The sequence below is a fragment of the Candidatus Woesearchaeota archaeon genome (assembly GCA_018675335.1).
Lineage (GTDB): Archaea > Nanobdellota > Nanobdellia > Woesearchaeales > UBA11576 > JABJCP01.
Genome location: JABGYH010000004.1, coordinates 1 through 115,343, shown reverse-complemented (window position 1 = coordinate 115,343; position 115,343 = coordinate 1). Strand labels below are relative to the sequence as shown.

At 30.9% G+C, this 115,343-nt stretch carries 124 protein-coding genes (1 of these 124 running past the window's edge); 68 read left to right on the top strand and 56 right to left on the bottom strand.

What is annotated here, in order from left to right:
• Positions 1–592 carry the 5' portion of an AAA family ATPase gene (locus HN587_03000; protein ID MBT7902804.1) on the bottom strand. Its footprint begins 1,349 nt before the window's first position, so 592 of the gene's 1,941 nt are visible here — the first part of the coding sequence; the start codon lies at positions 590–592; its stop codon lies beyond the left edge, outside the window.
• Between the two features lie 603 nt (positions 593–1,195).
• Between HN587_03000 and HN587_02995 the strand changes: the two genes are divergently transcribed.
• Both HN587_02995 and HN587_02990 read left to right on the top strand, forming a co-directional pair.
• Positions 1,196–1,759, top strand: coding sequence for a hypothetical protein (locus HN587_02995; protein MBT7902803.1), 564 nt, complete (start codon positions 1,196–1,198; stop codon positions 1,757–1,759).
• A 107-nt stretch (positions 1,760–1,866) separates the two neighbouring features.
• The gene (locus tag HN587_02990) at positions 1,867–2,505 is read left to right on the top strand and encodes a methyltransferase (GenBank protein MBT7902802.1); all 639 of its coding nucleotides are present in this window, start codon (positions 1,867–1,869) and stop codon (positions 2,503–2,505) included.
• A gap of 90 nt (positions 2,506–2,595) precedes the next feature.
• Here the strand turns inward: HN587_02990 and HN587_02985 are convergent, their stop codons facing one another.
• The gene (locus HN587_02985; GenBank protein ID MBT7902801.1) at positions 2,596–2,943 is read right to left on the bottom strand and encodes a MarR family transcriptional regulator; all 348 of its coding nucleotides are present in this window, start codon (positions 2,941–2,943) and stop codon (positions 2,596–2,598) included.
• A gap of 19 nt (positions 2,944–2,962) precedes the next feature.
• Positions 2,963–3,280: a thioredoxin gene (gene trxA, locus HN587_02980; protein ID MBT7902800.1), complete on the bottom strand. Its 318-nt coding sequence runs from the start codon at positions 3,278–3,280 to the stop codon at positions 2,963–2,965.
• Positions 3,281–3,500: 220 nt separating this feature from the next.
• On the opposite strand from trxA, the gene HN587_02975 reads away from it, so the two are divergent.
• The gene (locus HN587_02975) at positions 3,501–4,265 is read left to right on the top strand and encodes a hypothetical protein (GenBank protein MBT7902799.1); all 765 of its coding nucleotides are present in this window, start codon (positions 3,501–3,503) and stop codon (positions 4,263–4,265) included.
• Positions 4,266–4,355: 90 nt separating this feature from the next.
• Here the strand turns inward: HN587_02975 and HN587_02970 are convergent, their stop codons facing one another.
• From HN587_02970 to HN587_02960, 3 genes are all read right to left on the bottom strand, one after another.
• The gene (locus HN587_02970; protein ID MBT7902798.1) at positions 4,356–4,856 is read right to left on the bottom strand and encodes a hypothetical protein; all 501 of its coding nucleotides are present in this window, start codon (positions 4,854–4,856) and stop codon (positions 4,356–4,358) included.
• A gap of 80 nt (positions 4,857–4,936) precedes the next feature.
• The gene (locus HN587_02965; GenBank protein MBT7902797.1) at positions 4,937–5,341 is read right to left on the bottom strand and encodes a hypothetical protein; all 405 of its coding nucleotides are present in this window, start codon (positions 5,339–5,341) and stop codon (positions 4,937–4,939) included.
• Between the two features lie 86 nt (positions 5,342–5,427).
• A complete protein-coding gene (locus HN587_02960) occupies positions 5,428–5,898 on the bottom strand; it encodes a ferritin family protein (GenBank protein MBT7902796.1) in 471 nt (156 codons plus the stop codon).
• A 199-nt stretch (positions 5,899–6,097) separates the two neighbouring features.
• Between HN587_02960 and HN587_02955 the strand changes: the two genes are divergently transcribed.
• The 9 genes from HN587_02955 to HN587_02915 all read left to right on the top strand — a co-directional run bounded on the left by HN587_02955 (position 6,098) and on the right by HN587_02915 (position 18,059).
• The gene (locus HN587_02955; protein MBT7902795.1) at positions 6,098–7,750 is read left to right on the top strand and encodes an aspartate aminotransferase family protein; all 1,653 of its coding nucleotides are present in this window, start codon (positions 6,098–6,100) and stop codon (positions 7,748–7,750) included.
• Positions 7,750–9,033: a histidinol-phosphate aminotransferase family protein gene (locus HN587_02950; GenBank protein MBT7902794.1), complete on the top strand. Its 1,284-nt coding sequence runs from the start codon at positions 7,750–7,752 to the stop codon at positions 9,031–9,033. The genes HN587_02955 and HN587_02950 overlap by 1 nt, the downstream gene beginning before the upstream one ends.
• Before the next feature lie 16 nt (positions 9,034–9,049).
• Positions 9,050–10,186, top strand: a complete 1,137-nt coding sequence (locus HN587_02945; GenBank protein ID MBT7902793.1) for a hypothetical protein — start codon at positions 9,050–9,052, stop codon at positions 10,184–10,186.
• Between the two features lie 149 nt (positions 10,187–10,335).
• The gene (gene menC / locus HN587_02940) at positions 10,336–11,472 is read left to right on the top strand and encodes an o-succinylbenzoate synthase (protein ID MBT7902792.1); all 1,137 of its coding nucleotides are present in this window, start codon (positions 10,336–10,338) and stop codon (positions 11,470–11,472) included.
• A 138-nt stretch (positions 11,473–11,610) separates the two neighbouring features.
• Complete coding sequence (locus tag HN587_02935; GenBank protein ID MBT7902791.1) at positions 11,611–12,855, top strand: M20/M25/M40 family metallo-hydrolase; 1,245 nt, start codon at positions 11,611–11,613, stop codon at positions 12,853–12,855.
• 24 nt (positions 12,856–12,879) lie between these two features.
• Positions 12,880–14,442: a phenylalanine--tRNA ligase subunit alpha gene (locus tag HN587_02930; protein MBT7902790.1), complete on the top strand. Its 1,563-nt coding sequence runs from the start codon at positions 12,880–12,882 to the stop codon at positions 14,440–14,442.
• Entirely contained in the window at positions 14,433–16,157 is a 1,725-nt protein-coding gene (pheT, locus tag HN587_02925) for a phenylalanine--tRNA ligase subunit beta (GenBank protein ID MBT7902789.1), read from the top strand. The genes HN587_02930 and pheT overlap by 10 nt, the downstream gene beginning before the upstream one ends.
• The gene (locus tag HN587_02920; protein MBT7902788.1) at positions 16,129–16,803 is read left to right on the top strand and encodes a methyltransferase; all 675 of its coding nucleotides are present in this window, start codon (positions 16,129–16,131) and stop codon (positions 16,801–16,803) included. The genes pheT and HN587_02920 overlap by 29 nt, the downstream gene beginning before the upstream one ends.
• A 131-nt stretch (positions 16,804–16,934) precedes the next feature.
• A complete protein-coding gene (locus HN587_02915) occupies positions 16,935–18,059 on the top strand; it encodes a LamG domain-containing protein (protein ID MBT7902787.1) in 1,125 nt (374 codons plus the stop codon).
• Between the two features lie 252 nt (positions 18,060–18,311).
• Here HN587_02915 and ahpC read toward each other — a convergent pair whose 3' ends face one another.
• A complete protein-coding gene (gene ahpC, locus HN587_02910) occupies positions 18,312–18,875 on the bottom strand; it encodes a peroxiredoxin (GenBank protein MBT7902786.1) in 564 nt (187 codons plus the stop codon).
• Between the two features lie 128 nt (positions 18,876–19,003).
• Positions 19,004–19,174 carry a hypothetical protein gene (locus HN587_02905; protein MBT7902785.1) on the bottom strand — a complete coding sequence of 57 codons (171 nt, stop codon included), beginning with the start codon at positions 19,172–19,174 and terminating at the stop codon, positions 19,004–19,006.
• Positions 19,175–19,449: 275 nt separating this feature from the next.
• On the opposite strand from HN587_02905, the gene HN587_02900 reads away from it, so the two are divergent.
• The 4 genes from HN587_02900 to HN587_02885 all read left to right on the top strand — a co-directional run bounded on the left by HN587_02900 (position 19,450) and on the right by HN587_02885 (position 22,253).
• The gene (locus HN587_02900; protein ID MBT7902784.1) at positions 19,450–20,031 is read left to right on the top strand and encodes an Lrp/AsnC family transcriptional regulator; all 582 of its coding nucleotides are present in this window, start codon (positions 19,450–19,452) and stop codon (positions 20,029–20,031) included.
• Positions 20,021–20,776, top strand: a complete 756-nt coding sequence (locus HN587_02895) for a class I SAM-dependent methyltransferase (GenBank protein ID MBT7902783.1) — start codon at positions 20,021–20,023, stop codon at positions 20,774–20,776. Before HN587_02900 ends, HN587_02895 begins: the two co-directional genes overlap by 11 nt.
• A 61-nt stretch (positions 20,777–20,837) precedes the next feature.
• Entirely contained in the window at positions 20,838–21,455 is a 618-nt protein-coding gene (locus HN587_02890) for a DUF4395 domain-containing protein (protein MBT7902782.1), read from the top strand.
• Between the two features lie 69 nt (positions 21,456–21,524).
• Entirely contained in the window at positions 21,525–22,253 is a 729-nt protein-coding gene (locus tag HN587_02885; GenBank protein ID MBT7902781.1) for a class I SAM-dependent methyltransferase, read from the top strand.
• 98 nt (positions 22,254–22,351) lie between these two features.
• On the opposite strand, the gene HN587_02880 is transcribed toward HN587_02885, so the two are convergent.
• Positions 22,352–22,819 (bottom strand): hypothetical protein, encoded by a 468-nt coding sequence (locus HN587_02880; protein ID MBT7902780.1) that lies wholly within the window; start codon positions 22,817–22,819, stop codon positions 22,352–22,354.
• A gap of 124 nt (positions 22,820–22,943) precedes the next feature.
• On the opposite strand from HN587_02880, the gene HN587_02875 reads away from it, so the two are divergent.
• Entirely contained in the window at positions 22,944–23,369 is a 426-nt protein-coding gene (locus tag HN587_02875) for a hypothetical protein (GenBank protein MBT7902779.1), read from the top strand.
• Positions 23,370–23,372: 3 nt separating this feature from the next.
• Here HN587_02875 and HN587_02870 read toward each other — a convergent pair whose 3' ends face one another.
• Complete coding sequence (locus tag HN587_02870; protein ID MBT7902778.1) at positions 23,373–23,870, bottom strand: flavin reductase; 498 nt, start codon at positions 23,868–23,870, stop codon at positions 23,373–23,375.
• Positions 23,871–23,931: 61 nt separating this feature from the next.
• On the bottom strand, positions 23,932–25,149 hold the full coding sequence (locus HN587_02865; protein ID MBT7902777.1) for a hypothetical protein: 1,218 nt from the start codon (positions 25,147–25,149) through the stop codon (positions 23,932–23,934).
• 218 nt (positions 25,150–25,367) lie between these two features.
• Between HN587_02865 and HN587_02860 the strand changes: the two genes are divergently transcribed.
• Positions 25,368–27,530 (top strand): hypothetical protein, encoded by a 2,163-nt coding sequence (locus HN587_02860; GenBank protein MBT7902776.1) that lies wholly within the window; start codon positions 25,368–25,370, stop codon positions 27,528–27,530.
• 90 nt (positions 27,531–27,620) lie between these two features.
• Positions 27,621–28,391, top strand: coding sequence for a sugar phosphate isomerase/epimerase (locus HN587_02855; GenBank protein MBT7902775.1), 771 nt, complete (start codon positions 27,621–27,623; stop codon positions 28,389–28,391).
• Here the strand turns inward: HN587_02855 and HN587_02850 are convergent.
• The 3 genes from HN587_02850 to HN587_02840 form a co-directional block, all read right to left on the bottom strand.
• The gene (locus tag HN587_02850) at positions 28,388–28,666 is read right to left on the bottom strand and encodes a hypothetical protein (GenBank protein MBT7902774.1); all 279 of its coding nucleotides are present in this window, start codon (positions 28,664–28,666) and stop codon (positions 28,388–28,390) included. The two genes, HN587_02855 and HN587_02850, sit on opposite strands and share 4 nt — an antisense overlap.
• A 51-nt stretch (positions 28,667–28,717) precedes the next feature.
• Entirely contained in the window at positions 28,718–29,098 is a 381-nt protein-coding gene (locus HN587_02845; protein MBT7902773.1) for a hypothetical protein, read from the bottom strand.
• A 136-nt stretch (positions 29,099–29,234) separates the two neighbouring features.
• On the bottom strand, positions 29,235–31,859 hold the full coding sequence (locus HN587_02840) for a pyruvate, phosphate dikinase (protein ID MBT7902772.1): 2,625 nt from the start codon (positions 31,857–31,859) through the stop codon (positions 29,235–29,237).
• 322 nt (positions 31,860–32,181) lie between these two features.
• On the opposite strand from HN587_02840, the gene HN587_02835 reads away from it, so the two are divergent.
• A complete protein-coding gene (locus HN587_02835) occupies positions 32,182–32,415 on the top strand; it encodes a DUF2683 family protein (GenBank protein ID MBT7902771.1) in 234 nt (77 codons plus the stop codon).
• Positions 32,416–33,059: 644 nt separating this feature from the next.
• On the opposite strand, the gene HN587_02830 is transcribed toward HN587_02835, so the two are convergent.
• Entirely contained in the window at positions 33,060–34,082 is a 1,023-nt protein-coding gene (locus HN587_02830) for a PLP-dependent lyase/thiolase (protein ID MBT7902770.1), read from the bottom strand.
• 103 nt (positions 34,083–34,185) lie between these two features.
• Entirely contained in the window at positions 34,186–34,665 is a 480-nt protein-coding gene (locus tag HN587_02825; protein ID MBT7902769.1) for a hypothetical protein, read from the bottom strand.
• A gap of 526 nt (positions 34,666–35,191) precedes the next feature.
• Here HN587_02825 and HN587_02820 point away from each other — a divergent pair.
• Positions 35,192–35,599 (top strand): hypothetical protein, encoded by a 408-nt coding sequence (locus HN587_02820; protein MBT7902768.1) that lies wholly within the window; start codon positions 35,192–35,194, stop codon positions 35,597–35,599.
• On the opposite strand, the gene HN587_02815 is transcribed toward HN587_02820, so the two are convergent.
• The 3 genes from HN587_02815 to HN587_02805 form a co-directional block, all read right to left on the bottom strand.
• Positions 35,594–36,184, bottom strand: coding sequence for a hypothetical protein (locus tag HN587_02815; GenBank protein ID MBT7902767.1), 591 nt, complete (start codon positions 36,182–36,184; stop codon positions 35,594–35,596). The two genes, HN587_02820 and HN587_02815, sit on opposite strands and share 6 nt — an antisense overlap.
• 87 nt (positions 36,185–36,271) lie before the next feature.
• Positions 36,272–36,838 carry a hypothetical protein gene (locus HN587_02810; protein MBT7902766.1) on the bottom strand — a complete coding sequence of 189 codons (567 nt, stop codon included), beginning with the start codon at positions 36,836–36,838 and terminating at the stop codon, positions 36,272–36,274.
• Between the two features lie 8 nt (positions 36,839–36,846).
• On the bottom strand, positions 36,847–37,410 hold the full coding sequence (locus HN587_02805; GenBank protein MBT7902765.1) for a hypothetical protein: 564 nt from the start codon (positions 37,408–37,410) through the stop codon (positions 36,847–36,849).
• Positions 37,411–37,864: 454 nt separating this feature from the next.
• Between HN587_02805 and HN587_02800 the strand changes: the two genes are divergently transcribed.
• The 3 genes from HN587_02800 to HN587_02790 all read left to right on the top strand — a co-directional run bounded on the left by HN587_02800 (position 37,865) and on the right by HN587_02790 (position 39,897).
• On the top strand, positions 37,865–38,164 hold the full coding sequence (locus HN587_02800; GenBank protein MBT7902764.1) for a hypothetical protein: 300 nt from the start codon (positions 37,865–37,867) through the stop codon (positions 38,162–38,164).
• 216 nt (positions 38,165–38,380) lie between these two features.
• Positions 38,381–38,860 (top strand): hypothetical protein, encoded by a 480-nt coding sequence (locus HN587_02795; protein ID MBT7902763.1) that lies wholly within the window; start codon positions 38,381–38,383, stop codon positions 38,858–38,860.
• A 596-nt stretch (positions 38,861–39,456) separates the two neighbouring features.
• A complete protein-coding gene (locus tag HN587_02790; protein MBT7902762.1) occupies positions 39,457–39,897 on the top strand; it encodes a hypothetical protein in 441 nt (146 codons plus the stop codon).
• Here the strand turns inward: HN587_02790 and HN587_02785 are convergent.
• The 4 genes from HN587_02785 to HN587_02770 form a co-directional block, all read right to left on the bottom strand.
• Entirely contained in the window at positions 39,867–40,262 is a 396-nt protein-coding gene (locus tag HN587_02785) for a DUF488 domain-containing protein (GenBank protein ID MBT7902761.1), read from the bottom strand. The two genes, HN587_02790 and HN587_02785, sit on opposite strands and share 31 nt — an antisense overlap.
• Positions 40,263–40,288: 26 nt before the next feature.
• The gene (locus tag HN587_02780; GenBank protein MBT7902760.1) at positions 40,289–40,675 is read right to left on the bottom strand and encodes a hypothetical protein; all 387 of its coding nucleotides are present in this window, start codon (positions 40,673–40,675) and stop codon (positions 40,289–40,291) included.
• A gap of 189 nt (positions 40,676–40,864) precedes the next feature.
• Positions 40,865–41,401: a glycerophosphodiester phosphodiesterase gene (locus HN587_02775; protein MBT7902759.1), complete on the bottom strand. Its 537-nt coding sequence runs from the start codon at positions 41,399–41,401 to the stop codon at positions 40,865–40,867.
• Positions 41,402–41,411: 10 nt separating this feature from the next.
• The gene (locus tag HN587_02770) at positions 41,412–41,885 is read right to left on the bottom strand and encodes a tryptophan-rich sensory protein (GenBank protein ID MBT7902758.1); all 474 of its coding nucleotides are present in this window, start codon (positions 41,883–41,885) and stop codon (positions 41,412–41,414) included.
• Positions 41,886–41,970: 85 nt separating this feature from the next.
• On the opposite strand from HN587_02770, the gene HN587_02765 reads away from it, so the two are divergent.
• The 3 genes from HN587_02765 (at position 41,971) to HN587_02755 (ending at position 44,036) form a co-directional block, all read left to right on the top strand.
• Positions 41,971–42,231 carry a hypothetical protein gene (locus tag HN587_02765; protein ID MBT7902757.1) on the top strand — a complete coding sequence of 87 codons (261 nt, stop codon included), beginning with the start codon at positions 41,971–41,973 and terminating at the stop codon, positions 42,229–42,231.
• A 92-nt stretch (positions 42,232–42,323) separates the two neighbouring features.
• The gene (locus HN587_02760) at positions 42,324–43,079 is read left to right on the top strand and encodes a hypothetical protein (GenBank protein MBT7902756.1); all 756 of its coding nucleotides are present in this window, start codon (positions 42,324–42,326) and stop codon (positions 43,077–43,079) included.
• A gap of 57 nt (positions 43,080–43,136) precedes the next feature.
• Positions 43,137–44,036, top strand: a complete 900-nt coding sequence (locus HN587_02755) for an EamA family transporter (protein MBT7902755.1) — start codon at positions 43,137–43,139, stop codon at positions 44,034–44,036.
• Position 44,037: 1 nt separating this feature from the next.
• Here HN587_02755 and HN587_02750 read toward each other — a convergent pair whose 3' ends face one another.
• Both HN587_02750 and HN587_02745 read right to left on the bottom strand, forming a co-directional pair.
• Positions 44,038–44,286, bottom strand: coding sequence for a type II toxin-antitoxin system RelE/ParE family toxin (locus tag HN587_02750; protein ID MBT7902754.1), 249 nt, complete (start codon positions 44,284–44,286; stop codon positions 44,038–44,040).
• Entirely contained in the window at positions 44,280–44,546 is a 267-nt protein-coding gene (locus tag HN587_02745) for an AbrB/MazE/SpoVT family DNA-binding domain-containing protein (protein MBT7902753.1), read from the bottom strand. Before HN587_02745 ends, HN587_02750 begins: the two co-directional genes overlap by 7 nt.
• A gap of 154 nt (positions 44,547–44,700) precedes the next feature.
• On the opposite strand from HN587_02745, the gene HN587_02740 reads away from it, so the two are divergent.
• The gene (locus HN587_02740; protein ID MBT7902752.1) at positions 44,701–45,864 is read left to right on the top strand and encodes an MFS transporter; all 1,164 of its coding nucleotides are present in this window, start codon (positions 44,701–44,703) and stop codon (positions 45,862–45,864) included.
• Positions 45,865–45,936: 72 nt separating this feature from the next.
• The gene (locus HN587_02735; protein ID MBT7902751.1) at positions 45,937–46,467 is read left to right on the top strand and encodes a CYTH domain-containing protein; all 531 of its coding nucleotides are present in this window, start codon (positions 45,937–45,939) and stop codon (positions 46,465–46,467) included.
• A 12-nt stretch (positions 46,468–46,479) separates the two neighbouring features.
• On the opposite strand, the gene HN587_02730 is transcribed toward HN587_02735, so the two are convergent.
• Positions 46,480–46,719: a hypothetical protein gene (locus HN587_02730; protein MBT7902750.1), complete on the bottom strand. Its 240-nt coding sequence runs from the start codon at positions 46,717–46,719 to the stop codon at positions 46,480–46,482.
• A gap of 255 nt (positions 46,720–46,974) precedes the next feature.
• On the opposite strand from HN587_02730, the gene HN587_02725 reads away from it, so the two are divergent.
• Positions 46,975–54,831: a hypothetical protein gene (locus tag HN587_02725; protein ID MBT7902749.1), complete on the top strand. Its 7,857-nt coding sequence runs from the start codon at positions 46,975–46,977 to the stop codon at positions 54,829–54,831.
• 102 nt (positions 54,832–54,933) lie between these two features.
• Here HN587_02725 and HN587_02720 read toward each other — a convergent pair whose 3' ends face one another.
• The gene (locus HN587_02720; protein ID MBT7902748.1) at positions 54,934–55,677 is read right to left on the bottom strand and encodes a membrane biogenesis protein; all 744 of its coding nucleotides are present in this window, start codon (positions 55,675–55,677) and stop codon (positions 54,934–54,936) included.
• 197 nt (positions 55,678–55,874) lie between these two features.
• Between HN587_02720 and HN587_02715 the strand changes: the two genes are divergently transcribed.
• Positions 55,875–56,510: a hypothetical protein gene (locus tag HN587_02715; protein ID MBT7902747.1), complete on the top strand. Its 636-nt coding sequence runs from the start codon at positions 55,875–55,877 to the stop codon at positions 56,508–56,510.
• Between the two features lie 7 nt (positions 56,511–56,517).
• Here HN587_02715 and HN587_02710 read toward each other — a convergent pair whose 3' ends face one another.
• The 6 genes from HN587_02710 to HN587_02685 all read right to left on the bottom strand — a co-directional run bounded on the left by HN587_02710 (position 56,518) and on the right by HN587_02685 (position 61,194).
• On the bottom strand, positions 56,518–57,531 hold the full coding sequence (locus HN587_02710) for a hypothetical protein (GenBank protein ID MBT7902746.1): 1,014 nt from the start codon (positions 57,529–57,531) through the stop codon (positions 56,518–56,520).
• 70 nt (positions 57,532–57,601) lie between these two features.
• Complete coding sequence (locus tag HN587_02705; GenBank protein ID MBT7902745.1) at positions 57,602–58,597, bottom strand: hypothetical protein; 996 nt, start codon at positions 58,595–58,597, stop codon at positions 57,602–57,604.
• Positions 58,598–58,690: 93 nt separating this feature from the next.
• The gene (locus HN587_02700) at positions 58,691–59,413 is read right to left on the bottom strand and encodes a protein kinase (protein ID MBT7902744.1); all 723 of its coding nucleotides are present in this window, start codon (positions 59,411–59,413) and stop codon (positions 58,691–58,693) included.
• Between the two features lie 73 nt (positions 59,414–59,486).
• Positions 59,487–60,245, bottom strand: coding sequence for a zinc transporter ZupT (gene zupT / locus HN587_02695; protein MBT7902743.1), 759 nt, complete (start codon positions 60,243–60,245; stop codon positions 59,487–59,489).
• 126 nt (positions 60,246–60,371) lie between these two features.
• Positions 60,372–60,545 (bottom strand): hypothetical protein, encoded by a 174-nt coding sequence (locus tag HN587_02690; GenBank protein MBT7902742.1) that lies wholly within the window; start codon positions 60,543–60,545, stop codon positions 60,372–60,374.
• A gap of 109 nt (positions 60,546–60,654) precedes the next feature.
• A complete protein-coding gene (locus HN587_02685) occupies positions 60,655–61,194 on the bottom strand; it encodes a M23 family metallopeptidase (GenBank protein ID MBT7902741.1) in 540 nt (179 codons plus the stop codon).
• A 102-nt stretch (positions 61,195–61,296) separates the two neighbouring features.
• Between HN587_02685 and HN587_02680 the strand changes: the two genes are divergently transcribed.
• The gene (locus tag HN587_02680; protein ID MBT7902740.1) at positions 61,297–62,682 is read left to right on the top strand and encodes a hypothetical protein; all 1,386 of its coding nucleotides are present in this window, start codon (positions 61,297–61,299) and stop codon (positions 62,680–62,682) included.
• Here the strand turns inward: HN587_02680 and HN587_02675 are convergent.
• Positions 62,638–63,519, bottom strand: coding sequence for a hypothetical protein (locus tag HN587_02675; protein MBT7902739.1), 882 nt, complete (start codon positions 63,517–63,519; stop codon positions 62,638–62,640). The two genes, HN587_02680 and HN587_02675, sit on opposite strands and share 45 nt — an antisense overlap.
• Positions 63,520–63,647: 128 nt before the next feature.
• On the opposite strand from HN587_02675, the gene HN587_02670 reads away from it, so the two are divergent.
• The 4 genes from HN587_02670 (at position 63,648) to HN587_02655 (ending at position 65,741) form a co-directional block, all read left to right on the top strand.
• The gene (locus HN587_02670; protein MBT7902738.1) at positions 63,648–64,067 is read left to right on the top strand and encodes a hypothetical protein; all 420 of its coding nucleotides are present in this window, start codon (positions 63,648–63,650) and stop codon (positions 64,065–64,067) included.
• 5 nt (positions 64,068–64,072) lie between these two features.
• Entirely contained in the window at positions 64,073–64,603 is a 531-nt protein-coding gene (locus HN587_02665; GenBank protein ID MBT7902737.1) for a hypothetical protein, read from the top strand.
• A 166-nt stretch (positions 64,604–64,769) separates the two neighbouring features.
• Entirely contained in the window at positions 64,770–65,267 is a 498-nt protein-coding gene (locus tag HN587_02660) for a hypothetical protein (GenBank protein ID MBT7902736.1), read from the top strand.
• The gene (locus tag HN587_02655) at positions 65,268–65,741 is read left to right on the top strand and encodes a hypothetical protein (protein MBT7902735.1); all 474 of its coding nucleotides are present in this window, start codon (positions 65,268–65,270) and stop codon (positions 65,739–65,741) included.
• 61 nt (positions 65,742–65,802) lie between these two features.
• Here HN587_02655 and HN587_02650 read toward each other — a convergent pair whose 3' ends face one another.
• Together HN587_02650 and HN587_02645 are read right to left on the bottom strand one after the other, a co-directional pair.
• Entirely contained in the window at positions 65,803–67,431 is a 1,629-nt protein-coding gene (locus tag HN587_02650; GenBank protein MBT7902734.1) for a DEAD/DEAH box helicase, read from the bottom strand.
• 364 nt (positions 67,432–67,795) lie between these two features.
• The gene (locus HN587_02645) at positions 67,796–68,695 is read right to left on the bottom strand and encodes a hypothetical protein (protein MBT7902733.1); all 900 of its coding nucleotides are present in this window, start codon (positions 68,693–68,695) and stop codon (positions 67,796–67,798) included.
• Positions 68,696–68,970: 275 nt separating this feature from the next.
• On the opposite strand from HN587_02645, the gene uvrB reads away from it, so the two are divergent.
• A complete protein-coding gene (gene uvrB / locus HN587_02640) occupies positions 68,971–70,902 on the top strand; it encodes an excinuclease ABC subunit UvrB (GenBank protein ID MBT7902732.1) in 1,932 nt (643 codons plus the stop codon).
• A gap of 57 nt (positions 70,903–70,959) precedes the next feature.
• Here the strand turns inward: uvrB and HN587_02635 are convergent, their stop codons facing one another.
• The 3 genes from HN587_02635 to HN587_02625 form a co-directional block, all read right to left on the bottom strand.
• The gene (locus HN587_02635) at positions 70,960–72,528 is read right to left on the bottom strand and encodes an excinuclease ABC subunit C (GenBank protein MBT7902731.1); all 1,569 of its coding nucleotides are present in this window, start codon (positions 72,526–72,528) and stop codon (positions 70,960–70,962) included.
• 39 nt (positions 72,529–72,567) lie between these two features.
• Positions 72,568–75,369, bottom strand: coding sequence for an excinuclease ABC subunit UvrA (gene uvrA, locus HN587_02630; protein ID MBT7902730.1), 2,802 nt, complete (start codon positions 75,367–75,369; stop codon positions 72,568–72,570).
• Between the two features lie 172 nt (positions 75,370–75,541).
• Positions 75,542–76,369, bottom strand: a complete 828-nt coding sequence (locus HN587_02625) for a methyltransferase (GenBank protein ID MBT7902729.1) — start codon at positions 76,367–76,369, stop codon at positions 75,542–75,544.
• A gap of 146 nt (positions 76,370–76,515) precedes the next feature.
• On the opposite strand from HN587_02625, the gene HN587_02620 reads away from it, so the two are divergent.
• Both HN587_02620 and HN587_02615 read left to right on the top strand, forming a co-directional pair.
• Positions 76,516–77,451 carry a hypothetical protein gene (locus HN587_02620; protein ID MBT7902728.1) on the top strand — a complete coding sequence of 312 codons (936 nt, stop codon included), beginning with the start codon at positions 76,516–76,518 and terminating at the stop codon, positions 77,449–77,451.
• 114 nt (positions 77,452–77,565) lie between these two features.
• A complete protein-coding gene (locus HN587_02615; protein ID MBT7902727.1) occupies positions 77,566–77,802 on the top strand; it encodes a DUF2061 domain-containing protein in 237 nt (78 codons plus the stop codon).
• A gap of 8 nt (positions 77,803–77,810) precedes the next feature.
• On the opposite strand, the gene HN587_02610 is transcribed toward HN587_02615, so the two are convergent.
• A complete protein-coding gene (locus tag HN587_02610; protein MBT7902726.1) occupies positions 77,811–78,773 on the bottom strand; it encodes an Lrp/AsnC family transcriptional regulator in 963 nt (320 codons plus the stop codon).
• A gap of 140 nt (positions 78,774–78,913) precedes the next feature.
• On the opposite strand from HN587_02610, the gene HN587_02605 reads away from it, so the two are divergent.
• Positions 78,914–79,765, top strand: coding sequence for a hypothetical protein (locus HN587_02605; GenBank protein ID MBT7902725.1), 852 nt, complete (start codon positions 78,914–78,916; stop codon positions 79,763–79,765).
• Positions 79,766–79,814: 49 nt separating this feature from the next.
• Here the strand turns inward: HN587_02605 and HN587_02600 are convergent, their stop codons facing one another.
• The 5 genes from HN587_02600 to HN587_02580 all read right to left on the bottom strand — a co-directional run bounded on the left by HN587_02600 (position 79,815) and on the right by HN587_02580 (position 83,515).
• On the bottom strand, positions 79,815–80,039 hold the full coding sequence (locus tag HN587_02600; protein ID MBT7902724.1) for a hypothetical protein: 225 nt from the start codon (positions 80,037–80,039) through the stop codon (positions 79,815–79,817).
• Positions 80,040–80,203: 164 nt separating this feature from the next.
• Positions 80,204–80,971, bottom strand: a complete 768-nt coding sequence (locus HN587_02595) for an exonuclease (protein MBT7902723.1) — start codon at positions 80,969–80,971, stop codon at positions 80,204–80,206.
• 124 nt (positions 80,972–81,095) lie between these two features.
• Entirely contained in the window at positions 81,096–81,461 is a 366-nt protein-coding gene (locus tag HN587_02590) for a hypothetical protein (GenBank protein MBT7902722.1), read from the bottom strand.
• Between the two features lie 84 nt (positions 81,462–81,545).
• Positions 81,546–82,193 (bottom strand): hypothetical protein, encoded by a 648-nt coding sequence (locus HN587_02585; protein MBT7902721.1) that lies wholly within the window; start codon positions 82,191–82,193, stop codon positions 81,546–81,548.
• A 101-nt stretch (positions 82,194–82,294) separates the two neighbouring features.
• Positions 82,295–83,515, bottom strand: a complete 1,221-nt coding sequence (locus HN587_02580) for a hypothetical protein (GenBank protein ID MBT7902720.1) — start codon at positions 83,513–83,515, stop codon at positions 82,295–82,297.
• 282 nt (positions 83,516–83,797) lie between these two features.
• Between HN587_02580 and HN587_02575 the strand changes: the two genes are divergently transcribed.
• The 6 genes from HN587_02575 (at position 83,798) to HN587_02550 (ending at position 87,399) form a co-directional block, all read left to right on the top strand.
• Positions 83,798–84,283 carry a DUF2188 domain-containing protein gene (locus HN587_02575; GenBank protein MBT7902719.1) on the top strand — a complete coding sequence of 162 codons (486 nt, stop codon included), beginning with the start codon at positions 83,798–83,800 and terminating at the stop codon, positions 84,281–84,283.
• 78 nt (positions 84,284–84,361) lie between these two features.
• Positions 84,362–85,030 carry a ribonuclease H gene (locus HN587_02570; protein MBT7902718.1) on the top strand — a complete coding sequence of 223 codons (669 nt, stop codon included), beginning with the start codon at positions 84,362–84,364 and terminating at the stop codon, positions 85,028–85,030.
• Positions 85,027–85,473 (top strand): hypothetical protein, encoded by a 447-nt coding sequence (locus HN587_02565; protein ID MBT7902717.1) that lies wholly within the window; start codon positions 85,027–85,029, stop codon positions 85,471–85,473. The genes HN587_02570 and HN587_02565 overlap by 4 nt, the downstream gene beginning before the upstream one ends.
• Before the next feature lie 5 nt (positions 85,474–85,478).
• On the top strand, positions 85,479–86,312 hold the full coding sequence (locus HN587_02560; protein ID MBT7902716.1) for a hypothetical protein: 834 nt from the start codon (positions 85,479–85,481) through the stop codon (positions 86,310–86,312).
• Positions 86,313–86,891, top strand: coding sequence for a hypothetical protein (locus HN587_02555; GenBank protein ID MBT7902715.1), 579 nt, complete (start codon positions 86,313–86,315; stop codon positions 86,889–86,891).
• Positions 86,892–86,895: 4 nt separating this feature from the next.
• Positions 86,896–87,399, top strand: coding sequence for a hypothetical protein (locus HN587_02550; protein ID MBT7902714.1), 504 nt, complete (start codon positions 86,896–86,898; stop codon positions 87,397–87,399).
• 50 nt (positions 87,400–87,449) lie between these two features.
• Here the strand turns inward: HN587_02550 and HN587_02545 are convergent, their stop codons facing one another.
• On the bottom strand, positions 87,450–87,812 hold the full coding sequence (locus HN587_02545) for a VOC family protein (GenBank protein MBT7902713.1): 363 nt from the start codon (positions 87,810–87,812) through the stop codon (positions 87,450–87,452).
• 282 nt (positions 87,813–88,094) lie between these two features.
• On the opposite strand from HN587_02545, the gene HN587_02540 reads away from it, so the two are divergent.
• Together HN587_02540 and HN587_02535 are read left to right on the top strand one after the other, a co-directional pair.
• Positions 88,095–90,839 (top strand): UPF0182 family protein, encoded by a 2,745-nt coding sequence (locus HN587_02540; GenBank protein MBT7902712.1) that lies wholly within the window; start codon positions 88,095–88,097, stop codon positions 90,837–90,839.
• Positions 90,840–90,966: 127 nt separating this feature from the next.
• The gene (locus HN587_02535; GenBank protein MBT7902711.1) at positions 90,967–91,194 is read left to right on the top strand and encodes a DUF1653 domain-containing protein; all 228 of its coding nucleotides are present in this window, start codon (positions 90,967–90,969) and stop codon (positions 91,192–91,194) included.
• Positions 91,195–91,233: 39 nt separating this feature from the next.
• Here HN587_02535 and HN587_02530 read toward each other — a convergent pair whose 3' ends face one another.
• Together HN587_02530 and HN587_02525 are read right to left on the bottom strand one after the other, a co-directional pair.
• On the bottom strand, positions 91,234–91,530 hold the full coding sequence (locus tag HN587_02530; GenBank protein ID MBT7902710.1) for a hypothetical protein: 297 nt from the start codon (positions 91,528–91,530) through the stop codon (positions 91,234–91,236).
• A 283-nt stretch (positions 91,531–91,813) separates the two neighbouring features.
• Entirely contained in the window at positions 91,814–92,467 is a 654-nt protein-coding gene (locus HN587_02525; GenBank protein ID MBT7902709.1) for an NTP transferase domain-containing protein, read from the bottom strand.
• A 150-nt stretch (positions 92,468–92,617) separates the two neighbouring features.
• Between HN587_02525 and HN587_02520 the strand changes: the two genes are divergently transcribed.
• The 4 genes from HN587_02520 (at position 92,618) to HN587_02505 (ending at position 97,678) form a co-directional block, all read left to right on the top strand.
• Positions 92,618–95,503: a DEAD/DEAH box helicase gene (locus tag HN587_02520; protein ID MBT7902708.1), complete on the top strand. Its 2,886-nt coding sequence runs from the start codon at positions 92,618–92,620 to the stop codon at positions 95,501–95,503.
• Between the two features lie 254 nt (positions 95,504–95,757).
• Positions 95,758–95,985, top strand: a complete 228-nt coding sequence (locus HN587_02515) for a hypothetical protein (GenBank protein ID MBT7902707.1) — start codon at positions 95,758–95,760, stop codon at positions 95,983–95,985.
• Between the two features lie 165 nt (positions 95,986–96,150).
• Complete coding sequence (locus HN587_02510; protein MBT7902706.1) at positions 96,151–96,924, top strand: hypothetical protein; 774 nt, start codon at positions 96,151–96,153, stop codon at positions 96,922–96,924.
• A gap of 97 nt (positions 96,925–97,021) precedes the next feature.
• The gene (locus tag HN587_02505) at positions 97,022–97,678 is read left to right on the top strand and encodes a hypothetical protein (GenBank protein ID MBT7902705.1); all 657 of its coding nucleotides are present in this window, start codon (positions 97,022–97,024) and stop codon (positions 97,676–97,678) included.
• A 424-nt stretch (positions 97,679–98,102) separates the two neighbouring features.
• On the opposite strand, the gene HN587_02500 is transcribed toward HN587_02505, so the two are convergent.
• Positions 98,103–98,474: a hypothetical protein gene (locus tag HN587_02500; protein ID MBT7902704.1), complete on the bottom strand. Its 372-nt coding sequence runs from the start codon at positions 98,472–98,474 to the stop codon at positions 98,103–98,105.
• A gap of 435 nt (positions 98,475–98,909) precedes the next feature.
• Here HN587_02500 and HN587_02495 point away from each other — a divergent pair, with 435 nt between their 5' ends.
• Both HN587_02495 and HN587_02490 read left to right on the top strand, forming a co-directional pair.
• On the top strand, positions 98,910–99,257 hold the full coding sequence (locus tag HN587_02495) for a hypothetical protein (GenBank protein ID MBT7902703.1): 348 nt from the start codon (positions 98,910–98,912) through the stop codon (positions 99,255–99,257).
• A 60-nt stretch (positions 99,258–99,317) separates the two neighbouring features.
• Positions 99,318–99,704, top strand: a complete 387-nt coding sequence (locus HN587_02490) for a hypothetical protein (protein ID MBT7902702.1) — start codon at positions 99,318–99,320, stop codon at positions 99,702–99,704.
• A 31-nt stretch (positions 99,705–99,735) separates the two neighbouring features.
• Here the strand turns inward: HN587_02490 and HN587_02485 are convergent, their stop codons facing one another.
• Entirely contained in the window at positions 99,736–99,990 is a 255-nt protein-coding gene (locus HN587_02485) for a hypothetical protein (GenBank protein MBT7902701.1), read from the bottom strand.
• A gap of 159 nt (positions 99,991–100,149) precedes the next feature.
• On the opposite strand from HN587_02485, the gene HN587_02480 reads away from it, so the two are divergent.
• The 6 genes from HN587_02480 (at position 100,150) to HN587_02455 (ending at position 102,955) form a co-directional block, all read left to right on the top strand.
• Positions 100,150–100,413, top strand: a complete 264-nt coding sequence (locus HN587_02480; protein MBT7902700.1) for a hypothetical protein — start codon at positions 100,150–100,152, stop codon at positions 100,411–100,413.
• Positions 100,414–100,437: 24 nt separating this feature from the next.
• Positions 100,438–100,998 (top strand): hypothetical protein, encoded by a 561-nt coding sequence (locus HN587_02475; protein ID MBT7902699.1) that lies wholly within the window; start codon positions 100,438–100,440, stop codon positions 100,996–100,998.
• 15 nt (positions 100,999–101,013) lie between these two features.
• Positions 101,014–101,343, top strand: a complete 330-nt coding sequence (locus HN587_02470) for a hypothetical protein (protein MBT7902698.1) — start codon at positions 101,014–101,016, stop codon at positions 101,341–101,343.
• Positions 101,344–101,431: 88 nt separating this feature from the next.
• Complete coding sequence (locus HN587_02465) at positions 101,432–101,869, top strand: 30S ribosomal protein S12 (protein ID MBT7902697.1); 438 nt, start codon at positions 101,432–101,434, stop codon at positions 101,867–101,869.
• 14 nt (positions 101,870–101,883) lie between these two features.
• Positions 101,884–102,474 carry a 30S ribosomal protein S7 gene (gene rpsG / locus HN587_02460; protein MBT7902696.1) on the top strand — a complete coding sequence of 197 codons (591 nt, stop codon included), beginning with the start codon at positions 101,884–101,886 and terminating at the stop codon, positions 102,472–102,474.
• Positions 102,475–102,625: 151 nt separating this feature from the next.
• The gene (locus tag HN587_02455; GenBank protein ID MBT7902695.1) at positions 102,626–102,955 is read left to right on the top strand and encodes a hypothetical protein; all 330 of its coding nucleotides are present in this window, start codon (positions 102,626–102,628) and stop codon (positions 102,953–102,955) included.
• Between the two features lie 35 nt (positions 102,956–102,990).
• Here the strand turns inward: HN587_02455 and HN587_02450 are convergent, their stop codons facing one another.
• Positions 102,991–103,749, bottom strand: coding sequence for a TrmB family transcriptional regulator (locus HN587_02450; GenBank protein ID MBT7902694.1), 759 nt, complete (start codon positions 103,747–103,749; stop codon positions 102,991–102,993).
• A 141-nt stretch (positions 103,750–103,890) separates the two neighbouring features.
• Here HN587_02450 and HN587_02445 point away from each other — a divergent pair, with 141 nt between their 5' ends.
• Positions 103,891–104,319: a hypothetical protein gene (locus tag HN587_02445; protein ID MBT7902693.1), complete on the top strand. Its 429-nt coding sequence runs from the start codon at positions 103,891–103,893 to the stop codon at positions 104,317–104,319.
• Positions 104,320–104,360: 41 nt separating this feature from the next.
• Here the strand turns inward: HN587_02445 and HN587_02440 are convergent, their stop codons facing one another.
• The gene (locus HN587_02440; protein ID MBT7902692.1) at positions 104,361–104,735 is read right to left on the bottom strand and encodes a hypothetical protein; all 375 of its coding nucleotides are present in this window, start codon (positions 104,733–104,735) and stop codon (positions 104,361–104,363) included.
• Positions 104,736–104,889: 154 nt separating this feature from the next.
• On the opposite strand from HN587_02440, the gene HN587_02435 reads away from it, so the two are divergent.
• The 3 genes from HN587_02435 to HN587_02425 all read left to right on the top strand — a co-directional run bounded on the left by HN587_02435 (position 104,890) and on the right by HN587_02425 (position 106,464).
• The gene (locus HN587_02435) at positions 104,890–105,621 is read left to right on the top strand and encodes a thioredoxin domain-containing protein (GenBank protein ID MBT7902691.1); all 732 of its coding nucleotides are present in this window, start codon (positions 104,890–104,892) and stop codon (positions 105,619–105,621) included.
• Positions 105,622–105,767: 146 nt separating this feature from the next.
• Positions 105,768–106,238 (top strand): GNAT family N-acetyltransferase, encoded by a 471-nt coding sequence (locus HN587_02430; GenBank protein MBT7902690.1) that lies wholly within the window; start codon positions 105,768–105,770, stop codon positions 106,236–106,238.
• Positions 106,239–106,293: 55 nt separating this feature from the next.
• A complete protein-coding gene (locus tag HN587_02425; GenBank protein MBT7902689.1) occupies positions 106,294–106,464 on the top strand; it encodes a hypothetical protein in 171 nt (56 codons plus the stop codon).
• A gap of 136 nt (positions 106,465–106,600) precedes the next feature.
• Here HN587_02425 and HN587_02420 read toward each other — a convergent pair whose 3' ends face one another.
• Both HN587_02420 and HN587_02415 read right to left on the bottom strand, forming a co-directional pair.
• Complete coding sequence (locus HN587_02420) at positions 106,601–108,013, bottom strand: adenosylhomocysteinase (GenBank protein ID MBT7902688.1); 1,413 nt, start codon at positions 108,011–108,013, stop codon at positions 106,601–106,603.
• A gap of 173 nt (positions 108,014–108,186) precedes the next feature.
• Positions 108,187–108,765, bottom strand: coding sequence for a hypothetical protein (locus HN587_02415; GenBank protein MBT7902687.1), 579 nt, complete (start codon positions 108,763–108,765; stop codon positions 108,187–108,189).
• A gap of 96 nt (positions 108,766–108,861) precedes the next feature.
• Here HN587_02415 and HN587_02410 point away from each other — a divergent pair, with 96 nt between their 5' ends.
• Complete coding sequence (locus tag HN587_02410) at positions 108,862–110,787, top strand: hypothetical protein (protein MBT7902686.1); 1,926 nt, start codon at positions 108,862–108,864, stop codon at positions 110,785–110,787.
• A 41-nt stretch (positions 110,788–110,828) separates the two neighbouring features.
• Here HN587_02410 and HN587_02405 read toward each other — a convergent pair whose 3' ends face one another.
• Positions 110,829–111,482, bottom strand: a complete 654-nt coding sequence (locus HN587_02405; GenBank protein ID MBT7902685.1) for a hypothetical protein — start codon at positions 111,480–111,482, stop codon at positions 110,829–110,831.
• A 107-nt stretch (positions 111,483–111,589) separates the two neighbouring features.
• Positions 111,590–113,212, bottom strand: coding sequence for a hypothetical protein (locus HN587_02400; protein MBT7902684.1), 1,623 nt, complete (start codon positions 113,210–113,212; stop codon positions 111,590–111,592).
• 272 nt (positions 113,213–113,484) lie between these two features.
• Between HN587_02400 and HN587_02395 the strand changes: the two genes are divergently transcribed.
• The 3 genes from HN587_02395 to HN587_02385 all read left to right on the top strand — a co-directional run.
• Positions 113,485–113,964 (top strand): Lrp/AsnC family transcriptional regulator, encoded by a 480-nt coding sequence (locus tag HN587_02395; protein ID MBT7902683.1) that lies wholly within the window; start codon positions 113,485–113,487, stop codon positions 113,962–113,964.
• A 224-nt stretch (positions 113,965–114,188) separates the two neighbouring features.
• A complete protein-coding gene (locus HN587_02390) occupies positions 114,189–114,674 on the top strand; it encodes a hypothetical protein (protein ID MBT7902682.1) in 486 nt (161 codons plus the stop codon).
• Between the two features lie 42 nt (positions 114,675–114,716).
• Positions 114,717–115,343 (top strand): hypothetical protein (locus tag HN587_02385; protein ID MBT7902681.1); only part of this gene is annotated, 627 nt, incomplete at its 3' end.

Genomic DNA, 115,343 nt, shown 5'->3' with positions numbered 1-115,343 from the left:
CTTGGTATAATGAAGTTTTTCCAAATCCTCCATGAAACGCTCCTGCTGCAACTATTAAAAATCTTGATGTATCTACTCCATGAACAATTTCTCCAGTAAAATATGATAATAATTCTTCTTGTAATTTTTTAGGAAAACTATCTCCCCAGTGTGAGTTTTGTGCAACTGCTACTTTGTCGAATTCATCAAAGAATAAAATACCTTTTCGGGCATCTTTTAGTGCTTCAACAATTCCACTTAAGTTTTCTCCTTTGTAACCTTCAGAACTTAGTCTTGCTAAACTTTTTTTTGCAAATGGTATTCCTGCGGCGTCACATAGAACTGAGATCATATAGGTTTTACCTGATCCTGATGGGCCAATAAGAAGTGAGTGTGATTGTTTGCCTAGTGACATATAATCAGAAAACGCAACTGAAAGTGCTCGTTTTGCAGCTTCTTGTCCGTACACAAATTTATCTAAATACGTTTTGATTGATACTGGATCGTCCCATTCAATTTCTGCATCGTTTTTTGGTTTTTTCGGTTCTCTTACGTGAACGCTTGCCGCGCCTTCATTGGCTATTTGTTCTAAATTTTGGTTATTGTCAGTCATGGTTCCCCACCTATATTTTTGCCCGTTTCAATCTAGCTTTCGCTAGTGTGATTCAATAATTAGTACAGAGCTTTTGCTAGTATTCTCTTTTTTTTCTCAACACAGCATGTTTGTTTAAAATAATCAATAAAGATCAGATTATTTATTCCCCTTTTCCTGTTTATTAGTATGGTGAGTGCGATATAATAATGTTATTTGGTGATTTTACGTGATTCTCTGTTATTTTAGTAATTTTTTTTGTTTTATGCTTTTTTTTTTGAAATTATTCTACTTAAAGCAGGTTTTTGATATTTTTATGTTTGTCAAGTTCAGTTTAATTTTTGGCTATTTTTGTGTGTTTTAGCTTGCTAATTAGTTGTAATTACTTTCTGATGATGAGTATTGCGTTCTTAATACTTCTTGCAGGATTTTTTGACACATTGAGAAAAAGAGCATTTATTTTTTCTTTAGTGGGTGGTTAATTTTAACCATTAATTTTTTTTTGTTTTTAACTATGTCTGTTTGCGTTTGATTTAATGTTTCTATTTTTAATTTATTTTTTTACTTTTTCACAGGTTTATTTGTATGAATAGTTTTATATACTTTTATTGAGTATAAGTTTTTATGAAGGGCGAGGATAGTAAACAACTAGATGTTGTACTAATGGATTCTGTTTGTTTATTGGTTGGTAGATTTGATACCCTTGTTAAATATTCTGTGATGGGTAAAATTAAGGATAAGTTAAATGAAGCATTGGCAGCTCAAAAAACTAGTGTTGATGGTTATAGGGGGATGGTCTTGATGTGTAATGGTAGTCAAGAACGATTTAATTTTGGGATTGTTCAGTCAAGACCTGAATTTAGGTTTAGAAAAACTTATGGCACTAGCGATGTATTATTTAATTTAGAGTTTAGGATTCCTGATTATTTTGAAAATCCTCTTGATGATAAATCAGAAAAAAAAGAATCATATGTTCATCTATTACCTATTGCGCATAGAGCTTTATTTGAAACTGCTGCGCGGGCAAAGGGATATGGTGCTAGATTTTTTGATGGGGCTCAAATTGATGATGTTATTTTGGGTTATATTAGAAATTCAACTCCTGCATTTCAAAGAGGAATGAGGGTGATTATTCCTCCAACTGATTCTAGATCTATCTGTGATTATTGTAGGAGTAGTTGCGATTAAATATTGTGCGGTGTTAATCAGTACAGTAATTAAATTTTTAAGTGCTAAGTAGCATAATCAATTTTTATCTAGAAAAACTTATTAATCTTTGCTGATTCTAAATTATTATGGCTTTAGTTAATTCAAAATCAAGTCTTGCAATTATTTTATCCAAGCTTAAATTATTTTCAAATCCTAATGTTAAATTAGAACAATATCCTACTGATTCAGAAATTGCAGCAGAAGTTTTATGGAACTCATTTATGAACCAGGATATCGAAAATAAAACAATTGCAGATTTTGGTTGTGGTACGGGAATTCTTGGTATTGGTGCATTATTGTTAGGTGCTAAAAAAGTTTTTTTTATTGAACTTGATTTAGCTGCATTAAATATTGCTAAAGAAAATCTTGCGAATTTATTTGAAGAGTTTGAAATAGAATCAAAAATGGGCGAATTTGTTTTTCTTAATCAAGATATTTTAAATTTTCAAGAAAACGTGGATGTAGTTATTCAAAATCCTCCATTTGGTACTCGAAATACTCATGCAGATAAATCTTTTTTAGAAAAGGCATTTAAGATTACAAATGTGATTTATAGTTTTCATAAAGAATCAACAGCGTCATTTGTGTCTGCAGTTTCAAAAGATAATAATTTTAGAAGTTCAAATCATTGGATATTTGATTTTCCTCTTAAAGCAACTCAATCTTTTCATAAAAAAAGAATTGAAAGAATTAAAGTTGGCTGTTGGAGACTCGTAAAAAAATAATTAATAATATCTTATTTTAAAAATTAAATATTTTATTGTGTGAGTTCAACAATTTAAAATAAAAAAAATTTAAAAGAATTTTTTTGGCGATTACCACTTCTTTAGTTCATCATCGACACGTTTAACCCATGCAGTAACTATATTCATCATTAATTCTCTTATTTGGTCTTTATCTTTAATTTGATAAACATACATATATCCGCCACCATCTAAGTTATTTTGTGATCTTTTAATTACTTGCTTTTCACTTAACTTTTTCACGCTTCGTTGTATTGTTGAAAGATTAAGTTTCATTCTTTTTGCTAGATCGTCAGTTGTGAACCACTCATCGTATTGCTGTAACAAAAATTCTAATAATTTGTAGTCTGCTTTACTTAAGCCAAGTCCACATTTAATAACTTCTTCCAGTTTGAATTGTTTGCATGCAAAGTCTATCATTTTATTTTAACCAGTTTTTTTAATTAATGATTGCATTAATTTTTTCTTTTAACGCATCTTTCGGTGTATAGCCTACAATTCGGTCTACTTCTTTTCCGTCTTTGAATACTATTAAACAAGGAATTCCTCTAACTGAGTTTTTTTCTGCAAGTTCTGGTTCTAGTTCAGTACTAACTTTTGCAAATTCTAAATTGTCATACTCTTCGCTTAGTTCATCAAATACTGGGCCCATCATTTTGCAAGGTCCGCACCAACTTGCCCAAAAATCGACAATTACTGGTTTGTCTCCTTTAACTGATTCATCAAAATTTGTTTTGCTTAATTCTTTTACGCTCATTTTGGTTACCTCCATAAATAGGATATTGTGTGTTGTTTGTAACAATCCTTTAAGTTAAAATTTGGGTTGATACAACTTTTTGTTCACAGTACTGCTATAAACTGGAAGTCATATATAAATGCTTTTGAGAACCTTAAAAAATGTATAAAAAATGGAAGTACTATTAAGTATGATGTATAACAATTATTGTTATAAATGAGTTCTTTTTTAATTTGTTATTATGAGTCTTAATGATTTGATAAATGCAATAATTCCATTTTCTAAAATTGAACAAAGAAGGTTAGAAACAAGACTTAATAGAAGTCTAGAGAGAAATAAAGCGTTAATGGGAGATTATTTTGGTGTTGATTTAAGTAATGTTCAAATCAAGTTTTTTGATGATTTAGCAAATTTTATGGAATCTAGTTATTGGAATAATTTTGAACATAAGTTGGTAGAACAAAAAGTCGAGCCTACAGGATTTAATTTCAATCTTATGTTTTATATTTCAAAATTTTTAGCAGTTCCAATTATTCGTGCGAATGCATTATCTAAAGATCACTTATGTGCTAAAGCAGTTTATGCTAGGGGAAATATTTTTTTTCCAACTGGGCTAAAAATGAGACATTTACTTTATTCTAATTTTGTTGATCCTATAATGACTGCGCCTTTTGATCCTATTATAGTTCATGAATTAGCTCATGCCGTGTGGGATTTAATTCATCCAGAATCTTACAAAAGATCTGATAGGCACAATCTTTGGTATGAAGGATTTGCTGTTTTTTGTTCTACTGATTTATTTAATGGGGATCATAGTCGAGGTAATAAGTATTTTGGTGAAGAAGGTTTAGTTTATAGTGATGGTTTAGAATTATTAAGGGTGGTAACAAAATCTAAAGGTGTGGATGTTATGACTAAAGTTCCAATTGATTGGAGATTGCTAGATCAAGAAATTATAACTGCCAAACATCCAATTATGAGAATACTTTCACAGTACGCTAATTAACATATTGTTTAATGTGATAAATTAAAATTAATTTATATTAAAGAAATAAAAATAAAATATTATTACTAAACTAGTTTTGATTACTTGGTCTCAGACGTCTTTAAGTTTGAGTTTTGTTTTTAGACTTAAAACTCCCATATCTGAACTCTTTTTTTCATTTGATTCTTCAGGTATACATTTTGCACTGCATTCGCTTTCGCAATTAGAGATTTTTTTTAATTTGTTAAATTCAAAGTCGATTCCTTCTTTAATCAAATATGCTTTCAATTGATCAGCAGTACTAAATAGTAATTTGTATGGTGAGTCTGAATTATTATTTTCACATTCATCTGATTCGTGATCGCGACATACCATTGGTCGATGATCTCTAATTGAGCATTTATTCTCAGAATCTAGCTGCTTGCATTTTGTTTTAAATTCAACAAACCAATCAGATTCATCATCTACATATAGATATACATTTTCGTGATGTAAATACCAAAAGAATCCGTCCCAATCACTTTTTGACGTTGGTTCATGTAATTGTACTGTTATATATTTACAACAGCCTCCACACATTTGACAATTTTTTTTATTTGTTGGCCCTTCCATATTTCTGCGAGATGGAGTTTAATTTATAAAGCTTTCCACTAAGATTAGTTATGAAAAATTGTCATGCGTGTGCAATATTCTTACCAGATGTTTAGGCCAATTCCAATTAATTCGACAACTAAGTATAGCCATAAAATGTATGTGATAATTCCAGTAATTAAGGCAATAATAACAACATTAATTATTCGTCTTTTTTTACGTTTTAATGAATCTAAACTGCACACATTTTCTTTTTTGTAAAAATACCACGCAAGACCTGAGAGGAGTAATGCTAGTGCGACACTTCGAAATACCCATTTGTAAGTTCCATAAAGTGTATCTGAAAGTGACGCTGCAAATGCAACGCTGCTTAAACCAAACAATACTAATACGACTGGAGTAAAACAACAAAGTCCTGCGATGAATGCTGTTGTAGGAATTAATTTTTTTAGAAACTGTTTGTCTTCTTGTGATATATCTATTAATTTTTTATTTTTGTCAGTCATAAATAATAAGTAACATTAAATTAATTTATATCTAACCAACTTAACTTATGCATAAATAGAATTAAAAACCTATATTTTATGGTAACTTAAGAAATATCAAACGAATTTTTCCAATTATTTTCAAGTTTTTGTTTTGTTTTTTGTAAAATATGTTTGTGTGCAAGTTCTTGTTTTGCAATTTCTTGTAATGATTCTCTGCCTGGACCAAAATCGAGATATTTTATTAGTGTGCTATAATCTTGATATGCTTGCTCTTCTTCTTTGATTGCAAGATCAATTGCATTTTTTATGTCTTGCATATCGGTTATGTCTAATTTGTCTTCATATTCATTAAGCAAGTTGAGTGTTGTTAAATTGGTTTTAGATACTATTTTTAAAACTGTTAAGTCCATTTTACTAAATAGTTCTTTATGGGTGAGTTCTTCTGCTGCAAGAGTTTCAAAAATTTTTTTAAGTATATTGCTTTTTGCAAATTTTGCTAATTGGAGATATTTATGGTGTGCAGCAGTTTCTCTAACAATTGCATTTTCAAATATGACTCGCATAAATTCATCCATGATGATGCTGAACGTTATCTCTTATTTAATTTCTTTGGTATTTTCGTAAATTTTACAAGTTAGTTTATATACTGGCCACATTCAATTTCGAAAACTTTTCAGGTATATTTAACTGCCTTTTAAATGACAATTTTCTCGTCGAAATCTTTTCGATTTTCGTTGGAAAATTCACTTTAAAACGATTTCTTTATTAATTGGCATGACATCCAACAATTTATTTTTCAACGGACAAATTGGTGAGCCTGAAGAGTTCATCGAAATTTTTAAAACTCTTTTTAGTTCGAGAAGTATTAGGGATTCTGCTCCTTCAAGAGTTGCCTCTGAAACTGATATTGCGCAGTTAGTTAATGAATTTGAAACAAAGCCACAACACCGGGCCAGTAATGATGATTTTAGTTTTCAAAATTTTATGACTGAGTTTGCTCAAATTTATGAGAAAGCAGGTTTAAGTTTCAATCCTCATTCTTATTTTGCACACATGTTATCAGATCCAACAAAAATTGGAGTGGTAGCAAATTTAATTGGTGCTTTAATGACTGGAAATCAAGTTTGTCGTGAAGTATCCCCAATTGAAAATCATTTAGAACAACGTGTTGGGCAGTATGTTAAAAACATGTTAGGTTATGATCAAAAAGAAGCAATTTCTTTTATTACTGCAGGAGGTACTGATGCAAATATTCTTGCTCTTCTAACTGGTAGAAATGTTTCATATCTTGAAAAAGAAGGTGTTAATCTTAAAAAAATTGGTTTTCCTGAAATGTTTTCGCCTCATTCGGATGTTTATGAAAAAGCTAATTTAAGAATTCCAAAATTAATTGTTCCTGCGTCATTTCATTATTCTTGGGACAAAACTGCTAATGCTATTGGCATTGGTGAAAATCACTTGGTTAAGATTAGATCCACTTCTGAATTTAGGATGGATTTGGATGAGTTGCAAGTTCAACTAGATTCTTTAGATCGTACAAAAGAAAAACCAATGGGAGTTGTTTTTGTTTTAGGATCAACTGAAATTGGGGCTGTTGATGATATTGCAAAAGGAATGGAGTTAGTTAGAAAATACGAAAAAGAAACTGGTGAAAGAATATGGCTTCATCTTGACGCTGCATATGGTGGTCCTTCAGTATTAACAAAAAAATATGCGCATCTAAAAAAGGTTGTAAAAGAGTTTGATTCAGTAACTTTTGATCCTCATAAATTATTTTGGGTTCCCTACAATGCTGGATCGATTACTTTCAAAAATCGTGATGATTTACAGACAGTTTCAACTGATGCTAGTTACATCAATAATGATTTATCAAATATTGAGGAGTTTAAGAAAAATTTAGAAACTCACCTTGGTGGTGTTAAACTTATTGGATCACAATCTACTGCAGGAGTTATATCTACATATTTGACTTGTGTTGCTTTTGGTTTGGCAGGAATTGGAGAAACGATTGAAACAACATTTGAGAATGCAAATTATTTTGCATCGCAACTTCAATCTGTAAGATTAAGTGAGGGTCGAATTGAAGTAATGAATCCTGAGCCAGATTTAAATTTAGTTAATTTTAGATTTGTTCCAGAAAAATTTAAACACGTTTCCAAAAAAGATTATTTTGGTGGTGATGTAAGTAGTGATAATTCAGATGAAATTAAATCATTAAATGTGCAAATTGAAAAATATTTTTCAGAATCTGATTCCGGTTTTATTGTATCAAGTGCTGGGCTTGCAACTAATGGGGAAAAAGATACTCAGATTTATGCTATTCGTACTTGTCTGATGCATCCAGATACTACCAGGCAAGATATTGATAGGTTTGTTGGTGAACTTTGCACATACATTGAATCTGATCTTATTCGAGGTGATTGTTAATGTCTCGAATAATTAATGAATCGGACCTCGACACAACTTTGGCTGCAGTTTTAAGAATTAAGCCTAATGTAGCAACGACTTATGATGTAATAAAATTAGATTATACCTCAAAAGGGGAGGCCGATCCAGTTGATGTTGCGTGGCAATTGTTAGGTAGTTTATATGCACAAAAAGGAATTGCAAAAGAAGATATTAAAAAATTTAATTTAGGTGAATCTTCTTGGGGTGCAACGTCAAAGATTCAAGAAGTATTAAGAAAAAGTGCAGATCCTCTATTTCGAGCAGAACTATTAGATTACCCTGATACTAATGCATCTGCACTTGTTAAAACAATTGCTGATTTATTTCAACTTGAACCTTATAATTTTGTTAAATTAGGTGGGGGAGAATTTGATAAATATCCTGTAACTATTGGTACTGGTAGTAATCAACTTCTTGAACTCGTAACGAAAGCGTTTGTAACTCCTGGAAATTTTGTGATGGTTCACAATCCTACTTTTTTTAGGTTTGAAGAAGCAGCAGCGCACATTAATGCAAGAATTATTAGTTCTGATCTCGACGAAAATAATGGTTTTTTATGGTCTGAATCCAACAGGGATGATTATTTGGAAAAATTAAGTGATCCAAATATTGATTTGTATTGGTTGTGTACTCCGAATAATCCTACTGGAACAACAATTCCTTTGGAGCACATTGAAGAGATAGTAAGTGTTGCGTCAAAGCATAAAAAATTAGTTGTGGTCGACGAAGCTTATGGGGAATATTCTGATGCTAATGGTGACAAAAGAGCTAATAGTGCAGTTTCATTACTTGGCAAATATTCTAATTTATTTGTAACTCGAACTACTTCAAAGGGACTTGGTCTTGCAGGAATTCAAGTCGGGTATGGTATTGGCAGTCCTGAAATAATTGAAATCATGGAAAAGATGCGTCTTCAATTTCCAATTTCAACAATAAGTGGTTTGGTTGCAAATGTGGCACTTCAAGATGTTGAATATATGGATTTAGTAAGAAGTGAAACAAAAAGTGCAAAAACAAAATTAGAACAAGCGTTGAGTGATAAATATGAGTTTTATCCGTCGGAAACAAATGTTGTTGTTTTGAAAGGAAAAGGCAATGTTGCAGGGGATTTTCTTAGGGAGGGAATTATTGTTCAGAGTTTAGATTTTATTCCATCTCTTGCAGGCAAAGGTTATGTTCGTTTAACAGTTAGAAAACCTGAGGCTAATTCTTGTTTGATCGAACGTATGAGTGATGTTTCTAGTGGTGAGTATCGTGGTTAAGGGGAGTGTTGATAAAATGAAAGTAGATAAATCGAAAAGGGATAAATTAAAAAGTGATAAGTCGGAAATAGATGAATCAAAATTGGTCGTAAGTGATATTGTTATAAGGCCAGTTGATCTTGACAGTCAAATTGAATTAGAGCAAATTGTGGATTTGCAAGTGGAAGGTTGGAATTTAGGTGAGGAAGATATACTAACTCCTGAGCTGTTAAAAATTTGTGGAAATAATGGTTTGGTTGTAGGTGCATTTGCAAATGATGATGCAATTTCAAATTCAGATAATCCTTTTTTGGTCGGGTATGCACTAGGTTTTTTTAGTAATAATTCAGGACTTGTTAACTCAGTTAATGATTTTATTGAGTTTGGAGGAAATGTTCCTGCACACATTGATAAAGAATTTGCAGTGTATGCGCAACGTTGTGATCGGGATGTTTTTTATTCTCACATGGTTGCGACGAGAAAATCTTTGAGAGGTAAAGGTATTGGTGCGTTACTTAAGTCTTTTCAACGTGATGAGTGTGCAAGTTTAGGCATGGGTGTAATTGAGTGGACATATGATCCTTTAATTTCTAGGAATGGTAAGCTTAATTTAAACAAGTTAGGTGCTAAAGTGCCTGCTCCAAAAAATTATGTGCGTGATTATTATGGTGAAATTAGTGGAGATTACAAAGGACTTCCTACTGATAGATTTATTGTTACTTGGGATACATCAAAAAAGAATCAACCTCCAAGTTCTTCAAAAACTTCTTTTGATAAATATGTGTCAGATGGTGCAAAAGTAATTTCTTCAACAAGTGCAAGATTGCTTACATTATCGCCAGAATTTTTAGGCCAACCTGAACAAAAAAATAAATCACCTCAGTCAGGACTTGTTTATTGTAGGGAATTAAAAGAATTTGATTTAGATCAAACTGCTGATACTATTTTGTTTGAAGTTCCTCTAAATTTTAATGAGTCTGATTTTATTGCAGCAGATGCAAGTTTGGATAGTCCAGTTAGACTTGATTGGCGTACTAAGAGCCGGGCAGTTTTTGAAACTTATCTTGAGAGGGGATATCAAGTAGTGGATTTAGTTTTAAAAAAGCATGAAACTCAATTAGATCCTTTCAATGGGAATGGTCTGAGGCCTTTTTATGTGATGCAGAAGTCTTGAAATTTATAATTATTTTTTTTGTTTTTTTCATAATTTTATGATTTCAAAATTTTTTTCATTTTCACCGGAAACTTTCCGAAAATAAAACATAACTCATTTATTAATTAAAGTTAATATAATTATTAAATAAAATCAAAAGAGAAATAAAAATGGATTTTACTCAAAACTCGCCTGATAAACTAAAAATTGACAAGATTGAATTATATCAAGTTCGTTTAAAACTCATAACTCCATTTCGTACTAGTTTTGGTGAATTAACTGAACGTAATGTTTTATTAATTTGCATTAGATCTGGAAAATTAGTTGGCTGGGGGGAGTCGCCACATCTAGATTTACCTTTATACACTTCAGAATTTCTAGAATCTGGCAAAAAACTTTTACAAAATATTTTACTTCCAAGAATTATTGGCAAAGAACTTTCTTGTCCTGATGACATCCATCAATTTTTTGCAGATATTAAAGGAAATAATATTTCAAAAGCAGGAATTGAAATGGCAGTTTGGGATTTGTTTTCAAAAAAAGCTAATCTTCCTCTTTACAAGTTTATTGGTTCACAAAGAAATTGGAGTGAGATTGGAATAAGTATTGGGATAAAAGATTCGCCTGAAGAACTTATTGCAGATATTAAAAGATATACTGAAGAAGGATATAGGAGAATTAAAGTAAAAATTAAACCTGGTTGGGATGTTGATATTGTTAAATTTATTCGTAGTCACTTTCCAAGTATTCGTTTAATGGTTGATGCAAACTCGGCATATTCTGGGGGGGATATAGCACATCTTTCTCAATTTGATGATTATAATTTATTGATGATTGAACAACCCTTTTCTGAGAGTTGTTTGTTTGATCATTCAGAGCTTCAAGCAAAGATTAGAACTCCTGTGTGTTTAGATGAAAGCATACATTGTTTAGAAGATGTAAAAACTGCAGTTCATTTTAATTCTTGCAAAATCATTAATATTAAGCCTGCACGTGTCGGGGGAGTTTCGGAAACAATTAAAATTCATGATTTTTGTAAAGAGAAAAATATTCCAGTTTGGATTGGGGGGATGGTCGAGTCATTTATTGGAAAGTCATTTTTGGATCATCTCTCCACATTGCCTAATTTTTTATTGCCGGGAGATAATTCTGATTCTGCAAGGTATTTTGAGGAAGATTTAGTAAAAGGTGGGAGGGAACACCAAAATGGGATTATTTATTTATCTGATGAACCTGGAATAGGGGTTGTTCCTGATGAAGAATTATTGAGTAAACATACAATCGAACAGTTTTCATTAGAAGTTTAACTAGAAGTTTAACTAGAAGTTTAACTAGAAGTTTAACTAGAAGTTTAAACATTAAGCAGCAAGCATTATTTTGTATTTAGTATGCGATTAAGAATTATTTTTTGCATTGCATGCTGTAATTGGGTGGTTTTTAGTATTATGGAAAGTCAAGACAAAATTAGCGAGAGCTATAAAACTAGAGAAAAATCAGAATTATTAAAATCTGAATTGATTAGTTTAACGTCAGATCTTATTAGATTTAGGTCTGATGCAAATCATCCCTCAGAGCGTGTTGCAATTCTTAAATATGTAAAAAATTTTCTAAGTTCAAATTCAACTAACGAGTCATTTGATCAAAAATATTATTGTTCTATTAGTCCTAATTCTGGACAAAATATTGAGTCTTATCATTTTTTTAATCCTGATCCCAAAATTGCTCGCATGCCTTCATTATTATTATTACTTCATGCAGATGTAGTTCCAGGATCAAGTTCTCAGTTCGAACCATATGTTAAAAATAATTTTTTACATGGGCGTGGGGCGGGAGATATGAAAGCAGGATTAGCAATAGCATTAAAATTATTTTTGAAGTATCATGAAACGACAAATATTCAGATTTTAGTGACAACTGATGAAGAAATTGGTGGTTTTGGTGGTGCAGGTTATGTGGCACCTCATATCAATCCTGATTTCGTAATTGCAATTGAACCTTCAAATTTAAAAATTATTAATGGTGAAAAAGGTGCGATGTGGGTAGTAATTGATGCTGAAGGTCCAGGAGGTCATGCTGCTCGTCCTTGGAAAGCAAAAAGTGCTGTTGATTTATTGTTTGCAGTATATTCAAAATTAAGAGAAAAGTTTCCTGCTCCAGCAACTGAGAGTTGGATTGAATCAGTTAATCTTGGTGGAATTTATGGGGGTGATGTTAAAGTTTCAGAAGATAAAATTGTTCTTAATAGTGCAAATTCTATTCCTAAATATGCAACTGCAAAACTAGATTTAAGACTTTCTTCTGATTGGTCTCACAATGCAGTTTTTGAAATTATTTTGTCTTGTGCAGCTGAAGTTCAAGAAGGAGTTCGTAATTGTTTTGATGGTTGTAAAGATTATAAAATCACAGTTCATAAGCCAAATCCCCTTGTATCAATTCTTCACACGCCAAAAGATAATATTCATGTTGCAAATTTTGCAAATCATATTTCAAAAGTATTAGGTTGCCCGCCTATTTTTAAAAAAGGTCATGGTGCAAGTGATGCTAGATTTTTTAGTGAAAGAAAAATTCCAAGCATTATTTTTGGTGGGTTGTCTATAGGACATCATGGTGATCAAGAAAGAGTGTGTATTGATTCATTACTTTCTGTGTATGAATCTCTTGATCTTTTTTTAGCTAATTGGGTATTATAATTAAATTGTAGGGGTAGTAAAAAAATGGCTGATTCAAAAACAAATGAAAAAACTAATTCAAATTCAAATCCGAACACAAATCCAAAATTTACAAATGCTCAGCGAAATTTATTGCAAGTTTTATCTGACGCCGCAGGTCCAATTTCTAATTTAGATCTTGTAGAAAAATATGGATTAAATAATAGTGATATTGTTAGAGAAGGATCTTTTTTTCGTGATCAAGGATGGATTGAGTTTTCGCAACAAAAATATTTTGAAGTGAGACCTCTTGAAGGATTTGAATCATTACGAGAATCTGATCTGCCCGAGTATTCTCTTCTTAAAATTATGCAGGATGAATTATTTGTAACAGGTGATGATCTTGAATCAAGACTGGGTAAAAAAACATTTGGTATGGCATTAAATGAATTAAGAAAATTAGGGTTGGTATCAATTGAAAGATTGGATAAAGAATTACCTTTAGAAATAACTTATGTTCCTGGGGATAATACTTCCGAACTTATTTTGCGAAATGAATTTTTTCAATTATTAAAATCACAATCCCGATTTGTCTTAAGTGAATTGGAAGATTCTGATTATGTGCAGTCTCGATTAAAAGAGTTTGAAAAACGTAAATTAATTAGATCAAAGGAAAGGTCAAATTATGTTCTTCAAATAGTGCCTGAAGGACAAGCGAGGTTAGACGCGGTCGGTGAAAAAGAAGTTGCAGTGTTAACTCCTGATATGATTCGTTCAGGTTCTTGGAAAACAACTAAGTTTAAATCTTATGATCCGTCGTTAGACTCAAAAACTTTGCAAATAGGAAAACATCATCCATTAAGACAATTAGCAAAATACGTAGAGAAAATTTTTAGAGATATGGGTTATGAATATATGGCTGGTTCTTTAGTGTCCTCTTCTTTTTATAATTTTGATGCATTAATTACTGCACAAGATCATCCTGTTCGTGAAATGCAAGATACTTTTTTTTTAGAACATCCTGCAAAATGTGGTCAGCTGTCTCCCGAGTTAGTAGAAGAAGTTAGAAAATCTCATACTGCTTTGTATGCGTATGATTTTGATCCTGAAGTTGCACGTAAAAATGTTTTAAGAACTCATACGACTGCAGTTACTGCACAATATTTGGAAGAAAGATCTGACACTCCAATGAAATTGTTTTCTATTGGGAGAGTTTTTAGAAATGAAACTATGGATGCAATGCACTTGCCTGAATTTCATCAGATAGAAGGTGTTGTTGTGGGTGATGTTAATTTGCGTGATTTGATGGGGCATATTTCTGTTTTTTATCAGCGAATTGGGTTGACTGATATTAAGTTTAAGAAAACATTTAATCCTTATACAGAACCGTCTATGGAAATTTTTGCGTATCATCCTGCACTTGATAAACACGTCGAGGTTGGAAATTCTGGAATGTTTCGTCCTGAAATGATGAGTCAGTTTGGTTTTGAAAATCAAAAAGCAATTGCGTGGGGACTTGCGTTAGAACGTTTAGCAAGTATTGTTTTTGATGTTCCAAAAATTAAAGATTTGTATGGGTGTGAAGTTGATGTTGATTGGTTAAGGGGGGAGGGTAAACTATGGCTGTAAGTACTTTTTCATTTGATGATTTTAAGAATTTGTTTGGTAAAGATATTTCGTTTGAAGATCTGAAAGAATTGTCTTTTGATTATGGGATTGAAGTTGAAGGAGATTTATCTGAAGAAGGTGAGTTTAGTGTAGATGTAACTCCAGAACGTCCTGATTTGTATTGTGTTGAAGGATTCGCAAGGTCTCTTAGAGGTTTTAATAGTTTAGAAACTGGACTTAAATCTTATGTTGCACCAGTGTCGGGAGTTGAACTTATTGTAGATCCTAAAACTGCGGACATTCGTCCATTTATTGGTGCCGCAGTTGTTCGTAATGTTACGGTTGATGATCATTTATTGCGTTCAATTATTCGTTTTCAAGAAAAACTTCATCTTACATTGGGGAGAAAAAGACATAAGGTTGCAATTGGAGTTTATGATTTTGATAAAGTAACTCCTCCGATTCATTATCGTGCGGTTGTGCCTAGTGAAGAAAGTTTTGTTCCACTAGAGTTTGATACTAAATTAACTTTAGATAGAATTCTTACTGAGCATCCCATGGGTTCTGAATATGCACATTTGTTAGAAGGATTTGATTTGTTTCCGTTATTGGTTGATTCGTTAGGGGAAGTTCTTTCTTTTCCGCCGATTATTAACTCAAATTATAGTGGTAAAGTAACTCCCGATACAAAAAATCTTTTTATTGAAGTTACTGGAACTCATCGTCCAACTTTAATTAAAACAGTTAATATGTTAACAACTGCACTTGCTGATCGTGATACCATTATTGAAAGTGTTGATATAAAACACACAGGAGATTTAGAAAGTATGTCTTATGAATCGCCAGTTTTTACTCCTTCAAAAATTAGTTTGAATTTAAGTTTAATTAATGATTATTTGGGAGTTTCATTAGATCCTGGTCAAGTAACTTCTTTTCTTGAGCGTATGCGTTATGGTGTGACTAGTACAAAAGAAAAACAAGATATTAGATTTGATCTTCAGATTCCTTGTTACCGAGTTGATGTACTGGATCCTTGCGATGTTGTTGAGGACATAGCAATTGCATTTGGGTATGGTAATTTTGAATTTCAAGCTCCCCGAACTTTTAGTATGGGTAAAGGTCATCCCAGGGAAGAATTTTCATCATATGTTAGGGATGCTTGTGTTGAGATGGGTTTAGTTGAAGTAATGACTTTTGTTTTATCTAATACTCAAGATCAGTATCATCGTATGAAGGAACAAATGGGACTTGATTATGTTTCTTTGCTTAATTCAAAATCTGCAGGTCATGAAATTACGAGGGTAAAATTAGTTCCTGAGCTTCTTAAATTTTTAAGATACAATAAGGTGAAAGCAACCCCTATTAGTATTTTTGAAGTTGATGATTGTATTTTGGTTGATAAAGACAGTGCAAATCAAACCAGGGATATTCGTAAATTTGCTTTTGCAGAAATGGGTGCAAATACTGAGTTTTCTCGTGCACGAAGTTTAGTTTCTGGTTTTTTTGATTCGCTTAATTTGGATTATTGCGTAAGACCTGGCACTGCACCACATTATTTTGAAGGAAGATCTGGGGAAGTTTACATTGGAGAGAATAAAGATGTTTTTGTGGGGTCGTTTGGAGAGGTTCATCCGAGTGTTTTAACAAATTTTGATTTGGAATTGCCTGCAGTCGTTGGTGAATTTAATCTTGATGTGGTTGAGCAATATGTTAAGTCTCCGTTTGAATCCAAATAACTCTGAAGCGCGAATGACTAGTGAGTGTGAGCTTGAATTAGTTTTAAAAAATATTCTTGATGGGTGCAATATTGAACAAAAACATTTGCGCAAAGTTAGTGAGTTTGTAAGTGTAGTTCAATCAGGAGAATTAATTAATTTTGGTGATCAAAATTATCAAGTTGTTTATGATCTTTGTTGTGGTAATGGTTTGCTTGGAATGTATCTTGCGTTAAAATATGGGGAAGTTACAAGTTTTCAATTTGATAAAGTTCAAACCACTAAATATTGTTCGTTAAGAAAATCTATTTCAAGAATATATCCTACTGTTTCAAATCAAATTTATTTTGAAGAAGCAGACATATTTGATTTAGATTTATCAACAACGAATTTACCTGTGCAACAAAAAAAATCAGGTATTGTTTGTGCAATTCATGCATGTGGAGACTTAACTGGGCGTGTTGTAGATATTGCAATTAAGAATTCTTTAAGTTTTGCAATAATGCCTTGTTGTCATAAAGGTAGTGCTTATCAATTTGTCCAAAATGATAGATTATTTTTAAATTACATTAGAGATCAAGGTTATTCTGTTCATGTGAGTTTTATTGATTCTAAAATCACTCCTAAAAATAAAGTCTTTGTGGGGGTTCCAAATAAATTTACATAATAATTAAACTATAATAATGAATATTGAGCATAATTAAATACTAATAAATAATAATAATATTTATATATTAACCATAATTGAATTAATAAATAATAAGTGATTTAAATAAAAAACGGGGTTGTTTGTTAAGGATGGTTAAACTTTCATTTAAAATGCTGTTTGCATTAATTTTTAGTTGTGCATTGTTGTCTGTAGGTGTTTTTGCAGCACCTTCTATAAGTTATGTAACTCCAACTCCTCAAAATAATGCGTATACTGGAAATGAATCTTTTGTAGAAATGAATGTGCGAGTTAATGAGTCTCAATTAAATGAGTTTAATTATAATTGGAATGGGACTAATTTCACTTATTATGATGATTCTTTAGTTTTAATGATGAATTTTGATGATGTTTCAGATCTTGGTGAAACTAATACTTTATTTGCAGATGTTTCTATGTATGGTAATGATGGGTCTGCAAATCCAGGTATAACTTATACAACTTCTGGAAAATATGATGATGCTTGTTTATTTGATGGATCGAGCGATTACATTACAGTTAGTAATTCTTCTAGTTTAAACGATTTAACAACTCTAAGTATTTCTGCTTGGATTTATGCTGATTCGTTTGATGCAGTAAATCCTTATATTGATGCGATTGTTAGTAAGTTCACCGGAGGAAGTACTGGATTTGTATTTAGAGTTGGTGATGCAGGAATTAATTCAAATCAGTTACAAATGGCATTCGATTCAAATAAAATTCAAAGTGATATTGGACTTCAAACTGATACTTGGTATCATGTTGCTACAACTTATGATGGAACTACAGCAAAACTTTTCATTAATGGTGTTGAAGATGCAAGTGCTGAAATTATTGGATGGCAAGATACTTCAGATAACAATTTAGAAATCGGTCGTGATTTTAGTACTAATTCGAGAATTTGGGATGGTACTATTGACGAAGTTAGAATTTGGAATAGAAGTTTATCATCAAATGAAATTTATCAGCAATATGTATCTAACTTAAACCAATTTAATTCTACTCAGTGGAGATTTTATGTTAATCAAAGTCAGAATGCAACAACTGGTTTAGATAATTCTTCTTATACTTATTTTGTTTCAGCAAAGAATGCATCTGATTCAGAAACTGTTATGAGTTCAAGAACAATAAACATTGGTTCAGCTCCCGCAGCAGTTCCAGAATTCTCAGATTATGCAATTATGTTATTGTTAGCATTAACTGTTGGCGGTTTTGTTGTAATTAGAAAAAAAGATTAATTGTGAGCTTTGTTTAACTATTATCTACAAATTCACAAATCATTTTTCCGTTTTTTCTTTCACATAATCTTGATACTTTATTTCCGTTAAAGTAAAATATATCTTTATATGTTTCTTCTTTTTTATTTGTTGGTTTCATTTTATTGCTACCTCAGTATATATTATTTTATTATCGAAATTTATTTTATGAAAAAATAGAATTTTAAAAAATTTAAAAATTAATTAATTGAAAGATTAAATTAGTTCTAATAATTAGATCTTTCCAATTAAGTCAACGCCAGGAGTTAATGTTTCGTCTCCAGGATTCCAATTCATAGGGCAAACTTGTCCATTGTGTTCAGAAACAAATTTCGCTGCTTGAATTTTTCGAATTATTTCTTTTGTATTTCGTCCAATGCTATTATCATGGAATTCAAACACTTTTATTTCTCCTTCTGGATTAATTAATACTGTGGATCTTAAAGATAATCCTTCGTCTTCAATTAAGGTTCCATAAGCAGTGCATACTCGTCTGGAAGGATCTGCAAGCATTGGAAATTTTATTTTTTTAATTGTTTCTGAAGTATCATGCCATGCTTTATGAACAAATGCAGTATCAGTACTTACACTAATTATTTCTGCACCTAAATTTTTAATAGTTTCATAATTATCAGCAAGATCTCCAAGTTCTGTTGGACATACGAATGTAAAGTCTGCGGGATAGAAAAATAATACGACCCATTTTCCTTTGTAATCTTCTAAACTTATTTTTTTTATTTCACCACCAACATATGCATTTTCTGTAAACTCTGGTGCTTTTTCATTTATTTTTATCATTTTTTTGTTACCTCCCTCTATGTGGGTTAATTTTTTTATTTTTATGATAAGAATTAAAATCGGACCCTAAGAAAAGAGGCAAACTCAGGATCCGATTCTACTTAATTTAATTTTTGTAAATCATTAATTTAATTATAATTAGATCTTTTTCTTTTTTTTGTAGTTGTCATATTTTCTTGTAATAGGTCTGTTTGAATTTTTTCAACAATGTTTGTTTGTTTTTTAAGATATTCAATTTCAGAATCAACTGTGCCATATTCTGCACATTTGCCTTTATGACAATTTATTTTTTGTTTCATTTGTTTTCACCTCTTAATAAAATATTAATGATTATTGACGCATTTCATTCTCACTTAAGCATTTAGTCTGACTTATATTATTTAAAATCAATCTCTTTGTTTTATAATGAAATGGCCTATTTTTCATTTATCTTAAAGGAAATGTTTATAAATAGTAGAAGTTTTTAGACTAAATTATAATAAAATTGAGTTTTATGCGTTATTGCTTGTTGGCAGTTGTTTTAATTAATGATTTCTGCTGTAAGTCTAAAACTTGATTTTAGGGGTGTATAATTATGGCTGCAAAAAACTATTTTCAAAAAATTGATGAATTCAAAGAAAAAATTCACTTTAATGATAAGCTTGGTTTGGATGAGCGAGACAATGTTATTATGACTTTAATTCAAACAAATCCTGATATTTCTCAAGAAGAAATTGCAAAAAAAATTAAATTATCTCAACCCTCAGTGGGTGCACGGTTAAGAAAACTTAGAGATAAAGGAATTTTACATGCAGTAAATGGTGTTAATTTCAAAGTAGTTGATTTGTTCTTGGCAAAAATTGATATTAATACGACAGATACAACTGGGCTCGTAAATGAGTTTAAAGATTGCCCGTTCTTTTTGAATGCATTAGTAACTTCTGGCAAGTATAATGTTTGTTTATTATTTACTGCAACTGATTTGAAAAGATTAGAAGGAATTGTTAATTGTCATTTAAGAGGAAATCCTAAAGTTAAAGAGATTGAGATGAATATTGTTATATCTGCTGCTAAAGATTTTGTTCTTCCACTTAATGTTGATTATGATAATAAAAATCAACTTAATTGTAAACAAGATTGTTATGAGTGTGAAGGTGAACTTTGTTTTGATAAGTGATAAATCTATGAAATCTCAAATCAAAAAAGCATACGATGGTCTTGCCAAGCATTACCATAAATTAAGAAAAGAAGATAGTTCTGTAAAGTTTTATAAGGAAATTCTTGAGACTCCTTTTTTGCTTAAACTTGTGGGTGATGTCAAAAATAAAAATGTGTTAGATCTTGGTTGTGGTCCTGGAATTCATGCTAAAATTCTCACAAAAAAAGGTGCAAAAGTAATTGGGATTGATAATTCTAAAGAATCAATTAAATTAGCAAAAACAGAATCTCCTAAATCGACCTTTATTGTGGGTGATATTGAAAAGTTACAATTCAAATCCCGAGAGTTTGATGTTGTTTTTTCTGCGATGGTTCTTGGACATTTCAAAAATTGGACTAAAATTTTAAATGAAGTTAATAGAGTTTTAAAAAAAGACGGAATTTTTGTTTTTTCAATTTATAATCCATTCAAAGAAGTTTTAACAAAAGTTGCGTGGGAAGGAAAAGAATTCAGGATTGTTAAAAATTATTTTGATGAAAGATTAATTTATTCTGAATGGAAGAATGAAAAAAAATCATTTACTGTTTCTCATCATCACAAAACTTATGCGACAATAATAAAGTTTATTATGAAACACGGGTTTGAATTGGTAGATTATGAGGATTGTAAACCTCCGAAGAGTGCTGAACAAAAATATTTAAATAAATATGGCGAAACAATGGATTTGCCTAATTTTTGTGTTTGGAAATTAAAGAAAAAATAGATTATGTTTTGATGAATGACTAATTTATTTTAATGAGATATAATTAACTGGGTGTTATATTATGAAAAATTTAAAGAAAAATTTGTTTCAATTTGGTGAAACTGTAAAGGGATTTGATGTGCACGTTTTTAATGAGCGAGAAATTAGGGCTGGTGCTGGAATCATGTTTTTATTTGCGATGATTGCTTTTATGAATGCATTTTTACTTAAAAATTTTTATTTTATCAAAATTTTTGTTATTGCATTCTTAATTGATTTTTTAATTAGGCTTGTAATTAATCCTAAGTATTCTCCTTTTTTAGTAGTGGGCAGATTTGTAGTTCAAAATCAAACTCCTGAGTATTCTGGGGCACCACAAAAAAAGTTTGCATGGATTCTTGGGCTTAGTTTAGCAATAACTATGTTTTTTTTGGTTGTAATTTTTAATGTTACAGGACCTGTAAATTTAATTATTTGTCTTGCTTGTTTGACATTTTTGTTTTTCGAATCAGTTTTTGGAATTTGTTTGGGTTGTTTAATCTACAAATATTTCAATAAAAAGAAAGCAAAGTTATGTCCGGGTGGGTCTTGTGAATTAAAGTTCAAAGAAGATATTCAAATGATTAATTGGGTTCAAATAGTAATTACTGTATTATTTGTTGTTTTAATTGGATTTTTGGCATTTTCAGGATTGCTTTAATTTTTTTTCTTCTTTTTTTCTTTTATTTTTCGATAATTTTATAATCTCATTCTTGTAAAGATAAATATTATGAAACAACAAGTGCTCTATCTGGATCTGGCAAAGTATTATGATTTAATCTACTATTGGAAAGATTACAAAAAAGAAGTGGTTAAACTCAATAAAATTATTGTCAGATATAAAAAATCAAAAGGCAAAGATTTACTTGAAGTTGCATGTGGGACTGGTCATCACATTAAGTATTTTAAGAAAACTTTTTCTTGTACTGGGACTGATATAAATCAAGGTATGCTAAATATTGCGAAAAAGAAAATAAAAAATGTTACTTTCAAAAAAGCAGATATGGTTAATATAAAGCTAAATAAAAAGTTTGATGTGATAACTTGTCTTTTTAGTTCTCTTGGTTATATTAAAACTTATCAAAATCTTAAAAAGACATTGTTAAATTTTTCAAAACATTTGAAACCGGGTGGGGTAGTTATAATTGAGCCGTGGTATACAAAATCTGCGTACTTGGCAGGGTCTCCTCATATGTCAACTTATGATGGAAAAGATCTTAAAATTTCAAGATTGGTGGTATCTAAAGTTAAAGGTAATATTTCTATAATGGATATGCATTATTTAATTGCTGAGAAGAATAAAGAAGTAAAACATTTTATCGACAGGCATGAAATGGGTTTATTTGAAATTGATAAAACTTTACAGTTTATGAAATTGGCAGGTCTCAAATCTAAATTTATTAAAAATGGTTTGATGAAAGGCAGGGGCTTATTTGTTGGTATCAAAGAATTGAAGTGATCTAAATAAAACCTCAATTAGATATTGCTTTAAAACATCCATTGATGAAAGTAAAAAATAAATAATTAATTTAAGATTAAAAATATTTTTTAAACAGTTTAAGTTTTTTGTGTTTGTTTTAATAGATCTGTCATTAATCCTTTTACCATTCTTTTTTGAAAATGACTTCGGTACATTCCATCATTTCCTTTTACTTCATAGTCAATAACTCTGCTGCCAAATCCTACTTTCATTTTAAATGATAATTCGTTATCGTTTGTTGATTCTTGAGTGGTTGTTTGTGGTGAGTATGTAATTTCTATGGATCCTTTTCGAGCATTAATTTGTAAAGTTCCAATTTGAGAATTTCCTGATTTTATTCCGTGAGAATATGCTTCATATTGTTTTTCTCCTGCGCCATCATAACCTAATGAAGAAATTTCTGCAGTAAGATCTTGCAGCGTATAGCTTGTGTCTTGGTGTGCAAATAGTACGACTTCATTTGGGCTGTGAGTTTTATGTGTGCGTTGAATTTCTGATAAAATATCGGAAAGTTCTTTGCTTGCTGTATCTTCGTGTTCTACCATTTTCGGGAGTTATTTTAATGCTTATATTTAAACTTTTCGTTTAATTAACTACTCTTAAATGACTAACAATCGAAAAGCTTATATGCTAGTTCTTTGGGTATTTGTGTTGAGGTATTAATAAAAAATGTTTTTCCCAGCTATTGTTCATATTATGAGATTAATTGCTCCTGATTCTGGGGAATTAGCTGAGCTTGAAACGGTTTCTTCTAGATATGATCCTGAGCCAGTTCAAACTAATGTTGCTTATGTTGATTTCGGCGCGCAAGCCAGACAAAAACAAATGGAAGTGATTGAAAGTGCGAGAGATCATGTTGCGCAGTATGGTTCTATTGATGAGTTGGCAGATGCAATCAATTCTGAAGCACCAATTTCGGATAATTTGTTTAAGAATTGGAAAAGATTGAGTGATGATTTATGTCATAATCGGTCTTATTGTAATATGCTTGGATTGGACTATGCTAATTTACCAAAAAAAGATGAATTAACTCTTGAACTTTTTGCTATGTATATTGTTAAGCAAGATCCTAATTTTATTTTACCTAGATTATAATTTCTATTTATTGTATGTTGGAGCATTTTTTGGAACTCCTCCATATTTGACATTTTTATAAAAATCATAGGTCATTGTTTCATCGCTATTCAAAAGTTGCCCATTAATTACTTTTGCAATAAAAACTGTGTGTGTTCCAACATCGATAGATTCAATAACTTTGCAAATGAGCCATCCAATAGAATTTTCAATAACGACTGGAACATCATCAACAATTTCGAAATTGATGTCTGTTAATTTTTCTTCTGTATGGCCTGACTTAAATCCTAGTTTACCAATAAATTCGAGTGAAGTTTTCTTAGATAAGATTGAAACAGAAAATTTCTTTTCAGCTAAAACTAAATCCTGTGTTAAATTTTCTTTGTGAAGACTAATTGAGATAGTTTGAGGTTCAGAACTTATTTGCATTATTGAATTTGCAATTTGTGCATTTTTCTTTTCGCGTCCAGCACCTACTGCGTAAACTCCATAACTTAGTTTGGATAAAATTTTTTTAGTCATAAATGGATGAGAAGTTAATTGTTTTTTTATATTTATTTATTATTTTGGTGTGATTTCAAATTTATTTTGGTCTGTATGGTCTTGGTTGATTGGGAGTTAGTAATCTTGGTCGAGTTAGGGCAGGAATTGTTCTCCAATCTTGGTGTGCCAAATATTGCCCTGTTTGAATTATTTCTGCGGCTTGAGTTGGAGTTATTCCTTGTCGTCTCATTAGTGCTAAGTTTTTAAGGCCAGTAAGTATTGCTGGTACGTCTTGTTCTGCAATGTCAATTCCTGTTGCAGCAGTTATTTCTTGAAGAGTACTTCTAGCACTTGCAACTGTTAGTGTAACTTCGATTGGTCTTGCAGCGCCATAAGTTTTTTCTGAACCATAAACTTCAACTCCTCTTTTAAGTCCACTTCTAACTCCGTGAACATGCATTCCTGATGAATGAATTTGAACACCTTTATCTGCTGGTTTAAGTCCGCCAGTATACATTTTTACTAAGTCAGTAACTGCGTGAAGTCTATCATAATCAACATCATTAACTAGATATCCTCTTTCTTTTAATGCTTCAAGAACTTCTTCAGTTGGTGCATTTCCTGCAGCTCGTTCTCCAATTCCAGTAAGTACTGTTGAGATTCCTGCAGCACCTGAAAGGATGCCTTCAATTGTATTTTCAACTGCAAGTCCTGAGTCGTTGTGGCAGTGCATAAGTATTTTGGCTCCAGTATCGATTACGAGTTCACTAATTATTGATCCTGTCTCACTTGGAGTTGCAATTCCATTGGTGTCGCAATATACGAAGTAATCTACTAGTTGTGATGTTGCTTGAATATAATTTTTTAGAAATCCTAAATCTGCACGGGACGCATCTTCAAGTGCTAGTCCAACTTCAACTTGTCTTGTGCTAGCGCCATAATTGGTTGCTGCAGTTATTTCTCGTAGTGTTGAACTTAAGTTTTTTTCAGCAGTTAGTCCTTTGGCGTGCATTAATTCTTCGGATACTGAGCTTATTGTAATAACTCTATTTCCTCTTGTTAGGCAACCTGAAATATCATCTGCGTGCATCCTTGTTGCTTGTGTTATTGGAATTCCTTCACGAATTAATTGTGATGCTACATCTGCGTGCATTTCGTGCATCGCAGGCATTATGTCAATATTAAAAATAGCAGGGCCAATTGATGCTATTGCGTGTGCTAGTTCTAGCATTTCAGGTTGATTGAATGATACTCCTCGATAGTCTTGTTGTCCATCGCGTAGCACTTCTTCTGATATTAGTAAATCTAGGTGTTCCATTTTTTTCTGATCTCAACAAATAATTTCGTTTTATTTTTTTTAGAGCTTTTGACAGAGTTTCGAGGTTATATTTAAGGCTTTGGGTTTGGTCTCGTCGAGAACAATAATTAAAGCATTTCTACTGAGGAGTAAAAACTAAATCCAAACATTTATAAGTTATTATTGAATTTTAAGGGTTAATATAATTTTATAAGTTGATTCAGGGGGCTTTGAAATTCGTGCAACATAATGGGTGGAACGTATCACAAATAGAGCATCAACATAACATCGAAACAGATGTTTGTATTCTTACTGATTTAAGAGATATTCTTGTAGCTCATGATTTTGATCCTGCAAAGGTGGGTATTTTTATTGGGAATTATTTTCCAAAAGCAAAATTAGAAGAATTAATTGCTAAAGATCAAATTCCAATTACGAGAGAAGAACTCGATTCGGGTATTTTTTTATTTGATCAAGATGAAGCTGAAAAACGAGATATAGTTTTTTATTCTGTTGGTAGTTCTGCGAGAGGAACTTATCTTCCTGCCAAATCAGATACTGATATCGATATGGTTCTTATGAATGAAGAGTCAATTAAATTCAAACAAGTTATCGCAGATACTATTCTTAGGCATGTTCCAGCAGTGGATCAGTTAGGTCGTAAAGGGTCTGATTTTGATGATCAACCAAGAATGGCATATACGTTTAGGTCTAGTGGGCGAGTTGATTTAAGCATTCGCCCAAAATATGATGTGAGGACTCTAGATTATATTCTTTCTATGGCTGGCTGGACTGATGAGATGAAATATGAGATTCGTCGTGCAAAACAATTTTTTGTTTCAAAAGGAGTTTATCATCGTTCTAATCATGGTCTTAATGGAATCACTGTTGAGCGTTTAATTCAAGAATATGGTTCATTAGAACTTGTTTGTGAAAAAATTATTGAAGTAGGACTTCCAAAAGATTTAGCTGGCACTCCTTCAAAAAAAGATGTTGTGCCAATTGATGAATCTGGGTTTGAAATTAAATTTCCAAATAATGATGAGGGTAGTAAAGGAATTATGAATTGGTGGGTTAGTCAAAATCCTAAAATGTGGCAAAGAATTGTTCTTGCAGCTCACGATTTCACTAAAGATGAAAATGCAGGTTGCATAAAAAATAACCTTTTTAATTATAGGGATTTAGAATTAGATTATTTGAGTGATCCTGATTGGTTTGTTTTTCCAGTAAATACTAGGTTAGATCATATTAAGGATGTTGAAAGAATTATTTTTGAAAAAGCAAAAGAATATTTGACATCACATCCTGATAGGATTGAAGATTTTGAAATTTATTCTTGGAAAGATCAGTTAGGAATTGCATTCAAACCAAAACGTAGATTTGAAGATCAATCATTTGAGTCTTGTGTTGATGAACAAATAAAATTTTTCAGAAATCATTTGTTTGCGAACTTAAATGAATTTATGGCTTATCCTGATCCTGACAATTTTGCAATTAGGCCTGCGGGTCAACTTCGTCGTCATGGACATAAAAAAACAGGTCCCAAATATGTTTTATTAACATCAAATCCTAGATATAAAGAGGTATTAACTCAAATATTTGGTGATCCTGCTGCAACTCCTAAAACTCTTGAACATGCAGGGTTAAGAGGTGAAGCTAATTTTTTAGTTTTGCCGGGTGCAGTTCCAACAGAAGTAAATTCTATTGGGCAAAATATTGTTCGTTACTCATTTGAAGATGGTTTTGAGTTTGATCTTATTTGTTGTAGTGGTCAAACTAGCGCAATGAAGTGGGCAGAAATAGGTATTAGTTTTGGTGCTGAATATATTGTGGCACCTGGAATTTGTGGTAGTTTAGTTGATGAACTCCCTCCTGGAAGTGTAGTTTTAACAGGAGAATTTGCGAGGTTAGATCGTAAAGGAGATTTTATGGGTACTGATCCAACATCATTTTATGTGGCGCCATTAAATAGGACGCGGCCTACTTCAAGTCCAATTCTTCAAGATCATTTAATTTCTGCTTTAAACGAACGAGGTTTATCATGGGATGTTGGTAAGTGTGCGACAATTCCTATTTATTATCAAACCGATGCACTTATTCGTCGTGCAAGGGATGAAGGTTATGCGACTATTATTGATGAAGAAGATACAAATGTTGCGGCAGTGGCAGGTTTTAGAAGTGGTAAGTTAAGTCTTAATGATGGTGGGAGAGTTCATTTTTGCGGGCTTCATTTTGTTACTGATGTTTATTTGCGTGGTGGCGGGCATCATGATCTGAGAGGAGATTATACTCGGCGAGATAATAATACTTTGCAGATAGTTGATGTTTCAGTGACTGCACTTCATGAGTTATATTTAAAAAAATTGCAAGCAGGTAAAGCTGGTGATTGTTGTAAAAGATAATTAGGTCTATTTTAATATTAAATAATAAAATAATAAAAAAATTATTGAAAAATAATTATTAAAAACTAATTTTAAAAAAATATGTGAAAAATGGCGGTTACGTATTCGTGTTGTTTGGAAGCGAAAGATGTTTTAGATCTTAATTTTGATTTAGCTAAATTTAGTGGAGTTAATGTTCAACTAAATTTTTATCATGGCTTTCCAAAAAATCATGATGCAATTTTAGATCAACTTGGACAAAATGATATTTCTGTAACTTCAATTCATGCACCAACTGTTGCTTTTTCTGATCCTGAGTTTTTTCACCTGATTAAGGCAATGCAAGATATTTACGAAGTTAGTACAATTACAATTCATCCTGTTAAAAGTCCGAAATCTGATTTAGTTCAAATAAAATCTGCTGAAATGAATGCGCTTCTTGATTTGGAGGGACAACTTACAGATTCTGATGTGCAAATTTGTTTAGAAAATTTTCCTTCAAGAGGGAGAAATGGAAATGATCAAAGGTGGGTTTATGATCCATTAAGTTTATTTGGGCTTGCATGTGTTATGCCTCATTTAGGAATTACTTATGATATAAGTCATACTGTAGAAGGTATTGACTTACTTACTGAGTTTGAATTGGTTTCTTCAAAAGTTGGTGTTTTGCATTTGAGTAATAGAATTATTCCTGATAATTCGGATGAAAAATGGCAAGTTCATCTTCCTTATCGTCGAGGGAGTCTTATGGCACCTCAATTAGTTGGTTATTTGAGCTCTACTAAATTTCAAGGAGAAGTTGTTTTAGAGTATGATGCAAGATTTATGGATAAAATGCTTTTAGATTACCAAGAATTAACTGAAGTAACAAAAGATCCTTAATCATTTAATGTTTCGTGAACAACGGCGAGTTCTAATGGGCAGTATTCAAATCCTTTACATTCTTCAGGTATTCCACAAGAATAAGTGCATGTTTGAAGTATTTGTGCTTCGCGTATTTCAAGTTGTTTTCTGAATGTTGCAGCATATCCTGCACCGACCCAATGTTTAATTGCTGCATCGATTGTTACTGGATGACCTAATTCAGTTGCGAGTGTTGTTTGATATTCTTCAACTTCTCTTAATTGATAGGCAATGCCAACTTTGAATGGTAACATACAGATCAAAAAATGAGTGTATGATTTTCATATTTAAACTTTATTAATATTTTAAGTTCTATGAAAAAAATAAACCTGTTCTTTGTGTGGCATTCTTTTTTCCATTGGCCTGTATATCATTGTTTCTCCTGGGATTGTAATAATATTTCTTGCAGGATAGTTTGATAATAATGTTTGATAAACTGTGTTTGCATGTTGAGGTTTAACGCAGCCTAAAAATTCAAACCCTGCAGATTCCAAATCTTTAACTACTGCCCATTGTCTTGCACCGCTTAAAGTTAAATTATTGCGAGTCGTTAAAGCAGATCTCATAAAATGCACTGTTGGCTCATATTGCTGTTTAACAAATAGTTCTTGAGTTGTTGGACTAAGTTTTATTCCAAGTGTTATTGCTAAATCGCCTATATTGCTTGCTGTTGCTAGTTTATTCATTTTTCCTTCACCCTAAGTATGAGTTTGAGAACTAGGTACTTAAGATTGCTGATATCAATAATATGCTAAAAATGAGAAAAAAAATAAAATTTAAAAAAATAAAAAATTTTAAAAACTCATATGCTAAAAGAAAATTTTATTCTTCTTTTAAAACTGCTTGTGCTGCTGCAAGTTTTGCAATTGGAACTCTAAATGGTGAGCAACTTACATAGTCAAGTCCTACTTTGTGGCAGAATTCAACAGATGATGGTTCTCCTCCATGTTCTCCGCAAATTCCAAGTTTCAAATTACTCTTTACGGATCTTCCTTTTTCAACAGCCATTTTAACTAGTTGTCCAACTCCTGTTTGATCTAAAACTTGAAATGGATCTTTTTCTAAAATTCCTTTTTTAACATATTCAGGTACGAAATTTCCAACATCATCTCTTGAAAATCCTAAAGTCATTTGTGTTAGGTCATTTGTTCCAAAGCTAAAAAATTCTGCTTCTGCTGCAACTTCGTCTGCGGTTAATGCTCCTCGAGGAACTTCAATCATAGTTCCAACCATGTATTTCATGTCAATTCCTGACTCTGAAATGATTGCATCTGCAATTTTTACCACTACTTCTTTTTGGTTTTTATATTCAGTTACATTTCCAATTAATGGAATCATAATTTCTGGAACTAAATTTGTACCTTTTTCCTTTTTTACTTCGAGCGCTGCTTCAATTATTGCTCTTGTTTGCATTTCAGTAATTTCTGGATAGGTAATTCCGAGTCTACATCCACGGTGTCCAAGCATTGGATTTACTTCATGTAAACTTTCAATTTTTTCATTTAGTTTTTCAACACTAACATTTAATTCTTCAGAAATTAATTTAATGTCTGCTGCGTCTTTTGGTAAAAACTCGTGTAGTGGTGGATCAAGTAATCTAATTGTTACTGGTAGATCTCCCATTACTTCGAATAATCCTTTGAAGTCTGCTTTTTGATATGGTAATATTTTAGCCAGAGCTTTTTTACGTCCTTCAAGATCTGCTGATAAAATCATCTCGCGCATAGCTTTGATTCTGTCACCTTCAAAAAACATGTGTTCAGTTCTACATAAACCAATTCCTTCTGCTCCAAACTTAATTGCAACAGTTGCATCTTTTGGTCCATCTGCATTAGTTCTTACTTTTAGTTTTCGAACTTCATCAGACCAACTCATAATAGTTCCAAAGTCTCCAGTTAGTTCGGGATCGTTTGTTGGAATTTTATCAAGGAATAATTCTCCAGTAGTTCCATCAAGTGTTATGTATTCTCCTTCTTTGATTTGTTTTCCCGCAACTTCCATGTATCCTTCTGCTTCATGAACAATAACATCAGAACATCCTGCAATACAACATTTTCCCATTCCTCTTGCAACTACTGCTGCATGAGATGTCATTCCTCCTCGAGAAGTTAAGATTCCTTGTGCTGCATTCATCCCAATTAAATCTTCAGGACTAGTTTCAGTTCTTACAAGTACTACTGTTTTTCCTTCTTCTGCCCATTCGTTTGCTTTGTGTGAATCAAATATTACTTGTCCAACTGCAGCTCCAGGGGACGCTGGAAGTCCTGTTGCAACTGCGCTAAATTTAACCTTTTCTGCAGGATCTAGTTGTTTGTGCAGTAATTGGTTAAGTGCATTAGGATCAATTCTTAGTAGTGCTTCTTTTTTATCAATTAGTCCTTCGCTTACCATATCAACTGAGATTTTTACAGCAGCAGCTGCGGTTCTTTTTCCATTTCTTGTTTGTAAGATGTATAACTTACAGTCTTGAATTGTAAATTCCATATCTTGCATGTCTTTGTAGTGTGTTTCAAGTTTTTTGTAAATTGCAACAAGTTCGGAGTAAGCTTCAGGCATCACTTCATTTAGTTGGGATATTTTTTGTGGTGTTCTAATTCCTGCAACAACATCTTCGCCTTGTGCATTCATTAAGTATTCTCCGTAGAAAATATTTTCACCAGTTGCAGGATCTCTTGTAAAACAAACTCCCGTTCCTGATGTATCACCCATGTTTCCATATACCATTGCTTGTACATTTACTGCAGTTCCAAGAAGTCCTTTAATATCATTTAATTGTCTGTATAATATTGCTCGACTATTATTCCATGATGAAAATACTGCTTCAATTGACAATTTTAATTGTTCCATTGGATCTTCTGGAAAATCTTTTTCAGTAGTTTCTTTAACCATTGCTTTGTATTCATTAACTAATTCTTTTAAGTGTTCAATTGTTAAGTCTGTGTCAAGCTTTACTCCTTTTTCTTCTTTTTTTGCGTGAAGAATTTTTTCAAAGTTGTGGTGTGGTACTTCCATTACAACATCTCCAAACATTTGAATAAATCGTCTGTATGAGTCAAGTACGAATCTTTCATTTCCTGTTTTTTGAACCATTCCGTCAACGATTGTAGAATTAAGTCCTAAGTTTAGTACTGTGTCCATCATTCCAGGCATTGATGCTGCAGCTCCACTTCGAACTGATAATAATAATGGGTTTGTTGGGTCTCCAAATTTCATGCCCATTTTTTCTTCAACAAGTTTGATTTTTTCTTCTACTTCTGCAAGCATTCCTTCTGGAAATTTATTGCTTTGAGAAAATTCGTGGCATGTTTCGGTAGTGATTGTAAATCCGAATGGTACTGGAATTCCAATGTTTGTCATTTCAGCTAGGTTTGCACCTTTGCCGCCTAATAATTCTTTCATGTCTTTTTTCCCTTCTGAGAAATCGTATACATATTTAGTCACTTTTATTCACCCCAATAATTGGTTATTTTATTTATGATTTTAATCTATGTTGGAGCGCTTGGATCTGATTTATATAATTTATGGTGCTAAATTATGGAAAAAATATTTAAATAACTTATCTTATCTCAGGTGAATAGTGATTGGTTTCTATATTATTTGAGTTTGTTCTATATTCTAGTTTTATTTTCTTATTTTTTTGTATTTTTTGTGGTGTAACACTCACTTTTTCCGGTTTTTTCTATTGAAAATTAATTAATGAGTTCTAACTCTATTAGATTTATCAAAAACTTAATAAATAAGTTGAACTTATTCAAACTAAGGTGATATTATGGTTCAAGCTTTAGTTGAATTAAGTCAAAATACGAACAGGGTGTTAAATATAATAAAGGCAAAGTATGAGTTGAAGGATAAAGGTGAAGCTATAGAAGCATTAGTTTCTGAGTATATAGAATTAAAACAAGAGCCTGAGTTAAGACCTGAGTACGTAAAGAAACTTAAAAAGATTATGCGAGGAAAATATGTTTCTGGCGAAAAGCTCGAGAAAGCATTACGAGAAATATAAAAAAGTATGCAGTGAACAATTATTTAACAAAATTATTAAACTCAAGAAAAAAGATATTTCTCAGTATGTAAAATTAGAAAAAAAGATTTGTGGGATAATTAATGATCCTTTTCATAATTATAAATTTCTGCGTCACGATCTGAAAAAATTTAATCGAGTTCACTTAGGCCATTTTGTCCTCATTTTCTTTATAGATCACAAAAATAAACAAATTATTTTTGGTGACTATGCACATCATGATGAAATCTATTTGTAACTCTCACTTTTTTTCTTCAAATTTTGGGATGGTTCCGATTGTAGTTTTGTCGATATTATTCCAAATAACAATTAGTATTATTCCAACAATCTTAGAAATAAAACCAGCAGGATCATTAAATAATCTTAACTAAAAAAACTAAAAATCCGACACTAAGTTTTAAACAAATAATCGACATTATCCCAACAAAGAAAACTTAAAATATTCGATCAAAAACAAAAAGTTCTAGCTTAAATAAAATGCAAAACTTTTAATCAAAACTTAAATTTAACAAACAATAATTTCTGCTAAAAACTTCTAAGTCTTAAAACCTTTTAGCATTGATTAAAGAAATAATTATTTTCAATATAGAAAAAATACACATTGCTAAAATATTTTAATCAAAAAATCAAGGATACTTAGTTTTTCCAGTACTAACAATTAGAATTTTTTTATTCTTTGGCACTTTATTTTTCCATTGCAAAAACAATGCAAGTCCAGAAATTCCTGAAGGTTCGCAATTAATTCCTTGTGTTTTAGCAATAGTTATAGCTTCATCTAAGTATTTTTCTTTTATTAAATGAACTTGGGATTCTGATCCACAAAATCCTGCATGTCGATACAATCGTATCCATTGCTCGTCGAAATGAACAAACGGCAAGTGTGGAGAATATAATTTATCTGCTTTTGATTTTGGGTTATTAGTTGTGGCACCCAAAAAATGACAGTTTCTTAATTTTTTCAAATTTCCTTTGAAACGTGGATCATGATCTTTCGTTGAAACTTCCTTTTTATTGATGTTTAAAACATTTTCAAATAAATTTCCAGTTCCAAATGGGATAAAGCAATAGTCAGGTGACGAATTAATTATTTCATAACTTAGCCAGTCATAAAATCTTGTGGTTGGATCAAGTGCTTCGCTTGAAGTTATGTCAAATCCGTTGGGATTGTGAGTTAGTGTTAGTATTTCTTGCCAATGAAGTGATTTTTTGCTTAAATTTGTTTCATAGATTTCACAACCAATTTTTTTCATAGACGTTAAAACTTGGGGATTCATATTTGCATCTGCGAGTACTTTCAAATTAGGTAAATTATATTTTTTTAATTGTGATTGAATTGCAACTGCAGCGCTTCCTGAAGAAATAATTGACATTGCAGGTATTTTTCCTTTAATTTGTCCTCTTTTTTTAGCGAGCAAGAAATCTCGGTAGGTTACGATGATCTCCCAAGCCATTCGATCTTTATGTGTGCCTGTTGGATTGTGACTTTCATCTTTTAACCATATATTAGAAAAACCTTCAACTTTTATTTTGTATGTTGGTGTTGCAGGAAATTTTGGATCATCTGCTGGAAACTCTGGGTTGTTAGGATCATTCTCAGATGCGATTACTATTGATTTTAATATCTGTTCTTCTTTCTTAGTCAATGACATATTGTTTAGATCCAATTTTATTTATATAAATATTTGTCTTTTTAAGCCTAAAACTTCTAATCAATAACTAAATATTGTTGGACTTAAAACATTTAAGAAATAATTAAATTATTTTGCTTCCCATCACATCTTGGAAAAAAACAACTTCTCCTTTGTAAAGTACTTGTTCGCGTCCAACAAAGTATTCCCAAGTTCCTTCGAAAATAAATCTATATTCAAAGTCGTCTTCACTAAATCCATGAAGTCCTCTGAATGGAACATCTTCTGTGCAAGAATCTAGTGCTTTTTTTAAAAATCCATAAACTTGAGAAACAAAGCATTCATCAAGTCCATCTTTTGCTTTGCCTTGATAACTCATGCACCAAATGGGTTCGTCATTCAAAAATACAACTTCTCTGCCTGGAGCCCATAAATGTCCTGCATAAGAATCTTCATAACTTAAACTTCCTTCAACATATCGGTAACTGGTGTGACCTTTCATTATTTCTACTTTATTTTTTTCTCTGATTTCTTTTGGTGCTGCATATGTATTTCTATGTGCTTTGTGAATAAATGGTAGTAATTGTTCTTTTGTGATTTTCATCTAAATTATTAACCTATTTAACTATAAATTCCTTTCGCTTATTTTTCTACATTTTTTCCACACTAGTTCCTGTTCCAAACATTATGGGTATTGTTGTCGAAACTTTCTCGAACAATTTCATTAACTACTAAAAATTGGCATCGAACACTACATTCGTATCAGTAAACCTGGGTTCTCCAATCAAGACCCCTCAAACTCAGTTTTCTAAATTTGTCGCGATAATCCCTAAATTTTGGGCATCATTCCATAACTTCCATGCGCAATTTGGGATAGTTCCATAATTTGCCATTTTTCAAAATATCTAAAATTCGAGATAGTGCCGAATAATTGATCAATCTAAAAAAATACTTAATTTTTGAAAAAAGAACGCTTTTTTAGCCATATAAAACCATTAATTTGCAAAAATTTACTCTCAGAGCGCCTAAATCTGATTCTGCTAAAAAAATTTAATCAATTCTTAAATGTTATATAGCAAAATTTATAAAAATGTTTTTAATTCTTTTTTTAACAGGGGTGAAACTCAAGAATGAACTATAAAAAGAAACCAATGCATTTTAGAAATTTTTTATCAGTACCATTTATTTGGGGTATGGTTCTACCAATTCTTATATTAGACATTAGTTTAGAAATATATCATCACTTTTGTTTTAGGTTATATGGCCTTCCAATTGTTCCAAGATCAAAATATATTAAGATTGATCGTTACAAACTTTCTTACTTAAAATGGTATGAGAAAATTAATTGTCTTTATTGTGGGTATGGTAATGGTCTTTTCGCATATGCATGTAAGATTGCTGCTGATACTGAAACTCATTGGTGTGGCATTAAGCATAAAGATCTTCCAAAAGATTTCAAAGAGCCTGCACATCACAGAGATTTCACAAAATATGGTGATGAAAAATGTTTCAAAAAAAAGTATAAAAAAATTTTATGAATTATCTGCGAGGTGTTGTAATTCCATTTGAGCATAAACTTTTTCTGATACTGTTTTAATATGTGATTCATAAACTTCATGAATTTTTTCTGCAGCAAGATTCATAACTAATTTTGCTTCTGAATTGTCAAATGGTGTTTGAACTGAGGCTAATTCGACTGCGCCATATGTTAGTGCTCCAGTAAGTACTGCAATAATACTTGATGTCGCAAAATCTGCGCCTAAGCCATATGAAATTAGTCCTGAGGCAAGTGTTGCGAATGCACCTAATGCTTGACTAATATATTTTTTCTCAGTTTCTTCATGAGTTTGGTCTGAGTTAATTAACTCAATCTTCGCGCGTACTGCGGATTCATTGGTAGGATCAGAAATATCTAGTAATCTATACATCCCTTGTTTGTGTGAATAGATTCTTTGAGTGTATTTTTTTAATAATCCGTCAATGCTTTGATCTGGATTATCTAGATGTGTCAAAACGATTGTTTCAACCGCGTCTTCAATTTTTTGTTCTAATTTGTTAGTTATTTTTCGTGTAGTTTCACGCATTAATTCTAAGACTTTTTTTGTAGGCCTTGCATTAAACATTTTTACCCCTCTGTGTTTTTTTTTACAATCTCACTCTCTTTTAATAATTATAATTGATGTTATTAATTTTATATTTTGTTAAAAAAATTATGTTGTATCTTTGCCGTCTGCGACATATCTTTTTTCAAACTCAACAATTTTTTCTTTTACTTTTTGTTCTACTTGTTTGTGATGTAATTTGTAAATATTATCTACGCCATGCAACCAACTTTTTTTTCTTTCATTAATTTTTGATCTGTACATTGCAAGTCCAAAACCTATCAAACCAATTACGCCTCCAACGACAATTCCTGCGCCCAGTCCTCCAAACGCTGCGTACCAAAAACTATTTGTAAGTATGTCAATAAAAACTCCTCCTCCAAATACTGTTCCAAGTCCGGTTACTGCGGCACAACCTGTGGCAATAACTGCTCTATCGTCCCCATATCTATTAACTTGAGGGTATGCATCTTTCAAAACAGCACTTTCAGCATTTAATCTTTGTTCGTATGAATTTATGATTTCTTTTGCTGCTTCAGAATTGGGTGTATCTTGAATTAATTTGCAAAGGCTATTTGCATCACTCTCGATTCTTAATTCTAATTCTTCATATAATTCGGTTAAAACTTTATCAAGTCCTTTGACATTTTTTGCTATTGGGTGTTTTATTTCCATTTTTGGTTTTATGCGGCTAATTCGTTTGTTCCATCGTTGACATATTTTTGTTCAAACTGAGTCATTAATCGATATGCTTGTTGCTCGACTTGAAGTTTGTGCAAATTATATACATTATTTGTAGATTCCATCCAGTCTTGTCTTTGTTGTATTCTCTCGCGAGTCTTTTTTCGGTGATTAAGATATATTGTGGGTGCAATTCCTGCAATTGCCAATCCTATTCCTAGTCCGCCGGTAATTGCATAACTTAATAGTTGTGTTACGTGCCAAATAAATAATCCAGAACCTAATGTTGCGCTTGAACTGCTAATTACGCCTACTCCGAATGCCGAATCTGGCTCATTTGTTTTTTCTTGTTTTCTTGTTTTGTAAGGATTTCTCAGATAAACTAACTGTTTTTCTGCATTAATTTTCCGTGCATATGATTCAATTAATTTAGAAATATCTGACGTGGTGGCCCTTTCAACAATTTGTTGAGCTTCTAATTCTATTCGCAAATCTAATTCTTCTGAAATTTCAAACAGTATTTTATCAAGGCCTTTTTTTGTTGCAGATATATCTATTGATTTCATATTTCGTATTTTCCTCAATTTAAGATCCCCTTTGCCCTTCTTTCAATAATATTTAGTTAAAGTCTTTGATAAAACTTTTCACTCATTTTCAGTTCATATTAAGAAATGAGCCCTTATAAATTTTACTATGAAAAACGCAACTCGCTAATTTTCATTCAGTTTTTTCCTTCTAGTGCTAAGTTTTTCATAAATACTTTTTATAATTTATTTGGTTTAATACAAATTAAGATTTTAGAGGGAATGTGGTCGGGATGCTGGGAGAGGTATAAAATATGAATCTCCTCCTGTTATTGGGGGAATCAAAGATCCATCACAGTTAGAGCAAATAATTCACAAAGAAGAAGAAAATGGTGGTGTAAGAAAAGTTACCAACTTATATTTCAAACCTAAGTTCTTTGAAAAAAGTGGTAAGCTCTATAAATATTTAGGAGTTAGATATTTCAAAAAATTAGTTATGAATACTTTTGGTAGGTTAACGCGTAAAAGTGTTCCTTCCAACTATCGTGTTGGTACTAATCGTTCAATATCTGATTTGAAAAAATATGAAGTGGGAACAAGACTTAATGAATTAATTCACGCACCTCAAATAATTTGGAATGCGTATGAATTAGTTCAGCATGTTTCAAATGGCAACACTGGCAGTGCATTTTACTGGGGAGCGTTGCTTTTTGTTAACACGTATTGTACTTTACTTCAAAGATACAATCGTGCTCGAGTTTACAATACTTTAGAGCAGAAAGGTCTTGATGTTTAGTTTACATATCTTTGATAAATTTTTTTTCTTTTTTATTGTTCAATTTCTTAAAACCTTTAATCAATAATTAAAAGAATTCTGCGATTTACTCGTCGAGAGTCGGGATTGTACTAAAAGCTTATATAGTAGTTTTTCGATTATGATATCTATTAATTCTAACAAGAGGTGATAACTTTCAAAAAACCAAAAATAGTATTACAAAACAATGAACCGAGCATGAATCCTACGTCCGAGGAACTTGCTAAAATTGTTATGTCTCGTGTGGGACTTGAACCAAGAAAGAGTGGGAGTACTGACAAGATGCATCGTTGTCTTCTTGAGTTGTATGAACGTAGTAAGATTGCGAATAGGGAAAAGAACTTAGAAAAAGCAGTAATGACTGTTGAGGAAATGGCGTTTTTTGCAGGTATTACTCGTCAAACGATGTATGATTACCTTAAGAGGTGGATTGCATTGTCGCTCATAATGAAAACGAGTCACATAAACAACAATAAAGTTATTATTGGGTATAAACTTAATGGAACGACTCTTGAGCAAGCGTTTGAAAAAGCACATGGATGTATTTCTAACAATTTAACATTGACTATGAAATATGTTCAAGAATTGCAAAAACTCATTAAAAATGAGAAGATTTCTCAAACTCAAAAACAGAAACTTGTCGACGAGAATTCATTTCCTGGGCCTGTAAGAAATTAAAGATTTAAATTATTTAGTTTTTGATCAAATCTTTTTGTTTTTATTTCTTTTTAATTAATTTATTTGTAGTCATCATTCATACTTGCATTAAGTAAAAACACATATTCTTGGAGAAACCATTCCAACACATTATTTATTTATTCATACTTACTTATTGACTAATTTAAACTAATGTCTAAATTATCTCGACAAAAATTATTCGAAAAAACGCAGACATAATTCGAAATAATTCAAGATTCTTGAAACTTTCAATCAGAAAAAATAAGAAAGTGAGTGTTAGAATTGTTCAATTAATTAAATTGGATAATTTGTGCGTTATATTTTCAAAGACTTCTTTTCAGTTAGCAATTCTGAACGAGCTGTTCCCATTCTTCGTCTTCTTTATTGTCCCATAATTCTTGCATTTTTTGCTGTTGAATTATTTCTAAAAATGTTCTTTTTTGTTTCAATTTTTTTCACCTAACTTGATTGTGAGGTCAGTTCTATATAAAAATATTGAATTTATTGTTAGTAAAAAATACTCTGTAGGCAGTATCCTTTTTTAAAACAAACATTTAATATATCCTTACTTTAATTTAATTAGTTAAGGAGTTTTAATGGAAAATATTCAAATCAACATAAATAAAATTGCAAACTCTGCGAGGGATTCAATTGGAGTATTTTGTTTTACTGAGTGTGGTGCTTATTGTTGTAGAAAAGGTGCGTTATCATTTGGAGATAAAAGTGTTGATTTAGTTACTGATAATAATTCTGAAAAGTTTATTCGCTCTGAAGAATTAAAAGAAATAGGTCCTAATGAGTATTTGTTTGACTTAAGTGTTAATGGTTGCCCTCGTTTAGATGATAACAAATGTTCTGCTCACAAATCAAATCTTAGACCTGATTGTTGTAAAGATTTTCCTATTTTTATTGATCACAAAAATAAAAAAGTGAGACTTTCACCAAGGTGTTTGGCAGTAAAAAAAATGTTATTATACTCGTTTGAAAAAGAAGTGATTTCTTTGGGTTATTCTATTAATACTTGCAATCCTGATTGATATGTAAGACATTCTTCTGCGAGCAATCTTCGATGACATTTGTCAGGCGTTTCTTCAATGCACATAATTGTAATTGTTGTTTCTAAACTTTCTGCAGCTAATGATCGTACTTGTTCTCGCATTTTTGGAGTTCTTAAATATTCTAAATATTGCATTTCAAATTCAGTCCAGTCTACTCTTTGTTTGTAATATGCTCCAACTAATTTTAATGGTGGTGCAAATGCAGTTAGGTGTGAATCATATTTATCTGAAGTGATTCGATCATCAGGAGTTATTCCATCATTTAGTGTATGTCTTGACATTACAGAAATTCTTCTACCATCACTTTCTTCAATTGGTGCAAGTATAGATTTTGTTTTTAACATGATAAAAAAAGAATTAATAAAATATTTTAAAGATATTGTTCAAAAGTTTCTCTTAGATCTCTTTGTGATTCAAACACTGGTTTGTGATCTCTAACAAATGTTGCTAAGTTTGGTGCTTCTTCAGGGGTCATTGATGTTTGTCCTTGGGGTTTTAGTGGTTTAACAAAATTTGCTTCATCAGGTGTTCCATAAGGTGCTGTTAACGCAATAAAATCTGTTCGTGTATCATCAGTGTAAAACCTTAATGTTAAACCATCAGGAGTTCCCCTTGGTGCAATTGGGTGCATGTGATCTCGAATTGTTAATTCAACTGGTTTTCCATTATAAGTTGCAGTGAAAGTTTCAAACCAATCTGGATGATCAGTTCCTCGGTTTTCTAGATTATATTTCCATTCTAATTGCGGTTCTGCCATTTTAAGATAGTTTAGCTAGTTATATTTTTAAATCTTTCGATTTGTATTTATTAATGAGTAGTTAAACTTTTTTTATTTTGTCAATAATTTTTTGACCAAACACAACTACAAATCCAATTGCTCCTGCGATTATTGAATAAGGAATCAAACCTAATTCGTGATGTCCTTTTTTATTGAGCTTTAATTTCTTCATTTTAATTTACTTGCAGCAGTTGTTAATACTAATGCTGAAAATGGTATTGTTAACAAAACTCCAACATATGTTGCTTGAGCAATTCCATTTAATATGATTAATAAAATCCACAGTGCTACTGAAAATACAAAATGTTTTTTTCCAACAGCATAACTTTTCTTTAATGCAGAAATTGCACCTTTGTTTTCTTTGATTGCAATAACTATTGCATATTGAAATAAAATCATAAGTATTATTCCTGGAATTACTAGTAAAACAAGTCCTATTGTGATTGCAATTGCTGCAAGAATAAACATTCCCCAACTTGTAAAGAAATAACTAAATCCCTTAAACACATCAGTAATTTCTATTTTTTTGCCTTTAGAAAGTTTTGATGCCATTAAGTATACTCCAAACATTAGTGGTGGCATTGTAATAACAAAAACTGAAAGAAGTATTGCAAGTAATGTTCCTAGTATGAATGTAACATATTCTTTTTTGAATAAATTAAATGAGTCTTTGAATGTATCATTAATGATTTTTTCTATCTTCATAGTTATCTCCTCAGTTTAAAATTAATATTGATAAATTAAGTATTGTTGCAAAACCAACCCATAGCAAATAAGGTATTAACAAATATGCTGCAGTTTTTGATTTTTTGTAAAAAAATATTAATGTAAATAATATCATTATCCAAAGAATTATTATCTCAACAAAAGCAAGTGAAATATTTTTTAATCCAAAAAATATTATTGACCAAAAAGTATTCAAAATTAGTTGGATTCCAAATATGGTTATTTCTGTTTTATTCTTTTTGAAACCTTGATTCCATATTATGTAAAGCGATACTCCCATTAAAATAAATAACGTAATCCAAACTGGAGAAAAAATCCAACTAGGTGGATTAAAAATTGGTTTGTTTATTGTGGTGTACCACGTTTTAACAGAATTTGCAGTAAATAATGATCCGATAATCCCTGCTAATTGACAGAGTATTATTGCAGATATTAATTTTACATAATTTATTTTTAATTTCATAAGTTAGTTTGAATCTGTTTTATTATATTAATCTATTGCTCTAAATAACATAAGCTTTATATTAAACTCAAATAAATTATGAATCATGTTATTAACTATATTTAGCGTTCTAGTAACTATTTTAGGAGTTGCTATGAGTATTGGGCATTTAATCCAAGCACATAAAATTTACAAAAGAAAGTCTGCAAACGATATTAGTATTATTACTTATTCAACGTTTACCATAGGTTCATATGTTTGGTTAATTTATGGAATTCTTCTAAAAGAATTACCAATTATTCTAAGTTTTGTTATTGCAGTAGTTGGTACGACTGCGGTTATGGTATTAATTTTCAAGTACAAATAGTTTTTTTTGTCTTAATAATTTTCTTATTTGTTCTATTATCACGTAGTTTTAATTCAGAAGTTTTAAAACATTTTTTGTTCATATTTACTTTGATGACTGCAATAGTTAAACTAAGTCCACTAAGATTAGTTTCTGAAGATAAACTCACCCCTGAAGATGAATTGGCAATAATTGGAAAAGTTATTTCTAAAGATTCTGGTAAATCAGATGATTTAAGAGAGGGGTCAAATTTAGTTAATTTAGTTAATTCTTTAAATCAAGTTTATTCTCCTGAAATTGTTACGGGGGCAGTTGAAGAATTTTTTCAAGAAAGAGATGATAGAATTGAAAATGTTTTAGCATCAAGAGTTTTAGAACTTGAGTCTAAATTATTTGAAACATATGAACATTTAAGATATGTTGAGGGCATGAGTTTTCAATTAAGATATGTGTATGATTCAAAAAAAGTTTTTAAAGATAATAAATTTATGGAAGTTGAAAAGTTTATTGAGTATTCTGTTCAAATCAATAAAGGAAAACTTATCATTAAAATATCTAATAATTATCCAAGTCAAAGAACTGTTGTAAACTATGGTCAAAAGTGTTATTATGAACCTAAAGCTCATTTGGATCGGTTGGTATCAATTAGTGTTTCTGAAAAAAAAGGAATGCCTGTAATTAACTGGCGCAAAAATTTAGATTCTTGGTTTTCTAAAAAGTATTCAACATCAGAATTTTTAATTAATTATGCTGCAAGATTAACTGAATCTGAAAAAACAAAAGAAGCATTTGCATTGGCTGCAAAATATTTAGGCACTGCATTAGATGATATGGTAAAAAAAACTAAACAAAACATGTCAGCTCTTTAATATTTTATTTTTGCTTGGGTTAAATTTAAATAACTAACATTATTCTTTTGATTCATAATGAATTCCTGGCTTATATTTGGTTTAATTCCTCCAGCCCTTTGGGCAATATGTAATTTAGTTGATAGTAAATTAAGAACTAAATATATTAAAGATGATTTTTTATTAACTGCAGTTGCAGGAATTGTGGGACTTTTAGTTTTTGTGTTAGTTCCATTCAAAGGCATGTCTTTTCCTGGTTGGAGTATTGCATTAATTGCGTTAGGAACTGGAATTTTATACATTTATGCGATGGTGCCGTATTTTAAAGCATTGTCGTTTGAAGATGCATCGTCAGTTATATTATTGTGGTTTATTGCGCAAATTATTGTTCCGTTTGGTGCGAAGTTTTTTCTTAATGAAAGTTTGGTAGTTTCACAATATGTTGGTTTTGGATTGGTTCTTATTGGGGGATTATTAATCTCAATTAAACGTGATTCATTAAAAAAATTAACAGTTAGTAAAGCATTATTTTTGATGTTATTATCAGGTGTGCTTTTAGATGTTTATTATATGTTAGAAAAATATGTTTATCAACATGAATCTTTTTGGAATGGTTTTTTTTGGATTCGTTTAGGAAGTTTTGTGGGTGCATTAACAATTATTCTTATGCCTAAGTATTGGTGTCAGTTTAAAAAATTAGCAATTAATTTTAAATCAAAATCTTGGAAATTAGTTTTCAGTACTGAAATCATAAACATTATAGCACTTATTTCAATAGGTTATGCAATTAGTATTGGTTCTGTTAGTTTAGTTATTTCATTAATTAATTTTCAGCCATTATTTATTTTAATTTTAGTCATTATTCTTTCTAAGTTTTTTCCACATTTGTATGAAGAGAATTTAGATAAAAAAACTTTAACTTTCAAAATAATTGCAGTTATTCTTTTAGTTATTGGTTTATTTTTAGTTGGTGCTTAGTTTATTGAATGTCTTTGTGGTATATATCTAAGAATATTATTACTTCTTTTTCTGGGAGATATATGTAAGCTATTCTATGAGGTTGAACGTGAAGTTCTCTAGTTCCTTTTCTAGCAAACCTCATTGGCTTTCCAAATTCGGGATTTAATTTAAGTTTTTCTAATTGTTTTATGATTCTATCTTTCAAAGAATTATCTTTTATTTTTAATAGTTTTTTCTTAAATTTGGGATCTAAGATTGCTTTTACCATTTTTTTATTTCTTCTAAAAAATCATCATATTCCATTTCAATAAATTCTCCTTTGTCATATCTTTTCCAAGCTTCTTCTGTTCTTCTAGCAAACTCTAAATCTTCTGCTAGTTTGAGATCTTTTGCAGTAGCTTTTTTCAAAACAATTTTATCTTTAGATTTCATTAGCATAATTTGATCTCCTTCTTTCAATCCTTTGCGCATTTCAACAGGTATTACAATTTGGCCTTTAGAACTCATTTTGGTTAAACCTATCTCCATTTATATCACCAAGTAAGACGTATCTTACCAAGTATATAAATATTTCTTAAATTTAATATGAGTCAAACTTCTTAATATATTTTCAGTGGAAAAAACCGGAAATTATAGTGGGTGATGCAAAACATTTATAACTCGACCTTTTCAACTGCATGGCATGAATAACAACTACAAAAGTAATCTTTGGAAGTTTTTTATTTTCGCACTGTCTCAAAGAAGAAACTTTATTCCCATTCTTTCAATTTTTTTCTTAACTCTTCCAAATACTACTGCAAAACAAATTGGGTTGTATACTGGAATTGGTTATTTGACTTCTTTTTTATTTGAAATTCCTAGTGGTTATTTTTCTGATGTATTTGGTCATAAAAGATCTTTAATTTTCAGTAAGATTGCAATGATTTGTTCTCAATTATTTTTTATTTTTGCATCTAGTGTTTATTGGTTTATTGCAGGATCTATTTTGATGGCAACATCTCTTTCATTATCATCAGGAACTAAAGAAGCATTTATGCATGATACTCTTAAAAAACTTAAGCGAGAAAAAGAATTTTCTAAAGTTATGGGAAAACTTTCAGCAAATATTTCTGTTGTTAGTGTGGTTTTAATCGTACTACTTCCTTTTTTCACAAGTATTAATATTCTTGTTCCATTATGGATTTGGTTATTTGTCGATTTTATTGGTTTATTTATTTCATTTACTTTTGTTAATACTAACAATCATAAAACTATTCAAAAGAAAGATCAAAAATCTGTTTTACAATTATTCAAAGATGCACATAAATTTAAGTTTTTTTCAATCGCAATTTTTACAGGAGCAATCACTGGTTTTCATTTAGGTAGTTCTGGATTTAGATCTGTTTATTTAGATCAGTTAGGTTATCCAATTATTTTTTTAGGTTTTGTTATGGGATTGTCTCGTTTAATTTGGTTTGTTGTGGGAAACTACGCGCATTTAATTGAAGAAAAGTTTACTATGAAACAACATTTTTTATTTGAGATATTTTTCTTTCCACTTTTATTTTTTGCAATAGCTTTTTTTTCAAATCCATATTTTGTTGGTTTGTTATTTTCAATTATTGTTGGGTATCAATGGGGGAGACATCAAGTTATCAATAATTATTTATTAAACTACAATCCTAATCCTAAATATAAAGCAACAATTATTTCATTTATGAAACAAATCTCTGCGATGTTTCAATTTTCTATGGCATTTATTGGTGGGTTTGTTATGAATTATTCTTACAAACTAGGTTATGCATTTTTAGGAATAGTATTATTTTTATTTTTAGTTTGTTCTTACTATTATATTAAAAAACATTAGATTGATGGGTGATTAATATTGGGCGGTTGAATACTAGAAATATTTATTAACTCTAATTTTTTTAAACCAGTTATGAACATTGAAGTTGAACTAAGAAGTTTTATAACAAAAGAAAAATATGAAGAACTATTAACATTCTTTAAATCTAATTCTAAATTGATTAAAGAGGATTATCAAGAAACGTTTTATTTTGATTGTGAAGAAGATTTAAGAATTCAAAAAAATAGTTTTGGTGCTAAGATTTGGATGAAGAAAGGAAAAATTCATGATGCGCATCGCGAAGAGATTGAAATCAAATTTGAAAAAGATCAATTTGAAGAATTAGAAAAACTTTTTCTTGCATTAAATTATCAAGTAGATATTAAATGGTTTCGTACAAGATTTCAGTTTGAGTGGGAAGACGTAACTGTTTGTCTTGATTACACTAAAGGGTATGGATATATTATTGAGTTAGAAAAACTTTGCGATGATGATCAAAAACTAAATATGCTTGAATTACTTAAAATCAAATTTTCTGAACTTAACATTCCAATTACTCCCCGAGAAGATTTTGAATCTAAGTTTAACCATTACAAAGAACATTGGAAAGAATTAATAAAATAATTTAAAACAAATTTATGATTTTTGTTCATCTAATTCTTCGAGTTGTTGTATGATGTCTTGTTCTAATTTTTTAAGAATTTGGTGTTTGTTTTTATCTATGTGTTCAATAAATTCAATAGCATTTTTTACTCTTCCAAGTGCCATGTTTCTATTTGTTAATTTAGGTTCTTGAAGTGGTGCGAGTCTTTCTAAATAAAATTTTGCTTCTTTAAGTTCTTTATGTAAGTATCCGCCGGTTCTATGTCCAAACATTTTGTGTGCCTCCTTTTTGATAAAATAATAACAGTTGGCAATTATATAATTTACTATTATTTTTATTAAAATTATTTTTTTTACGGTGTTTTTAAATTACTTATTTTTTATAAGCTAATTAAATATTTTTTAGAAATATTTATAAATTAAATAAATTTAAATGGCAATAATTGTAACTATTATTATTATTATTATTAATTTTATGCTTACAATCAGATTTCAAATTCAAAAAAAATACACGTGGGGTGGCATTTAATGCGAAAAGGGGCAGTTAGAAAAAGTTTCATTCTTACTATTATATTAGTAGTGGTTTTATTATTTGGTTGCGTTTCTCAACCGTTAAGTTTAGAGAACGTACCTGAAGAAGTTCTTGAACAAAGTATTACGACTAAAGTTGTATCTGGAGAATCATTGTCTTCGGAAGGATTAATTAAAATCCCTACAACAAGTGAAGTAAATGCGATTGTTGGTTGTTCTGATTGGGATGAACAAACAAATGATTGTGATTCTGGTTGGGTTCAAATTGATGTTCCTTTTTCTGATAAGGGAGATTATATTGAATTTGAAGGTTCAAGTTCTATGGTTTATGCAGGGATTAATATTGATATAACTGACCCTAATAATCCTCGACCTATGGCTGATTCTGCAAGCGCCCCCTCGCAGAGTTCTGATTTAGCCCCATCTAAAAAATCTGGTTTAGGTTCTAAAGCAACGTCTGATTGTAATCCAGGATCTTGGGTTTGTACTACTGAATGTGATGATATAACTCAAGCAGGTTATAATGCAGGTGCATGGGCTTCAAATGTTGGTGAAGCATTATGTTATGATTTGGCTCCTGCAGCGTCGTATCTTACTGTTTTATCTGATGCTAGTAATGCTAATTACTGCGATGATAATCTTTGGAATTATGATGGTGATTGTGTGGAGTTTTATGATTCTGGAACTGATGCTTATTATCTTTGTCCAAGTTATGAGCGAAATTATGAACTTAGTGTTTCTGATATTGATTGTAGTTGTAACGGTTCTAATACTGCAGGTGTTTGGGATGCTTGCAACTCTAATGGTTATTATCCTGCTACTTTTTTTGATTTTACTAGTGAATTTTTTACAGGTTCTGTTGGTGGAGGATCAGGTTCAGGTTGTACTGCAGTATCTGAAAATTGCAGTTCTGATTGTAATTCTCTTTTTTTAGGCGATTATACTGATTGGGATTATGATGGTACTAGTGAACATTGTTATGATATTTCTATGGAAGCGCTTGTTTTATTTGATACTACTGGTGAAGTTTGTGATACTAATTTAAAGCAGCATGGAGATTATGGTTGTGCACAGTATTCAGATAGCATGGCAGGTAAAGATTATTTGTGTCCTGGTTATAATCGTAACGGTGGAGAAGTTACTGATTCTGATTGTTATTGTTCTGGTGATGCAACAGGATTTTCTTATGAACTTTGTTCTAATTATCTTGCTAATTTTGATTTACCGTCAACTCTTTTTAATTTCAGTCATGATTTTTTCTTAGCAGGTCTTGAAGAAGCATCTGCCACGGGGAATTTAAGTTGTGATCCGTCTATTGGTGAGTGTACTCGAACTTGTAGTGATATTGATATTACTTCTGATAGTTTTTCATGGTCTAGTGATGGGATGAATGAATCTTGTACTGAGCAAATTGAAGGTGGAAATGATGTGACAATTTATTCGGATGTTTCTCAATGCGATAATTATTTGGGAGGTATTGATGAATCTGGTGGTTGCGTGCAACTTATAGAATCAAACACTATGATTGAATATGCTTGTCCTAGTTATGATAGATCTGGTAGTAGTGTTACTGCAGCAGATTGTTATTGTAGTGGTGAATTGACTGCTTGGAGTTATACTCCTTGTTCAACTTATACAGGTATTAATGAATCTTATGATGCGTCTTTAGTTTTTAATTTTTCAAATTCATTTTTCACAGGTTCAGAAGATCCAATAGTTGGAGTTATTTTATCAATTCCTGCAATGGATGAGAGTTTCACCTACGGAGAATTTACAGATTTTTCAGTTATTGTTACTTGTGATAGTGGAGACTGTGGAGAAATTGCAGTTAGTTTAGATCCATTCCCTGCAAGTTGTGATCCTGGAATGTGTGATGATTGTAGTTCATTAGATGCGATGGGGCTTGGAACTAGTTGGACTAATTTTGAAGCAGATTATTGTTATGATTCTGATAGTAATTCTGGATTGGTTGTTTATTCAACAAGTTCTAATGATTGTTATGATAAATTTGGAACGTATTCATCTTGTGTTAGATATGATGTGGGCTCTAATTATATTTGGTGTCCAAGTTATGATATGCTGGTTGGAGCAGTTAATGATTATGATTGTAGTTGTTATGATTTTGGAGATAGTTTAATTGATTGTGGGAGTAATGGACTTTTGCCTACCAGTTATATTGATTTATCTCAAGAGTTTTTTGCAGGTGCTGCAGAAGAAACTACTCCTGTTACTGGTTGTGATCCTGATTCTATGGATTGTACTTCTACTTGTAATAATTTGACTACTACTGAAACAAGTATTTTATGGACGAATGATATGGATCAAGCATGTGAAGCTTCGGATAGTGATCTTTTTATTTATGGGGAGATGGCAGCACAATGTGATTTGATGTTTGGAGGTTCTCCTGGTACTTGTGCTAAAATGGAAGTTCCAGGTTTTGGAGCTATTTGGTGTCCAAGTTATAATTTAGAAAGTGCTGAAGTATATGATTATAGTTGTATTTGTTATGATGGTGATGTAAATCCTACTACTTGCACAGGAGATTTAACTCCAAATACTTATTTTGATTTTTCTCATGAATTTTTCACAGGTGCGCTTGAAATAGGTTCTAGTTGTTCTCCATATACTATGTCTTGTGATTCTGGTTGTGATAATATATTTATGACATTTGAAGGATTTACGTCTAGTGGAAGTTATAATCCTTCTGATACTGTATGTACTGCAAGTACAGGAACTGAAGATGTTGTAATATATGTCGATGCGGATTCAGCTCAGTTTTGTGATAATATGTTTCCTTCAAGTTCAGGTGAATATGGTTGTATACATTATATGGATAGTGTTACTGGTAAAGAATATGTTTGTCCAAGTTATAATCGTCAAGGAGGAATGGTTTCTGGATCAGAGTGTCAATGTCTTGAAGATGGCGTAACTAATAGTTGGGAATCTTGTTCGCTTTATGTTGCAGATTTTAGTCCTGGAACTATTTTTGATTTCACTCATGATTTCTTTTTTACAGGTACTGAAGAATCTCTTGCTGCGGGTGGCGCTCCTGCGGGTGGTGCTGCTGCATATTGTACTCCTGGAAATGATGCTTGTAATTCAGATTGTAATAGTTTATTTATGAGTTATAGTGATCCTAGTTGGGTTATGGATTTGGGTGCTTGTGTTCCTTCTGCAATGGATGTTAATATTTACACTGATGAAGGAGGTTATTGTGACGCTCAATTAGGTGATGGTTATTATGGCTGTGTATATTATAATGATGTATTAAACTCAAAAGAATATTATTGTCCTAGTTATAATAGAGCTGGAACAATGGTTTCTTCTATGGATTGTTTATGTGGAAGCATTAATACAGTTGGTTTTGAAAATTGTATGAGTGGAGATCATTCTGCAGATTTTGATATGGCTAGTGTTTTTGATTTTGCTCATGATTTTTTTGCTATGGGTTCTCATGAATTGGCTGCAGAAACAGTTACTCCTGAAGCACCAGTAAGTACTGTTTGTGATCCTGTACTTAATTGTGGTACTGATTGTAATAATTTAATTCCAGGTTATGGTGGAGCTAGTTGGGTTTTTGATAGTTCTTGTCATGATACTGTTCTAACAAATTTAAATATTTATCCAGATCAGGCAAATCCTTCAAGTTTTTGTGATAATGTATTTACTGTAGATGTATCTGGAAATTGTGCTTTTTATTATGAAGAAACTCAACCAATTTATTACGTGTGCCCAAGTTATACGCGTAATTATTTAACTGAAGTTATGGATACTAATTGTGTTTGTTCAACAGATGCAATAAGTTATGGTGTATGTGATCCTTATAATCCTGCAAGTACATATTTTAATTTTACTGATGAATTTTTTTCAGGAGCTACTGCAACGGCAACTGATACTGCTACTCCTGCTATTGGTGGGGGGGCAGTAAAAGGTTTGATTAGTACAACTCCTGGAGCAATTCCCTTTTATACAACTGATGATAATCCTCAATATGTAAATTTATCAAGTGGTGAAACATCTATTGTTAGTTGGGCAGTTAATACAACGGGTACTGTTGGTGAGGCATATACTTTCTTTGCATTTGTTAATATGACTTCAGATCCTATAGATTCTTATTCGGAATCAAATAATATCACTATTACAATTGTTAATGGAAGTGAGTCTGAAAATCCTGATGGGTGTTCTCCTTATGTTGAAGATTGTGATTCTGGTTGTGATCAATTATTCCAATCATTTATTGGTGATTCTTGGAGTTATGAAGTTGCAGGTTTTTGTGATGGATCTGATATATCTGGTGAAATAAACATGATGGTTCAGACAGATTCTGATAGTGTTTGTGATGATAGTTTAGGTGCTGGGGATTATGGTTGTGCTATTTATCATCTAGATTATTATGATCCTGAACTTAAAAGTAAAGAAATTACTTGTCCAAGTTATAATCGTAATGGTGGTACTGTAAGTAGTACTGATTGTATGTGTTATGGTGAAATGACTGGGTATGTGTGGGACTCTTGTTTGTCGCATGCAGTATATTTTGATCCTGACTCAATTTTTGATTTTACTTATGATTTTTTCTTTTCAGGTCAGGAAGAATTAGATGCTGCAGGAGGAGAATCAAGTTCTTCTGAAAGTCCTGAAGAAGGAGTTGAATTTGGAGTTGATGCTGGTTGGAATAAAACTATTGATATTGGTCCAAATGATATTCCTTATGCTATGACTGTTGATGGGGAAAATAACATTTATGTTGTAGGTCAAGGTGGAGACAATTGGGATTGGATAATAAAAAAATTCGGTTCTGATGGAACTGAAGATACTATATATTGGGATAAACAAATTTCAGAAGGAACTATTGCGTATGATGCGGCTATTGATTCTTCCGGAAGTGTATTTGTAGTTGGCAGTGCAAGGAATTGTGTTACTGGTACGAGTAGTTTTGATTGGATGATTAAAAAGTATAATTCTGTAGGTGTTGAAGATACTAGGGATTGGAATCAATGTTATAGTTCTGATGGTTTTTCTTATGATTCTGCAATGGGTATTGAAATAGATGACTTTGGAAATATTTATGTTCTTGGTAGAGGAGAAAATTTAGTTAATAAGGTAGGATTTTCAACCGCTAGTGATTGGTGGATTAAGAAATTTGATTCTGGTGGTAACGAACTTGATTTTGGAGGGAGTAGTCTTTCCGAATGTGGAAGTTTAGATCAAGGAAGTACTTGTACTACTAATTATCTTGATGTTGTTTTTGATTATGCTGGAGATTCTGATGCTCCGTACGATTTAACTTCAGATATTTCCGGAAATATTTATGTTGTCGGAAAAGCTTATGATGGCATGGCCATGTGGTGGCTTAAGAAATTTGATAGTTCAGGAGTAGAAGATACAATTAATTGGAATAAAATAATTAGATCTCATCCAACACAATCTTATGATTCTGAAGCTTACGGTGTTGAAGTTGATGACTCCGGAGATATATTTGTTGTAGGTTACGGAGCATTTGATGATAGTATGGATTATGACTGGATTATTAAAAAATATTCCTCTGAAGGTATTGAATCTGGAACCATATCTGGTTGGAACAAAACTTTAGATGAAGGTGAAAGTGGTAGGGCAAGATCAATTTACATTGACGAAAATGGTGACGTTTTTGTTGTAGGTCAAACTGGATATTTGGGTATGGAAGACATGAAAATTAAAAAGTTTGATGATACCGGTACTGAAGATAGTTCTGCTTGGAATACTACTATTGGAATTCGTATGGTCGATATTGCATATTCAGTTGTTAAAGGTAATGAAGGAGATTTATATGTTGCAGGTTCTTCTACTGATGAAGTAGATTCTGAAGATTGGATATTAAAAAAGTTTGAAGCATCAGTTGCTGAATCAAGTGAAGGTCCTGTTGGAGAAATCTGTGGTAATGGTATTGATGATGATGGTTTTTTTGGTACTGATTGTGAGGATACTCAATGTCATGGACAGGAAGCTCCAGGGGGATTTTATGGTTTTTATGTGTGTGATTCAACTGAGATAGATTGTTTTGATGGTGCTGATAATAACGGTAATGGTTTTATAGATTGTGCGGATCCTGAGTGTTCAGTTATTCCTGAATGTACTAATATTGCTGGAACTGCGGGTTGTGGATTTTTTTACGGTGAAGAATCTGCATGTTTAGCTATGGGTTGCGAGTATGATACTTGGTCAAATACTTGTCATTTTAGTGATGATGCTTTTGGTTGTGATGACATTTGTGATTTTTGTACTACTTCTCCTGACTGTGGTAGCAGTAGTAAAGATTGTCAATGGGAATCTGATGCTTGGCTGCCTGAAGGTGGTTTTTGTCATGAAAATTGGGATACGTTTGTTCATCACACGACTGGGTCTTGGAATGCGGGTACAGATATGTGGGAAGATGTAGTTCCTATTGATTGTGATATGAATCCTGATCAATGCGATTCTGGATGCGCAGGGGGACATTGTAGTTTTGAATCATTTTGTTTTAATAATTATGATGATGATTACGATGGGTTTGCGGATTGTGATGATCCTGATTGTTTATGGGCGTGGGAATGTAAAGATGCTTATAACTCAGAATCAGATTCTGATGCTCCCTCAATTAGGGATATTTCGAAGCATTTAGATTCAATTGCTGCATTTATTGATTTTATGACGACTGAGCCTACTAATGCAACATTGACGTTTTATCTTAATGATTCTACTTGTACTACATTGAACTCTAGTTTGGATAGTTATAACGATCCATATTATGATTTGGATGATTATAAGTTGTTTCATAGTTTTCCTTTAGATCAGTGGGATGATTCATTAGGATTTAATTTAACTGCTGCAACTACTTATTTTTATGAATTAAATGTGACTGATATGGCTGGTTTAGGTTATCAAACAGCGTGTTTGAATTTTACGACTAAGAAAACTTCGCAGAATTTTATGGTATCTTTTGAAGGTGAAGAAGCAGATTTTATTCAGTGGAAAACGAGTACGGGTGATTATGAGGAATATAATTCGTCTACGGGTGTATCCACTGGTGTTCAAAAAAATGCAAGTTTTATATTGAACTCATCTGCGACTGGATTGGCCTGCGAATTTGGTGACATTGATATAACTCATTCAACTACTGTTAATTTTAGTGATGCGTTTACAACTGGGGAGTCTTGTTATTATGCGGGACAAGAGTGTGTTGGTATTCAATCTGCTGTTTGGCAAGAAATGTTTCAAGAGTTTTCGATTGGAAGTGTTGATTGTTATATTCCTGGAGATAGTTGTGAGTCAATTGAGCGTTGTTCGGATGATGGTGCTAATTGTAGTGATGTAACTGATGCAATTGATTGTGCAGAATATAATTCAACTCATGTTGCCATTACTATTCCTCCTGAAATGGGATTCTCAACTTATGTTGCGGGGGAGAATTCTCAGTTGGAAATTTCAGATACGTCTGATTCGGAATCGGTTTATGTTGATGGTGCAGTTGTTTTTTATGCTAACTATTCAAAAACTAGTGATAATACAACTTTGACTCCTGCAACTGATGATGCTGAGTGTAGGATTACTGTTGCAGATTTATCAGTTACTGATACTAACATGACATTTAACTCGTCAGGGGATAACACTTGGAATTATACTTCAACGTCAGGGTTTAGTAGTGCGAATTTGTATGATTTTACAATTAATTGTACTGCTACTGCTTATACTCAATTGAATGCTACTGATGATGCGTTAATTGAAACTGAGTTTGGTGGTCAAGGTGAGGCAGTTCCAGAATTTTCAGATTATGCAATTATGCTTTTACTTGCATTAACTGTTGGTGGATTTGTAATCATTAGACGAAAAGAAGACTAAAATATTTTTTATTTTTTTAAATTAAATTTTTTTTACATTATTTATTCTGTGTTTTTTTTATGACTTAATTTTTAGAATTTTATTGTTAATTAAAAGAAAAAATTATTTATTTTGGCGAACGCGATAAACTTCTGCCATGAATCTTTTTACTAAATCTCTATCAATAGGTGCACGTTCGTTTCCATGTGGTTTAAAACAACTTCCAACTATTGCGCCATCTCCGATCATTAATTGTTCGTATGCATTTTCTGGATTTAATCCGGCACCCACAATTAATGGTTTGTGAGGTCCAAGCATTCTTCTAAAATTTCTTATTTTTTCAATGTCTGTTTCAATGCCAGTTCCCTCTCCTGTTACAACTATTGCTTCTGCTCTTTCTGCACCTTCTGCTAAATCTTGTTCTAAGTCAGATCCTTCAATTGGTGTATAATATTTTGGCCACACTCCTCCTAAGACAACAATTTCTGGGTGTGCTTGTTTTTCCTGTAAATAATCCTGAAGTTGGAATGTTCCTCTGCGATCATATGTTCCTGCAACATGATCTAGTTGAATAAATTGTGCTCCGTATTGAGTTGCATATTGGAATGCATAGTAATATTCGTTAGGTAGCACATTTACTCCTACAACTAAGCCAGTATTTGCTTTTTGTAATTCTTCGAGAGTTTTTTTAACATGAAATAAATTGTGAGATATATAATTTTCAACAATAACTGCGTCAACACCTTCTTCTAAATATATTATGGCTTCTTCCATTGCACGTTGAACTGGTCGTTCACCTGCTAAATGTAACATCCCTATGATTGAAGTATCTCCAAATATTTCTGAAAAATTATTGTTTAGTGTCATAATATAATTTGAGAATTTTTTTATTAATAAACTTAGTTGTGGTTTAAAACATATTTTTAAGAATTATTATGAAATATTATGTATGCGGAATTGTTGCATATGTTTGCTTAATTATTGTGATTAGCAGTATATTCTATATATTTTATTTATTTTCTCTATTCAATAATTATACAAAATTCAAAAGTCATATGTTTATTATGGCACAACCAAAATATAATTCTAAACCAAAACAATATATTTCTATTGATATTGAAACTGCAGGTAGGCCAGTTGGAGTTTATTCTATGTTATCTGTTGGTGCGTGTGTTGTCTTTGATACAAACCAACAATTTTATCGTGAAATAAAACCGATAAATAATTTGGTAATTACTGATGCGTTAAAAGTTTGTGTTAGGGGGTTTCATTGTTTGTCTGATCTTTTATCACTTCCAGAGTTTAATCCTGAGAGTGAAAAATTTTCTCCTGATTTAGTTATGCAAGCATTAATTGAACGCGCAGATTCTCCACAAAAAGTTATGCAAGAATATTCTGAGTGGTTAGAAAAAGTTGGTGAGAACAAAAGATTAGTTGAACTTGCAGCACCAATTAAATTTGATGGTGGATTTTGTGATTTTTATTGGGGTCAATTTTATGATGGTGAACCTAAAACAAGTTTTACTGCAGAAGATATTAATTCAATGTATCGAGGGGTAACAAAAAATCCTTACGCAAATATTAAAGAATTAGGTCTTCGCCCAAATGGGCAGTTACCTCATAATGCTTTAGAAGATGCAATTATTCAAGCAAAAGAAGCGGAAGCTGTTTTAAAATTAATGGGAGTGAATAGTTTTTGAGAATTTATTATGTTATAATTACTCTTTCAAAATCATAATCTAGTTTTACTGCGGGAAGTCTATCCGCTAAATACATTGCAAATGGTAAAATGTCTGCTTGTTTTCGTTCAAGTCCAAATCCTTTGCAAGATAAAGAATATAATCCTTGGGGGTATATAGTATTTTCTGCAAGATAATTTGGAAATTTAGTTATTATTTTTTCAAATAAGTGAGTCATAATTTCTATATGTTCAGGTGTTGAGGTTTCAGTGTTTTTATCCGTTGAAGCTTGAATAAAATTTCCTTTAAAATCAAATGAATGAATTTTTTGAAAATCTAAACCTTCAGAATGTTTATCTACGAAATAAAAAAATTCTTTTTTTTCTTCAAGTGTGAATGGTTCACAGGAGGTTTTTCTTAATTTGATGTATTTTGTGAGTCCACTTGGTTGAATTGTCCACCACAAACCCATATTTTTTCTAAATTGATTTTTAAAATTATAATCTGACACTTTTTCTGTTAGTAATTCTAAGTTAACACTCCCTTCAAAATCAACAGAAGGATTAAATAATGCATTGCCTTTACCACTAAACATTGTTTGGTGAAAACCTAGGTAGTTTAAAGCAACAACTAATGGTTTTATAGTTGGAACATAATAACAATCTTTAAAAATTCCTTGTTTTTTTTTATCATCAACATCAAAACCTTGATTGACTAATTCTTTTTTTACCTCGTCATATCTTTGAATTTGTCGCATTACTTTTTGTTGCATTAATTCTTCAAATATTCCCCGTGTTTGTTCTAAAGAAACAGTTCCATTTTGATATTGTTGTGAAACTTTAAGTAATTGATTAAATTTTTTTTGTAATTGTCTTGATCTTGTTTGTTGAAATATTGTTTGTTCAACTTTTGTTTCTATATTGGTTAAGTCTGTAATTATTTTTTTTGCTTTTTTTTCATCTCGTAATTTTGCATCTGTTAATTCTTGATACTGGTAATATAAAATTTCTGAAATTCTAGGATATATTTTTAGTGAAGTCATTAAGTTAAACAAGCTTAATATTTTTTTTAAGAATTACTTTATTTTTTTCGGAAGATTTCCTATTTTTATTTTAATCAGTTCTACAAAATCTTAGATTTCTATTATACAAATATGCTGATAATGGTAAAATATCTGCTTGTTTTCGTTCAAGTCCAAATCCTTTGGCAGTTAGAATGTATGTTCCTTCGGGGTGGGTTCTATCAATCACTTCACAACCAGGCATTATTTTAGTTATTTGAGTTGCTAATTGGTGCATTAGTTGTACAACTTCTTTTCTGTATTGGCCGGTTATTTTATTCCATCCTTGAAAACCTCCTGGGTGGTAGTCTTTTGGCCAAATACTTATCCAGTTGGGAGTTGATTCAATATATAATTTTAAAGCAGTGCAAGTAGAACTGATAATCGTGTGTTTAATTCCTTCAATTTCGTCTTGGAGGAATGGTTTTTTTGATTTTTTATCTAAATAAATCGAAGGTATTATTTTTGATTCGTTTAGTTTCCACCAGAGTCCAACAGGATTTCCCCAATTATATTCTTCCACAACTCTTTCTAATATTGGAATATTTGAATTGCCCGCAACATAAACTCGCGGAGTGGATCTATTTTCAGAATGTCCTTGACAAGAATTGCTTGTTTTAAATCCTACTAATTTTAATGCAACTACTAGTGGTTTTATTGCAGGATCTATTGGGCCATTTCCAAAATCTTTATCAACATTAAATCCTGTTTCTTGAAGTAATCTTTCTTTTAATTCAACGTATTTTGTCATTTGTTGCATTACTTTTTGATTCATTAATTCAGAAAATGCAGAGATTGGATAATCTATTGAAACTAAGGTTGATTCGTAATCTTGTGCGGATGTTACTAAATCATCAAAATCTTGTTGTAATTCTCTAGATTTTGTTTGTTGAAATATGGTTTTTCCAAATTGTTTTTCTAGACCAGTTAATCTTTGCAGTAGTCCATCTATTTCTTCTAAATCTTCATGTTCTAAAGCCCCTTGCAGCGCATCATACATGTAAAATAATATTTCTGCAAGTCGTGGTATTATTATTCTTGATGTCATTTAAACTCCTATTTGTATTGGGTTAAAATCAGCTCTTTTTTTAATTAATTTTGATTATGTTTTTTATAAGTGTTACTGTTAGATTTGTTTTGTTCAAATAAGTTTATCTAAAGCTTCGGCCATATTCATTGCAGTTCTATATCTCTTATCTGGATCTGGGTGAATTGCATTAATTATTACTTGAACTAATTCAGGAGTGACTCCTTTTACAGGTATGAACGTTTCTTTGGCCCAATCATATCCGTGAGTTAGATCTCTAAGTATTATTCCTGTTTGATAAATATCAAATCTATAATCTATTTGCGTACAACCAACTAAATATTCGGGAGGAACATTATTGATTGTTGACATTCCTGTTCGAAGAAAGTATGGTTTTTTTGAAATATTATAATCAAATAGTGTTACTTCGTCAGTTTTAGGATTAACAAAAATATTTGGTTCTCGAACATCGTGGTGTATGATTCCTCGTCTATGTAGTGGAGATAATCCGAGTAATATTTGAAGAACTATTAGTTTTGCAGTTTCAGGATCGGGTTGTTTTCCGTGTCTTTGATATAATGTTGGGTGTGGGATATATGGATAAAATTCAATTATTCTTCCATCTTCTTCTGCAATTTCAAGGGGAGTTAATAAGTTTGGATGGGAAATATCTCCAATTTCTCTCATTAATTCTACTTGGAGTGGATCTTTAAATGGTTGATTTATTTTCATGACATAATGTCCGCCATTTGCCATTTTTATTTTGAACACTCTAGAATGAAACGTCGCTCCAAGTACTGCTTCTATTCCTCCAACTAGATCGTCTGCTTCTTTCATTTTCTCAACACAAAATATTTTTATTTTTTCAAAATTTTTTTAAATTATTTTTATTAATTGGATGTTAATAATTTTAAATTAGTGCTATGCTTAATGCCATTATGGCCATTCCAACTATGATTCCAACAACTGATGTGTGGCTATCATCTTCTTTGAATGTGAGTGGTAGTAGTTCATCAAAACTTATGAATACCATAATTCCTGCAACAAATGCGAGAGTCACTGCCATGACTGTCGTTGTTAAATATGGCATTAAAAATAATATTGCAATTATTGCACCAATTGGTTCAACAAGGCCAGATAATGTTGCATACCAAAATGCTTTTGTTTTACTTTTAGTGGCATAATATATTGGAATTGTTACTGCCATTCCTTCGGGAATATTGTGGATTGCAATTGCGATTGCAAGTGAAATTCCAATTGTTAAATCATTCATTGAACTTACAAATACTGCCATTCCTTCAGGTAAGTTGTGAATAGCAATTCCTATTGCAGTAAGTACTCCTGCAGTCATTAGTTTTTTAGATTTTTGATCTCCACATACTTTTTCTGCAATAAAATCGTGAGGTATAAAAAAATCTAGTATCATGATAAATATGATTCCTGAAAAAAATGCTAAGTTTGCGTATACAAATCCTATTTCTAAAACTGCGGAAGGTAATAATTCTGCAAATGAAACATAAGTCATAACTCCTGCTGAAAGTCCCAGCGAGAAGTACAAATATTGTTTTTTTAAATTTTTAATACATAACGCAATTAGGCTTCCAACACCGGTAGATATGCCTGCAATGACTGTTAATAGTAGTGGTAGCCATATATTTGCAGTTTCCATTTTATTAATTTTAGGTGTTTTAGTTATAAAGGTTTGGGTAAAAGGCGCAAAATGACTAGAATTAACTGATTTTAAGAATTAAATTTAAAATAAAAAAGTTAAAATAAAAAATTTTAGATAAAAAAATTATTTTTTCCCTATGAAATAATATACTATTGCAGTTATTATGCTAAATAATATTGCAGCAACTGTCCAAATAATTTTCATTTTTGTGTCTAATTTTTTGTTTTTTGCAAAAACATCATATATTACCCAGATTGCACAAGCAAGGCCTATGATTCCTATAATTCCACCAAACATATTATCACCTTTGTTTATTTTTAATTAATTAATGTATTTGAACTAAGAATTATTTTCTTTTTTTTAAATGTGTTGATTATTTTTTATGTATTTTTTATTATTTGGTATTTTAACTCATTAATGTTGAATGTTCGAGTGGTCCGTGGTAATTTTCAAAATTGATTGGAACTGTAGTTCGTCTGGTTTTTCGTTTTTTAAACACTGCAAAATGTAGGTGAGGTATTGGGCCAATCCAACCACTAAGTCCTGTTATTGCAATTGGTTGTCCTTGTTCTACAAATTGTTTACGTTGTACTAACTCTCCTTGTTTTTCTAAATGTGCATAAATCGCACCAGTTCCATCTAAGTGATCAATTGTGATAAAATTTGTTGATACTCGTCCTTTATTAGGATTTAAACCTAAATAACACTCATCAAAAAACGTTTCAACTAAATTAACTATTCCTGCTCTTGAGGCAATAATTGTGGTTTCTAGTGGGAGTGCGAAGTCTATGCTGTAACAATCATTACGTCTAATTCTCCCATTAATTTCTCTTCCTTTGTGACTATATGGTCCATTATATCCTTGAGTGATAATTACTGGATATCCTGTGAATGGGATTATATATTTCGGATCAATTCTTGTTGGGAGTAGTTGTGTGTCTTGCATATTTTTAAATTTGGACATAAAAGTTATAAAATTAACTTATTAACTACTATTAAGTAACTAATAAACGAAAGTTTTATAAATGATAAAATTCTTGATTTTAATATGGCTATTTATGAGGGAAGAAGTGGTGGCTCAGTTTTTAAAGTCCCTGCGACTTCTATTAAACAAGAAGATGGAACTTATGCTTTATTTATTGGTGATAATCAGCTACTAGTATGTGGATTTCTTGCAGAAAATTCTTCTGATCCTAGTATGTTTGGATTTAGTTTGGGTGCTTTAGAAAAAGATCCTGTGTTGAGAAAAAAATTATTGGATTCAAAAATAAAACCGAATGCAGTTATTTCTGCGGCAGACTATGAATTAATATCAAGTTCTAGTTTTATTAGTTTTGGTGGAAATTCAGACATGATTGAACTTATTGTGAAAGATAATTCTGATCCTGTGTTAAATGGACTTGAACGCAAAATTATGGCGCAACTTCCTGAGTTGGATTCAGAAATTACTATTGCCCCTTTAATTGATGTGGGATCAAGTGATTCCAACGCACCTTTAGTTACGGGATTTGTTGACCAAACACTTTATTCTGTTGCATTTTCAAATGGAACAAATTTAGATCCTGATGATATTTTTGAACTATTAAAATCTGCTGCAGTTAAACGTGCAAAAATTAATTCGCATGTTGGGGATTTATTAACTGAGTCTGATAAATATTATTTGCAAAATGCATCTTTGGGAAAACTTGCTGCTGCATGTCACTTGGCAGGAATTGGGGTGAGTGTTGGGGAGATAGAACAATTTCCAAAAGCATACAAAATCGCATCAAAGTTTGGGATATCTGATTCTAAAACAATTGGAATTTTAAAACAACTTGATGATATTGTAAGACCTAATTTTGAAAAATTTGCTAAGTGGACTACTGATAGAAATGGTAAAAATGTTTCTTTAGTTGTTCGAAATGGAGTACGTACTACTTATGATTTTGATTTTAGTACATTTGTTTATGATATTGTTCAAGTTGATGATGTTTTTGCAATTGATAGTGTGCGACCTTTAGTTGATCAATTAGGGGAGGATGGAGAAATATCTTTGGCAAGTATTTCTGCGAGAGAAAATGGATTTGAAATGGATAAAGATTATCTTGAAGTTTATTTTGTTGCAAAACTTTATCGTAATGCACTTCAATTAAAAAATACGTATGAAGAAATTAAAAGATTAAATGCTGATTGTGAAATTCCTCCTGCGGATGGTAGGACTGGGATGGTTAGAAATATGAGAAAGCAAGATCAAGCAAACCAAAGTGCTGGGGAATTTAATTATGCTCGTCGTGAAATGGTTGAAGCATTTAATTGTTTGAGTCAAGCAAATTTAATTGTGCGAGAAGATTTAGAATATATTTATAGTTCAATTGGTTTTGCTTTGGGAATGCATCAAACTGATCCTTCATCAACTAAGCAAGAGTCCAGTTATGCGCGAGCTCAAAGTGAATAAATTTTCTTTTAAAACGAGTATTAATGGGTGATTAACATTAAGATCTCTTTTTTGGATAAATATTTTTTGATTTGCTTTAACTATTTTTTTTGAATCTTTCTTTCTATAAATTTCAAATAAATCAGAAAAGATATCATTTAAGGTATTTAGTTCATTAATTATTTTTTGTTTTTTGTTCAGTTCTTTTTTATTTAAGTGAAAATTATAAAAGTTTGAAGCAATTTTTTCTATTGTAAAAACTAGTAAGTTATATTCTTGAGATTTATCTTTTTGATAATTTGTTGTGGTGATCATCCTTTGACAATAATCGCGAAGTTTCATGGTTGTTTTTCTTAATGATTTTATTTCTTCATTTTTTGTTGATTTGTCAGTTAAGTCTTCGAGTACTAGTTTGTTAAAATGTTTTACTGTGTAGCATAATTTGGTGATTATTTTTTCAACATCTTCAAAATCATCTTTCATCATGTTTTGCAATATTATGTTGTTTTCAGTATGTTCTGTTGCAACAAGTCCTAGTAGTGATTCAGTTATTTTATTTATTCGAGAAAAACTTATGGGATCAGTTGTTTTAAGGGTGATAGTGTCATATCCTCTTCTATAAAATGAAGATATAATTGTTCTAAGTCTTGTTTTATCATTATCTTCGAGCGTGAATGTAATTTCTTTTTTTGGTTTGGTTGCAGTAGCACTCATTAAAAGTCCGTCAGCAAGGGGGATAAATCGAATTTCAGTGCCTGCTTCCAAATCATTGTTTCTAACAAAGTCTATTGGGACTGTTACTGTGTATCCTCCTTTTCCTTGTTTTATGAGGCGTCGTTTGATTATGTTTTCTTCCATAATTTTGTTTTAGGTTGGTTAATATTTAAACTTTTCGTTTTCCTTAGGGTTAATATGAATTATAGGGAATAAATATTAATCCTAGTTTGGAACTACTCTACAATAATAAACAATCAAAGGTGATTTAATTGAATAAAGCTAGTAAATGGATAATCGCAGGAATTGTTGCTGCAGGAGTTACTGTGGCAGGATTTCTTTACAAAAATGCAGTTAGTTCAGAATTTGATCAAGGAAAATATGCTGGAAAAATTAATGGAGTTTCTGCAATGTATGTTGTGGAGCCAGGATATTCTTTGCCTGGTGCAGATAGGTGTACATTATTTCTTGGAGAGAAAGATGATCGAGTTAGAATTATTGATGACTATTGTAATAATACTGCTGACGGAGTTAACAATAGAACTCGAGAAGATCTTGAACGTGCAGATTTAACTTCTAAATTTGATATGTTATTAGATGAGGCAACAAGCAAAATGGTTGATCCCGACAGTGAACTAAACAAACAAAAACTCAGAAAAGAAATTCTTGAGGAAGTAAAATATGTGAGGTAATAAAAATGGGATTAAGTAAGAAAAAAGAAGAAAAACCTGTGCTTGATTTTATTCAAGGATATAATAATAATGTTGCAGCAGTTTATGTTTGCAATCCTGAAATTTTAGAAATGGACGATCCAACTCAAAGGGGAAAACCTTTTTTGTTTTATCTGGGAAGATCGCAAAGTAATTTACCTGCGCACCAAATTGGAGAGGGGTGGGGTAAATTGAATCCTTATGCAGGAAAAGGTCTTGAACTTGAAAAGTTGCTTGAAGGTAGAAATACTCGAGGGCATTTGCCAGAAACTGTTGTTGTTAATGGAGAAACTATTGAATCAAAAACTCTTGGGAGTGGGTATGTTCCTTTTTCATTTGGCGTTGGTCATAGGTATGATGTTGAGCGTTGGGAAAAACAAGGAAGTCCGACTGTAAGGTTAGATTTAGATGCATTCAAACAAGTTTTAGTTAAGTATGATCAAATGAAAGCAGAAGAAGCAAAAAGAAAAAGTAAACTTGGTTACAAAGTGAAGAAGCTTTTTGGTTTTGCAGATTAATTTTTTTTTTACTTTTTTTACTTTTTTTACTTTCTTTAATTTTTTTTATATTGTTTTATATTTGACATATTCAATTTAATTCTATAATTTCTATAAATAATTCATAAATAATAGCATTTGTCACTTCTTATTCGTAATCAAAATATGTTTGGAGTGGTTGAGATAAATGATTAATACGAGAAAAGCAGCAACAATTATGGGATTTATTGCAGGATTGGCATCGGGCGGTGTTGGAGTTAAATGTCTTGCAGATTCATATGATTTAGCAAATTTAAGTGGCGTGTTAAATGAACAAAAACATTTCTATGAAGATATTGCTAGGGAAAATTCTTATGATGCGTTAAAATATTTAAGTCAAAATTTAGAAGATACTTGTTCACATTCATTTGTCGAGCAACAACTTATTGGAGTTAATTATTCTTTAGATCGTCATTTAGAAACTGCAGATCAATATTCTGGATTTCAACAAAGAAGACTTGCAAATTTTTATTCTAATAAGATTTCCGAATTAATGAATGATGCGAATTATTGGCAAGGAAGAACTGTATCTGCAGGGTTTGTTTGTTTGATTATTTCTACGATGATTTTTGGTGGTGTAAGCGTGAGTTCTGGTGCTAAAAAATCAGGGGAAGAAAATATTAAAGAACAAGATGGTGAAAACTAAATGACAAAATCAACTAAAACTGGGATGATCGTATCTGCTTTAATAGGATTAGGTTCGGGCGGGATTTGTGCTTTGGAAACTGCGAAGACAATAGATTTTGGAATAAAAATTAATGACTTACAAGAACAAAGATATATTTTTGTTGACCAAGCAAGAGAAAATCCTTATGGTGCGATGCATTATTTAAGTCAAAATTTAAATCGAAATGCTATGAACTCTTCATTTGAACAACAGCTTAAAGGAATGGGTGATTCTCTAGATTCAGAATTGGCGCGTTTTGATAAGTATTATCCTTTTCAACAGCAAAAAGTTATTGATTTCTATTCTGCTAAATTGACTTCTTTAATTGAAACTGCGGGTGAGCGAGGAATGGCGTCTTCTTTTTTGGGTATTGTAAGTTTATTGTTTGCATATGCTTTTGTAAATGATGCTAAAGCAAATTATGTTATGTGTGAGAAAAATAAAAATGCATAATTTATTTAGAAAAAAAGTAAATAAAAAAAAGAATTATAAAAAATTTTAAATTATTTTGAATTTAATTTCTTGTTTTTCGAAAACTTTTACGTTCTCCTCTTTCAGAAGGAGCTGATCTTGGAGATCTATTTCTTGGACCACTTGATCGTCCTTCGCTAGATTCTCTGCTGTCTCGTCCACGACTAAATCCGCCGGTTCGAGGACCACTTGATCGTCCTTCGCTAGATTCTCTGCTGTCTCGTCCACGACTAAATCCGCCGGTTCGAGGTCCGCTTGATCTTCCTTCACTAGAGCTTCTACTAGATCCACGTCGTTCTCTTTGTTCACTATCTCGTCTTCTACTTCCAAAACTTCCTTCGCTGCTAGTTCCTCGACTCTCACTTCGTTCACTACGAAATCCGCTTGAGGATGAACTTCTTGAACTTCCAAAACTTCTTGATTGTGATCTTAATCCACCGCCAAATGCAGGTCTTCGTCCGCCTCTAGCGCCGCCTTTTCCTTCGCTTCGTCCGCCTTGTCCGATTCTTTGAGTTCTTTCACGGCCTCGTCTTTCAGGAATAGTTTTCTTCATTTCTACTCGTTCATAATGTGGAATTTCCATTTTGCGAACTTTCATTGCTGAGTAATCTCTTAGAATTTGAGAGAAATTATTATGATCTCTTTTTCCTAAAACATTAACTGCAATTCCTTCACTTCCTGCTCGAGCTGTTCGTCCGATTCTGTGAACATAGTCTTTTGAATCTGTAGGTAAGTCATAATTGTATACGTGAGATACTGCAGGAATATCTAGTCCTCTTGCAGCAACATCTGTACAAACGAGTGCGTGTGCTTTATTTGATTGGAACTTTTCCATGGTTTTACTTCTTTTAGATTGTGTAAATCCTCCGTGGATTGCAACTGCATCGATTTGATTTAGTTTTAAGTTCTTTACAACAAAGTCTACGTTTTGTCTAGTGTTACAAAAAATCATTACAAGTCCGGTCATCTCAGCTTTTAGTAAATGAACTAATAGTGGGAATTTTTGAGTATCGGAAATATCGTAGTATACTTGTTTTAATTTATTTGGATCTACTTGTTCTGATCCGTCAATTCTAATTGGGTTGTTCATGTATTTTCCACATAGTTTTTTAATTTCAGTACTAATTGTTGCGGAGAATAGTAGTGTTTGTTGTCGGTAAGGACATTTTCCAATTATTCTGTCGACATCAGGTAAAAATCCCATGTCAAGCATTCTATCTGCTTCATCTAAAACTAAGATTTTAACATTTTTTAAATTAATTGTTCCACGTTGGATATGATCAAGCATTCTTCCAGGTGTTGCAATTACAACGTCTGTTTTTGTAAGCTTTTTCATTTGTGGTTCAATTGAGACTCCACCATAAATTGCTGTTGCAACAAGTTTTCTATGTTTTGCAAACTTTTTGAATGCATCTTTTACTTGTTCTGCAAGCTCTCTTGTTGGAGTTAGAATTATTGCTTGGATTCCTTTTCCTTTGTCGATGTTTTGGATAATTCCTGCTGCGAATGCAAGTGTTTTTCCTGAGCCTGTTGAGGATTTTCCAATTACGTCTTTTCCATCTAAAATTAATGGAATAGTTTTAGCTTGAATTTTTGTTGGTGTTTCGAAATTTTCATCTCGGATAGATTTCATTATTGGTTCTATTAAACCTAATGTTTCAAATTCGTTCATTTTTTTTTACCTTTGTTTTATTGTATATAATCTAAGACAACTTCTAACATCTAAATTGTTTTTTTAAAACGGATGTAAAGTTCTCTTTGATAATTTTATCAATTTTTTTTTTAAAAACTGCATAAAACTATCTAAAACAAAATTAGATTGCTAAACTGTTTTTTTTGTGTTTCAGTTAAGTTGTGTAAGTTACACACGTAAATTTGTAATTTTTTTTTAGGTAAATTACACTTGCGTAAGAAAAAGCGAAATGATCATGCTATTGAGCAATTGCTCTCTCTTAATATCTAATTTCTTTAATAATATTGAAAATCTGGGCCTCTCCTTATAAAGCTTCCGGTTTTGGTTTATAAAGGGGGTTTTATTATTCTAAAAATGGGCTGGTATATCCTCTATTTAGTGCATTTCGAGTGTATTCTATTGCAGTTATTTTACCATCCTTTGGGTGTTTATCCAGTCCTGCATTTTGCCTATATGCTTTTGAACCTCTTCTTGCAATTACGTGCCAATCTCCTTTTCCGACTGCTGCAGGATAGAATATTGTTAGGGCTATATCTACTGGATTTGCATAATCTGTTTGTTTTTTACTATTTCTTTTAAAATATTTCTCAACATATTTTAATTGTTGGCGTTGAGTCATTTTTCTTAATTGTTTTGTTGTTGTTCCAAGTGATCTAGCAGTTCTAGAAATAAATTGGATGAGTCCTGTAGCACTACCTTTGGGATTCTTTTTTTTGGGACTGAATGTTCCGCCAGTTTCAAAATCCATTACTGAGATTAAGCCCATTGCATTCATGTCAAGTCTTTCACACATTTTTTCTAAGTCTGAAAGAAATTCGGGTTCAAATGTTTCTGCATTTATTTTGCTTTTTAGTTTAGGATCGTCATAATTTATTTTAGTATAGTCTGCACTGCTTGGTTGAGGTTCTGGGTCTGGTTCGTCAGCAGGAAAATCACATCCTGCTACAACGTATGTTTTTCCTTTTCTTACTCTAACATTTGACCAGCCAGTATTTTTGCAATTATTTCCTTTTTTGGAGTCCCAGGCGTCAAATTCATCCGCAATTGCTAATTTGCCTTCTTGAGTTTTTGGGGTTGGTAATTTTCCTGAGTATTCGAAATATTCGTATCCTTTGCTAGTTTGTTGGCCTGTTCTTTCGAAAGGTTCTGAAGTCAAATATTTGTAAATAAATGGGGTAGTTGCTAAAGCTCCTGCTAATACGAGCCATTTCATATTTGTTCTTAGTTTATCTGTGAGGGTCATTTTAGTTTTAGAGTTATTTGGTTAATTATTTTTTTTGATCTCGATGATTTTTTAGTGTGGGTTATGTTTATATTGATATATTTCTTCAAAATTCATCAATTGTTTATTTATTAGTGGTAAAAATAGACATTTAATTAAATTGATGCATATTTAGTATATAACATCATATATTTGAAATTGCCAAATATTTATTCAAATTAAGAAATTGTGCTGACTAGAATTATATATTATTCAATCCCAAATGCTTTTATATTAATTGTTTATTATGGTGATCTATGCCTAAGTTCAAATTACATTCTAAATTTAAGCCTAAAGGTGATCAACCAAAAGCTATAGCAAAAATAGTTGAAGGGCTAAAAAAAGGACTTAATAAGCAAACTCTTTTGGGAGTTACAGGCAGTGGAAAAACTTTTACTATGGCCAATGTAATTTCGCAAGTAAATAAGCCAACACTTGTTCTAGCACATAACAAAACTCTTGCAGCTCAATTATATAATGAGTTTAAAGAATTTTTCCCAGAAAATCGTGTGGAGTATTTCGTTTCATATTATGATTATTACCAGCCTGAATCATATATTCCTGCAAGGGATCAATATATTGAAAAGGACGCTCAAATAAATCCTAAGATTGAACAATTAAGATTATCTGCGACTGCTTCTTTATTATCTAGAAAAGATACGATTGTTATTGCATCGGTATCTTGTATTTATTCAGTTGGTAATCCTGAGTATTTCAAAAATTTGGGGTTTGAATTAAAGCAAGGCCAAAAAATTACTAGAAAAGAAATTCTTAAAAAACTAGTTGACATTCAATTTGAGCGTAATGATTCTGAACTTATGCCTGGAAGATTTAGAGTGAAGGGTGATACTATTGATTTTATTCCAGGATACTTTGATAATATAATTAGAATTGAAATGTTTGGTGATGAGATTGAAAGATTAATTGAGGTTGAGAAAACAACTAATGATGTTAAAGATAAATTTCCTTATTTTTATGTTTATCCTGCAAAACATTTCGTAATGCCTGAATCCGAAATTGCAGAAGCAATTGAACAAATCAAATTAGAATTAGACGAGCAATTACCTAAGATGGATATGATTGAAGCGCATAGACTTAAACAACGAACAATGCATGATATTGAGATGATTGGTGAAACTGGTTTTTGTAAGGGAATTGAGAATTACAGTCGATTTTTCGAACATAGAAAAAAAGGGGAAAGACCATTTTGTTTGATGGATTATTTTGGTGATGATTTTTTACTTCTTATTGATGAGTCTCATCAGTCATTGCCTCAAGTGAGGGGGATGTATAATGGTGATTTTGCGAGGAAAAAAAATTTAGTTGAGTATGGGTTTAGACTTCCAAGTGCATTTGATAATCGTCCGTTACAATTTAGTGAGTTTGAAATGTTCATGAAAAAGCACAAAGTTATTTTTATTTCAGCAACACCTGCAGATTATGAAAAAACAAATTCTTCTCAAATAGTTGAACAAATCATTAGGCCAACAGGACTTATTGATCCATTAATTGAAATAAAACCGTCAAAAGATCAAATTAAAGATATAAAACGTCAAATTGAAAAAACAATTAAAAAAGGAAATAGAGTTTTGTTAACTACTATTACAAAAAAACTTGCAGAAGAATTATCAGATTACCTTGCGTCTCAAAATATTCGCGCTAGATATTTACATTCTGAGATTGATACTCTTGAGAGAACTGAAATTATCAGACAATTAAGGGCAAAAGATTATGATGTTTTAGTTGGAATTAATTTATTGCGAGAAGGTCTTGATATTCCTGAAGTGGGTTTTATTGGAATTTTGGATGCGGATAAAGAAGGATTTTTGCGTGATGCGAGATCTTTAATTCAAATTATTGGGCGGGCTGCAAGAAATGTTGATTCAACAGTAACTCTTTATGCTGATAAACAAACTGATTCAATTAAAAAAGCAATTAGTGAAACTAGTAGGAGAAGAAAAAAACAAATGGAGTATAATCAAAAACATAATATAACTCCAAAAACTATTATTAAAAATATTCCTGCAAAAGTTATTGAATTAAAAGATACTAAACATATTCCTAAAGCAGAGGCTAAAAAACTGATTCCTCAAATAGAAAAAGAAATGAAACAAGCAGCAAATAGGCTTGATTTTGAATTGGCAATTGCATTAAGGGATAGATTGAATGCATTAAAAAATAAATCTTAATTTAATTAGTCATTATTTTTATCAAACAGTTATTTAGTCACTTATTCGATAACTAAATTATTTAGTAAGTTTCTTTTTTCTTAGAAGTCGATTATATGTTATTGCAAATCTGTGTGCTTCGTCTCTAATTTGTTGTAAGAGTTGGAGTCCTTTATTTTTTTTATCAAGTTTTAGGGGGATTGTTCTTCCTGGAAAAAATATTTCTTCATCTCGTTTTGCGAGTGCAATTATTGGAATTTTTACATTAATTGCTGCAAGTTCTTTTAGTGCAAATGACAATTGACCTTTTCCTCCATCAACAACAATGAGGTTTGGAAATGATTTTTTTTCTTTAAGAAGTCGAGTATATCGTCGTTTAATTACTTCTGCAATTGAGGAAAAATCATCAATTCCTGAGACTGTTCTTATCTTAAATTTTCTGTATTCTGATTTGTTAGGAGTTCCATCTTTGAATTGGACCATTGATGCAACGGTTGAAGTTCCACTTAAGTGTGATATATCAAAACATTCAATAATTTTTGGAGGTTCAGGCATTCGTAATGCTTTTTTTAGTTCCAAAAGATTAGTTTCTCCTGCGAATTGTTTTGATTCAATATTTTTAATGATTATTTTAAGTAGTGTTTTTTTCTCTCCTTTTTCTGGAACGGTTATTTTAATTTTTGTTTTTCTTACTTTTTCTAAATATTTTTGTGTTGACTCAGATATTTTTTTTGGAACTATAATTTCTTTTGGTATTTTATTATCTTCATAATACCTTCGGATAAATTCTTCTAAAAACTCAGAATCATAATCAAATTCAAATTTTTGTTTATTGATGACAATTCCTTTAGAAATATTAAATATGATTAAATAAACAATGTCCTCTTTAATTAAGTAATTAATTACATCCTCATCAATATTTTTATCTCTTTGCATTGTTTGTTTTTCTTTAAGCCATGCGAGTGCTTGCAAACGATTTTTAATATCTTGTGCTTTTTCAAAATTAAGTTTTTCAGATGCAGTCTTCATCTCAATTTTAAGTATTGATGTGAGTTCCGAGATATTGCCTTTAAGAATTAATTCAATATTTTTGATGTATTCCAAATATTTTTGCTCAGTTATTTTTCCAGTACAGGGTGCATCGCATAAATTTATGTGATATCTTAAACATTCTTTTTTTGGAAATCTTCTGCAGGTTCTTAATCTATATGTTCGTTTTAAGAATTCTAATATGTGATCTCTTGTTTGTCCGGAAATAAATGGTCCAAAATATTTTCCTTTTGATAATTTTTTTCTTGCAATTAATAATCGAGGATATTTTTCATCAGGAATTGTAATATATGCATATCTTTTTGAATCTTTTAAGTCAATGTTATATTTTGGCATGTATTTTTTGATTAAGTTATTTTCGAGCAGTAATGCTTCAACTTCGGTATTTGTAACAAATATTTCAAGCGTTTTTATGTTTAACACTAGTTGTTCTGTTTTTTTACTCTCGTGATTTTTTTTAAAATAAGAATTAACTCGTTTTTTGATATTTTTTGCTTTTCCAACATAGATTACTATTCCTTTTTTATTTTTAAATAAATAACAGCCAGGAAGGGTGGGTAGTGTGTTTATATCAATTACGGGATTTTTAGCTGCCATATTATTTCAATTAAATAACTAATTTAATGCTATATAAATTTATAGAATTTTTTTAAGAAACTGACCTGTATAACTTTTTTTGATTTTGCTAACTTCTTCAGGAGTTCCAGTGGCAATTACTTCTCCGCCACAGTTTCCCCCTTCAGGGCCAAGGTCAATTATGTGATCTGCAGATTTAATAACATCTAAATTGTGTTCAATTACTACCACTGTGTTCTTTTTATCGACTAGATCATTTAGTACTTTGATTAGTTTTTTTGTATCGTGAAAATGCAGTCCTGTTGTTGGTTCATCAAGGAGGTATATTGTTTTTCCAGTGCCGCGTTTTGATAATTCGCGAGTTAGTTTAATTCTTTGTGCTTCCCCTCCTGATAGTGTAACTGATGATTGTCCAAGTTTAATGTATTCAAGTCCTACTCTTTGTAATACTTCTAGTTTTTGGCGAATTTTTGGCATGTTTTGAAATATTTTTAATGCTTCTTCAACCGATAATGCTAAAATATCTGCAATGGTCTTTTCTTTATACTTTACTTCGAGTGTTTCTTGATTGTATCGTTTTCCTTTACAGTCTTCACATTCAACATAAACATCAGGTAAGAAATTCATTTCAATTTTTATAAGTCCATCACCTTGGCAGGTTTCACATCGTCCACCTTTTACATTAAATGAAAATCGTCCTGGTTTGTATCCTCTAATTTTTGCTTCTTTTTGCATTGCAAATAAAGCGCGAACTTCATCAAAAACTTTTGTGTATGTTGCAGGATTACTTCGAGGAGTTTTTCCAATTGGTGATTGATCAATAACTATTACTTTATCAATTTCTGCATTTATTAAAAATCCTTTATTTTTTCCTGGTAATACTTTTGATTTGTTAATTTTTTTTGCAAGTTCTTTGAATAGTGTTTCATAAATTAATGTGGACTTACCACTTCCAGAAACTCCCGTAATTAATGTAAGTGTTTCAGTGGGGATAGTAACATCAATATTTTTTAAGTTATTTGCCGAGCATCCTTTAAGCATTATGTTATGTTCAGATGTTCTCCTGGTAGTCGGAGTATCAATTTTTAATTTTCCTGATAAGTAGTTTCCAGTCAAGGAATTTTTATTTGCAAGTATTTGTTTTGGAGTTCCTTTTGCAATTATTTTTCCGCCATGAATTCCAGCTCCAGGTCCCATGTCGATTACATAATCTGCGCGTCTTATTGTATCTTCATCATGCTCTACGACAATTAATGTATTTCCTAAATCTCTTAGTTTGTGAAGTGTATCAATTAATTTTTGATTATCTCTTTGGTGAAGACCAATGCTTGGCTCATCTAAGATGTACATAACACCCATAAGATTACTTCCAATTTGGGTGGCAAGTCTAATTCGTTGTGCTTCTCCTCCTGAAAGTGATGCGGCAGACCTTGATAAACTTAAATAATTTAGTCCTACTTGATCGAGAAAGTTAATTCTTTCAATAAGTTCTTTTAAGACTTGTTTTGCAATTTCTAATTGTTTTTTTGTGAGTTTTATATTTTTAAAAAATTCTATGTTTTCTTTAATTGACATAAAAGTTACATCAATAATTGATTTATTATTAATTTTGACTGCTAGAACTTTATTTTTTAGACGTTTTCCGTCGCAAGCTTGGCAGTTTGAAACTCTCATAAATTTTTCAAGTTCTCGTCGTCTATAGTCTGAGTTTGTTTGATGATATAGTCTATCTGATTGAGGAATTAAGCCTTCCCAAGATCCACTTGAAGACCATTCTGCTTCTCCTCCTCTCATGGACATGTTAAATTTAATTTTTTCACTAGATCCATATATGAGTGCATCATATTGTTTTTTTGTAAGTTTGTTTATTGGGGTGAATATATCGAATTTGAAGTGTTTAGCAACAGCACCTAAGTATTGGCCTCGCCAACCATCAATCGCATTTCGATAAAGCATAACTGCACCATCTGCGATACATTTTGTTTTGTCAGGAATTATTAAGTCAGGTTCAAAGTCCATATTTATTCCAAGTCCTTTACAGTCTTCGCATGCTCCAAATGGGCTATTAAAAGAAAACATTCTTGGTTGTAATTCTTCAAAAACAATTCCACATTGAGGACAGGACATGTTACCTGAATAAATTTGTTCTTTTTTATTTTTTTCATCAAGTACTTTGAGAATTCCTTTTCCTTTTAAAAGTGCAGTTTCAACACTTTCTGCAAGTCTTGAAGTATCAGTTAAATTTAATCTATCAATTACAATATCAATATCGTGTTTTTTATATCGTTCAAGTTTGATTTTTTCATCTGTTCGATATATTTTTTTATTTACTCGAACTCTAGTGTATCCTTCTTTGTTTAAATCTTCAATTAGCTTTTCATAAGTTCCTTTTTTTTGACTAATTATTGGTGCTAGAAGCGTTATTTGTCCTGTGTGATCTTGAGATATTTTTTGAGATATTTTTTCAGGAGATTGTGCTTCAATTTTTATATTGTGTTTTGGGCAATAGGGTGTTCCAACTCTTGCAAATAATAATCGTAAGTAATCATAAATTTCAGTAACTGTTCCAACAGTTGAACGAGGATTTTTTGATGTTGTTTTTTGTTCAATTGAAATTGCAGGTGATAGTCCTTCAATTGAGTCTACATCTGGTTTGTTCATAAGTCCAAGAAATTGTCTGGCGTAAGCCGAAAGACTTTCAACATATCTTCTTTGCCCTTCCGCATATAATGTATCAAATGCAAGGGTTGACTTCCCACTACCTGACAAACCAGTAATTACAATAAACTTATCACGCGGCAAAGTCACTGATATGTTTTGCAAATTATGTTCTCTTGCACCTTTAATTATTATGTCTTTCATGGTTATTTAGTTTTTATCTGGTTATTTATAAAATTTAAGCACTTTTTATTAGTTAATCAAGAATATCTCTTCAAACATTTAGTTTTTAATAAAAGCTTTTAGGTTTAGAAAATAATTATTGCAGTATGGTGGTATTTATTTTATAGGTTAAGAATTTGTTTTATTTTTGGATTTATTCTTTTCTCGCAACAACGCCTGAAGATTTTTCACTATATTTTACATCACTAAAACCATTTTCTTCAAGTTTTAGTATTATTCCTCTATAAAATTCAACTTTATGAGTTTTTTTAGGCCAAGGTGCGTAATGATATAGTATTCCTCCTTTTTTTAAAACTCTAAATAATTCTGAATAAAATTGTCTGGAATAAAGTTCTGCTGAGTATTTGAATGTTGGAGGATCATGAACTATTATATCAAAAAAATCTTTTTTAAATTCTTTGATGCCATCAAATACGCTGTCAATATGTAATTTGATTTTAGGATTCGTAAATAATTCTTGTGAATAAGGATTTAATTTGGCAATTTCTAAAACATTTTCATCTCTTTCAAAAACATTTACTGAGTCTGCTTGTTTTGCTTCCATAATTGCAGTATAGCCAAGTCCACAACAAGTATCAAGTATGTTGCCTTTGATTGGTTCAATTTCATTCATTTTTGAAATTGTATCATTTTTTGGTGTTACCGAACAATGTCTGTGCATGGGTGTTGAACTAAGGGTTACTGTTGGCCAGTCTCTTGAGGGAACAAGTTTATAGTAAAAGTTTGTTTCATCTGAAAATAATGCTAATTTTTTAAGTTCTCCTTCCATTACTAAATAGCAAGTTTCAGGTTTTACTTTAGAAAATGCGCTAATAGGAATTTTTTCTCCGAGAATATGTGCGTGTTCATCTTTAATTGTAACTTTAGTTTTTGTTTTACCTAAATCAAGGGATATTTCTACAGACTCACCTAATGTGATTCGTATCATGTCTGCTTCTTTCTTAGTAATTATAGGGTGCATAAACTTGATTTTACTGCTCAGTTATTTAAATCTTGGTGTTTTAAAGAATATTAGCATAAAATCAGCGTATTCATATTTTAGTTAAATGATTATTATTAATTTTATCAATAAGTTTTTATATTGATTGAAACATCAATACTTTCAATATGATTCAAGCAATGAAATCTAGACCATTCAAACAACGCCTTAAAGATATGGGTTATTTACTCAAACATTCTTTCACTGTTATTGGAAAAGATAAAGATATCAAAACTCCGATAATTAATATGTGTGTTTTTTCAGGAATTATTATATCTTTAATTTTCTTATCATTACTATCTTTTTTTACTGGTACTTTTGTTTTTGGAGGGGTAATAATTTTATTATTCACTGTGTTTTTTCTAGGAATATACGTTTATTTTTACAATGTTCGTCAAAAAGCAAATTTGAGTTGGATTGTATTTAACACAATTACGGGTGTTGATATTAGCTATCTTGATGCTCATAATCATACAAAAACAGAAAAAGGAAAATTAAGACTTATTGCTTTAATTGATTGGTTAATGAGTTTGACCCGAAATCGTGGTGGAGAAAAAAAAGGAATTTTAAGTCTTTTAGTAATTATTTTCTTTGCAGCATTAAGGGAAGTTTGGGATTTACTTAGTCATTATATGATTCCGGCAGTGGTTATTGAGAAAAAACCATTAAACGAATTAATTGTTGAAATTAAATCTTTAAAAGATAATATTCCTGCAACGTTAATGGGTGTTTTTGGTATTGATTTTGCAGGCTCAATTGTTGGTTCTTTTCTGTTTCCGATTTATTTAATTATTATTTTAATTGGTGTTGGTATTGGTTATTTAATTTCATTAGCAACAACTATAACTGTAATAACAATTAGTGGATTTTCATTTTCTTGGGTTCCAGTTTTAATTACTGCGTATTTAGTTTTTTTAGTGGGTGCGTGTGTTGCGAAGTTTGTTGATTCAATTAAAATGATTTATTTTACTATTTTTTATACATCACTTAGGTATCCAAATAAAATTGTGCCTGAAATGAAACAAGAATTAACTAATTATTTAGTGATGAATGATAAAAAATAATTTTTCTTTTTATTATTTTTAAATTAACATAAGTACTTTTACAAAAATCTAAATAAGTTTATATAGTATTTATGTTTCATATTTATGCTAATATCTAATTTAAGGTGATTATTAATGGAATCTCATAAAAGAACTATTTATAAAACTCTTACGTGGAGAGTTGTTGCGACAACCACGACTGTGGCAAGTATTTATTATATGACTGGAGATTGGAGCATGGCACTTAGTTCTGGTTTGTTAGCAAATGCGTTTAAGACTGTTTTTTATTATGCGCATGAGCGTGCTTGGAATAAGTCTGATGTTGGAAGAAAACTACATCCTCATATTGTAAGTGCATTACCTCAAGAATAAGTAAAATTTTATCTTAGTTCTTCTGGATAATACACAAAATTTATTGTGTCAAATAGTGTTACTGACTCAAAATTTTTTATGTATTCTCCAAATTCTTTTTTTACATCGAGTACAAATGTTCGTAAATCTGATGAATGTTTAAAATGAACAGTAAATTCTATATCCCAACTTCCAACACAGCGACTTAAGTATTCAATATTTGGATTTTGTTTTGCATATTCTCTAAATTTAGAAATAACAGGATCAGTTAAGTTAATACAACGAATGAATATTTCATATCGGTTATATCCTAATTTTGTAGGATCAAGTATCATTCGATACCGTCTAATAATGCAGTTCTCATGCATTTTTTTTATTCTGTATTTTATTGTATCAACAGGAATTTTTGTTTGTTTGTAAATATCAGTTAAACTTATGCGTGCATCTTTGTGGAGTAGTTTTGCAATTTTTTTGTCTTTTAAGTCAAAGTCCCAAACAGTTTGTCTCGTAATTTTTTTTGGTTCTTTTACACTTCCAAGAATGTATGTGTGCCCAAATGTTTCCGATCCAATACTTGTTGAAATTTTATAGTCTTGTAAAAATGGTCCAATTTTAGTGATAATTCCTCTCAAAATTTCATCAAAATGTTTTGGATCACGAGCCATTACTGCAAATACCAAATCCCAATTTCCTGAGCAAGGAGTAATCCAATTTGTGTTATGATGACTTTTCAAAAATTTTAGAATTTCTTTTTCTTCTTCGCCACTCATTTTTTCAAATTGTATTAATACTTTATATGCCCAGTATCCGAGACCATATATTGTTACAAATTCTTTGATAATTCCTGATTTTAGTAATCGTTTAATTCGATAATTTACTACTTCTTTTGATGATCGTACTTTCTTTGCAATTTCAGAATAGCTTGCTCTGGCATTTTGATTAAGTTGATTTAGAATCTTTTTATCTAACATATCTAAATTTATTTCAGGCATAATTTTATCAAAAGCGAATGCAATATATAAAATTTAAGTTTTTGAGTGCATAATCATTCTTTTTTTTCTTGCGAACTTTATGATTTAACTGCAACGGGTTTGAAAAGATTTATAATTCTGGGATATTTCATAGATCATAAATGACAGATATAAAAAAATTAGTTGAGATTAGTATTCAAGCATTAGAAAATGCATATAAAATTCATGAAGAATTAGGTGACAAGGGTCTTAAATCTGTTCAAAAAAATGAGCATGGCGATACTTCATTAGTTGGGGATATCGAAGCGGAAAAAGCAGTTATTGATATATTCAAAAATGCGAGTATTCCTCTAAGAATTATATCTGAGGAACACGGACAAGTTGATCTTTCAGATAATCCTAAATTTTTAGCAGTTCTCGATGGATTGGATGGTACGAGTGTTTACCAAAAAGCCAGAGGAAAAGGCAGATATGGCACTATGTTTGATATTTTTTCAAATATTAATCCCAATTATTCTGATTATATTTTTAGCGGAGTTATGGAACATTCATCTAAAATATTATATTATGCAGTTAAATCAAAAGGTGGTGTTTTAATAAAAAACAATAAATCAATGAGTCTTACTTGTTCTTCTACTGATAAATTAGATTCATCAACAAAAATTTATGTTGATCAATTTTTTGATGGTAAAAGAAAAATCACTTTTATTTTTGATAATTTTATTTCAAAATTAGATGGGTATAATCTTCTTCGTCAGGATTCATCTGCAATTCATTATGTAGATTTGTCAAATGGAAAAGCAGATTTAGTGCTAGAATGTACTCGTAAAGGAAATCTCGAAATTGGTGTCGCATTTGGGTTAGTTAATGAGGCAGGCGGAGTAATTGTTACTAAAGATGGAGTCAGTATTGAAAACAAAAAATTTTTAGTTTTAGGTCAAAATAAATTCATTCCAATAATCTCTGCATCAAATATGAAGCTTGCTCATGAATTAATTAAAAAAATAAATTAAATAGAATTAAAAAATATTTAGAATGACTTTATTCAAGTCCAAAAAAAATTTACTTATTCTTCAGTTTTCTTTCTTTTAATGAAAGTACTGGTGGATTTCTATTAAATTTTAAGAATCGGTCAATTTTAGTTTCATCAAGTTGCTTTTGTTTAGCTTCATCAGTAGTTAAATCAGGCATTGAAATATCAAGTGTTCCTGGTTTTTCCTTCTTAAATTTAGCATATTTCTCTTTCTTTGCACTGACCTTTTTTGGTTTTTTATCTTTTTTAGCCATATGTATCGCCTTTGATAGGTTATTGAATTCAAATATTTTCTCACTCATTTATAAATTTTATTGAGAATTTTGCTAAATAATCAAAAATTGGCAAAATACGTCAAATGTTATTTAAATAAAGTGGTGATCATAACTTAACTGTGTTTTTTGAGTGTTATATTCTGTTAATTAATAAATTGTCCGAATTTTTGGGTTTTTAGCTTTTTAAATGTGAAATCCATTAGTGTTTTGAGGTTATCAACATCCGCTATGTTATATTTAATTAATAAATCTAGCGCTGCTTTATCTCCTCTTTCATATCGTTTCCATAGTCTTACTGCTTCATAACCATCAACTTCGGCAAGATCATCATCACGGTTTATGCCTACTTCCTTTTCTATGTTTTTAAGTCCGCCAGAATACCCTAGTGTTTTCATTACAAATCTTAAGTCAACATGCATTTTATCAAAGTCAGTTGTTGGAAATTTATGTTTGAGAAATGGAACATCAAAGCATTTGCCATTAAATGTTACTAGCATTTCATATTTGTTCATTTCATTTTCAAATTCGTCTAAGTTATCACCGTTAACAAAAACTTTTGTTTTCTTGCCATCACTAATTCCTATTACTGTTACTTTGTTTCTATGTTTACTTAGTCCTGTTGTTTCAATATCTAAGAAGCCACATTTTCCATTTAAGTCAGGATATGCTCGCCATTGCTCTTTGCCAGGTAAACAGTCATTAAAGAATTTGAATTGTTGTTGATCATAAGCTGTAATTGATTGTTGAATAAATTTTTGTGCAGTTTGTTTTCTATTTTCACTTAAGTTTATGTTGTGAACATTATTTACAAAACTTTTCCAGTCAGAGATTTTTTCTTGCCACAGTTTTTGTTCTGCATTTTGGCTTATTCCTGGTATGTGTACAAAAGTATTCTTCAGAATATCAATCACCTTTTTTTTTGTTATGTTAAATATGTTAATTTATATTAAATAAATAACTTATTATTAAATAAAGTTTAGAATTTGTTTATATATTTTGTTGTTAACATCTGAAAATAATTTAAAAGAATTAAGATTAGGGTAAATTAAGAGTAACTTCAATTCCTTCTGATCGTAATCGAGAACTTTGTTGTTTTAATTTCAGTTCTGCTTCCTCGCGAGATAAATACGCAGAAGGGAATTGCGACCTCATTCCAGGAACATAAGATAATAGTTTCAATAGAAGATAATCTGCACGACTTATTTGAGAGGGAAATACTTTTCGTCGAGGAAAAAGAAATTCGAATTTGGTGTTTTCGTCTGCGATGTCATATCTACAAACAGGGGAAGCTAACTTCAATTCACTATTAATAACATAATGGTCTAAAGTAACCTCTACTCTGGGAGGTTTAGTCCTCAACAAATAATTAGTTATTTCATCAACTGATTTAGGTTTTATCATTTTTAATTTATAAAATCTGAATTTTTATGTTAGGCAATAATAAGTATTCAAATATTAATAAAAATAAAAGATAATTAAAAAATTTTAAAATCCAGGAAGATACTTTGCAATTTTTGCACAAATACTTCTTCCTTTTTGAACTGCTAAATCGATTAGTACTGTTCCAAGGGGCACATATGGATCGTCTTGTTGAAATGGTATAGGTTGATCTGAATTTAATTCGTGTGTTTCAGGATCACTATATAATTTCATAATTGCATCAGACAATCCAACTCCTAAAAGCGGTGCATCTTCTGAAACGTCAATATAACTTTGCATAACTTCTCTTCCAGTAAATTGAGAGCACCCGCACATGCAGCCAATAATTTGTTTGTCTAAATCCGCTTCAGTTGCGATCATAGGATTAATTGCATCTCTAACATCGATGTGAAATTCAGCTTCTAAACTATAATTATGAACTTGCCATAATAGTTTCATGCCAATATCATCTCTTGATTTTACATGTTCAAGAATTTCGTGAGGGGTGTATGCGCAATCTTCATAAAAAATATGTTCGGGAATGTCCCCTTTCGAACCATAACAATCAGTCATTCTGACCTTAGGTTCATTTTTGTGATCGTAACTTTCAACCCATCTTTTAAATTCTTTTTCAATAACTCTTTGAATGCCTGGATTATTAGGGGTAAAATCCGTAGCCATCATTCTTTCTCTTAGTTCTTCTAATTCACTCATTATTAACGCCCACCCATATTATAATTATTATTAAAACTCATTTTTACAATATATTTAGCTTATCAAAATCCCTTTTTAAGCTTTTATTGCATTGAGTATACTTATTTTAAGAATTTAAAATCAAATTTGCGTAGTTCTCTATCTGCTGCTTCATATCCTTTTCTAACCATTTTTTCTACATAGTCAGTTGACATTCCTAAGTGCCAGTCAAAGTAGAAGTCATGATCATCAGATTCAGGGCGAATAAATATATAATCAACTCCTCGTTTTATATCTAATTCTTTTACGAGTCTTGCAACCATTCGATCTCTATGGTCAATTAACGCTGCTCTATGTTCAGTTGGCAGATCTGTTAGTATTTGTTCAAATTCTCCCATTACTAGGTCATAAGTTGTATTTTTTTGTTGGGTAAGTTCTTGTGATGCGAGTATTTTTTCTTCAATTAACAAATATACTGATTGAACTACTGTTCTAATTAAGCCATATTTTTTGATTGATCCAACATCTTTATCAAATTCATATGGTACGTGAGTGTAGGATACAAAAACTAAGTCAGCTCCATTGCTTGATGCAATTTTGTATGATAGTGTTTTTCTAGTTTCTCCATCTACTTGATCTATTTTATCTCCATTTTTATGTTCAACACAAATTGGTGCGAGAAATTGTAATGCGCAAGATGCAGTTACGGCTGAGGATATGTTTGCATCGTTTCTATAGACTAGTCTTGGTTCTTCTTCGAATGGTCTTCTTGAATAAACAATTCTATTTCTAAGATTAAGTGGTGTTGATACTACAAATAAGTCTGCTGCAACGTGTCTAAAATCTTCTGTTTCTAAGAATCTATGTAGTCTTTTTTCTAGTGGTTCTAAACTTATTGGGCTCATAAACGAAAGGGCTTCTGGATGTAATTGTTTTGTTGCAAGGATTCGTAACATGCATTTTGCAGCTTGAGTTATTGTTTTTCTGTTGAATTGAATATAGTGGCCTATCCCTTGGGCAAGTCCTACTTTTTTTAGTTGTTTTGGATCGCGAAATAGGTTGTACATGTCTTCTGGGGAGTGACCTAGTGCAACCCCCATGCTAAATAGTGCGCCTCCACTTGATCCAACAAACATATCTATTGTTTTTGTTCCAAGTTCATGAGGTGGAATAAGTTCTGTTCTAGGGGTTTCTAACACGCCGCCATTAAATTGGAATCCTTCTCTTGCAAGTCTTATTCCAACACCCATATGAAAGTAGTGTGCTTTTAGTCCGCCTCCGCTAGCAACCATTGCAATTCTGCGTTTTTCAGAAATAATTATTTTTTCTAGTAGTCTTGGCATATAGTTCGCATTCCAAGTCACATATTTAAATTTTTATATAATTTACAATACTTAAAAGTGATAAAATTAATTTATTATAAGTGGCATTAATCACATTCTAATATTTCAAACGAGTTAGTTTAATATATCCTAATATCTATAAAAATATGATATTGCCATTAGTGGTAATTAATTCGCAGCCCAAAAACATTTTTTTTAAAAAAGAGTCTTTTGGCTCTTTTTTTTATGAGGTATTATTCAATTCTTAATATTTTTTTAATAAATTTTTGTGAGGTGTATAATATGAAATCAGATAAACTTTATTTAGTTCCATTCAAATCAGGGTGGGTTTTAAAAAAACAAGGTGGAAGTCAATACAAAGGATTTTTTAAACAGAAAAAAGAAGCCATAAAAGAAGCTAGAAATTCTAAATTTTCTTTTGTGATTCATAACAGGGAAGGAAAGTTTGAACGACACGTGCTTAAAAAATCAAAAGTGAAATCAAATCCCAACCAACATGTAATTCCTCATAAGGGTAAGTGGGCAGTTAAATGTGCTGGGTGCGTGAAACCTAGTAAAACTTTTGAACATAAGTTAGAAGCGTCAACGCGGGCAAAAGAAATAGCAACTAATTATGGTTCTCATTTTGTAGTGCATAAAAAGAATGGAACTATTGAGCATAAATCAAATCCATCTGAAATACAAAACCAAACTAACATTATTCTATCGAGTAAAAACGCACCTGAAGAAGTGAAATCACGTAGTTTTTTAGGTTTGTTTAATTATTAAATTTTTATTTTTTTTATTTGATTTTAGTAAATGGAATTTCCAACAAATTAATATACCATTGAAGAATAATCTCAATTTATGGCTAAAAAGATTTATGTTGTTTTAAAAGGTCACGAACCAGGCACCAATATTTACAAAACTTGGGCTGAATGCAAAGAAAAGGTTAGTGGTTTTCCAAACGCATTATTCAAAGGATTTTTAACAGTTTCTGATGCAGTTAAATATGTTCAAACAAATTCTAATGCGACTCCTGCTCAAATTAAACTTCTTTTTAAAAAAAATGGTTTTGATATAATTATAGATTCAACACAAACAAAATCAAATTCTTCGTCTGATTCATTAGTGGCATATGTTGATGGAAGTTTTTCTAAATCTAAAAATGCTTACAGTTATGGTATCGTTTTATTAAAAAATAATAAAGTAATAAAAACATTGAATGGCAAGGGTAATGATTCTGAAGCTGCTAAAATGTTTCAAATTTATGGTGAGCTTTTAGGTGCGATAAAAGCGGTTGAATACGCAATAAAAAATAAAGAAAGTTCAATAAAAATTTATTATGATTATGCAGGAATTGAACATTGGGCAACTGGATCTTGGAATAGAAACAAAATATTCACTAAATCATATCATGATTTTATGAGTAAAAGTATGAAAAAAATTTCAATTTCATTCAAAAAAGTTTTAGCTCATTCAGGAGATACTTACAACGAGATGGCAGATCAACTTGCAAAAGAGGCATTAAAATGAAGGAGGGAGACAGTCACAAAATACTAAAATTAATTATGGAAAAAACAAAAGATTTTGATTTTGAGTGGAGGCTTGAAGGGAGTGCTAATTTATTTGTTCAAGGAATGCTTGTTTCAGTCAGGGATTTAGATATAACTTCAACTAAAAATGGTATTAAAATTTTTGAAAATGTATTATCTGAATATTCTCCAAATTGTCTTTACAATCAAGAAAAAAAGTTTCATTCATTAGTGTGTTTTATTGACGGTTTTGAAGTTGAAGTAAATGCGTATGATAAAACTGAATTAAATATGTTTGACAAGATAAAAAAGAATTCTTGGAAAGATTTAGTAATTCCAATTTTGCCATTAAAATCTGCTAAATTATTCTACAGTATGATTAATAGAACTGAAAAAGTAGAACTTATTGAAGATCATTTACTAAAATTAAGACAAAACTTGTGATATTTATGATATTAAAAATTATTGAAGGTCTAAAAGAAGCAACTTGGACGATATACACGATGTGTTCTAATATTTCTTTAAATCAAAAACTAGCTCAAGTTAGTACGCCAAAAAATAATGTAATTAAATCAAACAAAATTAAAACAAAATTAAAAAAAGATAATCTATCAATTGTTTCTTGGAATTTATTTCGTAATTATGATAAAAAAAATATTTCAAAGTCGTTTAGAACAATAATTAAAAAGTATGATCCTGATATTATTCTTACTCAAGAAGATACTAAACAAAAGTATTTCTTTTATAAATCATTTAATCATTTTTTTGCACCGTTTCATCAGATTAGAAAAAAGTTTCAAAATAAAAAACTATACAATTATTCTGTTTCTGGGCAAAGAATATTTTCAAAGTATTCTTTTTCAAAAACAAGTGTGTTTGAACTACCTTATACTACTAGATATGTAATTCCAAATCATGTTCTTCAAAGAATTGTAGTTTATGCTCAAATAAAAATTAATCAAAAATCAATTGGAATTTATAATATTCATTTAGAAAATGCTTGTGGCTCAAATGGTCGGGCAAGTCAAATGAAAGAAATTCTTAAAATAATTAATAAGAACAAAGATCAAATAATATTTCTTGGAGGTGACTTTAATACTTGGTTAGGATCATTTGAAGAATGCACTAAATTACTTAAACAAAATAATTTCAAGGACGTTCTAAAACCCCAATTAATCCCTGGGCTTGATCGGTTTTTCACTAAAAATTGTAAAGGAGCCAGTATTCGCCTTCGTTTTCCTGGTTCGGACCATAAACCCATATATTGTAAGATCCATTTTTAAATGAATTCAGATACCTTTTTAAATGATGATGGATTATTTAGGGGTATGGTTGATCTTAGGAAGGTAGTTATAATATTTGTAATTGCAGTATTATATGCAATTTTTGTTAATAGTCTAATTGAGGCGGTATATCCTAATCCTAGATATGATTCGTTTTGTGGCTATGAAAAACCAAGATCAATGCCAGTTTCAATTGAGTGTACTCAAATTGATACTCCTGATTGTGGGTTTGATAGTTCAATCAAATATTCTTATGATTCTAATGGGTGTCCAACATCTGCTGAATGTAATTTTTGTCAAAGAGATCATGATGCTGCACAAAAAATGCATAATTTGGTTGTATTTATTGTTTCATCAATTTTTGGTTTAATTGCAATTGCAGTGGGACTTTATCTTCCAATAAAAAATAATGATCTTAATGAATGGATTGCAACAGGTTTTATGCTTGGTGGATTATTTACTTTATTTTTTGGAACTGCAATTTTTTATGAAGACATGGCGCGATTTCTTCGGCCAGTCGTTATTTTATTTGAATTAGTATTGGTTATTTATTTAGCGTATAAAAAATTAAAAAAGTGATTATATGAGAACAAATTATACTGTTTTGGTAGTGGATGATAATTTTAGTAGTTCCAAATTTTCTGTAGCAATTATTGGTGCTCAACGTACTTTAAGAAGAACAGGTCATTTATGGACTTATGCTAATTGCGTTCAAGATGAGGCAGTTAATAAAGTTGATTTACTAAGTGCAGACGCAGTTATTATTGATAATGATTACGGCCATGGTATGGTTACAGTAAACAGATTATTAAGAGATGAGACTTTACCTATTGCTTATGTTTCTGCGTATGATTTAGAAGGTTTACGACTTCAAGAAGAAAGATTACCTCGCGCGCTACATAGATCAACGCCTGAAGATCTTGTTGAGAAGGGTGTTGTTATTATAAGAAAAAATTTGGGTTCGCCTAGATCAATAGATTCTTTGGTGGAGGATATTACTCATTTTTTAGTTGGTATTTCTTCAAAACCTGATTATAGAACTCTGCCTGTTGCGGTAGGAATGGGGGATCTGCGTTATAGTGCGTAAGTAAATTTTCTTAATCAATTTTTTTATAATATTTTTTTTCTATATGTTTTTCAAGTTTTATTTTTTTCAAGTATGCCCATTACATTCCCTTCAGTATCTTTAAAATAAGCGATAAATCCTATTTTGTCAATTGTCATTTTTGGAGTGATGATTTCTCCTCCTTTAAGTTCAATTTTTTTTAAAAATTCATCAATGGATATTACTTCAATTGTGTTTATTGGGTGTTTTCCAATTCCTTGTTTGCGACTCATTAGTCCTCCTGACAAACAATCTTTACCTTGTCCCATTTTGATACACCAGTATTCTACTGATCCTTCCCATTTGTTTATTTTCCAATCAAATACTTGTTCATAAAATGATTTTGCACGTTCCATATTATCTGCGGGAATTTCAAAATGTGTAATTTTATTCATGATTAACACCTCAATATATTCATAATATCATCTCAATAACTTAATAGGATTATTTCTCAAAATTAAACATATAAAACTTGGTTCTATTAGTTATAAGGAAATTATGTTTTTAACAAATAATTAACAAATAAATATCTTCAAAACCTCAACTAAAACTATTCTACCTTCAATTTTTGGTGATGTTTTATAAACTAAATTTTGGTCTTTTGAACCTATGTTAACTGGTATGTTATTATCCAGTGCAGTAAAGTTTAAAAGACTCGTTAGAATTAACATACTAAAATGACTGAAATTAAGAAAAAAAATCCATTCAACGCAATTTTCATTCTTTTAATAATAATGTTTTTTTTATCCATATCAACGATTGTTGGTTTGATTACTGATTATTACTGGTTTGATAATCTGGGTTTCGCACAGATATTTTTGATTTCATTAAAAACTAAACTTGGATTATTTTTTGCAGCAACATTTATTGCATTCACATTTTTTACATTAAACTTTTGGGTTTCGTCAAAGTTTGCAGATGCAAAAAAGCAACTTATTAAATTCAAGTATAAACTTTTGATCGCTGCAGGATTATCTTTAGTTGGTGGATTTATAGCATCCGCAAATTGGTTTGTGGTTCTTCAGTATTTTAATCAGTTTGTGTTTAATATTCCTGATCCTATTTTTCTAAAGGATGTTTCATTTTATGTTTTCTCACTTCCATTTTTTACTTTCGTTTGGAAATTTGTAATTGTTCTTGTAGCAATGGCGTTTGTATTTGTTTTATTAGATTATATGCAATTATTTATTGCAGGGTTTAAAACAAAAACAGCACCTCCTCCAGGACAAATTCCTAATTATAATTTTGATTTCAAAACTTTTTTATCTCATTTCAAAAGTCATGCATTAGGACATCTAACTGTGCTACTTTCTTTGTTTTTTTTACTTTTAGCGTTTAGACATTATATTGATCAATTTTCAATTATGTTTTCAGAAGCAGGAATTGTAGTTGGTGCAGGTTACACTGATGTTATCGCATTCCTTCCAATTGTGAAGTTTGCAATGTTTTTAGCAATTCTTGTAGCAGTTGTTTTATTTGTGTGGATGTTTATTGCAAAAAAGGCCTCATTCAAAAAGAAACATTTTGCACTATCTATAATTATTTTGTATGTGTTATTTATTTTTGTTGTTCCGTCAGTTATTCCTGCATTAATTCAGTCATTAAAAGTTTCACCTAATGAACTAAATTTAGAAAGGCCATATATTGATAACAATATTGAATTCACAAGAATTGCATATGGTTTAGATTCAGTGGAAGAAAATCATTTTGATGTTGAGCAAGGGTTAACGAGTGATATTTTAGATAATGAATCTGAGACTATTGATAATGTCCGTATTCTTGATTGGAGACCTTTAACTCAAACATATAAACAAACGCAAGAGATTAGATTGTATTATGACTTAGCTGAAGTTGATATTGATCGTTATACTATTGATGGTAAGTATACGCAAGTAATGCTTGCTCCAAGAGAATTAAATCAGAATCAAATTGCATCTAATGCAAAGACTTGGATTAATACTCATTTAGTTTACACTCATGGTTTTGGTTTAGTTATGAGTCCAGTAAATAAAGTCACATCTCAAGGCTTGCCTGATTATTATGTTAAGGATGTTCCTCCAGACAATATTGTGGGAGAGCCAAGTTTGAACATAGTTAATCCTAGAATTTATTATGGTGAACAAAAAGGAAATTTCGTATTAGTTAATACTAAAACTGAAGAATTTGATTATCCTCAAGGAAACTCTAACCAGTATCTTAAGTATAATGGTCTGGGAGGAGTTAAACTTGATACTGCTTGGAAAAAGATTTTGATGAGTATTCGTTTTGTTGATTTGAAAATACTACTTTCATCAGATTTAACTCCTGAGAGCAGAGTTATGTTTGATCGACATATTCAACAAAGAATTGCTAAAATTACTCCATTTATTCATCTAGATTCAGATCCTTATATGGTTATTGATGATGGTAGGTTAGTGTGGATTCAAGATGCATACACGACCACTGGTAATTTTCCATATTCTGCAAAAGTTAATGGTATAAATTATATTAGAAATTCTGTTAAGATTGTTGTTGATGCATTTAATGGAGGCGTAACTTATTATGTTATTGATCCATCTGATCCTATGATTCAAACATACAATAGAATTTTTCCGAATCAGTTCAAATCATTTGATCAGTTTCCTGAATCTTTGAAAGCTCACTTAAGATATCCTGTGGATTTATTTAAGATTCAGTCTTTTATTTATGGAGATTATCATATGGAAGAAGCAACAGTTTTCTATAATAAAGAAGATGCTTGGCAAATTCCTAGTGAGATTTATGGTGTAGGACAAAAAGTTCCTGTTGAGCCGTATTATGTTATTATGAAATTACCTGGTGAAATTGACGAAGAATTTATGTTGATGACTTCGTTTACTCCAATCAAAAAAGATAATATGATTGCTTGGATGGCTGCAAGATCTGATGGTGATCAGTATGGTAAATTAGTTGTGTATAAATTTCCAAAAGATAAACTTGTTTTTGGACCTTTACAAGTTGAGGCAAAGATTGATCAAGATTCTGAGATTTCTCAGCAACTTACATTATGGTCTCAACAAGGGTCAAGAGTTACAAGGGGAAATTTACTAATAATCCCAATTAAAAATAGTATTCTTTATGTGGAGCCATTATATATTCAAGCAGAAACAGGTCAACTTCCAGAACTTAAACGGGTTATAGTATCAGACGGTGAGCGTGTTGTAATGGAAGTTAATTTCGGTGAAGCATTAGCTGCATTATTTGGTGCGTCTAGAAAAGATGCTGCGATACTAAAAAGTCAATTTGAACAAGACAATAATTTGACTGGAACAAATCCGGAACTTATTGTACAAGCAAATGTGTATTATGAAAAAGTATTAGAATCAATGAATGATCAAAACTGGTCAGCGATTGGTGAAAACTTTGAAAAGCTTGGTGATGTTCTAAACGCTTTAGAAGAATAATTTATTTTTTTTTGTTTTATTTTTTTTATTTATTTTTTTATAATTTTTTTATTGACTTATGTTTGGAGCGCACAAAATTATGCTTGTTTTCTATTTATTAAATTATTAATTGTTGAGAACTAGAAAAATGGATGAATTAAAAATTGGCATGTATAAACATTTCAAAGGTGGATTAGTTAGAGTTATTCAAATTGCAACTCATAGTGAAACTCTTGAAAAGTTTGTAGTGTATGAAGCCTGTTACGAGTGTAGAACATATGGTCTCGGTTCAATTTGGGTAAGACCTTTAAGTATGTTTAAAGAAAGTGTTGAAGTGAAAGGTAAGTTAGTTCCTCGTTTTGAATTTGTGAACTGATTTTTTTAAAAAAAGAAAAAAATATTTTGTAAACTTATTCTAGCTCATGAATGCTTCTTTTAGATTTTGTTTAGCTTCTCCACATGCAGCCATACCTTGCATTTTATGTTTCCATTTTTTATTGACTGCATCGACTGTTGCTTGAGCAATTTTATCCATTCTTTCTCCATTGTTTGTTTCGAATAATTTTTTCATTTTATCTTTAAGTAGATCAGACCAAGCCTGCTCTGCAAGACTCATCATTTTATCAGTCATTTCACACCCTGAACTTGTGCATTGTTTTGGTGCGCAACTTTTGGTTGAGCATTCGTTTTGTTTTTCATTACAATTTTCCATTTTTATTTTCCTCCTAACATGATCTCGTAAAAATATTTAATTTAGAACTCTAATTAAATTAATTCATACAAATCATTTTTTTTTCTAGAAATCAATATTAATTCATTCAATTGATAACCATTACTTTTTTAGAAAGATATATTGGTTGCGGTTTGAAATATCGGTTTATTTTTGATTTTAGCTTTAAACAAAATGATATGATCCAAAAAAGCATAATTAGAGCTTGCATTGTCAGAAATGTTATGATCAAAAATATTGCAGTTAGAAATATCAGATTAATAATTTATTTTTTGTATAATTCTTTTGGAACAGTTAATTTTTCAAAATCATCAACATCTTTTCTAGAATTTAGTGGTTTCCAAAAGCCTGCATGTTTAAATATTTTTAATTTAATTTTTGGATAGACATCGTATTCCATGCTTCCTTCATCAGGAATTTTTTTTAACATTTCTTTTCGGTCTAAAATTACCCATCCGCAACTCACCCAATCTTTAAGAATTGGTTTTTCTTCAAACTTTGCATAACCTCTAACTTCTTTTACCAACCCAAAGTGGGATCTTGGATGTGCAACACAAATTGAATTGTGTTTTATTTTGCGAAGTTTATTTATGTTAATGTTAGCTAAATCATCGCAATTCATAAGTAAAATAAAATCAGTGGTACAATATTTTAGTGCACGTTTTAATGCGCCACCAGTTCCGTGTGCAATTGTTCCTTTTGAAAAACTAATTTTGGCAGTTTTATATTTTGAATTAATATGTCGAATTATTTCTTTTGTTCTATGGCCTAGTGCTAAAACAATATTATCTACATTATTTTTTAAAAGATAATCAAGTTGCCAATCAAGTATTGCTTTTCCTTTAGCTCTCACTAGAGGTTTTGGATACTTATCAGTCATCCGTGTTCCTTTTCCGCCAGCAAGTATTACAACGTCCATAAAATTGCTATTTATGATCCTTCATTTATAAATTAAACTGCTGATGTGTTAATTTTTTACTAATTTGATTTGAATACATCTGTAATTGCTCATTGGACACAGGACATGGCGGGGTAAGCTATTTAAATCACCTAGGGGGAATAAAGCTCAATGAAAGAATCAGTAATTGAGTATAAATCAGAACCAGATACTCGGGAGAAGGTAGATGGAATTTTAAACTCAGTAGTTCGAAATTGGTTTTTTAAAAAATTCAAAGATTTTTCGCTACCGCAAAAATATGGTGTTTACGAGATTCACACAAGACAAAATGTGTTAGTGAGCGCGCCTACTGGAGCTACAAAAACATTAACTGGATTTTTATCAATTCTTAATGAGTTAGTTGATAGTTCGCAAAAGGGAATTTTAGAAGACAAAGTATATTGTGTTTATGTATCTCCGCTAAAAGCACTTTCAAGAGATATTCAAGTAAACCTTGTTGAGCCGTTACAAGAAATGGAAGAAATTAACGGGTCTAAATTAGGAATTAGGGTTAATGTTAGAACTGGTGATACATCACCTTATGATAGATCAAAGATGTTAAAAAATCCTCCTCATATTTTGATTACAACACCTGAGTCTTTATCGATTTTACTAACGTCTCCTAAGTTTCGCGAAAAATTAAGCAAAGTTGAATGGTTTATTGTTGATGAGATCCATTCGCTTGCGGAGAACAAACGAGGAGTACATTTGGGTCTTACAATGGAGATGTTGCAAAGATTGTCTCCTGGTATGTGCAGGATTGGTTTGAGTGCAACTGTGGCGCCATTAGATTCTATTGCACATTATCTTGTGGGGATGAATAGGACTTGTAAAATTATTGATGTTCAGTTTATCAAAGAGCTTGATTTAAAAGTTATTTCTCCCCTTCCCAATTTAGTTGATGTGGATGCGAATAAGTTAATAAAAAAAACACATGAATTAGTTGATGAATTAATTCAAAGTCATAAGACAACTTTGATTTTTACTAATACTCGGGCAGGTACTGAAAGTTTAGTTCATCATTTAAAAGAAAAATTTCCCGAAAATTATACTGATTATTTGGTTGATGATTCTGATAAAGAACCAGAAAAAGAACCAGAAAAAGAACCAGAAAAAAAACCAGAAAAAGAACCAGAAGAAAAATTAATAGAAACTAAAAACGAAAAAGAACAAACAAAAGAATTAGAAACAGAACAAGAACACGAAATTACGACCAAAGACGAATCAGAAGAAATAACTGAAGAACTAGAAACAGACATTTCAACTAAAGGCACAATAGGTGCGCATCATGGAAGTTTAAGTAAAAAACACAGGTATGCAATTGAAACTAAATTACGAGAGGGAAAACTAAAATGTGTTGTGTGTTCGACGAGTTTAGAATTGGGGATTGATATTGGTTATGTTGATTTAGTAATTTTAATGGGAAGTCCAAAATCTGTTGCGAGGGCACTTCAACGAGTTGGACGAAGCGGACATCAGTTGCATTCAATAACTAAGGGAAGAATAATAGTTACTGACAGAGATTCATTAGTAGAGTGCAGTGCGCTTTTAAAAAATGCAGTTGAAAAAAAGATTGACAAAATTCACATTCCAAAAAATTCATTAGATGTTTTAGCTCAACAAATATTTGGAATTTGCATTAATGAAAAAATTGCAAAAAAAGATTTATTTGAAATGATTAAAACAACGTATTGTTTTAAAAATTTAAGTGAGCTTGATTTTAATTCTGTAATAAATTATTTGACTGGAGAATATACTTCTTTAGAAGACCGACATGTATATGCAAAGTTGTGGTATGATAAAGAAACGGGGATGCTTGGTCGTAGAGGTAAGATGGCTAGAATTACTTACATGACTAACATAGGAACTATACCTGATCAAAGTGGTATAAGTGTTAAAGTTGGAGAGTATAAAATTGGTACGATTGATGAAGCGTTTTTGGAGCGATTAAAACCGCGTGATGTATTTGTTTTAGGTGGTGGTTGTTATAGATTCAAATTTAGTAGAGGGATGGTAGCTCAAGTTGAGCAAGCGCCAGGTTCAAAACCAACAGTTCCTTCATGGTATTCTGATATGTTGCCTTTAAGTTTTGATCTTGCTTGTGATATTGGTAGATTAAGACGATTAGTTGAAGATAGATTTAGAAAAAAAGAATCCAAAAAAGAGATAATAAATTTTCTTAACAAATATTTATATGTTGATGACAATAGTGCGAGTAGTATCCATGAATATTTCAGACAACAATATGATTATGGTTTGATTCCAACGGATAAACGAATTGTGATTGAACAATATGAAGCAGAAGGAAAAAAATATGCAATTTTTCATGCGATGTTTGGGAGGCGCGTTAATGATTGTTTATCCAGGGCAGTGGCATATGCGATTGCTAAAACTCAAAAAATAGATGTAGAAATTGGTATTAATGATAATGGTTTTTATGTTGCATCAACAAAAAGAATGCAACCTTTAAGGGCAATTAACTTAGTAGAATCAAAAAGATTAAGAGAACTTATGGATTCTGCAATTGAAAAAACTCAAGTTCTAAGTCGAAGATTTAGGCATTGTGCTGGAAGAAGTTTAATGATATTGAGGATGTATAAGGGCATAAAAAAGAGAGTTGGAAGACAACAAGTAAGTAGTATGATTTTAATGTCTGCAGTAAAAAGAATTTCAAAAGATTTTCCAATACTTAAAGAATCGAGAAGAGAAGTTTTAGAAGATGTAATGGATATTGGTAATGCACAATTAATAATTGAAAAATTAGAACAAAAAAAAATAACTGCAGAAGTTATTAATACAAAAATTCCAAGTCCCTTTGCATTTAATTTGATTGTGCAAGGATATGCTGATATTCTTAAAATGGAAGATCGTATTGAGTTTTTAAAAAGAATGCACACGTTAGTTATTGCTAGCATTTCATTAGAAAAGGGAAAGAAAAAAGAGTTGTTTGAATTAGAAAAACCACAACCTATAGATTATGATGATTATTGGGATGCGAATTCTGAAAAATCTAATTAAAATCTAAATAAAAATATAAATTAAAATGCGATAATTGATAAAACCTCTAAACTCTTGATAATATACAAAATAAAAGACAAAAAAATTGGATTTAAGACAAAAAAATCTCACTAAAAAACTATTCATTTATTAACACTATAAAGAAATCGAAAAATTATATAAAAAATTTTATAAATGATTGACTTAAGAGAAATACACATACTCATAAATTTTTATAAAAATCACCTTGAGTGAACACATAGGGGGTGTCCATCATGGAACATGAGGCAAAAAGGGTTGAGATCTGGTATGAAGAGGAAGAAGAAGAATATTTTGAATACGGTGAAGTTGTAGAAGACGAAGCTCAAGTAGATGACTTTGGAGATGACTACAATGAAGAAGAGCGAGATGTGGACTACATGAAAGACGATAACTCATCAGAAGACGAAGAAGAAGAGTGGTGTGATGAAGAGGAAGACTCTGAAGAGGAAGAAGAAGAGTAAAAATTATTAAATAATTTTATTTTATTCATTTTTATTATCTATTTTAATGCGTTTTTCATCCAAATTTAAATTAATTATGTCTTTTTATTTTTTTTATGATTTTTGATCTATATTCTATAATTTATGATAAAGTATTTATACTATTTAAAAATATAATTAAACTAAATGCTTGTGCAACAAATAAAAGAGGTTTTAGATAGGTTAGAAAAAACATATGGTAATTGTATTACTAATGGTATTGATCTCAGTTCTATTAATACAAGCAAAACAATGTATGATTTTAAAGAAAAAAAGAAACAATATTATTTGGATAAAATTTCTCAAGATTTACAAATGCTTCAAAGTACTGGATTAAAACTTAGTTCTCTTAATCAATTTGAAATAAAAACTGAATTAAAAATTAATCAATTTCTTGGTTTAATTAAGGAATTAGATTTATGTAAAAAAGATTGTGTTGTTGCAATAGAAAAAGTAAGTTCAATAAAAAAATTAGTTTTAGAATTAAATATTTCTGAAAAGCCAAAAGTTTTAGCAACAAAAGATTATCCAATTTATGATCCTAATCTTCCTTTGGATGTATTGCCTGATTTGAACGCAGATATTAATGAAATAAAAAAATGTTTTGGGAGTGAATGTTTTAGAAGTTGTGTAATTCTTTGTGGGAGAGTTTTAGAAATTGGTCTTCACAAAAAATATTATGACGCAACAGGATTTGATATTTTAGAAAAAAATCCCGGAATTGGTCTTGGAAATTTAGTTGCTCGTTTGAGAGAAAAACAAGTAGAACTTGATCCTGGAATAACTCAGCAAATTCATTTAGTTAATCAAGTAAGAATATTTTCTGTACATAAGAAAAAAGAAGTATTTAAGCCGACAAAAGAGCAAACATATGCAATCATCCTTTACACGTTTGAAATTTTAAAAAAATTATTTATTTAACTATCAGTTCAAGTTAATATATTAAGTTAAATTTATATTTGAATGAATATTGTGATTAAATTATTATCTTATTTAGATCTTAAAAAAGAGGTGTTAAATGTTTACTAATGCAGATTTTGACGCAATTGTCGCATCAGGATTACCACAAGTAATTTTACCTATGTTAATTATTTTCACAGTAGTTTACTTAGTTATGTTTAATTCAAAAATTGTGGGTGATCAAAAATCAACTAAAGTTGTTGTTGCATTAGTTATGTCATTAACATTTGGAGTGCCTCATATTTTAGGAGTTTATCCTGCAGACTTCAACCCAGTTCTTATAGTTAATAATATTGTGGGGGGATTTGCATTATTTATATTTGGAATTTTAATTGCAGTTTTGGTTTTATCTTTTGTAGTTAGAGATCCAAAAACATTATTGAAAGGTGCGAATTATATTTTTTTCATACCTATAATACTTTTACTTTGGGTTGGAAACGCATATCCTCAAATTTTTGGATTTGTGTTAACAATAACAATTTTAATTGGTATAATCGCTTTGATGATGGGCCAGACTGATCAAATGGGTATGTGGTTGACTATTGTTATAATCTCTTTAATAATAATTCATTCCGCATTTGGTTGGCCTGCAAAGCTACCTTTCTTTTTGAATTTTTTAGAAGATGATGTTTTTCAAGCAATAACAATTGTGATATTGAGCATTATGTTGATTATGAGTTTCATATTCAAAGAACCTGCCGCACAGACTAATTAACCGATTGTTGAATTAATGGTTGTCAAATTAGATTTTCTAAAATTTATAAAGAACATTTTATATAGTAATAACGCCATAAATACGGATAATACCTTAGTTGGGGGACTAATGGTGAATTTCAAACTCTGTGAGAATTTTTTTTAAACTAAATTCTCAAGGAAGAATTGGAATTAATTTGTAAATAATTCAAAGCCCTCAGTTCAAAAATGGAAGAACTCCTAGAAGAATTGAAACGAGAAGCTGAAGAACTTAGATTACGAATATATCTAGAGAAATACGGTGAAGTATCAAAACTTGAGAAAAACCGAAAACTCATTAATAACAACTGACTACGATGTTCTTAGCACTGATTTTCTAAGTAGCTTAAGCTATAAGATTAGTTTAAGAAAGTTATGAGTTTAGTTACAATCTACAATTATTTTGTTTAATGAATATAATTAGGTGAAGTTAATTGAGCTGCTTTTCGAACATCATTAAACGCTTGTGCTTGAAATACTTGTGCTACGAGATCAACATATTGTCTAACTGCTAATGGTGGGACTATGGTTCTTTCTTGAGCTCTTAACATTGCTAAATTTTGATCTAGAATAACTCTCAAATTAATGTAATCTGTACTGATACATTCAGGGGAAGTGCGGTCCATAAACATATCAACTCTTCCAATGGCAGCTTCTAAACCTGCGGGAGTAGTTACCTTGTCCGCAGAAACAAGATCAAGTCCTGATAGTGCTAATTGTCTTTTATGATCTTTTAAATCTTCAGGCAATAAATAAGGGTATAAATTAATTCTCAACATTTTTTTCCTCCGCAAAATATTATTCTCAACACATTTTAATGTAAAATTTAGAATCAGGGTAACTATTTATTAAGTTTACTATTTGGGAGTATTACTTACTCTGTGAAGCGTTTTCTCATAAATGGGATCCCCCAATAAGCCATGATTGCAATAAAAATTATGATCATCCAAAAGCCCATTGTGGTAATGTTGCCTGTATAAAATAATATGAATGTTATTACTATGATGACGATCAAAATAATTGCTAGAATTTTGATGAGTTGAGATGAATTGAATTTCATTTAGTGTAGTTCCTCTATTGTTCAAAATATTATTAAATTATTATGCCTATTTTATCTTAAGTTATCTTGATATTTCAATTAAATAAATTATTTATATAATTAACCTAAATATTTATTGAAAATTTATATAGTACTGCGTGTTGGTTATTTTAAAATGGAATTTACTCAAACAAAAACAATCAAAGAAGCACAGCAAGTTGTAAAAGACTTCGCTCAAAGAAACGGTTGGAAGGATTCTCCAAACATTGACAAATTCGATCACGTGCATGAAGAATTATTGGAAATGTCCAGATATTTAAGGTACAAAAACGAAGAAGACAGAGTAAAAATTATTCAAGAAAAAAAAGAAATTTTCATTGATGGTATTGGGGATGTATTTTTTGCGATTTGTAGATTGGCAAATCAATTAGATGTTGATATTGAAGATTCATTTAATATGGTTAAAAAAGAAATATTTGAAAAGTATGATCAAAAAGAAGAAACTAAATTGATAAGAGACTAAAAAGTTTGTTTGTGGTTGTGTATAGAGTTAACTGAGACTGTTAAAAATTTGTATTATAATATGTTCAATCCAAAATTTGCAATAATTTCTGCAGTAACTAATGGTACAATTGCAGTTGCAGTAAATTGCGAACATGGAAGTCTTGAAATGCTTGCTGCAGGTGGAACGCAAGCATTGGCAAGTTTTATGTCAACAGGAGTTACTGCGAGGATAGTTCAACATTTTTCTCCAATTAAAAATAAGTTCACATCATATTTTTTTGGAAGTTTGATTCCTGCCTTAGCTACATTTGCGATAAGTTATGGGAGTCACACTCTTAATGGAACTCCTGAATTATTGGAATCATGCATTGCGCCAGTAACAATCAGTTATACGACGAGCTATGTAACCAATTTTATTACTAGGAGAGGTTATTTATTGCCTGGAAATTATCCTTCAAAAGATTAATTTTTTCTCAAATAATCGAACTTACGAGCAGTTAACTTTTATAGATTTTGGCAAAAATTGCTATTGCGAAATTTATTATTGCAGTAAGTAAAAATGCGAGAATTGATTGTATTAAAAAATATTTTTCTGCAAAAACATATGCTCCAAGATTTGCTATTGCAAAAAAAGTCCAAGCAAGTGAGCTTACTCCATCTGCTTTTTTGTATTTAATAATTTTGTATAGTTGTATTCCTGCAGCTACTGGTAATATTATTGCTGGAAGCCAGCCTGCAATTGTTGCAATCATAGTCTTGATTAAAAATTTGGTTGTTTATATTTGTTTTCTATGTTTTTTTTATATTCAACACACTTGCGACTAAATTAGTAATTTCTATAATTTCTATAAATAACTTTAATATTCTAGTGATTATTTACTACTACTAAATGATTATTGGTGGTGATGTGTGTGGTTTATGAAACTAAGTGCGGTGTTGAACCAATAAAAATGATTCTGCAAACTTCAGTTTTTGGTGCGGGGATTAAATATTGTTCATTGATTGTGGGGATTAACGAGGTTGCTTCTGAAACATCTAGCTTGGGTGTTTTGGCATTAACTGGTGCAGGGTATATTTTAGGTGAGGTGGCAACAACACTTTCTCGAAGTATTGGTCGTGAAGCTCAAACAAATATGGTTCTTGAAAAATTAAGTGATTTAGAAAAAAAATTATAATCAAATTAAACAAAGGTGAGATATATGTATAGAGGAAGAAAAATATTAACGGCAATTTTAATTGGAGCTGCAGCTCTAGCGTCAAGTTGTCAAAAAGCGCCTGAAGCTAAACAAACTCCGAAGCCCGAACCTGCTAGGAAACAAACTTGGTCAATTGGGGATTATGTTGGTGAGGCAATAGGTGTGCAAAAACTTCAATTAGATAATTTTGAAGTATCAACAAAAGGTGTGACGTACAAAAAACCCCTTGAAGCATGTGGTGCGCAATTAGCTTTAACATATCATTTTCAAGAAAAGAATATTTCTGGTGAATTAAGAAATAAATCGGAAAGCGAATGTTTGCCAGTATATTTTGAGATGGTAAATGGCGAACTTAAACCTGATTTTAAGAAAACATTAGATGGTGCGATGGATATGCCTTGGGAAAAAGCAGTGGCTTGTTCTGATATTGGTCTTGCAGTATATGACTCTCCTGACGAGTGTTTTGCTCAAGTAGACAAAACATATCAAGAATTAAAACAAGTTGTTCAGAAAGCTCAAGCAATGCAAGAAAGTGGTATTGGTTCAATATTGCTTGGTTTGTGAAATGGTGAATAAAACATGACTAAAGACACAATAGACTTGTTATTGGATGAAGTAAAAACATTTGATCCAACGAAATTTTCCAGTTGTAGGGTTCATTATGATGGCATTGTTGGGAAGGGCAGAGACTGGGAGCATAAATCAGTGGGGAGTTTATTTGAATATGAAATTACTCCTCAGCAAGCAAATTTACTTTCAAAACTTAATGGAGTATATGGTGGGTGGAAATTATCTGTCCAAGAACAATCGGTGCTAGAAGGGATTCCTCAAGAATTAGTTGGGCGATGGAGGGATCAAACGCATGTAACTATGTCTTCTCAATTTGCACTGTATGATTTACTTAATTAACTCTTTTTCGAGCCTTTTTAGGCTTTATTTCTTTTTTTTACTGCACTAATTCGATAAATTTATAAATATCTTATAAATTTTCAGACTCATGGCAAATAAGACAAGAGGAATCAACGCGGCTACAAAGCTAATAAAGCGACGTGATACGCAGAGATGGAAGGATAAATGGTACGTTAGACGCGTTAAACAATTAAAGGCGAAGTCTGATCCATTACAAGGGGCATCCCAAGCTAAAGGGATCGTTTTAGAAAAAGTTCAATTAGAAGCAAAACAACCAAACTCAGCAATGCGTAAGTGTGTTAGAGTCCAGTTAATCAAAAACGCTCGTCAAATCACAGCTTTCTTGCCAGGAGATGGCGCAACCAAACTAGTAGATGAACATGATGAAGTTGTTATCGAATGTATTGGTGGTAACATGGGTCGTTCCAAAGGGGACATTCCTGGAGTTAGATGGAAAGTAGTAAAAGTTAATGATCAAAGTTTAAACGCTTTATTAAAAGGAAAGCTTGAGAAAGCACGTAAATAAAAATGGCAGAAGAAATTTTAGCATTCAATCGTTGGAGTACACAAGGAATTGTTATTGAAGATGAAGGTTTAAAGAGATACCTTTGTATTGAACCAAGAATTGTTCCACGAACTGGGGGCAAAGCTGCTAAGTTTAGATTCCACAAATCAAATGTGTTTATTATTGAAAGATTAATGAATCGATTAATGGTTCCAGGTCACAGAGGTAAAAAACACAGAATTTCTTCATACAAACTAAGTGGAAAAGGCGAGACTGCTTTTAACATAATGGTTAAAACTCTTGAAATTATTGAAGAAAAAACTAAAAAAAATCCTATTGAAGTTGTTGTAAAAGCAATTGAACATGCAGCTCCTCGTGAAGAAATCATAACAATTGAGTATGGTGGAGCTAAATATCCAAAAGCTGTTGAATGTGCACCTCAAAGAAGGATTGATCAAGCTATCAAATTAATGACTCAAGGTGCTTACCAAAAAGCATTCAATACTAAAAGATCTATTGAAAGTACATTATCTCAAGAACTTTTAGATGCATTTGAATTAAAACCTGGAAGTTCAGCAGTTTCTAAAAAGTTAGAATTAGAACGTCAAGCAGACAGTTCAAGATAGATATAATCTTAAAACTTTTTTTTTATTCTAATATTATTTTTCTTAATTTTATATGATTCAATTAACTAAGTTATTTTTACTTTCGAGTAACTAAAAACATATAAATTGTCTGTCTTTTCTTATTCTTATTTATTTTAATGGGTGATTTAATATGGGAAAAATTATGGCTTATTTAGCAAGTTATGTTTCTGCAAGTCTTGGTGCGGGCACTGGTGCTTATGGTTTGGCTTTTATGGTTGATTATGCTGCAACAAAAACTGCTATTTTACAAGAGAAACTATCAAGAGCTCCTGAATTAACTGATTTGGTTATTAGGGAATCAGAAAAATTTGCAGAGGCTGCAAGCAAACTGGACTATCAATATGGTGTGGCTTACTTAGTTATGTCTGGTTTTTTGTTTGCATCTGCTGCAGTAAGTATAAATAGTGCATCTAATCATTCAGAAAAAGTTAAAAAAATTGATAGTTTACCGCATTCTTAAATAAACTTTTTTTTCTTAATTTAATATTTTTTTTCTTATTTTTCTGCGATTTTCCAAAGTGTATCGAAGTATTGTTTAAAACTAGTTTTAACTTCTTTACTTGTAATTCTTATTGCGAGTGGTTCTTTTGTAAGTATTATTATGCATGCAGTATTTTTGTAAAGCATAATTTCTGCAGGTGTTGATTGTTGTAAGAATTTTATTTTGTAGTTTTTTGATTTCAGAAAATAATTAATTCGGTCTGTTCTTTGTTTTATTTTTGCATTAAATATTATTTTAGTTTGTATTCCTTTTTGTTCTCGGAGTCTGGAATATTTAGTAAAAAATATATCTGCTTGTTGTTCATTCTCTCCGATACTTGCGCCAAAAACAAAGCATTCATCTTTATTATTGCATTCATCAAGTAGGTTTTGAAATATTGTTTTTAATCCATTCCATCCTTGAAAAACTTCGACATTGGTATTTTCAGTTTTCTCATTAAATTTTAATAGGAGTGAGGGTAAAAGTGAATTGACTAATTCTTTTTCTTTTTCTATTTCAGTTTGTTTATCTTGTAAAAAATTAAGAATGTGATTTGGGTTTGCAGGACTAAAGTGTGCAACTCCGTTTTTTTCTACTTTTGATATTATTCCTTTTTCTAATAGTCTGTTAGTTACATCATATATATTTGAAGGAGATATGCCTGATTTTTGTGCAAGTTTAGTTTTAGTGCATTCTCCTAATTCTATCAAAGCTTCGTAAACTTGTATTTCTCCTTTTGTAAGTCCTATTTTTTTGAGTTCTTGCAAGTCCATGATATTATTGTTGATCATTTTACTATTTAAATCTTTCTAAAGTCGTCTTGTAGGGGGACACTCTTTAATAAATAGTTAGTGAATACTACTTCATAATAACGAAAGCCAAACCTCTTGGCTTAAATTGAGGTGGAGAAAAAAATGAGTTTAGAAGAATTAACAAAAAACTTTTCTAAAACAAACAAAGAAATTATTGAGAACCGAGAAAACCCTTACATAAGGGCTAGGTTAAGAGATGTAAAAATTGAAAACTTAGTTTTAATTAGGGGAGCAATGAAAAAAAATCCTGAGAGCTTGTTAGAAAAAGCAAGAACTCAATATATTGTTGAATATCAAAGAACTATGGATAAAATAATTGCTGCAGAGCACGCAGGTCATTCAAGTGGATGGGATTATGGAAGTCTTATAAACTGTTTTGGTGCAGTTTTCTTAGCTCACGAAATAACAGGAGAGTTAGAATACGAAATTGAAACATTAAGGCCGATTGTCGAGCATGTTGAAAAAGAATATGGTAAGTATAATTGTAACAACGCAGAAAAAAAATATATTCATGAACTTTTTGGATTATAAATTATTTTTTTTAACTTTTTTATGTGACTAGACTATTGCAATCAACGACTTAATCTGTCCGCAATATTGCATACATCGTATTGAGTTGCTAATTGATATCCTGCATTTTTTACTTCTTCTTGAATTGCTGGATTACTCGAAACAAGAAATGATCTATCGTGTGGCAATCTGGGAAATATTTCTAAACACTTACCTGCTAATCCATCTAAAAAATAAACATCTGCAGGCATTATTTCATCAGGAATTTTTGGATAAATCTGTTCAGGATCAAATCCTCCTTTTTCCACCATTCCAAATTTTGCTCCTTCAAAAAATGATGCCAACATATAAATGTGAACTTCATGTTTTGGAACTAATTGGGAATACCTGTCGCATACATCCAAACTTCCATCTTCAAAAACAACAACTTTTGCCATAATCTTGGTTTGCCAGTATAATTTAAAAATGTTGTGTCTTATTAATTTGAGTTAAACATCTTCAAATCCTTTTAAACCCATCCTAAACCTTTAAATATCAGTATTTTTTTCAGTATGCTAATAATCAAAATTATATATTTGAGGTGTTATTTAAATGGCAAAAGGAATTAAGAATTATCTCAAAATCGAACTTGTATTGCTAGTTCTGATTGGTATCGTTGTTATTGTTAATCATTTTTATTTAGGGAATGTATCTGCAAAGTTAGATAATGCTCTAACTCCACTTAGTAGTTCAAGTGTGGCTGCTGCTGAAACATTAGAACTTGCACCTGGTGCAATTGAAGTTCAGTTCTATGTTATGAGTCAATGCCCATATGGAGTTCAAGTTGAAGATGCAATAAAACCTGTTCTTGATACATTAGGAAATAATGTTGATTTTAAATTAGATTTTATTGGTAATGGTGTTCCAGGAGCATTCCAATCTTTGCACGGTCAACCTGAAGTTGATGGTAATAAAGTTCAAATTTGTGCTGCAAAATATTTCCCTGGAAGTTACATGGAAATGGTTGCGTGTATGAATAAAAATATGAAAGCAATTCCTGGTAATTGGGAAGAATGTGCTGCTAGCGCAGGTTTAGATCTTAACACTGTTCGTACTTGTTATGAAGGTGGAGAAGGAGATGAACTTTTAGCAGAATCTTTTCAAAAAGCAAGTGCAGCTGGCGCTCGTGGAAGTCCAACAATTTTTGTTAATGGAGAACCATATAAAGGCGGTAGAACTGCTGAAGCATTCCAACAAGCAATTTGTGCAGAATTTAGTGATGCGCCTGAAGCTTGTGGTGAAGTAGTTGCTGCTGCAGCACCTGAACTTAAAGGTAGTTGTTAAGAATTTTTTATTACTTTTTTTCTTATTTTTTTTGTTAATTCTTTTTTTATTGAATTATACTCTTAGTAAGTTTAAACTCATTAAATTTTAAAAAAATTTGTGTATTCTAAGATAAATTTAAAAATAATAAAAATTTAGTGTTTTGTATGGTTATTGTAATAAGGAATGCTATCAAAACTGATTTGGATAAAGTTGGTGATTTTTGTGTTGGTATGTTGTTATATCATGAAAAATTTGATTCTGAATATAAGCCAAGCAAAACTGCAAAAGAAAAATACATTTCACATTTATCTGAGTCTTTAAGTGATAAAAAGAAAATTTTGCTTGTTGCAGAACTGGATAATAATCTTATTGGATTCGCATTTGCAAAAATTGATAAAAAACCTCCTGTATTGGATGTAGTAAATTATGGTGTAATATCTGATGTTTATGTTGATGAAAAATGTAGGGGTAAAGGTGTATCTCAACTATTAGTAAGTAAACTTTTTGATTGGTTTAAAACTAATGGGATCTCAGATATTGAAATAAGTGTGCATACGCAAAATTCTTTAGCAAATATTGTTTGGGAAAAATATGGTTTCAAACCTTACATGACTAAATTTAGATTAAAACTTTAATTATGTTCAATTGAATTCAGTTTTAGAAAATATTAAATTGTAATTCAGAGATATTATGGTAAAAAAATTAAGTATGTCAAAAAAAGATTCGTATGGTGTTTTAATTCCTGGTGGTTTATTGATTGGAATTGGCGTGGGATTATTAGTACATCAAGTTGCTGCAGGAACACTTATTGGACTGGGCGTTGGTTTTGTCGCATCTTATTTTGCAGCACAAAAGAAGTAAATAATTTAAAATTTACAGTTCTTTCTTAGTATGGTTAGTTTACTGTTGAGAAAATGTTTGATAAACTTTTTAATTTATCATTTTATGCATGTTAATTAATATTTAAAAGAAAAAATAAATAATTTTATGTCTAATTTCAATATCTATAATGATCAGATTTGAATGGACCATTAACGTTGATTCCCATATACGTTGCTTGTTCTTGACTCATTTTTGTTAGGGTAACACCTAATTTTTTTAGGTGTAATCTTGCAACTTCTTCATCAAGTTTTTTAGGAAGCATAAACACGCCTAATTCATATTTATTTTTCCAAAGTTCAATTTGCGCAAGTACTTGATTCGTAAATGAAGTACTCATAATAAAACTTGGATGGCCTGTAGCATTACCTAAATTAACAAGTCTACCTCTGGATAACACAATTATTGAATGTCCATCGGGGAATACGAATTTATCAACTTGAGGTTTAATATTTATTTCTTTTATTCCAGGATATGTCTCCAGTGCATCCATTTGAATTTCATTATCGAAATGTCCGATATTACAAACAATTGCTTGATCTTTCATTTTAGACATGTGATCTATATTTATGACCCATTTATTTCCTGTTGCAGTAACAAATATGTCTCCTCGTGAAACAACATCTTCTGCAAGTCTAACTTCAAATCCTTCCATTGCTGCTTGAAGAGCACATATAGGATCGATTTCAGTAATTATTACTTTAGCCCCAAATCCTTTCATACTTTGTGCACACCCTTTTCCAACATCACCATATCCAAAAATAACAACTGTTTTTCCAGCAACCATGACGTCAGTTCCTCTTTTTATTCCGTCAGCAAGACTTTCACGACAACCATATAAATTATCAAACTTACTTTTAGTTACTGAGTCATTAACATTTATTGCGGGAAATAGTAATTTGTTTTCTTCGAATAATTGATATAATCTATGAACTCCAGTAGTTGTTTCTTCAGATACTCCTTTAATTTCTTTTGATATAGGAGTCCAATATTCTTTATTTTCTTCATATTTTTCTTTTAATAATAATATTAATTCTGCATAATCTTCTCCTTGATCCGAATAATCTTTTTGAAGAATTGTAGAATCCGCTTCGACTTCAACACCTTTGTGAATTAACATTGTTGCATCACCACCATCATCCACAATTATTGTTGGGCCTTTCCCATCACCAAAATCTAATGCTTTTTTTGTGCACCACCAATATTCTTTTAGTGTTTCTCCTTTCCAGGCAAATACGGGAACTCCAGTGGTTGCAATAGCTGCTGCTGCATGATCTTGTGTAGAATAAATATTGCATGATGCCCATCTTACGTCTGCACCTAATACGACAAGTGTTTCAATAAGTACTGCAGTTTGAATGGTCATGTGTAAGCTACCCATTATTCGAGCACCTTTCAAGGGTTTTTCTTCGCCATATTTTTCTCTAAGTGCGATGAGTCCAGGCATTTCTACTTCTGCAATTTCTATTTCTTTTCTACCATAATCAGAAAGACTTAAATCTGCTACTTTGTAATTTTCAGTTTCATCCATTAATATCACCTTTTTTATTAGATATAATTATTTTAAAAAATTAAATTAATTTTTATAAAAAAGCAAAGTCTTTAAAGAAAAAGTGGGATTTTAAAAATGTTTCTTTATGAATGTAGAAATTGTCCTGTTTTAGTTATTTGAATACATTACGTATTTGAGTAATTTTGTTGGAGTCACATTAAATCAGGCATTGTAATTACTCTAGTCATTCTATATCTTCGCGTTGGAGGTGGAATATTTTCGGGTTTTATTAAATATCCATTACTATGACTGCGCCCTTCTTGTTTTAAATAATCTACAACTATGTCTCTTGCTAAAATTAGTCCTGCAAAAACTTCTTCAGGCAGTCCTTGTGGAATAAGTCCTGTTTCGGAGGGAGTCCAGCCAGTTGATCCATTTGCGACATAAATACATTCTTTGTCTTCTTTTTGATAAGTTCCAACAATAAATGGAATTCCTTTAATCGTTCTCCACTGAAGTTCTAATTTAACTTCAAAACCAACTAAATTTTCTAATTTTTTATCTTCTGCAATTTGGCCAATCAAGTATTTTGCATGTTGGCCATTATTTAATATAAATTGAATTGATCTTATTGGATTATCACCATATTGTGGAATTACTACTGGATCACTTACTTGTTCACCAACTCTTATTCTCATTTGTTTTTTTATTTCTGTTGCTTTCAAAGGATCTAAAGCTGAAGTGTATGTGTTGCAAAGATGATCTAAAATGTCTTGTTTGGGAATTGCCATATTTTGAATAGAGTTGAAGTAATTTTTAACGTTTAGTGTAAACATAGTTGTAAAAGAGCAAATACCTTTTTAAACATTAAATAATAACTAATTTGTATGTCATCAAAGAAATCAAAAATTGAACTTCTTTTACCTGCAGGTAATTGGGATACTTTGAAAGCTGCGGTTGTTAATGGTGCGGATGCAGTTTATTTGGGAGTTAAAGAATTTAATGCCAGAAGAAGAGCAAATAATTTTCCTATAGATGAATTAAACGAAGTAATAACTTATGCTCACGAAAAAGGAGTTAGAATTTTTTGTACATTAAATACACTTGTAAAAAATAGTGAACTAGATCAATTTTTCAAAACTCTGAATCAAATTTATATTGCAGGGGCAGATGCAGTTATTATTCAACATATTTCTTTTCTTAAAATCATTAAAGATAATTTTCCTGATCTTGAAGTTCATCTTTCTACTCAATCTGCAATCACAAATTCATACGCAGCAAAATTAGTGGGGTGTGCAGATAGAATTATTCTTCCAAGAGAATTTTCAGAACATCAAATAAAAGAATTCACAAAAATTCCAAAAATTCCAACTGAAGTTTTTATTCAAGGCGCAATGTGTTTTTGTTATAGTGGAAAATGTTTGTTTTCAAGTTTTCTTGGGGGACGAAGTGGTAATCGTGGTTTGTGTGCACAACCTTGTAGAAAAAAGTATAATGATTCTTATTTGATGAGTATGAAAGACTTGTGTCTTGTAAATCAAATTCCAAATTTAATTAATTCAGGAGTTATGTCATTGAAAGTTGAAGGTAGATTAAGGAGTCCTGAGTATGTTTCTGCTGCTACAAAACTTTATCGTACTGCAATTGATTCATATTATGGTAAAAATTTCAAAGTTGACAAAGAACTGTTTGAAGAAATGGAACTAGCATTCAATCGAGAATTTACTCAAGGTTATTTTTCAAATAAGTCCGATCTTATATCTCCTGAGACTCCGAAAGGAAGGGGTGTTTTTCTTGGAGTGATTGATTCAGAAGATAAGATCGCGTTGGAATCCGATGTCTGCGTAGGTGATGGAGTAGGTATTTGGCTTAAAAATAAAATTGATGGTGCAGTTATTAAAAAGATTGAAAAAAATAATGAACAAGTTTCTAAATCAAAAAAAGGGGATAAAGTAAAAATTTTTATTCATGCTCCAATTGGAACTAAGATTTATAAGACTTCTTCAATAAAACCTACAAAAAATATAACGTTCAAATCAAATTCTAAAATAAAAACAAAAAAAAGAAAGTTAGTTAATTTTAACCTTCCTAAAATTAAAAATAAACAAACTCTTCAAAATAATTTATTTTTAGTGAGATTTAATAATTTTAAAGAAGCAAAATCAGTTGCTACGTTGCCTGAATGTATTGTGTTTTACGATATTTTTGCAAAAGATTTCTCATCTGAATTTGGTGCGTATGTTCCAGGACTTTTAACTGATAAAGATGCAAAGAAAGCAGTAACAATTATTAAAAAACAAAATATCCAAAATGTTTTAACTGCAGACTTAGGAATATATTCTGAATTAAAGGACTACAAAAATTTAAACATTTACTTAGATTATTCATTAAACATTTTTAATGATCTAGATGTATTATTTTTTAGCTCTGCAATTCCTATTATTTCATCAGAACTTAATTTACAAGAATTAAAAAGTTTCAAAAATAAATCTTTTGCAGTTTTTGTACATGGAAATATTGTTTTGATGAACACAAAATATTCTCAGCTTTCAAATAAACTTAAAGATGAAAAAAATTACACGTTTCAAGTAAGAAAAAATCATAATTATTTTGAGGTTCTTAACAGTAGAGATTTGGGTTTGTTTGAAGAAATTACAGAACTCAAACAATTAAATATTAATCAGTTCTTTTTTGACTTATCTAATAATTCAGTTCAAACAATTAATTTATATAAACAGATTTTAGAAAACAAAAATCCCCTAACTAATAAAAAAAACTTTACTAAGGGACATTTTGAAAGGGGAGTTATTTAATTTTGATTTGCCAAGAGCTTGACAGTAACGAATAAAATAACTTATCTATTAATTACTTGTTTAACATGTTCTTTTTGATCATCAAATATGTGTGCTGATGTTGAGAATGTTGTTAGTGTTCCAAGTTCACATCCTAGTTTTAATTTTACGTATTCTTGTAATAAAAATATTTGATATACATTTGCAGGCCATCCAAAAAACATATCATTACTTCTTACAATTGATGTTATATTTAATTTGCCATTTCTTAGTTTGAAATCAATTTGAGTAAGTCCAGGTACTTGTTGTTTGAATTTATTTGAATGTTGTATTGGGTCCCAAGTAAAAACTACTCCTCGTCTTGAGTTTGGATTTTGTTTTAGCAAAGGAATAATATAATCATCAATTTGATTTAATACTCCTTGGTATTTGAATAATACGCTCCCATAGCTGTATTCATAAATTGGATTTTGGTGTTTGGAAAAAATTACATTTGAAATTTCTGATAGTGGAGGATAGACCCATTTTTGAAATGAATTTAATATTTCAATTGGAGTTGTTACATCAAAACTTGGATTTTCAACAGTTACTCTAAGATTTAATACTTCAGAACATGTTCTTTGTCTTTTTTCTCTATATTCTTCTCGACTATCATCTATTATATATCTCAATGCGGCCTTCCAGGCGTTAGTAGTTGTTGATTCTTTTATTTCCATTTTTGTTTGTTGCGTACGATTGAGTTTGTGAAATCATACTGGGTGTTGCGTGTCAATTTGAGCGTAACCAGTTGGTGGTGGTTGATTATTTTATTTCCATTTTTAATCTATTCAAAAAATGATGATAATTTTAAGTCTCCTTTATGGGATTCTCCAAAATCATATGCGAAAAACGGTATTTCATAAGTGCTTAAAATAACATTTAATTCTCGAAGTACACTTTCCGGTTTGATTACTCCAATTCTATGAATAATCATTACATCTCCGCCGTCAAATGTTTTGAAAAGTTTTTCTTTTGGTTTCATACTATTTAGTGTTTCTTCAGTATATAATTCATCAATTTTTCTTAAGTAAGTTCTACGATATTTTGTTTTACTTAAAGCAGAAGCTTCAGTAAATTCGCTAAACGCAGATGCAAAACATACTTTAAATCGAGTGGGCATTCCACATGCTAAGTATATAATGTCTTCCGCATTGGTAAATTTATCTAATTCTTGTCTCGCACTTTCAAATAAATCAACAATTAAGTCTTGATCTTTTCCTTCTTGTTTCCAGCCATAGTTCCAAAACCTAATAAAATTTCTGCTCATTGAGAATAATTCTTGTTGTTGATCCTCATTTTCTGCAAGTAATTCTTTAAAATAATCTGATGATCCTTTTCTTTGTAGTGAATTTGCTGAAAGAAATGATTTGGTAATATTCATGATGAATGCTCTGAATTGTTTTGATGAATTATATGTTTCAAAAAACTTATCAACATCTACAACTACTGTTGATTGTGAACAAATTATGTATTTAATCTCTTTTTTTGAGTTTTTTCTATATTGTTGCCATTCGCGCTCATTAAATGTGTATGGTCCTGCTTTGCCTATAAAGTATGGTGCTTTGTGTAAATCTTTATTTTTAAAATATGTTTTGAGTCTTGCATTAGTAAATAATTCAATTATTTTTTTGAAAAATGCTTTTTTAGTTTGTAAATCTTTAACACTAATTTCTAAAACTATTACTATTTCTTCGCTTTCGTTTGCGAGTAAGTTATGTAATAATCTTAATACGTGTGCTTGTTTTTCTGGGTTTATTGTGGTTGAATCAATAATTAAACTAATTTTTTTCCCATAGTTTTCACATTCGTTGATTAGATGTGAATAGAATTTTTGAAATGTTTCTTGATTTGCATTTGCGAGTAATGATTCAAAGTGATTTAATGCAATTCCATCATTTATGTTTGAAAAGAATTTGCTTATGCTGGTATATAGTTCTTTTAGATCTTTAAATTTTGGACATTCAACAATTACGCTATTAACTCTATCAATCCAGGTGGGTGCTGAATATTTTATTACCATTCCTTTTTGTTCATATCCTTCAATTGGCATTGATGGCATTTTTGGTTTAGAAATAATTATTTTTCGTTTGTATTTTTCTATTATGAATTCTTCTCCCTCTCCAAGGGTCAGAGCATAATGTTTTTGTCCTTTTGCACTCTCTTTTGTTACTTGTAGTATTTCTTCTTTTACTAGTTTAGATAAATAATATAGTATGCGTCTGTGAAGTTGTGCTTTTTCTCGTTTTGCATCAAATATTTTTTCTTTGTTATTTTGGGGGTGATTAAGATCTGAATCGATTCGTTTCCACTCTTGCGGATAAATTAATTTAACAATATGTGATGTAGAAAGTGATTTATTGGAGTTTTCTTTAAATGCTGTTAAGAGTTTATATTCTGTTTCATGCATTTTAGTTAAGCATAGACTTCAAGCTATTTAAACATTTCTGTTTCAGGAAACATTCGTCTAAACATGTAATTAGTATTTCTTTTATAAATGGTTCAGGTTATTACTGAAACAGTCAGGTTTTTGGGGGAAATAAGGTTTATATTTCAGGAAAACACTGAACTAGTAAAGTGGTGTCTGAAATATTTTAATGAATTGCGGGTTGCTTAGTTCTTTGAAAGGATAAAGCGGTGCAGTACCCATATAAATAAAAAAAAAGAGGGGGGAATTGCGCGATGGATCAAAAAGGAGCACAAATATTATCGCATTTGCGAAACGATGCTAGAAAAAACCTTAGTACTATTGGACGTGAATTAAATATTCCTGTATCAACTATTCACGACAAAGTAAGAAGATTTGAGTCAGGAGTTGTAAAAAGATTTACTGCAATACTTGATTTAGATAAACTTGGATTAAATAATGTGTATTTGGCTATGAGTTGTAGTTCACATCATAAAGAAAACTTAAGAAATTTCTTGAACAATCATCCTCAGGTAAATACATTGCATTCTCTAACTAGAGGTTATGATTTTTTGGCAGAATTTGTTTTTGGGCATGTGCGAGAATTAGATAATTTTGTTGTAAGTTTAAAACAATTTAATTTGGGAAATATTGAAGAATTTATGACACAAGAAGAAATCAAAAAAGAGTCATATGTTCCAAAGTCCAAAATTGTTTCGTCAAGTTCAACAGAAATTGTTAGAAGTTTTGAATAAAAAATTAATAAATCATTTACGATCACTTAAACCTAAAGTGATTTTTTTTCTTATTTTTTGTAACAAGGTTTAAATAGTATGATTTGATTTATGTTAAAAATAATTATGTAATTATATTGTTAAATTACTTATTATTATTATTATTATTATTATTATTATTATTATTATTATTATTATTATTATTATTATTATTATTATTAAATCAAATAAAAAAGGTGAATATTTTGAAAAAAGGGCTGATTATACTTACATCATTATTATTTATTCTATTTTCTTCATTGGTTTTGGCAGTTGAAATTGATTCCTGTCAAGAATTAAATTCTGCAGGAACAACTTATTACTTGAATCAAAGTGTTAATGATACTTCAACTTGTTTTACTATTGCTGCATCAAACATTATTTTAGATTGTCAAGGATATGGTGTAAATATCTCGGGAGAAAGCTCTAGGGGAGTTTATTCAATCGGTAGAAATAATTTAACTATTCAAAATTGTAATTTTTATAATGGCAGTTCAGATATGGGATCATTAATAAAATTTAATCAAGTTGATAATTCGTTTATCATCAATAATACTTTTTCAACTGCTTCATATGGGAGTTACTTAGATTTATGCGATGGAATTACTGTGTCAGGTAATGTTATAGTTACATATGGGCAGCCAAGCGCAGCAGGGATTTTTATGTATGGAGGGGCTAATCATAATATATAGGGGAATAATATAACTACTTCGGATTCAACTGGAAGGGGAATTATGTCAATCACTGGCACTATTAATTCTAATGTGACATATAATAATATTAACACTTCCGGCAGTTCTAGTGAAGGTATTTTAGTTAGTTCATCAGCTGGTTTTTATGTGGCGCATAATACACTCATAACTTCCGGTTCGAATTCAGATGGGGTTTCAATAGCGCAGTCTAATGATTCTACAATAGAAAATAATACAATTAATGTTTCACATAATTGGGGTGCTGCAGGAATTAGTATGAGTCTTATTTCAAATAATAATCTTTTATTAAATAACTTTGTTACTGCTGAAAATTATTCAACAGAGACTTTTGTGGATGCAGGATATAATAACACTATAATCTATAATAATTCATATGGTCAAATTAATTGGACGGGCAATAATTTAACTTCTGCAATGGCATTAGAAATTAATGAAACTGTTTTTCTTCAACCAAATTTATTGGGGTTACTTGATGATTCGGGTGCTTTGAAATTAAATAATTCTGCAAGAATTACTTTTTGGGGTTTGGATTTATCTATTGAGCCTGATTTGTTAAAAAATGGATTAGAATATTGTTTTTCTCCTGATTGTGAAATTATTGATTGGGGTAGTGATTATGCTGTTTTTGATGTTAATAGTTTTTCTAAT

Excerpts from the sequence above, each read along its gene's own strand:
- HN587_02995 (MBT7902803.1), top strand. The coding sequence starts at position 1,196 with ATGAAGGGCGAGGATAGTAAACAACTAGATGTTGTACTAATGGATTCT.
- HN587_02990 (MBT7902802.1), top strand. The coding sequence starts at position 1,867 with ATGGCTTTAGTTAATTCAAAATCAAGTCTTGCAATTATTTTATCCAAG.
- HN587_02985 (MBT7902801.1), bottom strand. The coding sequence starts at position 2,943 with ATGATAGACTTTGCATGCAAACAATTCAAACTGGAAGAAGTTATTAAA.
- trxA (MBT7902800.1), bottom strand. The coding sequence starts at position 3,280 with ATGAGCGTAAAAGAATTAAGCAAAACAAATTTTGATGAATCAGTTAAA.
- HN587_02975 (MBT7902799.1), top strand. The coding sequence starts at position 3,501 with ATGAGTCTTAATGATTTGATAAATGCAATAATTCCATTTTCTAAAATT.
- HN587_02970 (MBT7902798.1), bottom strand. The coding sequence starts at position 4,856 with ATGGAAGGGCCAACAAATAAAAAAAATTGTCAAATGTGTGGAGGCTGT.
- HN587_02965 (MBT7902797.1), bottom strand. The coding sequence starts at position 5,341 with ATGACTGACAAAAATAAAAAATTAATAGATATATCACAAGAAGACAAA.
- HN587_02960 (MBT7902796.1), bottom strand. The coding sequence starts at position 5,898 with ATGGATGAATTTATGCGAGTCATATTTGAAAATGCAATTGTTAGAGAA.
- HN587_02955 (MBT7902795.1), top strand. The coding sequence starts at position 6,098 with ATGACATCCAACAATTTATTTTTCAACGGACAAATTGGTGAGCCTGAA.
- HN587_02950 (MBT7902794.1), top strand. The coding sequence starts at position 7,750 with ATGTCTCGAATAATTAATGAATCGGACCTCGACACAACTTTGGCTGCA.
- HN587_02945 (MBT7902793.1), top strand. The coding sequence starts at position 9,050 with ATGAAAGTAGATAAATCGAAAAGGGATAAATTAAAAAGTGATAAGTCG.
- menC (MBT7902792.1), top strand. The coding sequence starts at position 10,336 with ATGGATTTTACTCAAAACTCGCCTGATAAACTAAAAATTGACAAGATT.
- HN587_02935 (MBT7902791.1), top strand. The coding sequence starts at position 11,611 with ATGGAAAGTCAAGACAAAATTAGCGAGAGCTATAAAACTAGAGAAAAA.
- HN587_02930 (MBT7902790.1), top strand. The coding sequence starts at position 12,880 with ATGGCTGATTCAAAAACAAATGAAAAAACTAATTCAAATTCAAATCCG.
- pheT (MBT7902789.1), top strand. The coding sequence starts at position 14,433 with ATGGCTGTAAGTACTTTTTCATTTGATGATTTTAAGAATTTGTTTGGT.
- HN587_02920 (MBT7902788.1), top strand. The coding sequence starts at position 16,129 with ATGTTAAGTCTCCGTTTGAATCCAAATAACTCTGAAGCGCGAATGACT.
- HN587_02915 (MBT7902787.1), top strand. The coding sequence starts at position 16,935 with ATGGTTAAACTTTCATTTAAAATGCTGTTTGCATTAATTTTTAGTTGT.
- ahpC (MBT7902786.1), bottom strand. The coding sequence starts at position 18,875 with ATGATAAAAATAAATGAAAAAGCACCAGAGTTTACAGAAAATGCATAT.
- HN587_02905 (MBT7902785.1), bottom strand. The coding sequence starts at position 19,174 with ATGAAACAAAAAATAAATTGTCATAAAGGCAAATGTGCAGAATATGGC.
- HN587_02900 (MBT7902784.1), top strand. The coding sequence starts at position 19,450 with ATGGCTGCAAAAAACTATTTTCAAAAAATTGATGAATTCAAAGAAAAA.
- HN587_02890 (MBT7902782.1), top strand. The coding sequence starts at position 20,838 with ATGAAAAATTTAAAGAAAAATTTGTTTCAATTTGGTGAAACTGTAAAG.
- HN587_02885 (MBT7902781.1), top strand. The coding sequence starts at position 21,525 with ATGAAACAACAAGTGCTCTATCTGGATCTGGCAAAGTATTATGATTTA.
- HN587_02880 (MBT7902780.1), bottom strand. The coding sequence starts at position 22,819 with ATGGTAGAACACGAAGATACAGCAAGCAAAGAACTTTCCGATATTTTA.
- HN587_02875 (MBT7902779.1), top strand. The coding sequence starts at position 22,944 with ATGTTTTTCCCAGCTATTGTTCATATTATGAGATTAATTGCTCCTGAT.
- HN587_02870 (MBT7902778.1), bottom strand. The coding sequence starts at position 23,870 with ATGACTAAAAAAATTTTATCCAAACTAAGTTATGGAGTTTACGCAGTA.
- HN587_02865 (MBT7902777.1), bottom strand. The coding sequence starts at position 25,149 with ATGGAACACCTAGATTTACTAATATCAGAAGAAGTGCTACGCGATGGA.
- HN587_02855 (MBT7902775.1), top strand. The coding sequence starts at position 27,621 with ATGGCGGTTACGTATTCGTGTTGTTTGGAAGCGAAAGATGTTTTAGAT.
- HN587_02850 (MBT7902774.1), bottom strand. The coding sequence starts at position 28,666 with ATGTTACCATTCAAAGTTGGCATTGCCTATCAATTAAGAGAAGTTGAA.
- HN587_02845 (MBT7902773.1), bottom strand. The coding sequence starts at position 29,098 with ATGAATAAACTAGCAACAGCAAGCAATATAGGCGATTTAGCAATAACA.
- HN587_02835 (MBT7902771.1), top strand. The coding sequence starts at position 32,182 with ATGGTTCAAGCTTTAGTTGAATTAAGTCAAAATACGAACAGGGTGTTA.
- HN587_02830 (MBT7902770.1), bottom strand. The coding sequence starts at position 34,082 with ATGTCATTGACTAAGAAAGAAGAACAGATATTAAAATCAATAGTAATC.
- HN587_02825 (MBT7902769.1), bottom strand. The coding sequence starts at position 34,665 with ATGAAAATCACAAAAGAACAATTACTACCATTTATTCACAAAGCACAT.
- HN587_02820 (MBT7902768.1), top strand. The coding sequence starts at position 35,192 with ATGAACTATAAAAAGAAACCAATGCATTTTAGAAATTTTTTATCAGTA.
- HN587_02815 (MBT7902767.1), bottom strand. The coding sequence starts at position 36,184 with ATGTTTAATGCAAGGCCTACAAAAAAAGTCTTAGAATTAATGCGTGAA.
- HN587_02810 (MBT7902766.1), bottom strand. The coding sequence starts at position 36,838 with ATGGAAATAAAACACCCAATAGCAAAAAATGTCAAAGGACTTGATAAA.
- HN587_02805 (MBT7902765.1), bottom strand. The coding sequence starts at position 37,410 with ATGAAATCAATAGATATATCTGCAACAAAAAAAGGCCTTGATAAAATA.
- HN587_02800 (MBT7902764.1), top strand. The coding sequence starts at position 37,865 with ATGAATACTTTTGGTAGGTTAACGCGTAAAAGTGTTCCTTCCAACTAT.
- HN587_02795 (MBT7902763.1), top strand. The coding sequence starts at position 38,381 with ATGAATCCTACGTCCGAGGAACTTGCTAAAATTGTTATGTCTCGTGTG.
- HN587_02790 (MBT7902762.1), top strand. The coding sequence starts at position 39,457 with ATGGAAAATATTCAAATCAACATAAATAAAATTGCAAACTCTGCGAGG.
- HN587_02785 (MBT7902761.1), bottom strand. The coding sequence starts at position 40,262 with ATGTTAAAAACAAAATCTATACTTGCACCAATTGAAGAAAGTGATGGT.
- HN587_02780 (MBT7902760.1), bottom strand. The coding sequence starts at position 40,675 with ATGGCAGAACCGCAATTAGAATGGAAATATAATCTAGAAAACCGAGGA.
- HN587_02775 (MBT7902759.1), bottom strand. The coding sequence starts at position 41,401 with ATGAAGATAGAAAAAATCATTAATGATACATTCAAAGACTCATTTAAT.
- HN587_02770 (MBT7902758.1), bottom strand. The coding sequence starts at position 41,885 with ATGAAATTAAAAATAAATTATGTAAAATTAATATCTGCAATAATACTC.
- HN587_02765 (MBT7902757.1), top strand. The coding sequence starts at position 41,971 with ATGTTATTAACTATATTTAGCGTTCTAGTAACTATTTTAGGAGTTGCT.
- HN587_02760 (MBT7902756.1), top strand. The coding sequence starts at position 42,324 with ATGACTGCAATAGTTAAACTAAGTCCACTAAGATTAGTTTCTGAAGAT.
- HN587_02755 (MBT7902755.1), top strand. The coding sequence starts at position 43,137 with ATGAATTCCTGGCTTATATTTGGTTTAATTCCTCCAGCCCTTTGGGCA.
- HN587_02750 (MBT7902754.1), bottom strand. The coding sequence starts at position 44,286 with ATGGTAAAAGCAATCTTAGATCCCAAATTTAAGAAAAAACTATTAAAA.
- HN587_02745 (MBT7902753.1), bottom strand. The coding sequence starts at position 44,546 with ATGGAGATAGGTTTAACCAAAATGAGTTCTAAAGGCCAAATTGTAATA.
- HN587_02740 (MBT7902752.1), top strand. The coding sequence starts at position 44,701 with ATGAATAACAACTACAAAAGTAATCTTTGGAAGTTTTTTATTTTCGCA.
- HN587_02735 (MBT7902751.1), top strand. The coding sequence starts at position 45,937 with ATGAACATTGAAGTTGAACTAAGAAGTTTTATAACAAAAGAAAAATAT.
- HN587_02730 (MBT7902750.1), bottom strand. The coding sequence starts at position 46,719 with ATGTTTGGACATAGAACCGGCGGATACTTACATAAAGAACTTAAAGAA.
- HN587_02725 (MBT7902749.1), top strand. The coding sequence starts at position 46,975 with ATGCGAAAAGGGGCAGTTAGAAAAAGTTTCATTCTTACTATTATATTA.
- HN587_02720 (MBT7902748.1), bottom strand. The coding sequence starts at position 55,677 with ATGACACTAAACAATAATTTTTCAGAAATATTTGGAGATACTTCAATC.
- HN587_02715 (MBT7902747.1), top strand. The coding sequence starts at position 55,875 with ATGGCACAACCAAAATATAATTCTAAACCAAAACAATATATTTCTATT.
- HN587_02710 (MBT7902746.1), bottom strand. The coding sequence starts at position 57,531 with ATGACTTCACTAAAAATATATCCTAGAATTTCAGAAATTTTATATTAC.
- HN587_02705 (MBT7902745.1), bottom strand. The coding sequence starts at position 58,597 with ATGACATCAAGAATAATAATACCACGACTTGCAGAAATATTATTTTAC.
- HN587_02700 (MBT7902744.1), bottom strand. The coding sequence starts at position 59,413 with ATGAAAGAAGCAGACGATCTAGTTGGAGGAATAGAAGCAGTACTTGGA.
- zupT (MBT7902743.1), bottom strand. The coding sequence starts at position 60,245 with ATGGAAACTGCAAATATATGGCTACCACTACTATTAACAGTCATTGCA.
- HN587_02690 (MBT7902742.1), bottom strand. The coding sequence starts at position 60,545 with ATGTTTGGTGGAATTATAGGAATCATAGGCCTTGCTTGTGCAATCTGG.
- HN587_02685 (MBT7902741.1), bottom strand. The coding sequence starts at position 61,194 with ATGCAAGACACACAACTACTCCCAACAAGAATTGATCCGAAATATATA.
- HN587_02680 (MBT7902740.1), top strand. The coding sequence starts at position 61,297 with ATGGCTATTTATGAGGGAAGAAGTGGTGGCTCAGTTTTTAAAGTCCCT.
- HN587_02675 (MBT7902739.1), bottom strand. The coding sequence starts at position 63,519 with ATGGAAGAAAACATAATCAAACGACGCCTCATAAAACAAGGAAAAGGA.
- HN587_02665 (MBT7902737.1), top strand. The coding sequence starts at position 64,073 with ATGGGATTAAGTAAGAAAAAAGAAGAAAAACCTGTGCTTGATTTTATT.
- HN587_02660 (MBT7902736.1), top strand. The coding sequence starts at position 64,770 with ATGATTAATACGAGAAAAGCAGCAACAATTATGGGATTTATTGCAGGA.
- HN587_02655 (MBT7902735.1), top strand. The coding sequence starts at position 65,268 with ATGACAAAATCAACTAAAACTGGGATGATCGTATCTGCTTTAATAGGA.
- HN587_02650 (MBT7902734.1), bottom strand. The coding sequence starts at position 67,431 with ATGAACGAATTTGAAACATTAGGTTTAATAGAACCAATAATGAAATCT.
- HN587_02645 (MBT7902733.1), bottom strand. The coding sequence starts at position 68,695 with ATGACCCTCACAGATAAACTAAGAACAAATATGAAATGGCTCGTATTA.
- uvrB (MBT7902732.1), top strand. The coding sequence starts at position 68,971 with ATGCCTAAGTTCAAATTACATTCTAAATTTAAGCCTAAAGGTGATCAA.
- HN587_02635 (MBT7902731.1), bottom strand. The coding sequence starts at position 72,528 with ATGGCAGCTAAAAATCCCGTAATTGATATAAACACACTACCCACCCTT.
- uvrA (MBT7902730.1), bottom strand. The coding sequence starts at position 75,369 with ATGAAAGACATAATAATTAAAGGTGCAAGAGAACATAATTTGCAAAAC.
- HN587_02625 (MBT7902729.1), bottom strand. The coding sequence starts at position 76,369 with ATGCACCCTATAATTACTAAGAAAGAAGCAGACATGATACGAATCACA.
- HN587_02620 (MBT7902728.1), top strand. The coding sequence starts at position 76,516 with ATGATTCAAGCAATGAAATCTAGACCATTCAAACAACGCCTTAAAGAT.
- HN587_02615 (MBT7902727.1), top strand. The coding sequence starts at position 77,566 with ATGGAATCTCATAAAAGAACTATTTATAAAACTCTTACGTGGAGAGTT.
- HN587_02610 (MBT7902726.1), bottom strand. The coding sequence starts at position 78,773 with ATGCCTGAAATAAATTTAGATATGTTAGATAAAAAGATTCTAAATCAA.
- HN587_02605 (MBT7902725.1), top strand. The coding sequence starts at position 78,914 with ATGACAGATATAAAAAAATTAGTTGAGATTAGTATTCAAGCATTAGAA.
- HN587_02600 (MBT7902724.1), bottom strand. The coding sequence starts at position 80,039 with ATGGCTAAAAAAGATAAAAAACCAAAAAAGGTCAGTGCAAAGAAAGAG.
- HN587_02590 (MBT7902722.1), bottom strand. The coding sequence starts at position 81,461 with ATGATAAAACCTAAATCAGTTGATGAAATAACTAATTATTTGTTGAGG.
- HN587_02585 (MBT7902721.1), bottom strand. The coding sequence starts at position 82,193 with ATGAGTGAATTAGAAGAACTAAGAGAAAGAATGATGGCTACGGATTTT.
- HN587_02580 (MBT7902720.1), bottom strand. The coding sequence starts at position 83,515 with ATGCCAAGACTACTAGAAAAAATAATTATTTCTGAAAAACGCAGAATT.
- HN587_02575 (MBT7902719.1), top strand. The coding sequence starts at position 83,798 with ATGAAATCAGATAAACTTTATTTAGTTCCATTCAAATCAGGGTGGGTT.
- HN587_02570 (MBT7902718.1), top strand. The coding sequence starts at position 84,362 with ATGGCTAAAAAGATTTATGTTGTTTTAAAAGGTCACGAACCAGGCACC.
- HN587_02565 (MBT7902717.1), top strand. The coding sequence starts at position 85,027 with ATGAAGGAGGGAGACAGTCACAAAATACTAAAATTAATTATGGAAAAA.
- HN587_02560 (MBT7902716.1), top strand. The coding sequence starts at position 85,479 with ATGATATTAAAAATTATTGAAGGTCTAAAAGAAGCAACTTGGACGATA.
- HN587_02555 (MBT7902715.1), top strand. The coding sequence starts at position 86,313 with ATGAATTCAGATACCTTTTTAAATGATGATGGATTATTTAGGGGTATG.
- HN587_02550 (MBT7902714.1), top strand. The coding sequence starts at position 86,896 with ATGAGAACAAATTATACTGTTTTGGTAGTGGATGATAATTTTAGTAGT.
- HN587_02545 (MBT7902713.1), bottom strand. The coding sequence starts at position 87,812 with ATGAATAAAATTACACATTTTGAAATTCCCGCAGATAATATGGAACGT.
- HN587_02540 (MBT7902712.1), top strand. The coding sequence starts at position 88,095 with ATGACTGAAATTAAGAAAAAAAATCCATTCAACGCAATTTTCATTCTT.
- HN587_02535 (MBT7902711.1), top strand. The coding sequence starts at position 90,967 with ATGGATGAATTAAAAATTGGCATGTATAAACATTTCAAAGGTGGATTA.
- HN587_02530 (MBT7902710.1), bottom strand. The coding sequence starts at position 91,530 with ATGGAAAATTGTAATGAAAAACAAAACGAATGCTCAACCAAAAGTTGC.
- HN587_02525 (MBT7902709.1), bottom strand. The coding sequence starts at position 92,467 with ATGGACGTTGTAATACTTGCTGGCGGAAAAGGAACACGGATGACTGAT.
- HN587_02520 (MBT7902708.1), top strand. The coding sequence starts at position 92,618 with ATGAAAGAATCAGTAATTGAGTATAAATCAGAACCAGATACTCGGGAG.
- HN587_02515 (MBT7902707.1), top strand. The coding sequence starts at position 95,758 with ATGGAACATGAGGCAAAAAGGGTTGAGATCTGGTATGAAGAGGAAGAA.
- HN587_02510 (MBT7902706.1), top strand. The coding sequence starts at position 96,151 with ATGCTTGTGCAACAAATAAAAGAGGTTTTAGATAGGTTAGAAAAAACA.
- HN587_02505 (MBT7902705.1), top strand. The coding sequence starts at position 97,022 with ATGTTTACTAATGCAGATTTTGACGCAATTGTCGCATCAGGATTACCA.
- HN587_02500 (MBT7902704.1), bottom strand. The coding sequence starts at position 98,474 with ATGTTGAGAATTAATTTATACCCTTATTTATTGCCTGAAGATTTAAAA.
- HN587_02495 (MBT7902703.1), top strand. The coding sequence starts at position 98,910 with ATGGAATTTACTCAAACAAAAACAATCAAAGAAGCACAGCAAGTTGTA.
- HN587_02490 (MBT7902702.1), top strand. The coding sequence starts at position 99,318 with ATGTTCAATCCAAAATTTGCAATAATTTCTGCAGTAACTAATGGTACA.
- HN587_02485 (MBT7902701.1), bottom strand. The coding sequence starts at position 99,990 with ATGATTGCAACAATTGCAGGCTGGCTTCCAGCAATAATATTACCAGTA.
- HN587_02475 (MBT7902699.1), top strand. The coding sequence starts at position 100,438 with ATGTATAGAGGAAGAAAAATATTAACGGCAATTTTAATTGGAGCTGCA.
- HN587_02470 (MBT7902698.1), top strand. The coding sequence starts at position 101,014 with ATGACTAAAGACACAATAGACTTGTTATTGGATGAAGTAAAAACATTT.
- HN587_02465 (MBT7902697.1), top strand. The coding sequence starts at position 101,432 with ATGGCAAATAAGACAAGAGGAATCAACGCGGCTACAAAGCTAATAAAG.
- HN587_02455 (MBT7902695.1), top strand. The coding sequence starts at position 102,626 with ATGGGAAAAATTATGGCTTATTTAGCAAGTTATGTTTCTGCAAGTCTT.
- HN587_02450 (MBT7902694.1), bottom strand. The coding sequence starts at position 103,749 with ATGGACTTGCAAGAACTCAAAAAAATAGGACTTACAAAAGGAGAAATA.
- HN587_02445 (MBT7902693.1), top strand. The coding sequence starts at position 103,891 with ATGAGTTTAGAAGAATTAACAAAAAACTTTTCTAAAACAAACAAAGAA.
- HN587_02440 (MBT7902692.1), bottom strand. The coding sequence starts at position 104,735 with ATGGCAAAAGTTGTTGTTTTTGAAGATGGAAGTTTGGATGTATGCGAC.
- HN587_02435 (MBT7902691.1), top strand. The coding sequence starts at position 104,890 with ATGGCAAAAGGAATTAAGAATTATCTCAAAATCGAACTTGTATTGCTA.
- HN587_02430 (MBT7902690.1), top strand. The coding sequence starts at position 105,768 with ATGGTTATTGTAATAAGGAATGCTATCAAAACTGATTTGGATAAAGTT.
- HN587_02425 (MBT7902689.1), top strand. The coding sequence starts at position 106,294 with ATGGTAAAAAAATTAAGTATGTCAAAAAAAGATTCGTATGGTGTTTTA.
- HN587_02420 (MBT7902688.1), bottom strand. The coding sequence starts at position 108,013 with ATGGATGAAACTGAAAATTACAAAGTAGCAGATTTAAGTCTTTCTGAT.
- HN587_02415 (MBT7902687.1), bottom strand. The coding sequence starts at position 108,765 with ATGGCAATTCCCAAACAAGACATTTTAGATCATCTTTGCAACACATAC.
- HN587_02410 (MBT7902686.1), top strand. The coding sequence starts at position 108,862 with ATGTCATCAAAGAAATCAAAAATTGAACTTCTTTTACCTGCAGGTAAT.
- HN587_02405 (MBT7902685.1), bottom strand. The coding sequence starts at position 111,482 with ATGGAAATAAAAGAATCAACAACTACTAACGCCTGGAAGGCCGCATTG.
- HN587_02400 (MBT7902684.1), bottom strand. The coding sequence starts at position 113,212 with ATGCATGAAACAGAATATAAACTCTTAACAGCATTTAAAGAAAACTCC.
- HN587_02395 (MBT7902683.1), top strand. The coding sequence starts at position 113,485 with ATGGATCAAAAAGGAGCACAAATATTATCGCATTTGCGAAACGATGCT.